This window comes from Nocardioides sp. SYSU D00038, from assembly GCF_016924665.1.
Lineage (GTDB): Bacteria > Actinomycetota > Actinomycetes > Propionibacteriales > Nocardioidaceae > Nocardioides.
In genome coordinates this window covers 1-89532 of record NZ_JAFFJT010000034.1, presented here as the reverse complement: position 1 = coordinate 89532, position 89532 = coordinate 1, and the positions used below count along the sequence as shown (strand labels likewise).

Annotated in this window: 89 protein-coding genes, 1 tRNA gene, 1 rRNA gene, 1 other RNA gene and 1 pseudogene; 51 read left to right on the top strand and 42 right to left on the bottom strand. The window is 73.6% G+C overall.

The annotated features are described in order from the left end of the window. Positions 1 to 8: 8 nt before the first annotated feature. Together rrf and JT721_RS19695 are read left to right on the top strand one after the other, a co-directional pair. Positions 9 to 125: ribosomal RNA gene (gene rrf / locus JT721_RS19700) — 5S ribosomal RNA — on the top strand. A gap of 261 nt (positions 126 to 386) precedes the next feature. Next, positions 387 to 1148 carry a tetratricopeptide repeat protein gene (locus tag JT721_RS19695; protein ID WP_307828164.1) on the top strand — a complete coding sequence of 254 codons (762 nt, stop codon included), beginning with the start codon at positions 387 to 389 and terminating at the stop codon, positions 1146 to 1148. A gap of 27 nt (positions 1149 to 1175) precedes the next feature. Here the strand turns inward: JT721_RS19695 and JT721_RS19690 are convergent, their stop codons facing one another. After that, positions 1176 to 1694, bottom strand: coding sequence for a hypothetical protein (locus JT721_RS19690; protein ID WP_205475126.1), 519 nt, complete (start codon positions 1692 to 1694; stop codon positions 1176 to 1178). Positions 1695 to 1758: 64 nt separating this feature from the next. Between JT721_RS19690 and JT721_RS19685 the strand changes: the two genes are divergently transcribed. Both JT721_RS19685 and JT721_RS19680 read left to right on the top strand, forming a co-directional pair. Continuing rightward, positions 1759 to 2682, top strand: a complete 924-nt coding sequence (locus JT721_RS19685; protein ID WP_205475125.1) for an alpha/beta fold hydrolase — start codon at positions 1759 to 1761, stop codon at positions 2680 to 2682. Positions 2683 to 2830: 148 nt separating this feature from the next. Further along, positions 2831 to 3361 (top strand): DUF3145 domain-containing protein, encoded by a 531-nt coding sequence (locus JT721_RS19680; protein ID WP_307828163.1) that lies wholly within the window; start codon positions 2831 to 2833, stop codon positions 3359 to 3361. A gap of 18 nt (positions 3362 to 3379) precedes the next feature. Here JT721_RS19680 and JT721_RS19675 read toward each other — a convergent pair whose 3' ends face one another. From JT721_RS19675 to JT721_RS19645, 7 genes are all read right to left on the bottom strand, one after another. Further along, the gene (locus tag JT721_RS19675; protein ID WP_205475123.1) at positions 3380 to 3820 is read right to left on the bottom strand and encodes a hypothetical protein; all 441 of its coding nucleotides are present in this window, start codon (positions 3818 to 3820) and stop codon (positions 3380 to 3382) included. A gap of 81 nt (positions 3821 to 3901) precedes the next feature. After that, positions 3902 to 5329 carry an acyl-CoA carboxylase subunit beta gene (locus JT721_RS19670; RefSeq protein WP_205475122.1) on the bottom strand — a complete coding sequence of 476 codons (1428 nt, stop codon included), beginning with the start codon at positions 5327 to 5329 and terminating at the stop codon, positions 3902 to 3904. Next, positions 5329 to 6594: a beta-ketoacyl synthase gene (locus JT721_RS19665; protein WP_205475121.1), complete on the bottom strand. Its 1266-nt coding sequence runs from the start codon at positions 6592 to 6594 to the stop codon at positions 5329 to 5331. Before JT721_RS19665 ends, JT721_RS19670 begins: the two co-directional genes overlap by 1 nt. 26 nt (positions 6595 to 6620) lie before the next feature. Continuing rightward, positions 6621 to 6869, bottom strand: a complete 249-nt coding sequence (locus JT721_RS19660) for an acyl carrier protein (RefSeq protein WP_082575284.1) — start codon at positions 6867 to 6869, stop codon at positions 6621 to 6623. 52 nt (positions 6870 to 6921) lie between these two features. Beyond that, on the bottom strand, positions 6922 to 7923 hold the full coding sequence (locus tag JT721_RS19655; protein WP_205475120.1) for a beta-ketoacyl-ACP synthase III: 1002 nt from the start codon (positions 7921 to 7923) through the stop codon (positions 6922 to 6924). Next, positions 7923 to 9107 carry an acyltransferase domain-containing protein gene (locus JT721_RS19650; protein ID WP_205475119.1) on the bottom strand — a complete coding sequence of 395 codons (1185 nt, stop codon included), beginning with the start codon at positions 9105 to 9107 and terminating at the stop codon, positions 7923 to 7925. The genes JT721_RS19655 and JT721_RS19650 overlap by 1 nt, the downstream gene beginning before the upstream one ends. Before the next feature lie 87 nt (positions 9108 to 9194). Continuing rightward, a complete protein-coding gene (locus JT721_RS19645; protein WP_307828162.1) occupies positions 9195 to 10412 on the bottom strand; it encodes a helix-turn-helix domain-containing protein in 1218 nt (405 codons plus the stop codon). 176 nt (positions 10413 to 10588) lie between these two features. Between JT721_RS19645 and JT721_RS19640 the strand changes: the two genes are divergently transcribed. After that, on the top strand, positions 10589 to 11551 hold the full coding sequence (locus JT721_RS19640) for an alpha/beta fold hydrolase (RefSeq protein WP_307828161.1): 963 nt from the start codon (positions 10589 to 10591) through the stop codon (positions 11549 to 11551). 78 nt (positions 11552 to 11629) lie between these two features. On the opposite strand, the gene aceE is transcribed toward JT721_RS19640, so the two are convergent. After that, positions 11630 to 14350: a pyruvate dehydrogenase (acetyl-transferring), homodimeric type gene (gene aceE / locus JT721_RS19635; RefSeq protein WP_307828165.1), complete on the bottom strand. Its 2721-nt coding sequence runs from the start codon at positions 14348 to 14350 to the stop codon at positions 11630 to 11632. Between the two features lie 229 nt (positions 14351 to 14579). Between aceE and JT721_RS19630 the strand changes: the two genes are divergently transcribed. The 4 genes from JT721_RS19630 (at position 14580) to JT721_RS19615 (ending at position 17407) form a co-directional block, all read left to right on the top strand. Continuing rightward, positions 14580 to 15020, top strand: a complete 441-nt coding sequence (locus tag JT721_RS19630) for a DUF3052 domain-containing protein (protein WP_205475117.1) — start codon at positions 14580 to 14582, stop codon at positions 15018 to 15020. A gap of 1 nt (position 15021) precedes the next feature. Continuing rightward, complete coding sequence (locus JT721_RS19625; RefSeq protein ID WP_205475116.1) at positions 15022 to 16686, top strand: AMP-binding protein; 1665 nt, start codon at positions 15022 to 15024, stop codon at positions 16684 to 16686. Continuing rightward, the gene (locus JT721_RS19620) at positions 16683 to 17159 is read left to right on the top strand and encodes a peroxiredoxin (RefSeq protein WP_307828160.1); all 477 of its coding nucleotides are present in this window, start codon (positions 16683 to 16685) and stop codon (positions 17157 to 17159) included. The genes JT721_RS19625 and JT721_RS19620 overlap by 4 nt, the downstream gene beginning before the upstream one ends. A gap of 176 nt (positions 17160 to 17335) precedes the next feature. Then, a tRNA-Val gene (locus JT721_RS19615) sits at positions 17336 to 17407 on the top strand. Positions 17408 to 17425: 18 nt separating this feature from the next. Here JT721_RS19615 and JT721_RS19610 read toward each other — a convergent pair. Next, a complete protein-coding gene (locus tag JT721_RS19610) occupies positions 17426 to 17953 on the bottom strand; it encodes a hypothetical protein (protein WP_205475115.1) in 528 nt (175 codons plus the stop codon). A 119-nt stretch (positions 17954 to 18072) separates the two neighbouring features. On the opposite strand from JT721_RS19610, the gene JT721_RS19605 reads away from it, so the two are divergent. From JT721_RS19605 to JT721_RS19580, 6 genes are all read left to right on the top strand, one after another. After that, positions 18073 to 20355: an HAD-IB family phosphatase gene (locus JT721_RS19605; protein ID WP_205475114.1), complete on the top strand. Its 2283-nt coding sequence runs from the start codon at positions 18073 to 18075 to the stop codon at positions 20353 to 20355. Then, complete coding sequence (locus JT721_RS19600; RefSeq protein ID WP_307828159.1) at positions 20352 to 21554, top strand: zinc-binding dehydrogenase; 1203 nt, start codon at positions 20352 to 20354, stop codon at positions 21552 to 21554. Before JT721_RS19605 ends, JT721_RS19600 begins: the two co-directional genes overlap by 4 nt. 58 nt (positions 21555 to 21612) lie before the next feature. Beyond that, entirely contained in the window at positions 21613 to 23193 is a 1581-nt protein-coding gene (locus JT721_RS19595) for a lactate racemase domain-containing protein (protein WP_205475113.1), read from the top strand. Then, positions 23190 to 24116 (top strand): lysophospholipid acyltransferase family protein, encoded by a 927-nt coding sequence (locus JT721_RS19590; RefSeq protein WP_205475112.1) that lies wholly within the window; start codon positions 23190 to 23192, stop codon positions 24114 to 24116. The genes JT721_RS19595 and JT721_RS19590 overlap by 4 nt, the downstream gene beginning before the upstream one ends. Before the next feature lie 92 nt (positions 24117 to 24208). Continuing rightward, positions 24209 to 24625, top strand: coding sequence for a hypothetical protein (locus tag JT721_RS19585; protein WP_205475111.1), 417 nt, complete (start codon positions 24209 to 24211; stop codon positions 24623 to 24625). A gap of 28 nt (positions 24626 to 24653) precedes the next feature. After that, positions 24654 to 25535 (top strand): serine/threonine-protein kinase, encoded by an 882-nt coding sequence (locus tag JT721_RS19580; protein ID WP_205475110.1) that lies wholly within the window; start codon positions 24654 to 24656, stop codon positions 25533 to 25535. Positions 25536 to 26553: 1018 nt separating this feature from the next. Here JT721_RS19580 and JT721_RS19575 read toward each other — a convergent pair. From JT721_RS19575 to JT721_RS19560, 5 genes and pseudogenes are all read right to left on the bottom strand, one after another. Further along, a complete protein-coding gene (locus tag JT721_RS19575) occupies positions 26554 to 27120 on the bottom strand; it encodes an OB-fold putative lipoprotein (protein ID WP_240341113.1) in 567 nt (188 codons plus the stop codon). 69 nt (positions 27121 to 27189) lie between these two features. Then, a pseudogene (locus tag JT721_RS21940) lies at positions 27190 to 27288 on the bottom strand (DUF2510 domain-containing protein); the annotation flags it as partial. 807 nt (positions 27289 to 28095) lie between these two features. Beyond that, complete coding sequence (locus tag JT721_RS19570) at positions 28096 to 28764, bottom strand: response regulator transcription factor (RefSeq protein WP_205475108.1); 669 nt, start codon at positions 28762 to 28764, stop codon at positions 28096 to 28098. Further along, positions 28749 to 30170: a HAMP domain-containing sensor histidine kinase gene (locus JT721_RS19565; RefSeq protein ID WP_307828158.1), complete on the bottom strand. Its 1422-nt coding sequence runs from the start codon at positions 30168 to 30170 to the stop codon at positions 28749 to 28751. The genes JT721_RS19570 and JT721_RS19565 overlap by 16 nt, the downstream gene beginning before the upstream one ends. Positions 30171 to 30219: 49 nt before the next feature. After that, positions 30220 to 30600: a hypothetical protein gene (locus tag JT721_RS19560; protein ID WP_205475106.1), complete on the bottom strand. Its 381-nt coding sequence runs from the start codon at positions 30598 to 30600 to the stop codon at positions 30220 to 30222. A gap of 137 nt (positions 30601 to 30737) precedes the next feature. On the opposite strand from JT721_RS19560, the gene JT721_RS19555 reads away from it, so the two are divergent. Genes JT721_RS19555 through JT721_RS19540 form a run of 4 tightly spaced genes read left to right on the top strand, consistent with a single transcriptional unit; the run spans position 30738 to position 35351 of the window. Next, entirely contained in the window at positions 30738 to 32285 is a 1548-nt protein-coding gene (locus JT721_RS19555; protein ID WP_205475105.1) for an AMP-binding protein, read from the top strand. 11 nt (positions 32286 to 32296) lie between these two features. After that, entirely contained in the window at positions 32297 to 33415 is a 1119-nt protein-coding gene (locus JT721_RS19550) for a Nif3-like dinuclear metal center hexameric protein (RefSeq protein WP_205475104.1), read from the top strand. After that, the gene (locus tag JT721_RS19545) at positions 33397 to 34182 is read left to right on the top strand and encodes a C4-type zinc ribbon domain-containing protein (protein ID WP_307828157.1); all 786 of its coding nucleotides are present in this window, start codon (positions 33397 to 33399) and stop codon (positions 34180 to 34182) included. Before JT721_RS19550 ends, JT721_RS19545 begins: the two co-directional genes overlap by 19 nt. Continuing rightward, positions 34179 to 35351, top strand: a complete 1173-nt coding sequence (locus tag JT721_RS19540) for a bifunctional RNase H/acid phosphatase (protein WP_205475103.1) — start codon at positions 34179 to 34181, stop codon at positions 35349 to 35351. Before JT721_RS19545 ends, JT721_RS19540 begins: the two co-directional genes overlap by 4 nt. Positions 35352 to 35401: 50 nt before the next feature. Here JT721_RS19540 and yaaA read toward each other — a convergent pair whose 3' ends face one another. Then, a complete protein-coding gene (gene yaaA / locus JT721_RS19535; RefSeq protein ID WP_205475102.1) occupies positions 35402 to 36181 on the bottom strand; it encodes a peroxide stress protein YaaA in 780 nt (259 codons plus the stop codon). 58 nt (positions 36182 to 36239) lie between these two features. Here yaaA and JT721_RS19530 point away from each other — a divergent pair, with 58 nt between their 5' ends. Continuing rightward, positions 36240 to 37688: an RNB domain-containing ribonuclease gene (locus tag JT721_RS19530; RefSeq protein WP_205475101.1), complete on the top strand. Its 1449-nt coding sequence runs from the start codon at positions 36240 to 36242 to the stop codon at positions 37686 to 37688. On the opposite strand, the gene JT721_RS19525 is transcribed toward JT721_RS19530, so the two are convergent. Beyond that, a complete protein-coding gene (locus JT721_RS19525; protein ID WP_205475100.1) occupies positions 37675 to 38130 on the bottom strand; it encodes an NUDIX domain-containing protein in 456 nt (151 codons plus the stop codon). The genes JT721_RS19530 and JT721_RS19525 overlap by 14 nt on opposite strands. 76 nt (positions 38131 to 38206) lie before the next feature. On the opposite strand from JT721_RS19525, the gene JT721_RS19520 reads away from it, so the two are divergent. From JT721_RS19520 to JT721_RS19485, 8 genes are all read left to right on the top strand, one after another. Next, a complete protein-coding gene (locus tag JT721_RS19520; RefSeq protein ID WP_205475099.1) occupies positions 38207 to 39355 on the top strand; it encodes a hypothetical protein in 1149 nt (382 codons plus the stop codon). Between the two features lie 43 nt (positions 39356 to 39398). Beyond that, a complete protein-coding gene (locus JT721_RS19515; protein ID WP_205475098.1) occupies positions 39399 to 40202 on the top strand; it encodes an SDR family oxidoreductase in 804 nt (267 codons plus the stop codon). A gap of 132 nt (positions 40203 to 40334) precedes the next feature. Then, the gene (locus JT721_RS19510; protein ID WP_205475097.1) at positions 40335 to 41066 is read left to right on the top strand and encodes a hypothetical protein; all 732 of its coding nucleotides are present in this window, start codon (positions 40335 to 40337) and stop codon (positions 41064 to 41066) included. After that, the gene (locus tag JT721_RS19505; protein ID WP_205475096.1) at positions 41063 to 41470 is read left to right on the top strand and encodes a phage holin family protein; all 408 of its coding nucleotides are present in this window, start codon (positions 41063 to 41065) and stop codon (positions 41468 to 41470) included. The genes JT721_RS19510 and JT721_RS19505 overlap by 4 nt, the downstream gene beginning before the upstream one ends. Beyond that, positions 41446 to 42054 (top strand): DUF3618 domain-containing protein, encoded by a 609-nt coding sequence (locus JT721_RS19500; RefSeq protein ID WP_205475095.1) that lies wholly within the window; start codon positions 41446 to 41448, stop codon positions 42052 to 42054. The genes JT721_RS19505 and JT721_RS19500 overlap by 25 nt, the downstream gene beginning before the upstream one ends. Next, positions 42041 to 42205: a hypothetical protein gene (locus JT721_RS19495; RefSeq protein WP_205475094.1), complete on the top strand. Its 165-nt coding sequence runs from the start codon at positions 42041 to 42043 to the stop codon at positions 42203 to 42205. Before JT721_RS19500 ends, JT721_RS19495 begins: the two co-directional genes overlap by 14 nt. 107 nt (positions 42206 to 42312) lie before the next feature. Then, positions 42313 to 42741, top strand: coding sequence for a tetratricopeptide repeat protein (locus tag JT721_RS19490; RefSeq protein ID WP_205475093.1), 429 nt, complete (start codon positions 42313 to 42315; stop codon positions 42739 to 42741). A gap of 31 nt (positions 42742 to 42772) precedes the next feature. Beyond that, positions 42773 to 43306, top strand: a complete 534-nt coding sequence (locus JT721_RS19485; RefSeq protein ID WP_205475092.1) for a GNAT family N-acetyltransferase — start codon at positions 42773 to 42775, stop codon at positions 43304 to 43306. A 16-nt stretch (positions 43307 to 43322) separates the two neighbouring features. On the opposite strand, the gene JT721_RS19480 is transcribed toward JT721_RS19485, so the two are convergent. Next, positions 43323 to 46742: a bifunctional proline dehydrogenase/L-glutamate gamma-semialdehyde dehydrogenase gene (locus JT721_RS19480; RefSeq protein WP_205475130.1), complete on the bottom strand. Its 3420-nt coding sequence runs from the start codon at positions 46740 to 46742 to the stop codon at positions 43323 to 43325. Positions 46743 to 46965: 223 nt separating this feature from the next. On the opposite strand from JT721_RS19480, the gene JT721_RS19475 reads away from it, so the two are divergent. Both JT721_RS19475 and JT721_RS19470 read left to right on the top strand, forming a co-directional pair. After that, entirely contained in the window at positions 46966 to 47868 is a 903-nt protein-coding gene (locus JT721_RS19475; RefSeq protein WP_205475091.1) for a LysR substrate-binding domain-containing protein, read from the top strand. 70 nt (positions 47869 to 47938) lie between these two features. Beyond that, positions 47939 to 48130 carry a hypothetical protein gene (locus JT721_RS19470; protein ID WP_205475090.1) on the top strand — a complete coding sequence of 64 codons (192 nt, stop codon included), beginning with the start codon at positions 47939 to 47941 and terminating at the stop codon, positions 48128 to 48130. Between the two features lie 58 nt (positions 48131 to 48188). On the opposite strand, the gene rnpB is transcribed toward JT721_RS19470, so the two are convergent. The 5 genes from rnpB to JT721_RS19445 form a co-directional block, all read right to left on the bottom strand. Further along, an RNA gene (rnpB, locus tag JT721_RS19465) (RNase P RNA component class A) lies at positions 48189 to 48597 on the bottom strand. 83 nt (positions 48598 to 48680) lie between these two features. Next, complete coding sequence (locus JT721_RS19460; protein WP_205475089.1) at positions 48681 to 49853, bottom strand: HNH endonuclease signature motif containing protein; 1173 nt, start codon at positions 49851 to 49853, stop codon at positions 48681 to 48683. 545 nt (positions 49854 to 50398) lie between these two features. Beyond that, entirely contained in the window at positions 50399 to 51043 is a 645-nt protein-coding gene (locus tag JT721_RS19455) for a TetR/AcrR family transcriptional regulator (protein WP_205475088.1), read from the bottom strand. A 41-nt stretch (positions 51044 to 51084) separates the two neighbouring features. Next, positions 51085 to 51222, bottom strand: coding sequence for a hypothetical protein (locus tag JT721_RS19450; protein WP_205475087.1), 138 nt, complete (start codon positions 51220 to 51222; stop codon positions 51085 to 51087). A 38-nt stretch (positions 51223 to 51260) separates the two neighbouring features. After that, positions 51261 to 52049, bottom strand: a complete 789-nt coding sequence (locus JT721_RS19445; protein WP_205475086.1) for an MBL fold metallo-hydrolase — start codon at positions 52047 to 52049, stop codon at positions 51261 to 51263. A 78-nt stretch (positions 52050 to 52127) separates the two neighbouring features. Between JT721_RS19445 and JT721_RS19440 the strand changes: the two genes are divergently transcribed. Further along, positions 52128 to 52619 (top strand): hypothetical protein, encoded by a 492-nt coding sequence (locus JT721_RS19440; protein ID WP_205475085.1) that lies wholly within the window; start codon positions 52128 to 52130, stop codon positions 52617 to 52619. 23 nt (positions 52620 to 52642) lie between these two features. On the opposite strand, the gene JT721_RS19435 is transcribed toward JT721_RS19440, so the two are convergent. The 4 genes from JT721_RS19435 to map are packed head-to-tail and all read right to left on the bottom strand — an operon-like array spanning position 52643 to position 56924. Beyond that, positions 52643 to 53488: a transglutaminase family protein gene (locus JT721_RS19435; protein WP_205475084.1), complete on the bottom strand. Its 846-nt coding sequence runs from the start codon at positions 53486 to 53488 to the stop codon at positions 52643 to 52645. After that, a complete protein-coding gene (locus tag JT721_RS19430) occupies positions 53485 to 54417 on the bottom strand; it encodes an alpha-E domain-containing protein (protein WP_205475083.1) in 933 nt (310 codons plus the stop codon). The genes JT721_RS19435 and JT721_RS19430 overlap by 4 nt, the downstream gene beginning before the upstream one ends. Continuing rightward, positions 54411 to 56012 (bottom strand): circularly permuted type 2 ATP-grasp protein, encoded by a 1602-nt coding sequence (locus tag JT721_RS19425; RefSeq protein ID WP_205475082.1) that lies wholly within the window; start codon positions 56010 to 56012, stop codon positions 54411 to 54413. The genes JT721_RS19430 and JT721_RS19425 overlap by 7 nt, the downstream gene beginning before the upstream one ends. Positions 56013 to 56063: 51 nt before the next feature. Continuing rightward, positions 56064 to 56924, bottom strand: coding sequence for a type I methionyl aminopeptidase (map, locus tag JT721_RS19420; protein ID WP_307828155.1), 861 nt, complete (start codon positions 56922 to 56924; stop codon positions 56064 to 56066). A gap of 43 nt (positions 56925 to 56967) precedes the next feature. Here map and JT721_RS19415 point away from each other — a divergent pair, with 43 nt between their 5' ends. Continuing rightward, the gene (locus JT721_RS19415) at positions 56968 to 57153 is read left to right on the top strand and encodes a hypothetical protein (protein ID WP_205475080.1); all 186 of its coding nucleotides are present in this window, start codon (positions 56968 to 56970) and stop codon (positions 57151 to 57153) included. A 4-nt stretch (positions 57154 to 57157) separates the two neighbouring features. Next, the gene (locus JT721_RS19410) at positions 57158 to 57427 is read left to right on the top strand and encodes a hypothetical protein (RefSeq protein WP_307828154.1); all 270 of its coding nucleotides are present in this window, start codon (positions 57158 to 57160) and stop codon (positions 57425 to 57427) included. Positions 57428 to 57449: 22 nt separating this feature from the next. On the opposite strand, the gene JT721_RS19405 is transcribed toward JT721_RS19410, so the two are convergent. The 3 genes from JT721_RS19405 to JT721_RS19395 form a co-directional block, all read right to left on the bottom strand. Continuing rightward, positions 57450 to 58604 (bottom strand): PQQ-dependent sugar dehydrogenase, encoded by a 1155-nt coding sequence (locus JT721_RS19405; protein ID WP_205475079.1) that lies wholly within the window; start codon positions 58602 to 58604, stop codon positions 57450 to 57452. A 70-nt stretch (positions 58605 to 58674) separates the two neighbouring features. Then, positions 58675 to 59550: a 3-methyl-2-oxobutanoate hydroxymethyltransferase gene (panB, locus tag JT721_RS19400; RefSeq protein WP_205475078.1), complete on the bottom strand. Its 876-nt coding sequence runs from the start codon at positions 59548 to 59550 to the stop codon at positions 58675 to 58677. Between the two features lie 59 nt (positions 59551 to 59609). Next, positions 59610 to 60809 (bottom strand): MFS transporter, encoded by a 1200-nt coding sequence (locus JT721_RS19395; RefSeq protein ID WP_205475077.1) that lies wholly within the window; start codon positions 60807 to 60809, stop codon positions 59610 to 59612. A 65-nt stretch (positions 60810 to 60874) separates the two neighbouring features. Here JT721_RS19395 and JT721_RS19390 point away from each other — a divergent pair, with 65 nt between their 5' ends. Then, entirely contained in the window at positions 60875 to 61603 is a 729-nt protein-coding gene (locus JT721_RS19390) for a helix-turn-helix domain-containing protein (protein WP_205475076.1), read from the top strand. A 31-nt stretch (positions 61604 to 61634) separates the two neighbouring features. Here the strand turns inward: JT721_RS19390 and JT721_RS19385 are convergent, their stop codons facing one another. Next, complete coding sequence (locus JT721_RS19385) at positions 61635 to 62123, bottom strand: VOC family protein (protein WP_205475075.1); 489 nt, start codon at positions 62121 to 62123, stop codon at positions 61635 to 61637. A gap of 80 nt (positions 62124 to 62203) precedes the next feature. Here JT721_RS19385 and JT721_RS19380 point away from each other — a divergent pair, with 80 nt between their 5' ends. From JT721_RS19380 to JT721_RS19365, 4 genes are all read left to right on the top strand, one after another. Next, entirely contained in the window at positions 62204 to 64234 is a 2031-nt protein-coding gene (locus tag JT721_RS19380) for an NAD(+) synthase (RefSeq protein WP_205475074.1), read from the top strand. A 120-nt stretch (positions 64235 to 64354) separates the two neighbouring features. Further along, on the top strand, positions 64355 to 64729 hold the full coding sequence (locus tag JT721_RS19375) for a hypothetical protein (protein WP_205475073.1): 375 nt from the start codon (positions 64355 to 64357) through the stop codon (positions 64727 to 64729). Positions 64730 to 64799: 70 nt separating this feature from the next. After that, positions 64800 to 65774: an ATP-binding cassette domain-containing protein gene (locus JT721_RS19370; protein ID WP_205475072.1), complete on the top strand. Its 975-nt coding sequence runs from the start codon at positions 64800 to 64802 to the stop codon at positions 65772 to 65774. Beyond that, a complete protein-coding gene (locus tag JT721_RS19365) occupies positions 65771 to 66631 on the top strand; it encodes an ABC transporter permease (RefSeq protein WP_307828153.1) in 861 nt (286 codons plus the stop codon). The genes JT721_RS19370 and JT721_RS19365 overlap by 4 nt, the downstream gene beginning before the upstream one ends. 210 nt (positions 66632 to 66841) lie before the next feature. On the opposite strand, the gene JT721_RS19360 is transcribed toward JT721_RS19365, so the two are convergent. Then, positions 66842 to 67111 (bottom strand): hypothetical protein, encoded by a 270-nt coding sequence (locus tag JT721_RS19360; protein ID WP_205475071.1) that lies wholly within the window; start codon positions 67109 to 67111, stop codon positions 66842 to 66844. A gap of 73 nt (positions 67112 to 67184) precedes the next feature. Here JT721_RS19360 and JT721_RS19355 point away from each other — a divergent pair, with 73 nt between their 5' ends. Continuing rightward, on the top strand, positions 67185 to 67859 hold the full coding sequence (locus JT721_RS19355; protein ID WP_205475070.1) for a hypothetical protein: 675 nt from the start codon (positions 67185 to 67187) through the stop codon (positions 67857 to 67859). A 181-nt stretch (positions 67860 to 68040) separates the two neighbouring features. On the opposite strand, the gene JT721_RS19350 is transcribed toward JT721_RS19355, so the two are convergent. The 3 genes from JT721_RS19350 to JT721_RS19340 all read right to left on the bottom strand — a co-directional run bounded on the left by JT721_RS19350 (position 68041) and on the right by JT721_RS19340 (position 70817). Further along, on the bottom strand, positions 68041 to 68709 hold the full coding sequence (locus tag JT721_RS19350; protein ID WP_205475069.1) for a Type 1 glutamine amidotransferase-like domain-containing protein: 669 nt from the start codon (positions 68707 to 68709) through the stop codon (positions 68041 to 68043). A gap of 89 nt (positions 68710 to 68798) precedes the next feature. Further along, positions 68799 to 70121, bottom strand: a complete 1323-nt coding sequence (locus JT721_RS19345) for a HAMP domain-containing sensor histidine kinase (protein ID WP_205475068.1) — start codon at positions 70119 to 70121, stop codon at positions 68799 to 68801. 3 nt (positions 70122 to 70124) lie between these two features. Continuing rightward, positions 70125 to 70817 carry a response regulator transcription factor gene (locus tag JT721_RS19340; RefSeq protein WP_205475067.1) on the bottom strand — a complete coding sequence of 231 codons (693 nt, stop codon included), beginning with the start codon at positions 70815 to 70817 and terminating at the stop codon, positions 70125 to 70127. A 111-nt stretch (positions 70818 to 70928) separates the two neighbouring features. Between JT721_RS19340 and JT721_RS19335 the strand changes: the two genes are divergently transcribed. The 5 genes from JT721_RS19335 to JT721_RS19315 all read left to right on the top strand — a co-directional run bounded on the left by JT721_RS19335 (position 70929) and on the right by JT721_RS19315 (position 76617). Continuing rightward, the gene (locus JT721_RS19335; RefSeq protein WP_205475066.1) at positions 70929 to 71369 is read left to right on the top strand and encodes a hypothetical protein; all 441 of its coding nucleotides are present in this window, start codon (positions 70929 to 70931) and stop codon (positions 71367 to 71369) included. 327 nt (positions 71370 to 71696) lie between these two features. Beyond that, positions 71697 to 73034, top strand: coding sequence for a glutamine synthetase family protein (locus JT721_RS19330; protein ID WP_205475065.1), 1338 nt, complete (start codon positions 71697 to 71699; stop codon positions 73032 to 73034). Positions 73035 to 73057: 23 nt separating this feature from the next. Beyond that, positions 73058 to 73414 carry a hypothetical protein gene (locus JT721_RS19325; RefSeq protein ID WP_205475064.1) on the top strand — a complete coding sequence of 119 codons (357 nt, stop codon included), beginning with the start codon at positions 73058 to 73060 and terminating at the stop codon, positions 73412 to 73414. Next, positions 73414 to 76392: a bifunctional [glutamine synthetase] adenylyltransferase/[glutamine synthetase]-adenylyl-L-tyrosine phosphorylase gene (locus tag JT721_RS19320; protein ID WP_205475063.1), complete on the top strand. Its 2979-nt coding sequence runs from the start codon at positions 73414 to 73416 to the stop codon at positions 76390 to 76392. The genes JT721_RS19325 and JT721_RS19320 overlap by 1 nt, the downstream gene beginning before the upstream one ends. A gap of 54 nt (positions 76393 to 76446) precedes the next feature. Beyond that, entirely contained in the window at positions 76447 to 76617 is a 171-nt protein-coding gene (locus JT721_RS19315) for a hypothetical protein (RefSeq protein ID WP_205475062.1), read from the top strand. Positions 76618 to 76633: 16 nt separating this feature from the next. On the opposite strand, the gene JT721_RS19310 is transcribed toward JT721_RS19315, so the two are convergent. Further along, positions 76634 to 77416: an inositol monophosphatase family protein gene (locus tag JT721_RS19310; protein ID WP_205475061.1), complete on the bottom strand. Its 783-nt coding sequence runs from the start codon at positions 77414 to 77416 to the stop codon at positions 76634 to 76636. Between the two features lie 37 nt (positions 77417 to 77453). Here JT721_RS19310 and JT721_RS19305 point away from each other — a divergent pair, with 37 nt between their 5' ends. The 7 genes from JT721_RS19305 to JT721_RS19275 all read left to right on the top strand — a co-directional run bounded on the left by JT721_RS19305 (position 77454) and on the right by JT721_RS19275 (position 84786). Continuing rightward, positions 77454 to 78236, top strand: a complete 783-nt coding sequence (locus JT721_RS19305) for an isocitrate lyase/phosphoenolpyruvate mutase family protein (protein ID WP_205475060.1) — start codon at positions 77454 to 77456, stop codon at positions 78234 to 78236. Positions 78237 to 78824: 588 nt separating this feature from the next. Then, positions 78825 to 79520, top strand: coding sequence for a hypothetical protein (locus JT721_RS19300; protein ID WP_205475059.1), 696 nt, complete (start codon positions 78825 to 78827; stop codon positions 79518 to 79520). A 107-nt stretch (positions 79521 to 79627) separates the two neighbouring features. Further along, positions 79628 to 81052 carry a PepSY domain-containing protein gene (locus JT721_RS19295; RefSeq protein ID WP_205475058.1) on the top strand — a complete coding sequence of 475 codons (1425 nt, stop codon included), beginning with the start codon at positions 79628 to 79630 and terminating at the stop codon, positions 81050 to 81052. A gap of 33 nt (positions 81053 to 81085) precedes the next feature. After that, a complete protein-coding gene (locus JT721_RS19290) occupies positions 81086 to 81781 on the top strand; it encodes a YcnI family protein (protein WP_205475057.1) in 696 nt (231 codons plus the stop codon). Next, positions 81778 to 82908, top strand: a complete 1131-nt coding sequence (locus tag JT721_RS19285; protein ID WP_205475056.1) for a copper resistance CopC family protein — start codon at positions 81778 to 81780, stop codon at positions 82906 to 82908. Before JT721_RS19290 ends, JT721_RS19285 begins: the two co-directional genes overlap by 4 nt. Positions 82909 to 83615: 707 nt before the next feature. Beyond that, complete coding sequence (locus tag JT721_RS19280; protein WP_205475055.1) at positions 83616 to 84095, top strand: DUF4383 domain-containing protein; 480 nt, start codon at positions 83616 to 83618, stop codon at positions 84093 to 84095. A gap of 37 nt (positions 84096 to 84132) precedes the next feature. Further along, entirely contained in the window at positions 84133 to 84786 is a 654-nt protein-coding gene (locus JT721_RS19275; protein WP_205475054.1) for a hypothetical protein, read from the top strand. 23 nt (positions 84787 to 84809) lie between these two features. Here the strand turns inward: JT721_RS19275 and JT721_RS19270 are convergent, their stop codons facing one another. The 6 genes from JT721_RS19270 to JT721_RS19245 form a co-directional block, all read right to left on the bottom strand. After that, on the bottom strand, positions 84810 to 85385 hold the full coding sequence (locus tag JT721_RS19270) for a hypothetical protein (RefSeq protein ID WP_205475053.1): 576 nt from the start codon (positions 85383 to 85385) through the stop codon (positions 84810 to 84812). A gap of 9 nt (positions 85386 to 85394) precedes the next feature. After that, the gene (locus JT721_RS19265) at positions 85395 to 86543 is read right to left on the bottom strand and encodes a zinc-dependent alcohol dehydrogenase (RefSeq protein WP_205475052.1); all 1149 of its coding nucleotides are present in this window, start codon (positions 86541 to 86543) and stop codon (positions 85395 to 85397) included. Between the two features lie 74 nt (positions 86544 to 86617). Further along, positions 86618 to 87238: a response regulator transcription factor gene (locus tag JT721_RS21875; protein ID WP_205475051.1), complete on the bottom strand. Its 621-nt coding sequence runs from the start codon at positions 87236 to 87238 to the stop codon at positions 86618 to 86620. Positions 87239 to 87260: 22 nt separating this feature from the next. Further along, the gene (locus JT721_RS19255; protein WP_205475050.1) at positions 87261 to 87980 is read right to left on the bottom strand and encodes an ANTAR domain-containing protein; all 720 of its coding nucleotides are present in this window, start codon (positions 87978 to 87980) and stop codon (positions 87261 to 87263) included. Positions 87981 to 88028: 48 nt separating this feature from the next. Continuing rightward, positions 88029 to 88529, bottom strand: coding sequence for a hemerythrin domain-containing protein (locus tag JT721_RS19250; RefSeq protein ID WP_205475049.1), 501 nt, complete (start codon positions 88527 to 88529; stop codon positions 88029 to 88031). A gap of 205 nt (positions 88530 to 88734) precedes the next feature. Further along, a partial coding sequence (locus JT721_RS19245) for a PKD domain-containing protein (RefSeq protein WP_205475048.1) occupies positions 88735 to 89532 on the bottom strand: 798 nt, incomplete at its 5' end.

Genomic DNA, 89532 nt, shown 5'->3' with positions numbered 1-89532 from the left:
GCAAGAGTTACGGCGGCCATAGCGAAGGGGAAACACCCGGTCCCATCCCGAACCCGGAAGTTAAGCCCTTCAGCGCCGATGGTACTGCAACCGAGAGGCTGTGGGAGAGTAGGACGCCGCCGGACATACACTCCGTAGAGGCCACCAGCAATGGTGGCCTCTACGCCATTTCAGCACCTTTCGACGGCCCCGACGGGCCGGGAACCCGAGGAGTCACCGCCGTGGCCGACGACCGACGCAGCAACCGACCCGCAGGTGACGGCCGCCGTGGTGGCGGCCGTCACCAGGGCGGGAAGCCAGGTGGCAAGCCGGGCGGGAAGCCGACCGGCGGCGGTCGCGGACGTGGTCGCGACGGCGACCCCCGCAGCGGTGGGCGTCCCAGTGAGGTGCGGTCCGGTGACCGCCGCGGCCCTGCCCGCGGCGACCGGCAGCCGCGCCGCGACCAGGAGCGCACCGCCGACCAGTCCGCCTATGACGGCCCGGACCTGCCCGCGGAGATCACCGGCGCGGAGCTGGACCGGCAGATCACCAGCCAGCTCAAGGGGCTGCCGGAGAAGCTGGCCAACCGGGTGGCCAGACACCTCGCCGCGGCCGGCGTCTTCATCGACGACGACCCCGAGCTCGCCTTCCAGCACGCGATGGCCGCCCGCGCCCGGGCCCCCCGGCTCGCGGTCGTCCGCGAGGCCGCCGGCGAGGCGGCGTACGCCGCGGGCCACTACGCCGAGGCGCTCGCCGAGCTGCGGGCCGCCAAGCGGATGAACGGCGCGACCGCGTACCTGCCGATCATGGCCGACTGCCACCGCGCCCTCGGGCACCCCGAGCAGGCGGTCAAGCTGGCCAAGAGCCCGTCCGTGGCCTCGTTCGCGCCCCAGGCGAAGGCGGAGATGACGATCGTGGAGGCCGGCGCCCGGCGCGACATGGGGCAGCTCGACGCCGCGCTGCGCGTGCTCGAGGTCGCCCCGCTCAGCTCGAAGTCGCGGGCGCCGTGGGTGGCGCGGCTTCGCTACGCCTACGCAGACATCCTCGAGGCCGCGGGCCGCGAGACCGACGCGCTGGCCTGGTTCCACCGCACCCACGCCGTGGACTCCGAGCAGCTGACCGACGCCGCCGAGCGCGCCGAGGCCCTCGAGCGCCGGCTGGAGGGCTGAGCCCGCCGGCACGGCAACCGGGCGAGGTCAGCGGGGGAGCACCCGCAGGGTGATCTCGGCCCCGGCCCGCTGGGTCGCCCACTGCAGCCCGTCGCGGTAGGCGATTCGTACCGGGTCGATGACGGCGGCCCCCTCGGCGGCGCCGGTCGCCTCGACCACGATCGAGTCGCCGCGGGTCAGCGTCTGCCCCTCGGGGTTGACCATCGTCTCGCAGAAGGCCTCGGGGCGCACCGTCACCGACACCGAGCCGCCGCGACACAGCCACGGCGTGAGCGTGAGCTCGACCGACGACGTGGCGTGCAGCTTGATGCCGGAGATGCTCAGGGTGCGGTCGAAGTCGCTGCCGGGCGTGAAGGCGCCGACGAAGACGCTCTCCCCGGCCGGTGCCGATGCGGTGACCGGACCCTGGGTCAGTGGCAGCGCGGGCGGGTGGGTGGCGACCCACCCTGCCGTGACCGCGACGGCCACGACGGGCACAGCCCACCAGGCCCGGCCGAGCCGCAGCCGCCGGTTCACCTCGAGGGTCGGGGTCGGCGAGGTGCTCACAGCCGGACCCTAGACCACGAGACCCCCGGTGCGGGGCGCCCCGACCGTGCGACACTCACCTGCCATGGACGACGTGCAGCGACCCGCGCTGGAGGGGTCCGTCGCGGTCGGTGACGGGCGCCGACTCAGCTTCGCCGAGTACGGCGCGCCGCGTGGCCCGGCCGTCGTCTGGATGCACGGGACGCCTGGCGCGCGGCGGCAGATCCCGCTCGAGGCCCGGGCGCACGCCGAGGCGGAGGGGCTGCGGATCATCGGCGTCGACCGACCGGGCATCGGGTCGTCGACGCCGCACCTCTACGACGACGTCGCTGCCTGGACGGACGACCTCGCCCTGCTGCTGGATGTCCTGGCCGTCGACACCTGCCGGCTGGTAGGCCTCTCCGGCGGCGGGCCTTACGTGCTCGCAGCCGGAGCCCGGCTGCCCCACCGGGTCCACGGGATCGGCGTGCTGGGCGGCGTCGCGCCGACCCGCGGCCCCGACGCCGTGGCCGGCGGGCCGATCCGGCTCGCGGTGGCGCTGGCGCCGGTGCTCTCGATGACCCGGGTGCCGCTCGGCGTGGCGCTCACCCAGACCATCCGGGTGGTCCGGCCGCTGGCCGGTCCCGCGCTCGACCTCTACGCCGCCCTGCAGCCTCCCGGCGACCGCACCCTGCTGTCGCGACCGGAGTTCAAGGCGATGTTCCTCGACGACCTGCTCAACGGGAGCCGGTTCCAGACCTCGGCCCCGCTCAACGACCTGCTCCTGTTCACCCGCGACTGGGGCTTCCGGTTGGCCGACGTGACCGTGCCCGTGCGGTGGTGGCACGGCGCCGACGACCACATCGTGCCCCACGACCACGGCCGCCAGGTGGTCGACCGCCTGCCGGACGCCACGCTGACCACCATCGACGGAGAGAGTCACCTGGGCGGCCTCGGGATCGCCGAGGCGGTGCTGGACACGCTGATGGCGCTCGGGCCGCGTCGGGCGCCGGACCGCGCCTCGGGCTGAGGGCGAGCGTCCTCCGCGGTTGGGCTGGTGCTCAGCGGCCCCATGGGTCACAATGGGCACACAACTACATGCGTGTCATCTCGAACTCTCCTCCCGAGGAGCCCGCTGGGGAAGGCGTAGCTCAACGCCGGAGGAGAAGGAGACAACGGTGACCGCACAGCGAATCACGGGCAACGACCCCCGCAGCGCCACGCGGGGCGTCCTCTACGTCCACTCGGCGCCTTCCGCGCTGTGCCCGCACGTCGAGTGGGCCGTGGGAGGCGTCCTCGGGGTGGCCGTGAGCATGTCGTGGACCCCGCAGCCGGCCCAGGCCGGCACCTACCGAGCGGAGCTCTCCTGGACGGGGAGCGCCGGCTCGGCCGCCGCCGTGGCCTCGGCCCTGCGCGGCTGGAACCACCTGCGCTTCGAGATCACCGAGGACCCGACGTCGGGCACCGAGGGCTCGCGCTACTCCTACACCCCCGAGCTGGGCGTCTTCCACGCCGTCACCGGCCTGCACGGCGACATCATGATCCCCGAGGACCGGCTCAAGGCGGCCGTGGTCAAGGCCGCGCTCGGCGACACGACCCTGCTCAACGAGATCGACAAGCTGCTCGGCAAGCCCTGGGACGACGAGCTCGAGACCTTCCGGCACGCCGGCGAGGGCGCGCCGGTGCGGTGGCTGCACCAGGTGGTCTGACCGCCGCGGCGGCCCGGGTCAGCGGCGCTTCTTCGGCTTCTTGAGCCGGAACTTCGACTCCGGCAGCCAGCCCTCGTAGTAGTCGCCGCCGTCGACGCTGGTGACCTTCGTCCGGATCGTGAAGACGCCGGCACGGGTCGCGGGCTTGCAGAGGCGGAAGACGCCGGAGCCGGTGAGCGGGTCAGCGCCGTCGAGGTGCTTGCCCGCCCCGAGGCGGCCGCCGCCCGGGCCGATGAGGAAGGTCTCGATCGCCCAGTAGCCCGGCGGCGGCTTCACCGCGTAGGTGTAGGTGTAGGTGTGGCACCCGCGCTTGAGCACCCCGGGCTTGCCCTTGGTGTAGCCCCACTCGGGGTGCACGGCGGCCTCGGCCGGCCCCACGAGGCTGGAGCCGAGCAGCGCCGCCGACAGCAGCGAGGCGACCCCCAGCCGGCTGGCGATCCGACCGGACCCGAAGCGCATGACTACTCCCGTCGCGTGTGAGGCACGTCTCTCGTCCAACGATGCCCGACGCGCGCGGTTACGCCAACCGGGTGGCGGTCGTCACAGGGGGATGTTGCCGTGGTCCCCCTGGCGGACGCCCGCCGTCTGGAACGACTCGTCGATCGCGCGGGCGATCGCGGAGCGGGTGCGCGACGGGTCGACGACCTCGTCGACGACGCCGATCTCGACGGCCTTGTCGATCCCGCCGGCGATCCGCTCGTGCTCGGCGGCCAGCTCGGCCTCGACCTGGGGGCGGATGTCGGGGGTCACCTCGGCCAGCCGGCGCCGGTGCAGGATCCGGATCGCGGCCACCGCGCCCATCACCGCCACCTCGGCTCCGGGCCAGGCGAACACCTTCGTGGCGCCGAGCGAGCGCGCGTTCATCGCGATGTAGGCGCCGCCGTAGGTCTTGCGGGTCACCAGGGTGACCCGGGGCACGACGCACTCGCCGAAGGCGTGCAGGAGCTTGGCGCCGCGACGGACCACCCCGTCCCACTCCTGGCCGACACCCGGCAGGTAGCCCGGGACGTCGACGAGCACGATGAGCGGGATGCCGAAGGCGTCGCACATCCGCACGAAGCGGGAGGCCTTCTCGGCCGAGAGCGAGTCGAGGCAGCCGCCGAGGCGCAGCGGGTTGTTGGCGACGACGCCCACGGTGTGACCGCCGAACCGGCCCAGGGCGGTGACGATGTTGGGAGCCCACTTGGCGTGCAGCTCGCGCGTGGTGCCCTCGTCGAGCACCGCCTCGACGAGCGGGTGCACGTCGTAGGCGCGCTTCTTCGACTCCGGCAACAGGTCGGCCAGGTCGCGGTCGTCGACGTCGGCGACCCGCAGGCTGCCGGGGGAGCCCAGCAGCGAGGCGACGTCGCGGGCGCTCCGCAGCGCCGCCTCCTCGCTGTCGGTGAGCACGTGCACGACGCCGGAACGGCGACCGTGGGGCTCGGGGCCGCCGAGGCGGAGCATGTCGACGTCCTCGCCGGTCACCGAGCGCACCACGTCGGGCCCGGTGACGAAGATCCGCCCCTCCGGCCCGAGGATCACGACGTCGGTGAGCGCCGGGCCGTACGCCGCGCCGCCGGCGGCGGGGCCCAGCACGACCGAGATCTGCGGGATCTTGCCCGAGGCCTGGGTCATCACGTGGAAGATCCGGCCGACCGCGTGGAGGGAGAGGACCCCCTCGGCGAGCCGGGCGCCGCCGCTGTGCCACAGGCCGATGATCGGCACCCGGTCGGCGATCGCGCGGTGGTAGGCGTCGACGACCACCCGGCAGCCGACGTCGCCCATCGCGCCGCCCATGACGGTGGCGTCGGAGCAGAACGCCACGACCGGGCTGCCCTCGACGGTGCCGACCGCGGCGATCATGCCGCAGTCGTCGTCGGGGCTGATCAGCTCCAGGCTGCCCTCGTCGAGCAGCGCGGTGAGCCGGTGGCGGGGGTGGCGGGGGTCGTCCTCGCGCGGCGGCTTGGGGGCGACCTGGGTGGCCGTCATCAGACCGAACCGAAGGCCACGGCGACGTTGGCGCCGCCGAAGCCGAAGGAGTTGTTGAGCGCGGCTATGTCGCCCTGCGGGAGGTCCCGCGGCTTGGTGGCGATGTCTAGCTCGACCTGGGGGTCCTGGTCGTCGAGGTTGATCGTCGGCGGCGCCACCCGGTGGTGCAGCGCCAGCACGGTCGCGATCGCCTCGAGGGCCCCGGCCCCGCCGAGGAGGTGACCGGTCATCGACTTGGTGCTGGTGACGACGACGTCGGAGACGTGCTTGCCGAGCGTGGCGTGCAGCATCAGGCCCTCGGCGATGTCGCCCTGGGGCGTCGAGGTCGCGTGGGCGTTGACGTGGACGATCGACTCGGGCCCGATGTCCGACTCCGCCAGCGCCCGCAGGATCGCTCGCGAGCCGCCGCGACCCAGCGGGTCGGGCTGGGCGATGTCGTGGGAGTCGGCGGTGATGCCGGCGCCGAGCAGCTCGGCGTAGATCCGGGCGCCGCGCGCCTCGGCGTGCTCGAGGGTCTCGAGCACCAGCACGCCGGCGCCCTCGCCGAGCACGAAGCCGTCGCGAGCGGTGTCCCACGGTCGCGAGACGGTGGTGGGGTCGCCTCCCTCGTCGCCGCTGGCGGTCTTCGACAGCGCCATCATGTTGGCGAACGCCGCCATCGGGAGCGGGTGGATCGCCGCCTCGGTGCCGCCCGCGACCACGACGTCGGCCCGACCGAGCCGGAGCTGGTCGAGCGCCAGCGCGATGCCCTCGTTGCCGGAGGCGCACGCCGAGATCGGGGTGTTGACCGCGGCCCGGGCACCGACGTGGAGGCTGATCTGGGCCGCCGGCGCGTTGGGCATCAGCATCGGCACGGCCAGCGGCGAGACCCGGCGGGGGCCCTTGGTCTTGAGGATGTCGTAGTTGTCGAGCAACGTGTTGACGCCGCCGATGCCCGACGCCATCGCGACGCCCACCCGCTCGGGCTCCAGCTCGCCGGCCTCCTGCGCGGCGGCCAGGCCGGAGTCGGCCCAGGCCTCCATCGCGGCGACCATGGCGAGCTGGGAGGAGCGGTCGAGCCGGCGGGCCTTGACCCGCTCGAGGACCTCGGTCGGCTCGACGGCCACCCGGCCGGCGATCTTGACCGGCATCTCCTCGGCCCACTCGTCGGTCAGCCGGCGGACCCCCGACCGACCGTTGACCAGGGCGTCCCACGTGGAGGGGACGTCACCCCCGACCGGGCTGGTGGTGCCCATTCCGGTGACGACGACGCGTGTGCGGCTCATGCTCGTGACTGCTCCCTCGCCCGGCCTCAGGCCTGGGCGCGCTCGATGAAGGCGACGGCGTCGCCCACGGTCTTGAGGTTCTTGACCTCGTCGTCGGGGATCGAGACGCCGAACTTCTCCTCGGCGGCGACCACGACCTCGACCATGGACAGCGAGTCGACGTCGAGGTCGTCGACGAACGACTTGTCGAGCTGGACGTCGTCGGCGTCGATGCCGGCGACCTCGTTGACGATCTCGGCGAGGTCGGCGCGGATCTCTTCGGTGGTGGCCATCAGGCTCATTCCTTCTCTTCGGTGGGTGGTGCGGAACCGTGGGTGGGTGGTGCGGTCAGGGCACGGTGACGACCTGGGCGGCGTACGCCAGGCCGGCACCGAAGGCGATGAGCAGGGCGGTGTCGCCCGGCTTCGCCGTGCCTTCCTCGAGCATCCGGTGGAGCGCGAGGGGGATCGAGGCCGCCGAGGTGTTGCCCTGCTCGGCGATGTCGCGGGCGATGGCGACGGTGTCGGGCAGCTTCATCGCCCTGGCCATCGCGTCGACGATGCGCATGTTGGCCTGGTGGGGCACGAAGCAGTCGAGCTCGTCGGCGCTGACGCCGGCCCGGTCGAGCGCCTGCTGGCCCACCTTGGCCATGGCGTACGACGCCCAGCGGAACACCGGGTTGCCCTGCATCGCCAGGTGGGGCATGACCGGGTGGTCGGAGGCGACCACGTCGCGCCAGTCCTCGGTCTGCCGGATCAGGTCGAACTGCTCGCCGTCGGAGCCCCACACCACCGGGCCGATGCCGGGGGTCTCGCTCGGGCCGATCACGACCGCCCCGGCGCCGTCGGCGAAGATGAAGGCGGTGCCGCGGTCGCCGACGTCGAGCAGGTCGGTGAGCCGCTCGACGCCGATCACCAGCACGTGGCCGGCCGAGCCGGCACGCACCATGTCGGAGGCCATCGCGACGCCGTGGGTGAAGCCGGCGCAGGCGGCGGAGATGTCGAAGGCGGCCGGCTGGTCGGTGCCGAGCTCGTGGGCGATCGCGGTGGCGATGGCCGGGGTGTTGAGCATGTGGCTGACGGTCGCGACGATCACGCACTCGACCTGCCGGGCGTCGACGCCGGCCCGCTCGAGCGCCTCGCGGGCCGCGGCGACCGACATCGACTGCACGGTCTCCTCAGGCGTCGCCCACCGCCGCTGCTTGATGCCGGAGCGCTGCTGGATCCACTCGTCGCTGGAGTCGATGGCCTCGACCACGTCGGCGTTGGGGATCACCCGCGAGGGGCGGTAGGCGCCGATCCCGAGGATGGCGGCGTACGGCGCGCCCTGGGCGCCGCGGATCGCGGCCATCAGGAGACGCCCTCGGGGTGCAGCCGGAGCAGCGGCTGGCCGGGGGAGACCAGGTCGCCGTCCTCGACGAGCCACTCGACGACCTGGCCGCCGTGGGCCGCGGTGACGTCGACCTTGTCGCGGGTGCTGGCGACGTCGCCGATCAGGGCGCCGGCGGCGAGCACGTCGGCGCCGGCCGCTGCGTCGTCGCGGCGGAAGGTGCCCTTGCTGGGGGAGACCACCACCCGCCAGGTCGGGGTGGTGTCGATCTCGGAGAACTCGCCGTGCTTGTCGCAGAAGGCACGCGCCTCGTCGAGCTGCTCGGGACCCTTGAGCGCGAAGGTGTCGACGCCCTTGAGCGCCCGCTTGGCGATGCCGGTCAGGGTGCCGGCCGGCGGCATCTCGAGGATGCCGGTCACGCCGAGGTCCTGCATGGTGTCGAGGCACAGGTCCCAGCGCACCGGGTGCGCGATCTGCTGCACCAGCCGGCGGAGCACCTCGCGGCCCTCGTGGACGACCTGGCCGTCGCGGTTGCTGATCAGCCGGGTGCGGGGGTCGTGCACCGAGACCGACTGCGCGAGCCGGCCGAGGTGGCCCACGGCCGGGGCCATGTGGTCGGTGTGGAAGGCGCCGGCGACGCTGAGCGGCATCAGCCGGGCCTTGGCCGGCGGGTCGGCGGCGAACGCCTCCAGCTGGGCCTTCGTGCCGGCGGCCACGACCTGGCCCGGGCCGTTGTCGTTGGCGGCGGTGAGCCCGTGCCGCTCGATCGCGGCCAGCACCTCGGCGCGGTCGCCGCCCAGCACCGCGGTCATCCCGGTGGGGGTCGTGGCGGCGGCCTCGGCCATCGCCCTGCCGCGCTCGCGCACCAGCACCATCGCCTGCTCGGCGGTGATCACCCGGGCGCCGGCGGCGGCGGTCAGCTCGCCCACGCTGTGGCCGGCCACCGCGCCGACCTTGCCGAACGCGTCGGTGGGGTGGGGGAAGATCCCGAGCGCCGCGACCAGCCCCGTGGCCACCAGCAGCGGCTGGGCGACCCGGGTGTCGCGGATCGCGTCGGCGTCGGCCTCGGTGCCGTAGTGCACCAGGTCGAGGCCCGCGACGGTGGAGAGCCACTCGAACCGCGACCGGAAGACCGGGTCCTCGAGCCAGGGGGTCAGGAATCCGGGAGTCTGGGCCCCTTGACCCGGGGCGACGAGAACGAGCACGTGTCCACTCTGCCCAGGTCGGGGGCCGCGGAGCGGGGTGGGCACCGACGAAACTGCCGCCGAGAACTTTGTAAGGTTCCTACAACGTCAGCGGGCGGCGGGGTCAGCGCTGCCGTCGCCGCCGCGCCCGGACTGCTGGCCCAGCACCAGCGCGATCTGCAGCACGAACGCCTCGCGCGGGTCGGTGGGGGAGAAGCCGGTGAGCTCGCCGGCCTGGCGAAGGCGGTAGCGCACGGTGTTGGGGTGCACGAACAGCAGCCGGGCGGTCCCCTCGATCGAGGCGCCGGTGCGGAACCACGCCGCCAGCGTCTCGACCATGGTGCTGCGGGCCTGCACGAGCGGCAGGTACACCTCCTCGACCAGGTGGCGGCGGGCGTGACCGTCGCCGGCGAGCGCCCGTTCGGGGAGCAGCTCCTCGCTGAGCACCGGGCGGGGCGCGCCGGGCCAGCCGGTGGCGGCCCGCTGGGCCGACAGCGCAGCCCGGGCCGAGACGTGGGCGGCGGCCAGGTCGTCCACCCGGGGCCCGACCACCACTGGCCCCGGCCCGAACTGGTCGACCACCGCGCTCGCCGCGGCCCGGACGTCGCTGGCCCCGCCGAGCAGCACCACCAGCCGCTCGCCCTGCACGGCGCAGAGCGCGTCGAGGCCGCGAACGCGCGCGACGCGTCGTACGTCGTCGAAGACGTCGGACTCCGCACGCCGGCTGGGGGCCGACCCGAGCACGACGGTGACGTCGCTACGAGAGCTCCAGCCCAGGGCGCTGGCCCGGGAGAGCAGCGCCTCGTCGGCCTCGGCGCGCAGCACCGCGTCGACCACGAGCGCCTCGAGCCGGGCGTCCCAGGCGCCGCGCTGCTCGGCGGCGCGGGCGTAGACCTCGGCGGTCGCGAACGCGACCTCGCGGGCGTAGCGCAGCAGCGCGGCGCGCACCTCTGGCCGGTCCTCGGGCTCGATGAGGGCGTCGACGTTGCTCTCCACCACGTCGATCGAGAGCCGGATCAGGTCGACGGTGTGCTGGAGGGTGATCACGCCGGCCAGGGCGCGCGGGGCGGCGCCGAAGATCGCCGAGGCCATCTCGGGGCCGCCCTCGGGCGGGGGCGCGTCGGGCCGCCCGTACCAGTCGACGAAGCCCCGGATGCCGGCCTGCACGATCAGGCCCACCCACGACCGGTCCTCGGCGCTCAGGTCGCGGAACCAGGGCAGGTCCTCGGCCATCCGGCCGGTGGCGGCGGTGCTGAGCGCGCCGCTGGAGCGCTGGAAGGCCGCGACCGCGCGCCGTCGGGGGTCGGCGGCGGTGCGGGGCGTCACCGGACCAGTCTCCCACCGCAGGGCCACGCCGCGCGTTTGGCGGGTCGGGCGGGAGGTCACCGGACCTCCGATCGAGCGGGACGCGCCGGAACATGCCGGCGAACCGCGCCATGGTGCCGCGCCGGACACGTCCGTCTGGTTGAATCCTGCACCTACCCACGGCGGAGGGGGCTGAGGTGACAGGCACCGAGGCAGGGACCGGGCACGGCGTCCAGTTCGTGACGATCCACGGGCACCGGCGCGCCTTCGTCAGGACCGGCTCCGGCCCCGCCGTGCTGCTCCTGCACGGCCTGGCCTGCGACCACACCACGTGGGAGCCGGTGATCGACGCCCTGGCCCGCCACCACACCGTGATCGCGCCGGACCTGCTCGGTCACGGGCTCTCCGACAAGCCGCGCGCCGACTACAGCGTGGGCGGCTACGCCAACGGGATGCGCGACCTGCTCACCGTGCTCGGCATCGACAAGGTGACCGTGGTGGGGCACAGCTTCGGCGGCGGCATCGCGATGCAGTTCGCCTACCAGTTCCCGGAGCGCACCGAGCGGATGCTGCTCGTCGCCCCGGGTGGGCTGGGGCCGGAGGTCAGCCCGGCGATCCGGGCCGTGACCACTCCTGGCTTCCACCAGCTGATGGGCGTGCTCACGCTGCCCGGCGTCCGGCACGCCCAGACCAGCGCGCTGCGGCTGCTGGCCCGCACGCCGCTGCCGGCCGCCCGCGACCTCGAGGAGGTCGCCCACATCGTCGACTCCTTCAGCGACCCCGCGGCCCGGGCGGCGATCCGTCACGTGGTGAGCGCGGTGGTCGACTGGAAGGGCCAGATCGTCACCATGGCCGACCGCGCCTACCTCACCGAGGCGATGCCGATGTGCGTGGTGTGGGGTCGCGACGACATGGTCATCCCGGTGCGCCACGCCAGCAACGTCGCCGCGCTCGCGCCCAAGGCGCGGGTGGAGGTGCTGGCCCGGGCCGGCCACTTCCCCCACAAGGACCACCCCGAGCGGTTCGTCGAGATCGTCCACGACTTCGTGCGCACGACCCGTCCGGCGACGTACTCGCGGGCCCGCTGGCGGGCCCTGCTCAAGGGTGGCCCCGCCGGGCCCGTGGGCCCGGTCGGCACGGTCACCGACGCCAGCGCCTGACCGGGCCTTCCGCAGCCGGCTCCGGACGCAGGACGGCCCGCCAGGAGTCCTGGCGGGCCGTCGTCCGGACGGGGGACGCTAGGCGTCGCCGCCCTCCTGCTTGACGTCGGCGACCGCGGTGGGGTCGTCGATGCGGTACTCCGCGAACGCCTTCTCGACCAGCGCGCGGTCGATCTCGCCGCGGTCGGCCAGCGCCTGGAGGGCCTGCACGACGACGGACTGGGCGTCGATGTGGAAGAACCGCCGCGCCGCGGGCCGGGTGTCGGCGAAGCCGAAGCCCTCCGCACCGAGCACGTGGTAGTCGCCCGGGACCCAGCGCGCGATCTGGAGCGGCACCGCGCGCATGTAGTCGGAGACCGCCACGACCGGGCCGGGGGCGTCGGCCAGTCGGTCCTCGACGTACGCCGTGCGGGCCGTCTCGCCCGGGTGGAGCAGGTTCCACTCCTCGGCGGCGACGGCGTCGCGGGCCAGCTCGTTCCACGACGTGACCGACCAGGTGTCGGCCTGGACGCCCCAGTCCTCGGCCAGCAGGCGCGCGGCCTCGCGCACCCACGGGAAGCCGACGCCGGAGGCGAGCAGCGTGACCCGCGGCCCGTCGCCCTCGCCGGTGGAGACCTGGTGGAGGCCGCGCAGGATCCCCTCGACGTCGACCGACTCCGGCTCGGCCGGCTGGGAGACCGGCTCGTTGTAGACGGTGAGGTAGTAGATGACGTCCTCGGCGTTCTCCCCGTACATCCGCTCGAGGCCGTTGCGCATGATGTGCGCGATCTCGTAGGCGAACGCCGGGTCGTAGTGCACGACCGCCGGGTTGGTCGCGGCGAGCAGCGGCGAGTGGCCGTCGGCGTGCTGCAGGCCCTCACCGGTCAGCGTGGTGCGACCGGCGGTGGCGCCGATGAGGAAGCCCCGCGAGAGCTGGTCGGCCATCGCCCAGATCGAGTCGCCGGTGCGCTGGAACCCGAACATCGAGTAGAAGATGTAGAACGGGATCATCGGCTCGCCGTGGGTGGCGTACGACGAACCTGCGGCCGTCGCCGACGCCATCGCGCCGGCCTCGGAGATGCCCTCGTGGAGCATCTGGCCCGAGACCGACTCCTTGTAGGACAGCAACATGTTGCGGTCGACCGACTCGTACTGCTGCCCCATCGGGTTGTAGACCTTGGCGCTGGGGAACATCGCGTCCATGCCGAAGGTGCGGTACTCGTCGGGGGCGATCGGGACCAGCCGCTTGCCGATCTCCGGGTCGCGCATCCAGTCCTTGAGCAGCCGGACGACGGCCATGGTGGTCGCGACGGAGTTCTTGCCCGAACCCTGCTTGAGCTCGGCGTACGCCTTGTCGCCCGGCAGCGTCAGCGGCTTGGACCGCACGACCCGGCGGGGCAGCGAGCCGCCCAGCGCGGAGCGGCGCTCCTTCATGTACGCGATCTCCGGGGCGCCCTCGCCGGGGTGGAAGAACGGCGCGGCGCCGGTCTCCTCGTAGGACCGCTCGAGGTCGCGGTCGGAGATGGGGAGGTAGAGGCGGTCCCGGAACTTCTTGAGGTCGTCCTGGGTCAGCTTCTTCATCTGGTGGGTGGCGTTCTTGCCCTCCAGCGCGTCGATGGTCCAACCCTTGATCGTCTTGGCGAGGATCACGGTGGGCTGGCCGACGTGCTTGGTGGCGGAGTCGAACGCCGCGTAGACCTTGCGGTAGTCGTGGCCGCCGCGCGGGAGCTTCTCGATCTGAGAGTCGCTCATGTGCTCGACCATCGCCCGCAGCCGCGGGTCGCCGCCGAAGAACGCGTCGCGGATGTAGCCGCCGTCCTCGGTGGAGTAGGTCTGGAAGGCGCCGTCGGGGGTGGTGTTCATCTTGTTGACGAGCACGCCGTCGACGTCGCGGGCCAGCAACGGGTCCCACTCGCGGCCCCACACGACCTTGATCACGTTCCAGCCGGCGCCGCGGAAGTTGGCCTCCAGCTCCTGGATGATCTTGCCGTTGCCCGTGACCGGGCCGTCGAGCTGCTGCAGGTTGCAGTTGATGACCCAGGTGAGGTTGTCGAGCTCCTCGCGGGCCGCGATCCGGATCGCGCCGAGCGACTCGGGCTCGGCCATCTCGCCGTCGCCGAGGAACGCCCACACCCGCTGGTCGCCGGTGTCCTTGATGCCGCGGTTGGCGAGGTAGCGGTTGAACCGGGCCTGGTAGATCGAGTTGATGCCGGTGAGGCCCATCGAGACGGTCGGGAACTCCCAGAACTCCGGCATCAGCCGGGGGTGGGGGTACGACGACAGGCCGGCCCCGGGCCCGTGCTGGACCTCCTGGCGGAACCGGAAGAGCTGCTCCTCGGTGAGCCGGCCCTCGAGGAACGCCCGGGCGTAGATGCCGGGGGAGGCGTGGCCCTGGATGTAGACCTGGTCGCCGCCGCCGGGGTGGTCCTTGCCGCGGAAGAAGTGGTTGAACCCGACCTCGTAGAGGCTGGCCGAGGACTGGTAGGTGGCGATGTGACCGCCGACCTCCAGGCCCTTGCGGTTGGCGCTCGACACCATCACCGCGGCGTTCCACCGGATGAAGGCGCGGATCCGCCGCTCGGCCTCCTCGTCGCCGGGGAACCACGGCTCCCGCTCCGGCGGGATCGTGTTGATGTAGTCGGTGGAGCGCAGGGCCGGCACGCCGACCTGCGTCTCCCTCGCGCGCTCGAGCAGGCGGAGCATCACGTAGCGGGCGCGCTCTCGGCCGCGCTCGTTCACCAGTGCATCGAAGGAGTCGAGCCAGTCGTGCGTCTCGTCGGGATCGATGTCGGGAAGCTGCGTCGGAAGACCCTCGTGGATGACCGAGGGAAGAGGACCGCTGCGCGTGCCTGAAGTGGAGGATGTTTCTTCGGTCACTCCCTCATCGTCGCACGCGCGCGAGCGGCGCCAAATCTACCCACGAGTAGTCCCGCGGGCTGGGCGTGAGCGGCGTCGCGCCGCCCCAGGGTTGCGCCTGCGCCGCAACTCCGGTGGACTACTCCGCAATCGAGGGCCCGGTCGGCGGGCCCCGTGGCGACTGGAGGTCTCAGTGAGCTCGACCGCGGGTGGCGGGTCCACCCAGACAGGGGCCGATGCCGGTCCTGCTGCCCGACTGGGCCTGGCTTCCGGCATGGTGGTCCAGGAGCTCGGCTGGGACAACGACACCGACGACGAGCTGCGCGTCGCGATCGAGGACGCGATCGACGCCGACATGGTCGACGGCGACTACGGCAACGTGGTCGACGCCGTGCTGCTGTGGTGGCGCCAGGACGACGGCGACCTCGTCGACGGCCTCGTCGACGCGCTGACCGACCTGGTCGGGGGCGGCGCGATCTGGCTGCTCACCCCCAAGGTCGGCCGACCGAACGCCGTCGACGCCGCCGACATCGCCGAGGCCGCCCCGATCGCCGGGCTCTCGCAGACCACGACGGCCACCGTGAGCAAGGACTGGTCGGCCACCCGGCTCATCGCGCCGAAGACTCCCGCCTGACGTGCTCGACAAGCTGACCGCCCGGGCCGTGTCCGCGGGCACCGGCCTCAGGGTGCTCGCGTCGTCGGGCATCATCCGGCCGTACTCGCCGGTGGTGCTCGCGCGGCTGCTGCGCACGGTCAGGAGCTGGGGCACCGGTCCCGCCGGCGGCTTCGCGGCGCTCGCGGTGCGCAGCCCCGACCGGGTCGGGCTCGTCGACGAGCTCGGCTCCCTCACCTTCGGCGAGCTGCACCGCCGCTCCAACGCGCTGGCCCGGGCGCTCGCCGACCGCGGCGTGCGCGAGGGCGACTCGGTGGCGGTGATGTGCCGCAACCACCGCGGCTTCGTCGACGCCAGCGTAGCGGTCGCCAAGCTGGGCGCCGACGTCCTCTACCTCAACACCGCCTTCGCCGGCCCCCAGCTGGTCGACGTGCTCGAGCGCGAGCAGCCCGCGGTCGTCGTCCACGACGAGGAGTTCACCGAGCTGCTGCAGGAGGCCCACGTCGACGACCGGGTGCTGGCCTGGACCGACGGGCCCACCGAGGCCGACACCCTCGAGTCGCTCATCGCCGGCCACCCGGACGACGACCTCGACCCGCCCGAGCGCCACGGCCGCGTGGTGATCCTGACCTCGGGCACCACCGGCACTCCCAAGGGCGCGCCGCGCAAGGAGGCGGGCGTCGACGCCGCGATCTCGCTGCTCTCGCGGATGCCGCTGCGCCACGGCTGGCGCACCCACATCGTCGCGCCGCTCTTCCACACCTGGGGCTTCGCCCACCTGGCCCTCGCCATGCTGCTCGGCTCGACCGTGGTGCTGCGGCGCCGCTTCGACCCGGAGACCGCCCTGGAGGTGACCCAGCGCGAGCGCTGCGACTCGATGGTCGTGATCCCGGTGATGCTGCAGCGGATCCTCGCCCTCGACGAGGAGGTCCTCGCGCGCTACGACCTGCCCACTCTCAAGGTCGTCGCCGCGTCGGGGTCGGCGCTCCCCGGCGACCTGGCGCTGAGCTGGATGGACCACTTCGGCGACAACCTCTACAACATCTACGGCTCCACCGAGGTCGCGTACGCCTCGATCGCGAACCCGCGCGACCTGCGCGAGGCGCCCGCCTCGGCCGGGCGGCCGCCGTGGGCCACGGTCGTGAAGGTGCTCGACGACCAGGGACGCGAGGTGCCGCAGGGCGAGTCGGGCCGGATCTTCGTCGGCAACAACCTGCTCTTCGAGGGCTACACCGGCGGTGGCCACAAGGAGGTCGTCGACGGGTTGATGTCCTCGGGCGACGTCGGCCGGATCGGCGACGACGGCCGGCTCTACGTCGAGGGCCGCGACGACGAGATGATCGTCTCCGGCGGCGAGAACGTCTTCCCCAAGGAGGTCGAGGACTGCCTGGCCCGCCACCCGGACGTGCTCGAGGTGGCGGCCGTCGGCGTCGACGACGACGACTACGGCAAGCGGCTGCGCGCGTTCGTGGTCGCCCGCAACGGCAGCTCCCCGAGCGAGGACGACCTCAAGGGCTGGGTGAAGCAGAACCTCGCCCGCTACAAGGTGCCCCGGGAGATCGTGATGCTCGACGAGCTGCCCCGCAACGCCACCGGCAAGGTCCTCAAGCGCGACCTCGCCGCCCGGGACGGCGACGGCAGCGACACCGACACCGCGGGCGCTGCTGACGGGGACGGCGACGCGTGAGCGCACCCTCCGCGGGCCTGCCGGTGGGCGTGCCGGCACCCGACTTCACCCTGCGCGACCAGTTCGGCCAGGACGTCACGCTGTCGTCCTACCGCGGCCGCAAGTCGGTGGTGCTCCTCTTCTACCCCTACGCCTTCTCCGGGGTCTGCACCGGCGAGATGTCCGGCGTGCGCGACCGTCTCGCGGAGTTCATGACCTTCGACAGCGAGGTGCTGGCGATCTCCTGCGACCCGATGTTCGCGCTGCGGGCGTTCGCCGACGCCGACGGCCTGAACTTCCCGCTGCTCTCCGACTTCTGGCCGCACGGCGAGGTCAGCCGCGCCTACGGCGTGCTCGACGAGAGCACCGGGGCACCGCGGCGCTCGTCGTACGTGATCGACCGCGAGGGCGTGGTGCGCTGGGCGGTGCACCACGCGAACGCCCACGGGCGCGACCTCGACGAGCACCTGCGCCAGCTGGTCGCCGTCGGCTGACCCGCGGTCTGCGGACCAGGTGGTCCAGACCGGTGTTTGCCGGAAGGGAAGGGCCACCTACAGTTCTCCGTGACGAGCCGCTGGTGACCCGAGACGCCAGCGGCTCGTCTCTTTCATTTCCGACCGGTGCGGTGGGTCGCCGGGGCCGCGCTCGTCTAGTCTGTGGCCGCTCACGAGGGCGTATAGCTCAGCGGTAGAGCACCTCGCTTACAACGAGGTGGTCGGGGGTTCGATCCCCTCTGCGCCCACCCCAGCCGAGCCCCGCCTCACAGCAAGGGGTTGCGGCGCCCCGTCTCGACGTCGAAGAGCCCGTCGGAGGGGTCGACGACCGCGGTCAGCACGGTGCCCTCGACCAGGTCGGCATCGGTGCCGTCGACCAGGCAGGTCGCCTCGAACGTCGTCAGCCCGGCGCCCGCGATCAGCAGGGTCAGGTCGAGGCCGGGCTCGTCGCCGATCGTCGTCGGTCGCACCGCGGTCACCGTCGCGGTCGCCGGCACGCCGGAGCGGCGCAGCCGGTCGTGGTCGAGCCGGGAGCGCCGCACCGCGGCCAGCACCACCAGCCCGAACGGCGTCAGCACCACCGTCATCAGCAGACCGGCCACCAGCGCCGGCCACGCCGGGCCCTCGGCCAGCGGACCGTCGTCGCCGAGGAGACCGAGGACCAGCAGCGCCGGCCCCGGGAGCAGCAGCAGGAGGGCCAGGCCCTGGAGCACCAGCCGCCAGCCGGGACCGGTCTCGGCCCCCACGCGACGGGGAGCGGGCGGGGCCGGCGGGGGAGACCCGGGATTGCTCACCGCGCCAGCCTAGGCCCGCAGGCCGCCCACCGGGACAGCCGTGGCCCGAGGGGCGTCGGGGGCCGCCGGTGGACTACGGTGCTGGTCGCGGACTCGGGCACGGGCACGGAGGAGGAACGATGGCGGCTGGCGACGGGATCGCCGCTCGTCTCAGCGGGCAGCACGTGCTGCTCACCGGGGTGACGGGCTTCGTGGGGGAGGCCCTCCTCCACCTGCTGCTCACCGAGGTCCCCGACGTCCGGGTCACCGTGCTGGTGCGACCCAAGGGCTCGACCACCGCGGCCGCCCGCACCGCCAAGCTGCTGGAGAAGCCGATCTTCGCCGACGTCGTCGCGGGGGCGGGCGGCGTCGAGGAGCTGATGGCCGCTCGGGTCGGCGTGCTCGAGGGCGACCTCGCCGACACCCCCGCGCTGCCCACCGACCTCGACTCGGTCGTCCACTGCGCGGGCGACGTCTCCTTCGACCCGCCGGTCGACGAGGGCTTCCGGTCCAACGTCGTCGGCACCCGCGAGCTGCTGGCCCGGGTGCGCGAGGCCGGGCCCGACATCCACTACGTGCACGTCTCCACCGCCTACGTCGCCGGTCGCCGCCGGGGCAGCATCCCCGAGGGCCCGGTCGACCTCGAGGTCGACCTCGAGGCAGAGCTGGCCTGGGGGCTGGCCCAGCGGGAGGCCATCGAGCACCGCTCCCGCGGCACCGGCGTGCTGGTGCCCGAGCGGCGCCGGGCCGAGAAGGCACACAGCCGGGCCGGCGCCCTCACCGCGGCCCACGCGACCGAGGACGCCCGCAAGGCGTGGGTGAAGAAGGAGCTGGTGGCCGCCGGGGCCGAGCGGGCCCGCAGCCTGGGCTGGACCGACTGCTACACCTTCACCAAGGCGCTCGGCGAGCGGGTGGTCGAGGAGCACGCGCTGACCAACCGCGCGTCGATCGTGCGGCCCAGCATCATCGAGTCCGCCCTCGAGCGGCCCCACCCGGGCTGGATCGAGGGCTTCAAGATGGCCGAGCCGCTGATCCTCGCCTACGGCCGTGGCGAGCTGCCGGAGTTCCCGGCCGCCGCCGACACGATCGTCGACATCGTCCCGGTCGACCACGTGGTCTCCGCGATCGTCGCGGTGCTCGCCCACCCGCCGGAGGTCGGCTTCCCGGCGTACTTCCACGTGTCGTCGGGCGACCGGCGGCCGCTGACCTTCCACCGGCTGTACGAGAACGTCCGCGCCTACTTCGACAAGCACCCCTTCCGAGCCGGCGACCAGGGCGCGATCCGGCTGCCCGAGTGGCGCTTCCCCGGAGCCCACGCCGTCGAGCGGCTGCTGTCTACGGGGGAGCGGGCCTACAAGGTCGCCGACTTCGCGCTCACCCACGCGCCGCGCGGCGACCGGGTGCGCGGCTGGACCCGCAAGCTCGAGCTGCAGCGGCGGCGGCTGGAGTTCCTGCGCCGCTACCTCGACATCTACGCCGAGTACACCCAGGCCGAGCTGCGCTTCCACGACGCCAACACCCTGGCGCTCTTCGAGGGGCTCTCGCCCGAGGACCGCGCGACGTTCGCCTTCGACACGGCGGTGATCGACTGGGACGTCTACCTCCAGGAGGTCCACTGCCCGTCGGTCACCGCCCCGGTGCGCCGTCTCGACGAGGTGCGGGCCGCGCGCCGCCGGGCGGCGACCACCGGTCTCAAGGCGGTGCCGAAGGAGCGGCCGGCGGTCGCGGCGTTCTTCGACATGGACGGCACGCTGCTGTCGTCGAACGTGATCGAGACCTACCTGTGGATGCGGCTGCGCGAGCTCTCCGGCTCGCAGAAGGCGGCCGAGCTGGGGCGGATCGCCGGCAAGGTGCCGAGCCTGGTGCAGGCCGAGCGCCGCGAGCGCAGCGCCTTCCTGCGCACCGTCTACCGCGAGTACGAGGGGGCCGACCGCGACTCGCTCGACCGGATCGCCGACGAGCACCTCACCGACCACGTGCTGTCGCGGCTCTCGCCCGCGGCCGTGCGGCGGATCCGTGAGCACCGCGCCGCCGGGCACCACACGGTGCTCATCACCGGCGCCATCCGCCCGCTGACCCGCCCGCTCGCGCCGCTCTTCGACCACATCGAGGCCGCGGAGCTGGCCGTCGACGCCCGGGGCGTGTGCACCGGCTACCTCTCCTCCTCGCCGCTGGTCGGCGAGTCCCGCGCCGCCTGGATGCGCTCCTACGCCACGGCGCACGGGATCGACATGGCGGCGTCGTTCGCCTACGCCGACTCCCACTCCGACCTGCCGCTGCTGGCGGCGGTGGGCAACCCGGTCGCCGTCCGGCCGGACGTGACGCTGTTCCGCCACGCCCGCAAGGCGCACTGGGACATCGTCGACTGGCAGAGCCCCAGCGCCGCCAGCCGCCGCCTCGACGTGGCGGGAGGCCGGTCGTGATCCTCGCCCTGGAGATGTTCCGCTCGCTGCCGCGCACGGTGGCGGGCAAGGCGGTCGGCAGCCGGATGCCCGGCCTGCTCTCGGGCTACGCCGCGCCGCTGCGCCTGGTGACGATCGACCCGCCCGTGGTCGACCGGCCGGGCTGGGCCCGGCTGCGCACCCGGCTCTCCGGCATCTGCGGCTCCGACCTGGGCGCCCTGTCGGGCCGGACCAGCCTCTACTTCTCGGCCGTGGTCTCGCTGCCGTTCGTGCCCGGCCACGAGGTCGTGGCCGAGCTCCTCGACGACTGCGAGGACCTGGCGGCCGGCACCCGGGTCGTGATCGACCCGGTGCTGACCTGCGCCGCCCGCGGCGTCGAGCCCTGCGACGCCTGCGCCACCGGGGCGACCAACCGCTGCTCGCGGATCACCGTCGGCCACCTCTCGCCCGGCCTCCAGACCGGCTTCTGCAAGGACACCGGCGGCGGCTGGGGCCAGCAGCTCTCGGCCCACCGAAGCCAGCTGCACCCCGTGCCCGAGGGCTACTCCGACGAGCAGGCGCTGCTGATCGAGCCGGTCGCGTGCGCCGTCCACACCGCGCTGCGCGCCGGTGTGCGGCCCAACGACCGGGTGCTGGTGAGCGGCGCCGGCTCGGTGGGCCTGTTCGCCACGTTGGCGCTGCGCGAGCTGACCCAGGCCGGCGAGATCATCGTCGTGGCCAAGCACGGCCTCCAGCGCGAGCTGGCCCTGGCGCTCGGCGCCACCGAGGTGGTCGCCCCGGCCGAGGTGCTGCGCCGCGTGCGTCGTACGACGGGCGCGTTCCAGCTCAAGCCGGAGCTCTCCGCGCCGTACCTCCTCGGCGGCGTCGACGTCGCGATCGACGCGGTCGGCAGCAAGCAGTCGCTCGAGACCGCGCTGCACGCCACCCGTGCCGGCGGGCGGGTGGTGCTCTCGGGCATGCCCGCGGGGGCGGACCTGTCGTCGGCGTGGTTCCGCGAGCTCGAGGTCGTCGGCACCTACGCCTCCGCGCAGTCGGAGCCGCACGGCCGCAGTGCCTTCGACACCGCCACCGACCTGGTCGCGCACGACGCGGTCGTCCAGATCGCCAAGTCGGTCGCGAGCTACCCGCTGCACCGGTGGCGCGAGGCGCTCGACCACGCCCACTCGGCCGGCCGCCTCGGCACCGTCAAGGTCGCCTTCTCACCGGGCAGCACCGCGTGAGCGCCGACCGGCGCGCGGGCGCCCAGCACCAGATCCACACGTCAGGAGAGATTCGCCGATGAGTCGCCCAGGTTTCGTGCTCGAGGTCGACGACCGCACCCCGCCCCTGGTGGTCCACGAGGGCCTGGGGTTCCGGCTGGAGAGTTTCCCGCTCGGCACCCGGGTCGTCTACCCGCCGGAGTCGATCCCGACCGTGCCCGACGTCGACGAGGCGATCCGGCACGCGCTGCTCAACCCCGTCGACATGGAGCCGCTGCCCGAGCTCCTGTTCGCCGGCATGCGGCTGACGATCGCCTTCGACGACATCTCGCTGCCGCTGCCGTCGATGCGCAGGCCCGACCTGCGCCAGCTGATCATCGAGCAGGTGCTGACGATGGCGGCCGCGGCCGGCGTCGACGACGTCGAGATCGTGGCGGCCAACGCGCTGCACCGGCGGATGACCCCGGCCGAGCTCAAGCACATCGTGGGGGAGCGCGTGTTCCGCTCGTTCTTCCCGCAGGGGAAGCTCTACAACCACGACGCCGAGGACCGCGACAACCTCCTCCACATGGGCACCACCGACAAGGGGGAGGACGTCGAGATCAACAAGCGGGCCGCCGAGTCGGACCTGCTGGTCTACGTCAACATCAACCTGGTGGCGATGGACGGCGGCCACAAGTCGGTGCCGATCGGGCTGGCGTCGTACCAGTCGCTCAAGCACCACCACAACGCCAAGACGATGGTGCACTCGCGGTCGTTCATGGACCACAAGCACTCCGCGATGCACCACTCGGCCTGGCGGATGGGGGCGGTGGTGCGCGAGCACACCAAGATCTTCCAGATCGAGACCACGGTCGACAACAACGTCTTCCCCAAGCCCTACGACTTCTTCCAGAAGCGCGAGTGGGAGTGGTCGATCAAGGACCAGGCGACGATGCTCGGCATGCGCCGCGGCCTCGCGCTGGCCCCGCCGCGGCTCAAGCACAAGATGTTCCACGACCTGCGCTCGGTCTACGGGCTCACCGGCATCAACGCCGGTGAGGTCGAGGGCGTGCACAAGCTGACGCTCGAGAAGGTGCACGAGCAGCACCTGGTGGAGGTGCAGGGGCAGTCCGACGTGCTGGTGATGGGCGTGCCCTACCTGGGCCCCTACAACGTCAACTCGTCGATGAACCCGATCCTCGCGACCTGCATGGGGCTGGGCTACTACTTCAACAGCTACCTCGGCCAGCCCGTCGTCCGGAAGGGCGGTGCGGTGATCCTCTACCACCCGCTCGACGAGGGCTTCAACCAGCTGCACCACCCGTCGTACGTCGACTTCTACGAGGAGGTCCTCGCGGAGTCGACCGACCCGGCGGTGGTGGGGGAGAAGTACGAGGCCCAGTTCGCCCACGACCCGTGGTACATCCACCTCTACCGCACCTCGCACGCCTACCACGGCGTGCACCCGTTCTACATGTGGTACTGGGCGGCGCACGCGATGGACCACGTCGGCGACGTGATCTGGGTGGGCGGCGACCGCAAGGCGGCGGCCCGGCTCGGGTTCCGCGCGGCCACCACGCTGCAGGACGCGCTGGAGATGGCGTCGGGCACCGTCGGCACCGACCCGTCGATCACCTACCTCCACAACCCGCCGCACCTGCTGGCCCACGTGCGATGAGCTTCCTGAGGGAGTCGGTCGACGACGTCCGCCGGACCGCACGCGGCTGGCGCTGGGGGCGGCGCTCGCAGGTGCCGCGCTCGGCCGAGGAGTTCGTGCTGCCGGCGCGGAACCCGGTGTTTCGCAGCGAGTGGTCGCGGCGCAAGCCCGCGATGGTGGCGCGCGAGCTGGCCCAGAAGGGCGGCCTCGAGCCGCTGTTCCGCTCCCAGGTGCGCACACACGTCGAGGGTCTCGACGTGCTCGAGCGCATCGAGGGGCCGGTCATCTTCGCGGCCAACCACGCCTCGCACCTCGACACGCCGCTGATCCTGCTGTCGCTGCCGACCGAGTGGCGCCGTCGTACGGCGGTGGCGGCGGCGGCCGACTACTTCTTCGACACGTGGTGGCGCGCGGTCGGCTCCTCGATCCTGTTCAACACCTTCCCGATCGACCGCCGCGGCGGCGCGATGGCGACCACGCCGGGCGAGGTGCTCGACCAGGGCTGGAGCCTGGTGATCTTCCCCGAGGGCACCCGGTCCAAGGACGGCTGGATGGGCAGCTTCCGGATGGGTGCGGCGTTCCTGGCGCACCAGTACGGCGTGCCGGTCGTGCCGGTCGCCCACCGCGGCACCTTCGCCGCCATGCCGCGCGGCCAGGGCTGGCCGGGCGGCGGTCGGCGCCAGCTGACCATCCGGTTCGGCGAGCCGCTGCGGCCCGACCCGGAGGAGTCGGTGCGCGACTTCGCGCCCCGGATCCGGCAGGCCGTGGCCGGACTCCTCGACGAGGACCGCACGACCTGGTGGGAGTCGCAGCAGCGGGCGGCCGCCGGCACCACGCCGGACCCGTCGGGGCCGCAGGTCGCGCAGTGGCGGCGGGTCTGGGAGCAGACCGAGTCGCCGGTCGCCGACGCCCCCCGGCGCCGGCTCGCGGCCTGGCGCCGCTGACCACATGAGAGCCCCCTCATCGGGGGCTCATCGGCGGCTCACCGCGCCGGGCCAGAGTTCCACTCGTCAGCCCCACGACGAGAGGAACTCCCATGAAGAAGATCGTGACCGTCGGCCTGCTCGGGCTCGCCGGCTCGGTGACGGCCGGCCTGGTCGCCGTCGGCACCCCGGCGGCGTTCGCCGGCGACGACGCGTTCGTCAAGCGTGACGACGAGAGCGCCAAGGTGGTCGTGACCGTCGACGACGACGATGACGACGACACCAACGCCCGGCAGGCCAGCCGCGACACCCGGACCAACGGCACCCGCACCAACGGCAACACCAACACGGGGTCGAGCCGGTCGACGCGTGACCACACCAACAGCCGGTCCACCAAGGTCTCCCGCGACCGCGACCACAGCCGCAGCGACAAGACCCGCGACTGGACCAACGACGGGCCCGGCAAGAAGAAGCGGGACTGGTCGGCCAACTCCACCAACGACAAGTCGCGCAACGACACCCGTCGCTGACCGCGACGCGCACCGGGAAGGTTGACCGATGGGCAGCACCGACACCTGGGACCTCGCCGAGGGCGACCCGATCACGCCCGACCTGACGGCGGTGAAGCTGCTGGGCGGCGGGTCGTCGTACGAGGCGTACCTGGCGTTCGACGAGATCACCTACGCCCCCGTGGTGGTCAAGGTGGTCCGGCCCGCGCAGGTCGCGGACGCCGCCAGCCTCCGTGGGCTGCGGCGGGAGGTGTCGGCGCTGGCCGCGGTCAACCACCCGGTGGTGGTGCGCGGCCTGCGGCACGAGCTCGAGGGCGAGCGGCCGCACGTCGTGCTCGAGCACATCGACGGGCCCCGATTGTCGTCGCTGGTGCGCCGCTACGGTCCGCTCCAGGAGCAGCAGTACCTGCCGCTCGCCATCGAGATCGCCAGCGCCCTGCACTACCTGCGCCGCCTCGGCTGGGTGCACCTCGACGTCAAGCCCAGCAACGTCATCATGGGCGCACCGGCCCGCCTGATCGATCTCTCGGTCGCCCGCACCGTCGACGCGGCCGCTGCCCTCGAGGTCGAGATCGGCACCGACTTCTACCTCGCGCCCGAGCAGGCCCACCCGGGCGGCCCGTACGGCGTGCCCGGCCCGGCCAGCGACGTCTGGGGGCTGTGCGCCACCCTCTTCGAGGCCGTCGCCGGCTACCGCCCCTTCGACGACGGCGACCCCGACCACCCCGACCGCGGCCGCCGCTTCCCCCAGCTCACCGACGACCCCCACGACCTCCCCGACCGCACGCCTCCGGAGGTGGCCAAGGTGCTCCTCGCCGGGTTGTCCAAGGACCCCGCGGCCCGTCCCCTCCCGCACGAGGTCGCCGAGGCCCTCGAGCCCGTCCTCGCCCGGGTCCCCCGCCCGCAGCTGGCGGGGTGGAAGGTGCGTTGACGCTTGCGGCTGGGGTGCGACTGGCGCTGGTTGAGGTGCGAGGAGCGCTAGCGACGAGCCTCGAAACCCGGCGAGACGAACGCCCTCCCTTGCTTGGGTGGTTCCGGTGCTGACTCGGGTTGCCCGCGCGCTTACCTGGTCGGGTCTCGGCGTCAAGGGTTCCCTTCGGCGCTTCGCGCCCCTGACCCCGAGCCTCTCGCGACCAGGTGTGACGGCGCACTGCCGGCACTCGCAAGCTCGCGCCGCCAGCACTACGCGGGCTTGTGCCCTCGTTGGTCGAGGAAGGACGAAGTCCTTCACTCGTACCCGGCGAGACGAACGCCTCCGTCGCGCTGGTTGAGGAACGACGAAGTCGTGTCTCGAAACCCGGTGAGACGACCGTCCTCCCGCAACCACCGCGGGCGACCCAGGTCTCGCCGAGCCGTCGTCAATTAACGACGGCTCGGCGCACCACGGCGTCGACAAGCGCCGGGTCGGCGATACCCCAACGCTCATCCCATGGTTACGGGAGGGCGTTCGGACGGCGGGGGGTTTCGAGACAGTCGCTAGCGCGACTTCCTCAACCACCGCGCGCTGGTTGAGGAACGACGAAGTCGTGTCTCGAAACCCGGTGAGACGAACGCCTCCCGCAACCACCGCGGGCAGCCCAGGTTTCGCCGAGCCGGCGTCAATTGACGCCGGGTCGGCGCACCTCGACGTCAACGAGCGCTGGGTCGGCGATGGGCCGGCCGCTTTGGCCGAGGGTGGTTGCTCGCCCCAAGTTCGTCGGTCACCGGACCGGGGCGACGAAGCCGCAAGTCGTCGAACCCATGGTGTTCTACCGGACCCGTACCGGCCACGACGCCTCAGTGGACGACATCGCCCCCGTCAGATGTTCACGTCGAGCCCGGCGACGACGCGCAACGCGGTCAGCGCTTGGGCAAACGAGTCGCGATCACCGTCGTGACTGCCGAGAACACACGTCGTGCTCCAAGCCAGCAACATTGGCTACCACCAGCGGACCCGACGACGCGCCAGGCTAGACGACGTGACAGCCGCCGAGTTCGATCCCGAGGTCGCCACCGTCCTGGAAGTCACCGCCGACTGTGATCTTTTGCCCAACCTTGATTTTGGCCACGTCTTTGGCTGATTGGCCGTCGCAGTTGATGGTCGCGAAGGCGTACTCGTAGTCCGGTCCGGCGACTCGAATGATGTACCGGTCCTCGTGGAAAATTTCGGTGTCGACTTTGCTGACGAAGCCCGTGACCTCGAGAAGCTGGTGATCGCCGTATTTCAGATCGGCCGCAGCCTCGTTGGCTTCGAACTCCTGAAGGATCTTCCCTGCAGCGACCTTGATGACCTTGGGCTCCGGCTCCGGCTCGGGTTCCGGCTCGGGCTCCGGCTCCGGCTCCGGCTCCGGCTCCGGCTCCTTGGTGGCTTCCTGGGTCGGCTCAGCCTTCGGCTCTGGGCTGGACTCGGTCGTTGTGGAGGAGTCATCACTAGCCGTGTTGCTAGCGTCCTCGTCCGAACCGCCACCCCCTACTGCGCCAGCGATGACCGCGATCAGGACGACGGCAAGAACGGCCGTCATGATCTTGTGGCGCATGAACCAATTGCCTTGCTTGCCCGGGGTCGACGGCGTGGGGGTCGCCCCGACCGGACCAGCGGGCGACGGACCGGACGGAGCCGTGTGCTCCGTCCAAGCGTTGCCGTCCCAGTACCGCAAGCGGGTCGGGTCGGTGTTGTCCGGATACCAGCCAGGTGGGTTGCTCATGGCAGTGTCTCCCCGTAGTCCGCGCCGATTCGGGTACAGACCAAGGTGCGCGCTGCTCGATCCGTGTGACGCCACAATGAATGACGCAAAGCGCGTTGTCACGCGAATGGTTCAAATGGGCCAATTAAATGGTTCATTCGTGTCATTAATCGAATACACGGAAACGGTGAAGCGCGCAGGGACCCGGACGTACGCCTCAGTCACCTGCACCGGGTTGCGAACCTGCTCCTGCCGGCGCCGCCACCACCGGATGAGGACGCGCGCTCTCAGCCCCTACCACGGCGTTATGGTGCTCCGCGGCTCTCCTTGCACCGGTCTCTCGACGACGGCCGGGAGCGTCCCCGTGCACTCGTGGAACTCGGTGACGACCCAGCCGTGAGCCCGTGCTGCGACGATGACGGCTGCGGTGACCTGGTCGCCGTCCAGCGCGTAGAACTGCGGGCGTCCGGGGCGGGAACCAGGGCGCCACCTCGCCAGGGTCGTGCCGGCGGGCGCGACGGTCGTGGCCGCAGCGCGAGGAGTGGTGCCGGGTCGGGCCCGAGCCGGGACGTTGTCCAGCTGGCAGAAGACGGCCGTGGTCGCACGCGATGTCGGCACCGAGGATTCGGGTGATCCGGTCCCGGTCCCGGTCCCGTTCCCAGGCCCGGTCCCCGACGCCGGGGCCGGCCCGCTGTCGTCGGCCGAGCACCCGAGAGCGCCCAGAGCAACTGCCCCAGCGACAAGGAGCCGTAAGCCCCCCATGACTGTCCTCCGCTCTTGGGGTCGGATCGCGTGACCGTGCGGCAGTCTAGGGACCTGCGGGCGACCTCATCGCTGGAACCGGTAGCCCATCCCCCGCACGGTGGCGATGGTGGCCGAGCCGAACTTGCGACGCAGGTAGCCGACGTAGACGTCGACCACGTTGGAGCCGGGGTCGAAGTCGAAGCCCCAGACCTGGTCGAGCAGCTGCTCGCGCGAGAGCACCTGGCCGGCGTTGCGCATGAAGATCTCGGCGAGGGCGAACTCGCGGGCCGACAGGTCCACCTCGCGGGCGTCGACGGTGGCGCGGCGGGTGCGGAGGTCGAGGCGGACGCCGGCGGCCTCGAGGGCATCGGGACGCTCGGTGCCGGCGTCGGCCTGCTGGCGCAGCCGCAGGTGGATGCGCGCGATCAGCTCGGCGAACCGGAACGGCTTGGGCATGTAGTCGTCGGCGCCGCCCTCCAGCGCGGAGACGGTGTCGGTGACCGAGTCGCGGGCGGTCAGCACGATCACCGGCATCCGGGAGCCCTGCGAGCGCAGCTGGTCGAGCACCGAGAACCCGTCGAGCGACGGCAGCCCGATGTCGAGCACCATCAGGTCGAAGCCGCCGCCCAGCGCCTCGTCGAGGCCGACCCGCCCGTCGGCGACGACGGTGGCGGTGTGGCCCTCGGCGCGCAGGCCCTTGGCGACGAAGGAGGCGATCCGCTCCTCGTCCTCGACGATCAGGATGCGGGCCACGGGTCCTCCTCGGCAGCGGGAGCGGGTACGTCGGTGCGGGTGGCGGGCAGGGTGAGCACGACCCTCGCGCCGTGCGGCTCGGCGTCCTCGACGTGCACCGTGCCGTGGTGGGCGGTGGCGATCGCGGCGACGATCGACAGCCCGAGGCCGAACCCCTCGTCGTCGGGGCTGGTGCGGCTGCGCCCGAAGCGCTCGAAGACCAGCTCGCGGTCGGCGGCCGCGATGCCCGGGCCGGTGTCGCGCACCCAGAGCCGCACCCAGCCGCCGTCCGGTCCCTCGTCGTACGACGAGCCGACGGCGACCACGTCGCCCTCGTGGGTGTGCTTGACGGCGTTGTCGGCCAGCTGGAGGAGAGCCTGGGTGATCCGCTGCTCGTCGAGGCGTACGACGACGTCGGCGGCGCCGTCGAGCGTCCACGCCCGCGGACCCAGCGCGCGAGCCTTGGCGAGCACCTCGACGGTGAGCTCGGTCAGGGGGGTGGGGGCGGGGGTGACGAAGTCGGGCCGGTCGCTCTTGGCGAGCAGGATCAGGTCGCCGACCAGGCGGGCCATCCGGTCGACCTCGTCGAGCAGCAGCGCCCGGGTCTGGTCGACCTCCGCCGGGCTGGCGGCGTCGAGCAGCTCGAGGTGGCCGCGCAGCACGGTCAGCGGGGTCTTGAGCTCGTGCCCGGCGTCGTCGAGGAACTGCCGCTGGCCGACGAACGCCAGTTCCAGCCGGTCGAGCATGCCGTTGACGGTGCGGGTCAGGGCGGTGATGTCGTCGTTGCCGGTGACCGGCAGCCGCAGCGACAGGTCGGTCTCGGTGATCTCGTCGGCGGTCTCGCGCAGCGCCCGCAGCGGCGCCAGCAGCCGCCCCGACTGCCACGCCGCGATCGCCGTGATCAGCAGCAGCGAGAGCGCGGCGACGACCGCGTAGGTGCGCATCGTGTCGAGCAGCTCCTCGCGGTCCTCGTCGGTGTGCACCACCACGACCAAGGCCCCGGTCTCGTCGCCGTCGCGCAGGCTCACGGCCTGCACGGTGACCAGGTGCTCGCCGCCGGGGTCGGTGGTGAGCCGGGTCGACCCGCCCTCGGCCACGAGCGGGCCGACGGCGTCGTCGAACGCCGGGTCCCCGAGCAGGGGGTCGTCGCTGGGGAAGGCGACCTTCTCGGACCCGTCGCCGATCCAGCCGACGAGGAGCTCGTCGTCGTCGGGGACGTTGCGGGTCAGGAAGCCCCGCAGCAGCGCCTCGACGGAGGTGAACGACTCCTCCTGCTGCAGCACCGCGAACTCGTCGAGCTCCTGCTCGATCTCGCGCACGCTCTGGTCGACCAGCCGCTGGCTCTCGATGGCGTAGACGATCAGGCCGGCGCCGGCCAGCGCGGTGGCGACGAGCACGGCGAGCGTGGTGGTGATGCGCGTGCGCACCGAGACGCCCGGCCTGCGCAGCCGGGCGTCCGTGCGTGGCGGGGCGGCGTCAGTCGTCGTCGTCCCCGTCGTCGTCGCGGCTGTCGTCGCGGTCGTCCCGATCATCCCGGTCGTCGTCGCCGCCGTGGCCGCCGCGGACGTCGCCCGGCTGGGGACGGACCTCCTCTATGCCGTCGTCGTCCCCGTCGTCGTCCCGCTCGTCGTTGCCGTCGTCGTTGCCGTCCGGCGACCGGCTGGGCGAGCGGCTAGGCGTCGGGCCGGACGTCGGGCCGGACGTCGGACCGGGCGACGACGTCGCCGGGGCGTCGAGGATGATCGGCTCGCGCCGGGCCGGGTCGTCGGCGGCGGACGCGACCAGCGACCCCGCGACGAACGCCCCCATGGGCAGCACCACCCCGAGGGCGAGCAGGACCTTCCACATCGTGCGCATGACGAGCACGATCCTGCCTGATCGTGGGTGGAGGGTGAGGCACCGATGAGAGGTTCCTCATCCGGCGACCAGCCCGGGGCCGACCTCCGCGTCACTAGAGTGGCGCAGGTCACCGTGCGAGGAGACCAGGAGGCAGCGTGATCGTCCCGTTCAGCGTGTCCGACTTTCTCGACCGGGCCGTCCAGGTCTACGCCGACCGGCCCGGCGTGGTCGACGAGCCCGACCAGCCGGCGCCGTCCCTCGGGGCGCTCACCTACGCCGAGGTGGGCGCCCTCGCCCGCCGCCAGGCCGCCCGGCTCGACGACCTCGGCATCGCGCCGGGGGAGCGGGTCGCGATCGTCAGCCACAACAGCGCGCGGCTGCTGACGTCGTTCTTCGGCGTCTCGGGCTGGGGCCGGGTGCTGGTGCCGGTGAACTTCCGGCTGCGCCCCGACGAGGTGCGCTACATCGTCGAGCACTCCGGCGCCCGGGTGCTGCTCGTCGACCCCGAGCTGCGCGAGTCGCTGGCCGACGTGCGCGCGGAGCACACCTTCGTGCTGGGCGACGACGACACTGAGCTCTACGCCGCCGCGGACGCCGAGCCGCGGGCGTGGGAGCCCGACGAGAACGCCACGGCGTGCATCAACTACACCTCGGGGACGACGGCCCGCCCCAAGGGCGTGCAGATCACCCACCGCAACATCTGGGTCAACGCCGTCACCTTCGCGATGCACGCCGGGGTCACCGATCGCGACGTCTACCTGCACACGCTGCCGATGTTCCACGCCAACGGGTGGGGGATGCCGTTCGCGATGACCGGCCTGGGCGTGCCGCAGGTGGTGCTGCGGAAGATCGACGGCGCCGAGGTGCTGCGCCGGGTGCGCGACCACGGGGTGACCGTGATGTGCGCGGCGCCGGCCGTGGCGGCCGCGGTGCTCGAGGCTGCGCAGTCGTGGGAGGGCGAGATCCCCGGGCGCGACCGGGTGCGGATCATCATGGCCGGCGCCCCGCCGCCGACGAAGACGGTGGCCCGGGTCGAGGCGGAGCTCGGCTGGGAGTTCATCCAGATCTACGGCCTCACCGAGACCTCGCCGCTGCTGACCATCAACCGGGCCCGGCAGGAGTGGGACGGTCTGGACGCCGAGGAGCGGGCCGGCCTGCTGACTCGGGCGGGCGCCCCGGCCCTCGGCGTCCGGCTCGCGATCTCCGAGGAGCCCGACAACGAGGGTGAGGTGCTGGCCCGCTCCAACGTGGTGCTCGAGGGCTACTGGGACCAGCCCGAGGAGAGCGCCACCGCGCTGCGCGACGGCTGGTTCCACACCGGCGACGGCGGCGCCCTCGGTGACGACGGCTACCTCACGATCAGCGACCGCAAGAAGGACGTGATCATCACCGGCGGCGAGAACGTGTCGTCGATCGAGGTCGAGGACGTGCTGTTCTCGCACCCGGCGGTCGCGGAGGTCGCGGTGATCGGGGTGCCGGACGAGAAGTGGGGCGAGACGATCAAGGCCCTGGTCGTACTCGAGCAGGGCAAGGAGGCCACCGAGGCCGAGCTGGTCGCGTGGTGCAAGGAGCGGGCTGCGGGCTACAAGGCGCCCACCTCGGTCGAGTTCCGCGACGAGCTGGCGCGCACCGCGACCGGCAAGCTCCAGAAGTTCAAGCTGCGGGCGCCGTACTGGGAGGGCCGCGACCGCCAGGTCAACTAGTGTCGACGCCCGTGCACAGCCTGAGCGACGCCGTCGACCTGCTCCACTCGTGGTACCCGCCCGGCACCGCCGAGTCGTGGGACGCCGTCGGTCTGGTCTGGGGAGACCCGTCCGCCGCGGTGCGCCGGGTGATGTTCGCCGTCGACCCCGCGCCCGAGGTCGCCGAGGAGGCTGTGGCCTGGGGTGCCGACCTGCTCGTCGTGCACCACCCGCTGTTCCTCAAGCCCGTGCACGGCTTCGCCCCCACCACCCCCAAGGGGCGCACCCTCACGACGCTGGCCGGCGCCGGCTGCGCGCTGCTGACCGCCCACACCAACGCCGACCAGGCGGTCGGTGGGGTCTCCGAGGCGATGGCCACGGCGCTCGGCCTCACCGACCAGGCGCCGCTGCTTCCGGCGCCCGCGGACCCGCTCGACAAGGTCGTCACCTTCGTGCCGACCGCCGACGCCGGGGCGGTGCGGTCGGCGCTCGCCGCGGCCGGCGCCGGGCGGATCGGCGACTACGACCACGCGTCGTTCAGCAGCGCCGGGGAGGGTCGGTTCCGGCCGCTCGCCGGCGCCCACCCCACCATCGGGGAGGTCGGGCGGATCGAGGTCGTCGACGAGGTGCGCGTCGAGGTGGTGGCCCCCCGGGCCCGGCGCACCGAGGTGGTGCGCGCCCTGCTGGCCGTCCACCCCTACGAGGAGCCGGCGTACGACGTCGTCGAGCTCGCCGACCCCGGCGCCTCGGTCACCGGCACCGGCAGGATCGGTGAGGTCGCCGAGACCACGCTGGCCGGCTTCGCCGCGCTGGTGGCCGAGCGGCTGCCCGAGACCGCGCACGGCGTCCGGGTCTCGGGCGACCCCGACCGCCCGGTGCGGCGGGTGGCCCTGTGCGGCGGCGCGGGCGACTTCCTGCTCGACGCGGTGCGTCGCACCGACGCCGACGTCTACGTCACCAGCGACCTGCGCCACCACCCCGCCGCGGAGTTCCGCGAGCACGACGGTCCGGCCCTGGTCGACGTCGCCCACTGGGCCGCCGAGTGGACCTGGCTGCCCGTGGTCGCGCGGCGGCTCGCGGAGTCGTGGAGCGATACGGTGGAGACCCGCGTGAGCACGAGGTGCACCGACCCGTGGACCTTCCGCGCCTGACCGACCACCAGCACGAGGAGCACCCCCTGAAAGCCGACCCGTCCGCCCAGCTGCGCCTGCTCGACCTGCAGGCCCTGGACTCGCAGGCCGACCAGCTGCGCCACCAGCGCGCCACCCTGCCCGAGCTCGCCGAGATCGCGGCGCTCACCACGACCCGCGCCGAGCACGACGACCGGCGCCGAGACGCCCAGGTCGTCGTCGACGACCTCAAGGTCGAGCAGGTCAAGCTCGACGCCGACGTCGAGCAGGTCAAGGCCCGCCGCACCCGCGACCAGCAGCGGATGGACCAGGGGCTGATCACCAACCCCAAGGACCTCGAGCGGATGCAGGGCGAGCTCCAGTCGCTGCAGCGGCGGATCACCTCCCTCGAGGACGACGAGCTCGAGGTGATGGCCCGGCTCGAGGACGCCGAGAAGGACCTCGCCTCCCACGCCGAGCAGGTCGCCGCCGCCGACGAGCGGCTGGCCGAGCTCACCGCCTCGCGCGACGAGCGCACCGCCGCGCTCGACCGCGAGCTGGAGCGGGTCGCCGGCGAGCGTGCGCCGCTGGCCGCCGAGCTGCCGGCCGACCTCCTGGCGCTCTACGAGCGGCTCCGCGAGCAGAAGGGCGTCGGGGCCGCCGAGCTGCGCGCCCGCCAGTGCGGCGGCTGCCGGCTCACCCTCGACAACGCCGAGCTCCAGGTGATCCGGTCCTCGCCCGAGGACACCGTCGTGCGCTGCGAGGAGTGCCAGCGCATCCTGGTGCGCACCGCCGAGTCCGGGCTGTGACCGACGCCGTCGTCGTCGAGGCCGACGGCGGGTCGCGCGGCAACCCCGGCCCGGCCGCCTACGGCGCCGTGCTGCGCGACGCCGCCACCGGTGCGGTGCTGGCCGAGGACGGCGCGACCATCGGTGTCGCGAGCAACAACGTCGCGGAGTACTCGGGGTTGATCGCCGGGCTGCGCCTGGCCGCCGAGCACGCTCCCGGGGCGACGGTCGAGGTGCGGATGGACTCCAAGCTCGTCGTCGAGCAGATGGCCGGCCGTTGGCGGATCAAGCACCCCGACATGCAGGCGCTGGCCGCCGAGGCCGGCGACCTCGTGCCGCCCGGCACCACGTGGACCTGGGTGCCGCGCGCGCAGAACTCCCACGCCGACCGGCTCGCCAACGAGGCCCTGGACGGCACTCGCTCGGGGGTCACCGTCCCCGCGGCGGAGCCCGAGGTCGACGAGCCGGAGTCGGCCGCCGAGGCGGCGTCGGCCCCGGCCCGCGGCTGGGCCGCCGGCGCCGGCAGCCCCACCACGCTGGTCGTCGTACGCCACGGGGTCACGGCGCACACCTCCGCCAAGCGGTTCTCCGGCGGGCTCGGCGGCGACAACCCGGGGCTGAGCGATGAGGGCCGGGCCCAGGTGCGCGAGGTCGGCGAGTGGCTGGCGCCGATGGCCGACCGGGTCGACGCCGTGGTGGCATCACCGGTGCGGCGCACCCGCGAGTCGGCGGAGATCCTGGCCGAGCGGTTGGGGGCGCCGCTGGAGACCGAGGACGGCTTCGCCGAGATGGAGTTCGGCCGGTGGGACGGCCTGACCTTCGCCGAGGTCGCCGAGCGCGACCCGCAGGGGCTCGAGGGGTGGCTCGGCTCGCTCGACACCGCGCCCGAGGGCGGGGAGTCGTTCCGCACCGTCGAGGCCCGGGTGCTGGCCGGCCTGGAGCGGGTGCTGGAGGCCCACGCCGGGCGCACGGTGGTGGTGGTCAGTCACGTCACACCGATCAAGACCCTGGTCGCCGCCGCGCTGGGCGCCCCGCTCGAGTCGGTGTTCCACATGGAGCTCACCCCGGCCTCGGTCACGGTGCTGGAGTACTTCCCCGACCCCGAGCGGGGCCGGCGGGCGTCGTTGCGCCTCTTCAACTCGTTGCCGCCCGGGCGCGACGAGCTGGACGCCTCCGCCAGCCGCTGGTGACGGCCACTGGTGACGGCCAACTGGTGACGGCCACTGGTGACGGCCAACGCTCAGAGCTCGCCGACCACCACGTCGAGCCGGGTCCCCCTGGCCCCGGCCGCGTCGACCTCCACGGTCCAGCCGAGGTCGCCGAGCGCCTCGGCGAGCCGGGCGGGGGTGCGCGGGTTGGCACCGTCCTCCAGGAGCGCGCGGACGATCCGGCCCTTCGTGGCCTTGTTGAAGTGGCTCACCACCTGCCGCCTGCCCGCGGACTCGTGCAGCACCCGCACGGTCGCGACCCGGCGGGCGGCGTCCGCGGGCGGTCGCCAGAACGCCGCGTAGGTGCTGCTGCGCAGGTCGACCAGCAGGCCGTCGCCCACCGCCTCGGTGACCGCCGGGCCGAGGTGGTCGCGCCACCAGGCGGCCACCCCGCCCAGGCCGGGCAGCACGGCGTCGCCGGACAGGCGGTACGCCGGGAGCCGGTCGCCGGGACCGACCAGGCCGAGCAGGCTGGAGGTCACGCGCACCCGGCCGGCGGCCCGGCGCCGGGCGGCGGGGGAGAGGCCGGGGAGCCCGAGGGCGTCGTAGAGCACCCCGGTGTAGATCGCGTCGGCGCGGGCGGTCGGGGCACCGCGCACCCGGGCGTTGAGGTCGACCAGCTCCGGCTGCGACTTGGGCACGTCGAGCACCCGCGCCGCCTCGGCCGGGTCGCCGCTGCACAGCGAGACGACGGCGTCGACGACGCGCTCGCGGGCCTCGGTGAGGACCGGGTGGGAGAGGGAGCCGAGGTCCAGGGGCCGGCCGCGCCGCGGCGCCGCCTTGCCCTCGCTGGGTGGCAGCAGGATCAGCACGCGGTCACCCTAGGCGCCCGTCCGGGAGGGTGCCCGAGGGGGCACTAGGGTCGGTGGCATGCCGAGCAACCGCGTGGTCCACGTCCGCAGCGCCGGCGGTTCCGCGGGCGCCCGGGTCTTCACCGACGGCATCGCGCGCATCCAGCAGGAGCTCGAGGTCACCCCCGAGTTCCCGCCCGAGGTCGAGGCGGCGGCGGCCGCCGCCGCGGCCGCCCCGCGGCTCCCCGACCTCGACCGGACCGACCTGCCGTTCGTCACGATCGACCCGCCCGGAGCCCGCGACCTCGACCAGGCCCTCCACATAGAGCGCGACGGCGACGGCTACGTCGTGCACTACGCGATCGCCGACCTCGCGGCGTTCATCCGCCCGGGCGACCCCGTCGACGTCGAGGCCCGCCGGCGCGGCGAGACGCTCTACGGCGCCGACTCCAAGGTGCCGCTCCACCCGACCGTGATCTCCGAGGACGCCGGTTCGCTGCTCGCCGGCCAGGTCCGGCCCGCGCTGCTGTGGACGATCCGGCTCACCGCCGAGGGCGAGCGCACCGACATGCACGTCGAGCGTGCGCTGGTCAGGTCGACCGCCCAGCTCGACTACCCGACCGCCCAGGCCGGCATCGACGACGGCACCGCCGACGAGACGCTGCTGCTGCTCAGGGAGGTGGGCGAGCGGCGGCTGGCCCGCGAGGCCGCCCGGGGCGGGGTCTCGCTGCCGCTGCCCGAGCAGGAGGTCGACGTCGACGGCGAGACCTGGTCGCTGGAGTTCCGCGGGCTGCTGCCCGTCGAGCAGTGGAACGCGCAGATCTCGCTGCTCACCGGGTTCGCCGCGGCCGCGCTGATGGTCTACGCCCGGGTGGGCCTGCTGCGCACGCTGCCGCCGCCCGACCCGCGCGACGTCACCCGCCTCCACCGCACCGCCCAGGCGCTGGGGATCGCGTGGCCCGCCGAGCAGCTCTACCCCGACTTCGTCCGCTCCCTCAACCCCGCGAAGCCCACCCACGCGGCCATGGTCGTGGCCTGCACCCGGCTGCTGCGCGGCAGCGGCTACGCCGCGTTCGACGGGGAGCTGCCGGCCGACCCCCAGCACGCCGCGCTCGCCACCGAGTACGCGCACGTCACGGCCCCGCTGCGCCGGCTCGGCGACCGGTTCGCCTCCGAGGTGTGCCTCGCGCTGTGCGCCGGCACCGAGGTGCCCGGCTGGGTGCGCGAGGCGCTGCCGACCCTGCCCGGGCTGCTCCAGGACTCCGGCCGCCGCGCCCGGCAGTACGAGAACGCCGTCGTCGACCTGGTCGAGGCCGGGCTGCTGGCGCCGCACGTGGGCGAGACCTTCACCGGCGTCGTCACCGAGGTCGACGACCGCGAGGGCACCCGCGGCACCGTCACCGTGCAGGAGCCGGCGGTCGAGGCGCGGGTCACCGGCGCCGAGCGGCTGCCGCTGGGTGAGGAGGTGCGGGTCGAGCTCACCAGCGCCGACGTGCAGGAGCGGCGGGTCGCCTTCACCCTGCGCTGAGCTCGACGAAGTCGCGCAGGTCGCCGTCGGGGTCGGCCCAGGCGGCGGCGAACGCCGGGTGCAGCGGCAGTGCGTCGACGTCAGCGGCCGCGACCCAGGCGTGGCCCGCGCTCTCGGCCACGTCGCGCACGGCGACCTCCGCCACCGCCGGCACGGCCAGCACCGTCTCGTACTGCCACCCGCCGCACTCCGCGAGGTAGCTGCCGCGCACGTCGACGACCGAGCGGTCGACGCCGAGCTCCTCGTGGGCCTCGCGCAGCGCCGCCTCGACGGCGCTCTCGCCCCGCTCGCGCGCACCGCCCGGGATCGACCAGGTGCCGCCCTGGTGGGCCCAGCCGGCCCGCAGCTGGAGCAGCACCCCACCGGCCCGTGCCAGCAGCAGCCCGGCGGCGCCGCGGCGGCCCCAGTGCAGGTGCCCGTGCGTGCAGGTGGCCCAGCCCATGTCCCGATTCTCGCAGTCGACGTCCGGGTCCGTATCCTGCCGCGAGGCATCACGAACCGGACCAGCGGGAGGGACGATGCGCGCACACCGGGCCCGGGCGACGGTGGTCGTGGCGGCCGTGCTCGCGGTGCTCGCCGGCCTGCTGGCCGCTGCGCCGTCCCCGGCCGTCGCGGGCGACCCCGGCGCCGGGTCGCTGATCACCGAGATCGCCGGGCGGCGGGCCGATGCGCGCCTCGACCGCCAGCAGTGCGCGCTGCTCGGGCGGGCCTGGACGGGGTCGGCGTGCAGCCGGCACCGCTGCCAGCGGGGTGCCGACCGGATGCGCCCCCGGGTCGACGCCGAGGTCTGCCTCTACCGCGGCCGGGCGGCGCGGCCCTACGGCTTCGAGGTCGACGCGCGGCTGTGCCGCCAGCTGCACCGGCGCTGGGTCGCCACCGTCAACCTCTGCGCCTCCGACCCGCGCCGCCAGCTCGGCGTGGTCGCCCGCTCGCCGCTGTGCCGGGCCCCCAACACGACGTACGTCATGCACCGCGAGGTGGAGGGCTACTGGGACGAGTGCCTGCACCCCGCCCGGGTGGCGGCGCTCGCCTCCCTCGCCTCGGCGCAGGGCGACCGGTTCCAGACGGTCGCGGCGCAGCGCTCGCGGGTGCTCTGCGCCACCCGCCCCGGCCAGGACTTCGCGAACGGCGTCTGCGGCCCGCGCCAGGGCGGCGTGCCGCCCGCGGCCCGCGGCGGCGTGCTCCTCGTGGGCGACTCGGTGGGCTGGCGCTCGCAGAACGAGCTGGCGGCCAAGCGGCCGGGCTGGTCGCTCGACTCGGTGCCCGGCCGCACCATCGGCGAGCTCGACGCGCGCGTCGACCGCTACCGCACCGACCACCTGTGGCCCGACACCCTGGTGGTGGCGCTCGGCGCCAACCCGGCGGCCGGCTACGACGGCTCCGACCTGGTCGGCTACCTCGCCGGTCTCCCGGCGCGCACCCGCGTGGTGCTGGTGGTGCCCCACCGCCGACCGGGCACCGCCTCGCCGTCGACGGTGCGCAAGGTCCGCTCCTACGCCCGGACCATGCGCCGGCTCGACCGCACCCGGCCGGGGACCTGCCTGGCCGACTGGCAGCGCAAGGCCAGCCGCAACCGCGGTCTGCTGGTCGACGGGGTCCACCCCACCACGCCGGGGCAGAAGGTCTGGGCCGCGCTGGTCAAGCGCAGCGCCGCCCGCTGCTCCTGAGCCGCGCGGGGATGCTCGCCCGCGGACCGGATACCTCCGGGCCATGAGCACTCCTGATCCCACCGCCAGCATCCCCGCGCCCCTGGCCGTCGTCACCGGCGCCTCCACCGGCATCGGCCGCTCGCTCGCCGGCGTGCTCGCCGAGCACGGCTACGACCTGGTGCTCGCCGCTGACGAGCCGCAGATCCACGAGGCCGCCCGCGACCTGTCCTCCGGCGGCCGGTCGGTGCGGCCGGTCGAGGTCGACCTGGCCACCAGCGAGGGCGTGCAGGCGCTGCTCGCCGAGGTGGGCGAGCAGCCGGTCGCGATCGCGGCCCTCAACGCGGGGGTCGGCGCCAACGGCCGCTTCGACCAGGTGCCGCTCGAGGACGACCTGACCGTGGTCGACCTCAACGTCCGGTCCACGGTCCACCTCGCCAAGGCCTTCGTGCGCAGCATGGTGGCGCGGGGGGAGGGGCGGGTGCTCATCACCTCGTCGGTGGCGGCCGTGGCGCCCGGCCCCTACCAGGCCACGTACGCCGCGTCGAAGGCGTTCGTGCACTCCTTCGCCGAGGGCATCCGACAGGAGCTCAAGGACACCGGGGTCACCGTCACCTCGCTGATGCCGGGACCCACCGACACCGAGTTCTTCTCGCGCGCCGACATGGAGGACACCCGGCTGGGACAGATGGACGGCAAGGACGACCCCGACGAGGTCGCCCGCGACGCCTACGACGCGCTGGTCGCCGGCAAGCCGCACGTGACCGCCGGGTCGTTCCTCAACCGGGTCCAGGCCGAGCTCGGCACCCACCTCCCCGACGCGATCGCCACGCCGCTCCTCGCCCGGCTGACCAAGCCGCGCGACTGACGCCCCACGGGGCCCCGCCTTCACCCGAAGGGGGCCGGGTAGGTCCCGGACTTCGGGTTACCGCACCCGGACACCACGCCACACCACGCCACATCACGCCACATCACGCCACACCACGGGAGGTCACCACCCATGACGACAACCAGCAAGGCCGAGGACGTCCAGCAGGCGGCGTCCACGGCCAAGGACGAGGCCACCTCGGTGGCGCAGGACGCCGCCTCGGAGGCGCGGGCCCTCGCCGGAGAGGCCACCGAGCAGGCCAAGCAGGTCGCCTCCGACGCGCTCGGCCAGGTCAACGAGCAGCTCGCCGACCAGGCCCGCCAGCAGCGCGACCGCGTCGCGCAGACGCTGACCAGCGTCAGCGACGAGCTCGCCGCGATGGCCGGCCAGGGCCAGCAGGGCCTGGTCACCGACCTGGCCCGACAGGCCGCCGAGCGCGCGCGCAGCCTCGGCACCCACCTCGAGCAGCACGAGCCCGGCCAGCTGCTCGACGACGTACGCCGGTTCGCGCGCGAGCGCCCCGGCACCTTCCTCCTCGGCGCCCTGGCCGCCGGCGTGCTCGCCGGCCGGCTGCTGCGCAGCACGGGTGACTCCGTCGCGGCTGCCGGGTCGATGCCCAGCACCGGCACCGCGACCGGCAGCGCCACAGGTACTGCCACCGGCACCGGCACCGGCACCGCGACCACCGGACTGCCGACCCAGCAGAGCGACCCGGCGCCGGTCGCCGGCTCGAGCGGGCCGGGCACGCCCACGTCCCCGGTCACCGCCCCGCTGCCGCAGACCCCGCCCGGCCAGCCCACCCAGGACCCTGCCGGGTCCCAGGGCTCGTCGTCGACCGGTCCGTCCGTGGGTGGCCAGCCGTGACGGCGGGCCCTCCGCCCGGCGCCGACGACGACCGCAGCCTCGGGCAGATCGTCAGCGAGGTCGGGCAGGACCTCAGCACCCTGCTGAAGCAGGAGATGGAGCTGGCCAAGGTCGAGCTCAAGGAGGAGCTGTCGCGCACCGGCAAGGGTGCGGGGATGCTCGGTGGTGCCGGCCTGGCGGGCTGGTTCCTCACGCTGTTCCTGTCGCTCGCGCTGATGTTCCTGCTCGACAACTGGCTGCCCGTCGAGGCGGCCGCCCTCATCACCGGCGTCGTCTGGGCCGTGGTGGCCGCCGTCCTGGCGCTCACCGGCCGCAAGGCGCTCCAGAAGAGCAACCCGCAGCTGCCCCGGACGCAGCAGACCATCAAGGAGGACGTGGCATGGGCCAGAGCACAGAAGAGCTGAGCAGCCAGATCGCCGACACCCGGGACCGGATGTCGGGCAACCTCGACGCGCTCCAGGACAAGGTGAGCCCCTCGGCCATCGTCGACCGGCGCAAGCAGGCGGTGCGCCAGCGCGCGGGGTCGTTCCGCGACCGGGTGATGGGCACCGCGTCCGGAGTGCGCGACAGCGTCGCGAGCACCGGTTCCGGCGCCGCGTCGAGCGTCCAGTCCGGCGCGAGCGGCGCCGTGGGTGCGGCCGGCGACGCGCTGTCGTCGGCGGCCAGCGACACCCGGGACCGGATCGAGGGCGCGCCGATCGCTGCCGGCCTGGTGGCCTTCGGCGCCGGCATGGTGCTGGCCGGGATGATGCCGGCCAGCAGGCGAGAGGCGCAGGCCGCGCACGCACTGGTCGAGGGGGTCCGCGACCAGGCGACCACGGTCGTCGACGGCGCCAAGGACGCCGCTCGCGACGTCGCCCAGCAGGTCGGCGAGAACGCCTCCGAGGCGGCCGCGCAGGTCAAGGAGCACGCCACCGAGGCGGCGGGCACCGTGACCGAGTCTGCGCAGGACTCCGCCCAGCAGGTGCGTGACGATGTCCGAGGCTGACCCGACCCCCGCCCCCGAGCCGCTCGAGGCCGACGGCTCCGCCGCGGTCGAGGAGGCGCGCGAGGCGACCGACGGCAACGCCGGTCCCGGCTACACGGTGCCGCCGGGCGACACCGACGAGGCCGAGGCCGACCAGGAGCCGCCGGACTGACGGGTCCGGCGCCCACCCCCCGCCACGGACCGGGCGGCTCGACGCGGACGGGCGTCGGGCCGCCCTCGTGCGTGGAATCTCCCCGCCCCGTCGGTGGTTGACCGGGCATGACCGACGCGTTCCTCTCCGCCCCGCCGGTGGTCTTCCCCGGGCAGGCCGGCCCCGAGCACGCCTACCGCACCGCCCACGACCTGCTGACCCGCCGTGCCCCGGAGCAGGCGCTGGAGATCCTCGAGCCGGCGCTCGAGCGCGACCCCGGCAACACCGGGCTGCGCAGCCTGCGCGCCTGGGCCTACCTGATCCGGGTGCAGCTGCAGAAGGCCGAGGCCGAGCTGCGCGAGCTCGTGGTCGACGTGCCCGACGACGTGTGGGCCCGGCACGCGCTCGGCCGGGCGCTCGAGCGCCAGTCGCGCCTCGCGGAGGCGCTGCCGCACCTGCGGCTGGCCGCGGCGATGAGCGGCGACGTCGAGCACGAGGTCGCGGTGCTGCGGGTGGAGCGCCTGCTGATGCCGCACCAGCAGGCGAGTCGCAACTGACCCGGGCCGCGCCGCGGGGTTGAATGGATCCGTGCTGGCCGAGGGGTACCGGGTCGTCCCGTTGACCGTCGAGCACGTCGACGCGCTGGCGGCGGCGTACGCGCGCAACCGCGAGCACCTCGCCCCGTGGGACCCCGATCGGCCCGACTCCTTCTTCACCGTCGACGGCCAGGCCGAGGCCGTGGGCGCCCAGCTGCAGGCCACCGCCCTGGGCCAGGCGTTCTCGTGGGTGGTCGAGCACGGCGACCTCGTCGTCGGGCGGGTCACGATCAACAACGTGGTGCGCGCGGTGCTGCAGAGCGGGAACGTCGGCTACTGGATCGATGCCGAGCACACCGGGCGCGGCCTGGCCACCGCGGCCGTCGAGCACGCCGCGGCCGGGGCCCTGGCCGCGGGCCTGCACCGGCTGGAGGCCGGCACCCTGGTGCACAACGTCGCGTCGCAGGGCGTGCTGCGCCGCACCGGCTTCGAGCGGATCGGTCTGGCCCGGAACTTCCTGTTCGTCGCGGGCCAGTGGCGCGACCACGTGCTGTTCCAGCGGATTCTGCACGACGAGGCGCGCTGACGCCCCGCGCGGCGCCCTAGGGCACCGGCGCGGGGTCGACCAGCGGCAGCACGTCGTCGCTGAGGTGGTTCGGCGTGCCGAACCGGTGGGCGGTGATGCTCACCGCCTGCTCGCGCAGGAAGGGCAGCAGCTCGATCCGGCCGGCCTCGGTCACCGGCTGGGCGTGCACGGCGACGTCGGGGCGCCCGCCGCTGGCGGCGTACGCCGCCGCCGGGTCGCCGCCCACCAGCCGAACCCGCCCCCCGGGCATGCCGGCCAACCGGGCCGCCCACGTCTCGGCGTCCTCGGCCACGACCTCCACCCCGGCCGTGGTGAGCGCGGTGTGCACCCCGTCGGGCAGCGCGACCGCCGCCGACACGGTGGTGGGCGCCCCGGCCAGCACGCCCGCGGCGACGACCCGCACCAGGTCGACGACCGGGGCGTCGGGCTCGTGGCGGACGGTGACCGGGTGGGGGAGGTGACGCAGCACGTTGCGCTCGGCGGCAAGGCCGGAGACGTCGCGCACGGTGCCGAGCTCGCCGGTCCAGGCGGCCGCGTCGCTGCGCAGCGCGCGCTCGAGGCGGTCGGTGCCGTCGAGGCCCGCCGCCCTGGCCGCCGCCAGCAAGGGCGCGGTCACCGACGGAACCGCTGCGGTCGCGGTGGCCGGGGCGCTGGCCCAGTCGGTGAGCCCGAGCACGTAGCTCGGGCCGCCCGCCTTGGTGCCGGTGCCGACGGCAGAGCGCTTCCAGCCGCCGAAGGGCTGGCGACGCACGATCGCGCCAGTGGTGCCGCGGTTGACGTAGAGGTTGCCGGCCTCGACCCGCTCGAGCCACAGCGCCAGCTCCTCGGGGTCGAGCGAGTGCAGGCCCGCGGTCAGGCCGTAGGCGACCTGGTTCTGCAGGGCGACGGCCTCCTCGACCGTCTCGGCGGTCATGATGCCGAGCACCGGGCCGAAGTACTCGGTGAGGTGGAACGGCGACCCGGGAGCCACACCCTCCTTCACGCCGGGCGACCAGAGCCGGCCCTCCTCGTCGAGGCGGTGCGGCTCGACCAGCCAGCGCTCGCCGGGCTCGAGCGTGGTCAGCGCGCGCAGCAGCTTGCCGGAGGCCGGCTCGATCAGCGGACCCACCTGGCTGGTGGGGTCGGACGGCGGACCCACCCGCAGCGAGGTCACCGCGTCCACGAGCTGGTTGCGGAACCGGGTGGAGCGGGCAACCGAACCGACCAGGATCACCAGCGAGGCCGCCGAGCACTTCTGCCCGGCGTGGCCGAACGCGGACGAGGCCACGTCGCGGGCGGCCAGGTCGAGGTCGGCGCTCGGGGTGACGACGACGGCGTTCTTGCCGCTGGTCTCGGCCAGCAGCGGCAGGTCGCGGCGGAAGGAGCGGAACAGCTCGGCGGTCTCGTAGCCGCCGGTGAGGACCAGGCGACCCACCCGGGGGTCGGCGACCAGCCGGCGGCCGAGGTCGTCCTCGCCCACCACGGCGAGCCGCAGCACCTCGCGGGGCACCCCCGCCGCCCACAGCGCCTCGACCATCACCGCGCCGCAGCGCCGGGCCTGCCCGGCCGGCTTGACCACGACGGCCGAGCCGGCGGCCAGGGCCGCCAGGGTGGACCCGGCCGGGATCGCGACGGGGAAGTTCCACGGCGGCGTCACCACCGTCAGCCCGACCGGGCGGGCGACGGCGCCGTCGATCGCGTCGAGCTCGGCCGCGCGCTCGGCGTAGTAGTTGGCGAAGTCGACGGCCTCGCTCACCTCGGGATCGGCCTGGTCGAGGGTCTTGCCGCACTCGGCGGCCATCACCTCCAGCAGGTCGCCCCGGCGGCGCTCCAGCTCCACCGCGGCGCGGTGGAGCACGGCCGCCCGCCCCGCGCCGGGCAGCGCGCCCCAGGCCCGGCCGGCCTCGACGGCCCCGGTCAGCACGTCGTCGAGCTGGTCGTCGGTCGTGAGCGTGTGCGCCTCGACGGCGTCGACGCCGAGCCGGCTGCCCGGCACCCGGCCGAGCACCTCGCGGCCCCAAGCGGCGTTGCCGGGCAGCGCGGGGTCGGTGTCGGGCACGTTGGCGAAGCCGGTCATCGGCTGCGGGTCGTCGTGGCGGCGGTCCTGCACCCGGTGGGGTTCGGGCACGGTGCGGTCGAGTGCGTGGAGCGAGGCCAGGAACCGGTCGCGCTCGCGCTCGAACAGCGCGGGGTCGCTGTGGAGGTCGAAGACCGCGGACATGAAGTTCTCGCGGCTGGCGCCCTCCTCGAGGCGGCGGATGAGGTAGGCGATCGCGACGTCGAACTCCGCCGGGTGCACCACCGGGGTGTAGAGCAGCAGCGAGCCGACCTCGCGGCGTACGGCGGCGGCCTGGCCGGGCGCCATCCCGAGCAGCATCTCGAGCTCGACCTCGTCGCGGACCCCGCGCCGGCCGGCGAGCAGCCACGCGAAGGCGACGTCGAAGAGGTTGTGGCCCGCGACGCCGAGCCGCACGTTGCGCACCCGCTCGGGGTGGAGCGCGTAGTCGAGCACCGCCTTGTAGCTGGTGTCGGAGTCCTGCTTGGAGTGCCAGGTCGCCAGCGGCCACCCGTGCAGCTCGGCCTCGACCCGCTCCATCGGGAGGTTGGCGCCCTTGACCAGGCGCACCTTGATCCCCGCCCCGCCGCGCGCCCGCCGGTCCGCGGCCCACTCCTGGAGGCGGATCATCGTCCGCAGCGCGTCGGGCAGGTAGGCCTGCAGCACGATGCCGGCCTCGAGGTCGAGGAGGTCGGGCTGGTCGAGAAGCCGGGTGAAGACCGCGACGGTCAGGTCGAGGTCGCGGTACTCCTCCATGTCGAGGTTGATGAACTTCTTCGGGCTCGCGGCAGCGGCGCGGCGGAACAGCGGGCCGAGGGAGTCGACGATGTGGTCGACCGCCTCGTCGAAGGCCCACGGCGAGTGGGGGGCGACGGTCGCGGAGACCTTGATCGAGACGTAGTCGACGTCGTCGCGGGCCAGCAGGCGGTGGGTGCCCTCGAGCCGCCGGGCGGCCTCGCGCTCGCCGAGCACCGCCTCGCCGAGCAGGTTGAGGTTGAGCCGGGTGCCCTGGTCGCGCAGCCGCGCCAGCGTGCGGCCCAGCTGGCGGTCGCGGGCGTCGACGACGAGGTGGCCGACCATCGAGCGCAGCACCCGGCGGACGACCGGGATGACCAGCCCCGGCGCGACCCGCCCGGCGAGGCCGCCGATCCGGACCGCCTGGCGCAGGTGCCAGGGCAGGAACCGCGGCACGTCGCGGGCCAGGTCGGCGAAGGTCGCCGCGGCGACCCGCGGGTCCTCCGGCCGGATCACGCCGTCGATGAAGCCGACGGTGAAGTCGAGGCCACGCGGGTCCTTGAGCAGCCCGGCCAGCTTGCGGGCCGCCGGGTCGACCGGCTCCGCCGCTGCCTCGGCCAGCCAGCGGCGCACGGTCTCGACGACCTCGGGCGCGAGGCCGGTCAGCTCCTCGAGCCCACCCGGGTCGGCGTACGTCGGCCGGGCGGGGCCGGCTGCCGGGGCGGCGGCTGTGGCGGCTGTTGGGGGCGGCGGCGTGGGCACGGTTCCTCCGAGGGGGACGGGTCGTTCCCTCCAGTCTGCGCAGTCGGTCGGTTAAGGTACAGCGCTGTCTTCTGATCGATATCCGTCACATCTGCTTCACGATTGCTCGAGTACGCGAGGAGGCCGGATGCTCGACGTACGACGCCTCGCGCTGCTGCGCGAGCTGCACGTCCGCGGCACGATCGCCAGCGTCGCCGCCGCGCTCCACCAGAGCCCCTCGTCGGTCTCGCAGCAGCTGGCGACCCTGGAGCGCGAGGCCGGGGCGCCGCTGCTGCGCAAGGTCGGTCGGCGGGTGCAGCTGACCCCGCAGGCCGAGCTGCTCGTCGAGCACGCCGCCGCGATCCTGGAGCGGCTCGAGCTCGCGGAGTCGGAGCTGCAGACGTCGCTGGGGGAGGCGACCGGCACGGTGCGGCTGGCGATCTTCCAGTCCGCGGCGCTGGCGCTGATGCCGGCGATGCTCGAGACGTTGCGGGCCGAGCACCCGCGACTGCGGGTCACCATCAGCCAGCGCGAGCCGGAGAGCGCGCTGCTCGAGACCTACGCCCGCGAGTTCGACCTCGTCGTAGCCGAACAGTACCCGAGCCACGCCGCGCCCTGGCACCCGGAGCTCGACCGGGTGCCGCTCACCGGCGACGCCATCCGGCTCGCCGTCGCCCCCGACCGCACCGACATCACCCGGCTCGAGGACACGACCGACCTGCCCTGGGTCGCCGAGCCGCGCGGCACCGCGTCGCGCCACTTCGCCGAGCAGGCGTGCCGCCAGGCCGGCTTCGAGCCCGACATCCGCTTCGAGACCGCCGACCTCCAGGCCCACGTCGCGCTGATCCGCTCCGGCAACGCGGTCGCGCTGATGCCCGACCTGATGTGGCGCGGCGAGGCCGCCCCCGTCCGCCTGGTGCCGCTGCCCGGCTCGCCCGTTCGCACCGTCTTCACCGCGGCCCGGCGCTCGTCGTCGCGCCGGCCCTCGATCCTCGCCGTCCGCGACGCCCTCGAGCGCGCCGGTCGCGACCGGTCGGCCTCGCCAGGCTGACCCGGTCGCGGTACCGTCTGTCGCTGGGGAGCATCGGGGCCCCCACTCGGACGAAGAGGCAGCACCACACATGGGCCAGTCACGCGGTGAGCTGAGGGAGTGCGCGCTCTGCGGGGCGGCGTACCTCGACGCCGAGAAGCACCAGCGCTTCCACGACGAGATCGACGAGATCCTCGCCGCGGTCGCGGGGGAGTCCGCCACCCCCGCGAGCCACGGCGGCCGTCGTAGGCGGGAAGCGTTGCGGTGGGGGCAGCACGGCTGAGTCAGCGGAGCAGCGGTTGCGACGGCCCGAGGGTGGCTGACCGATCCTCCGTGCGGTGCGGACGGGCTGGCCTGTAGGCCGGGTTCTGTCCCCGGGACCCTCGCGGGTCACCGGTGGGCGACCATCCATCTACGACGGCCGTTGCCGGTCGCCTCCTGCGATCTACCCGCACACTCGGGCGGGCCGCCCTCGAACGTGTGCGCGCCGCCCCGAGGGGCGGCTTCTTGATCTTGCTCCAGGTGGGGTTTGCCTAGCCGGCCCGGTCGCCCGGGCCGCTGGTGGTCTCTTGCACCACCGTTTCACCCTTGCCGCTCCCGCCCCGGAGGGCGGCAGTGGCGGTCTGTTCTCTGTGGCACTGTCCCGCGGGTCACCCCGGGTGGGAGTTACCCACCACCTTGCCCTGTGGAGCCCGGACCTTCCTCGGGAGCGGGGTCACCCCCGGCTCACGCGGTCGCCCGGCCAGCCCATCCGCGCTCGGCAGTCTAGTGGCACGCCGCCGCCCCCGCTGCCCTCGCGTGGTGCTGGGTCGGCGGGGTGTGGGGCGGGGTGGTCAGGGTTCCCAGGTGCCGGTGTGGTCGACGACGACCCAGCCGTTGTGGGGTGTCTTCCAGAGGAAGGTCGTCGGGCCGATGCGGTGGTAGGTCCAGCGGGTGTGGGTCTTCATCCGGTGGTGCCAGCGGCAGAGCGGGACGAGGTTGCCCGAGCAGGTGGTGCCGCCCTGCTCGTACGGCAGGGTGTGGTCGGTGTCGCAGCGTCTGGCTGGTCTGGTGCACCAGGGTGCTGCGCAGTGCTGGATCTTCAGCTGGGTCTGGCGTTGCAGTAGCTCGGTGGGGTGGTAGCTGTCGGTCTGTAGGTGCTGGTTGAGGTCGATGACGGGCTTGACGGTCACCGTCGTGCCGGCTTCTCGGCACCACTGCTCGACCTGGGTGACCAGCAGCGGCTGACCAGTGTCGTCGAGGTGTCCGACCTGCTGGTCGTGGACATGGATCACGATCTCGCGTCCGGCGTCGCTCTGGGCGAGGTGGCCGAGCGCGATGGAGCGTCGTACGTCGAGGGGCTGGTCGGTGTCGATCTTCGCGGCTGCTGCGGCGAGCGCTGCTTCGAGGTCGATGGCGACGGCGGTGTCGACGATCGCGTCGACGTAGGCGATGCCGTTGGCGCCGTGGGTGATGGTGACGTGCCGCTGCTCGGCCGCCTTGACGCGGTCGGCTTCGGCTTGTGCGGGGTCGAAGCGCAGCATGGCCTCGTTGACCAGCACCTCGATCTGCCTGGGCCCGAGCCGGGTGGCCTTCGACTCGAGTCGGTGGTCGACGTAGGCGGCGCCGGCCTTGGGCAGGGTCATGGTCTGGCGGGCGACGAGGCGGGCCTTCCAGGCGACGGTGTGCCCGGCCTGCACCCGGTGCCACAACCGAGGGAGCCGGTGCCGCAGCTCGAGCGCCTCGGCCAAGTAGCTGCGTGCGGCGGGTGTTGAGATGCCGAGGGCGACGCCGAGCTCGGCGACGCAGAACTCCGCGACCTCGGGGCAGCCGTGGCCGCCGAGCCGGGCGGGTTGCTCGCTGCCGGGGACGGTGTCGAGGAGGGCTTCGCCGGGGTGGAGGTCGCCCCAGGCGCACGCCCAGGCGAGGTTGTCGGCCTCGAGCCGGGCGATCTCGGTGCGGTTGCGGCGCAGCCGGTCGAGCACCGCGTCGGCGGTGTCGAAGGGTTCGGCGTGGCTGGCTGCCATACCTTCATCCAAGCACCGGCCACCGACAGTCTGGCCCCTGTTTTCGGCGTTGTCCACAAGGGGATCCGGAACTTTCTCGGTTTTTTTCTGGGCGTGGTCCGGTGGTTGTGGGAGGGCGTTCGTCTCGCCGGGTTTCGAGGCTCGTCGCTGGCGCTCCTCGCACCTCAACCAACGCCGTTGGTTGAGGAAGTCGCGCTAGCGACTGTCTCGAAACCCCCGCCGGCCGAACGCCCTGCGTCCCCGCCGGAGTGCTGTCGTCGTACGGGGTCTCGACGACGCTCGCTGGCGCTCGCTGCTCGACCAGCGGTGGGACGAGCGCCCGCGCATGCTGGCGGCGCGAGCTTGCGAGTGCCGGCAGTGCGCCGTACAGCAGGCCGACCGAGGCTCGCGGTCAAGGACGCCGAAGGCGCCGCAGGGAATCCTTGACGGCGAGCGTCGGCCTGCTAGGCGCGCGGGCGCCCCGAGTCAGCCTCGGAGTGACCCGAACGGTGGCCCAAGGAGGGCGCTCGTCCCACCGGGTAACGGGTGAAGGACTTCGTCCTTCCTCAGCCAGCCAGAGCAGGCCGCACCCGGGAGAGGGCGTCGGCGGTGAGCCGGACGAGGGAGTCGAGGTCGTGGGGGCCGGGACCCTCGGTCCAGACCATGAGGGCCGCGAAGACGGCCCCGGCGACCAGCTCGGCGCGGACGGCGGCGTCGAGGTCGTCGGCGCCGCGCTCGCGCAGGACGGCGCGGACGTCGCCGGCGACGAAGGTCTGGCTGTTGCGGTAGGCGCTCTCGATGCGCTCGTGGCTGAGCAGCTGGGTGCGCAGCCGGGCGATCTCCACGACCAGGTGGGCGTCGGTGGGGGCGGAGGCGAGGGCGGTGAGCACGGAGTCGGCGAGGTCCTCGTCGACCGGGCGGCCGCGGAGCGCGTCGTGGAACCACGCCAGCCGCTCGGTCAGGTCGGCGAACAGCACCTCGTCCTTGGTGGCGAAGTGGCGGTAGAACGTGCGCTCGGTGACGCCGACCTCCGCCGCGATGGCGGGGACGCTCGCCTTGTCGAAGCCGTCGCGCAGGAAGTGGCGCACCGCGGCCTCCCGCAGCGCCTCCCTGGTGCGCTGGGCGCGGCTGGTCGGCACGGTGGCGCGATCAGGCACGCCGTCCTCGTGGGCGTTCCTCCCCAGGACGCCCACCCCTCCCCGGTGGTCCATGGACCGAATCTAGCGCGGGGGTGGGTGGAGCCGTGCGGCGATCAGTCCGCGGTGTCGGCCTCCTGGCCGTCGGGGCCGCCGTCGGGGGCGTTGAGGGAGGGCTCGGCGTCCTGGTCCTCGATCTGGTCCTCGACCTGGTCGTCCTGCTGGGGCTCGGGCGTCTGCTGTGAGTCGGTCATGACCGTGCGGTGCCCGACCCGACCCGGCCCAGACCTCGTCAGACCAGGGCGATCCGGTCGCCGCGCTCGACGGTGCGCACCCGCGACCCGAGGCCGCGGCGCTCGCAGGCGTCGAGGAAGTCCGAGAGCGGCGAGCGGAAGGCGCGGTAGTCGTCGTGGTGCACGGGTACGGCGAGGGCCGGGTCGAGCAGCTCGACCAGCTCGGCGCCCTGCTCGCCGTCCATGGTGACGGTGAGGCCGAGCACCCTGGTGCCGCCGAGGTGCAGCACGGCCGCGTCGAGCGGACCGGTGCGCTCGACGACCTCGCGCAGCCACGGCCGGCGCAGGGTGTCGCCGCTGAGGTAGGTGCGGTGCAGCCGGCCGGCGTCGTCGGTGAGCTCGAGCACGGTGCCCATCACCGGAGGCAGCAGGGCGCGGGCCGGGCCGGGGGCGTGGACCCCGGGCACCGACACCACCCGGAGGCTCCACCCGTCGCGCTGCCAGGTCGTCGACTCCCACGTCTCCAAACCCCGGGCCGCCCCGAAGCCCCACCTCCGCAGGGTGCGCGCCGCCGCGGCCGTGGTGAGCACGGGCAGGTCGTGGTCGAGCTCGCGCCGGGCGATCCGGTCGAAGTGGTCGCCGTGCAGGTGCGAGAGCACCACCCCGTCGAGGGGCGGCAGGTCCGCGGGTTGGCGGGAGGGCTCGGTGAGCCGCCGCGACCACAGCCCCTTGCCGAGGTAGGCCCGTTGGCCGCGGTGCAGGAAGTTGGGGTCGGTGAGCAGGGTGAACGGGCCCAGCCGCAGCACCGTGGTCGCGGTTCCGATGAACTCCAGGGAGGTGTCGGGCATGCGTCTCGGTGCCCCGGATGGGAGCGCGCAGACGGGATACCCGACAGGTGAGCTGCCCGACCACGAGGAGGACGACGGATGGCCGCACTGACCCTCGGCACCTGGATCATCACGATGCTGCTCGGTGCCTACCTGTGGACGTTCACCCTCGACACCGGGAAGCCGGGGAGCGCGGCCCGGGCCACCCGGCTGCCGCCCCTCATGCTGTTCGTCCACCCGGTGCTGGCCGGGTCGGGCTTCGCCGTCTACCTGGCCTTCATGTACGAGCGGCACCCGGGGTTGGCCTGGACGTCGTTCGGGTTCCTGCTCGCCACGGCCATGGGTGGGCACCTCCTCATGCTGCACACCTCTTTGCACCGCGGGAAGGTGCAGACCCCGGTGCGCGTCGCCACCCCGGCCTCGTTGCCCGCCGAGGCGCACGCCGCCATGGAGGCGCAGCTCGCCCGGCGCGAGCCGGGCGACGAGGCCTTCGTCGAGGACCTGATGCCCTCGGCGGCCCGGCACGTCCACCACGCGATCGCGATGGTCACCCTGGTGCTGCTGCTCGTCGTGGCGATCCGGGCCACCTGAGGCGACTCGGGGCCACCTGCGGCTCAGGCCAGCCGCGTGACGTCGACCTCCACGGTCATCCTCGACGTGGCCGCACCCGAGTAGATGCCCGAGAGCGGCTTGACGTCCTGGTAGTCGCGACCGGTGGCCACCACGACGTAGCGGTCGCCGGGGTCGTGGTTGTTGGTGGGGTCGAAGGCGCGCCAGCCGTCGTCCCACCACTCCGCCCAGGCGTGCGACTCGGCGCGCACCGTGTCGCCGACGACGGGCTCGGCGTGGGGGTGGAAGTAGCCGGAGACGTAGCGGGCCGGGACGCCGATCGAGCGCAGGCCGCCGATCACCAGGTGGACCATGTCCTGGCAGACGCCGGCGCGCTGCTCCCACGCGAGCGCGGCCCGGGTCTGCACGTCGGTGGCGCCCTGGATGTAGTCGACCTCGCCGTGCACCAGCTCGCACACGCCGCGAGCCGCCTCGCCGGGCGTCGCGGCGTCCCGGGCCAGGGCGGCGACCCGCTGCGCGAACTCCTCCGGCGGCGCCACCAGGGGCCCCAGGGCGAGGAACTCGGTCCACCGGTCGGCGACCTCGCCCCCGCCGAGGTCGGCCCAGCCCAGCCTCGGCGCGCCGGCGGGCGGGCGGTTGGTGTGCACGGTGGACGACGCCGACACGGTCATCGACTCGTGCGGGTCGACGACCTCGAACGCCGTGACCTGGTTGCCGAAGTAGTCGCGGTAGTCGTAGGTCCACGGCGTCGGCGTCACCTCGACCCGGTTGTGGACCACGATCTGCTCGGGCGTGGTCACCGGCGTGAGTCGGGCCTGGTTGTACGACGCGACCGCCCTGCCGTCGTAGTCGAAGGACGTGGTGTGGACGACGCGCAGCTGCATGCTCATGCCCGGACCCCCTGCCAGGTCAGCGCCTCGGCGCCGGCGAAGTAGCGCCGGGTGACGGCCTCGGTGGCCAGCGCACAGGCTCGCTGCAGCCGCTCCATCTCGGCCGGCAGGTCGGCCATCACGTCGGAGAGCGAGCGGTACTCCAGCTCCGCGCGCATCCGGCCGAGCAGCCGCTGGGCCTCGTTCTCGAAGCCCGCGCGCGAGCCGGCCGCCTCGAGGTTGTCGAGGCACTGCTCGGCCCGGTTGAGCGAGAACACCACCGACCGGGGGAACCAGCGGTCGAGCAGCAGGAACTCGGCCGCACCCCGCTCGGTCTCGAGCCCCCGGTAGGTGCGCAGGAAGGCCTCGTAGGCGCCGCAGGCCCGCAGCGTGCCGGTCCACGGCGCCCCGCTGGCCGAGGCGATCGAGGCGCTGGCCACCAGCCGCGAGGTCATGTCGGCGCGCTCGACGCAGCGGCCGAGCATGAGGAAGTGCCAGCCCTCGTCACGGGTCATCGTCGCGTCGGCGGTGCCGTTCACCAGGGCCGCGCGCTCGCGCACCCACTGGAAGACGTGCGGGGCGCGCAGCGCGTGGAACTGCCCCGACGGGATCGCCCGGTAGGTGGTGTTGATCGCCTCCCACATCGTCGTCGAGAGCGTCTCGCGCGCCCGCCGGGCGCTCTCGCGGGCCGCGCCCAGGGCGGAGGCGATCGAGACCGTCGAAGCGGGGTCGTAGGCGAGCAGGTCGAGGATGAGCGCCACGTCGACGCGACCCTCGGGCTCGTCCTCGACCCCCATCACCGACAGCAGCTCGCGGCAGGTGGCCTCCTCGTCGATGGTGGCGTCCTCGAGGATCAGCTGGGTCTGCACGTCGAGGATCCGCGCGGTGTCCTCGGCGCGCTCGACGTAGCGACCGATCCAGAACATCGACTCCGCGATCCGGCTCAGCACGACGCCTCCCCTCCCGGACCCGCCGCCCGGCTCCGGCCCTGTTGCTGCTGTTGCTGCTGGTCGTGGTGGCTGGTGAGCTCGGCCAGTGCCGGCCCGACGTCCATCTCGGGCGCGGGCGGCGGCGGGGGAGCGGGAGCGGCCGGCGGTTCGGGCGTGGCGGCCCGGGGAGCCCCCGCCAGCACCCAGGTGTCCTTGGAGCCACCGCCGCGCGAGGAGTTGACGATCAGCTCACCCTCCGCGAGCGCGACCCGGGTCAGCCCGCCCGGCAGCACCCAGACCCGGTTGCCGTCGTTGACGGCGAACGGGCGCAGGTCGACGTGGCGCGGCCCCAACCGGCCGTCGACGAAGGTCGGCACCGTCGAGAGCTGCACGACGGGCTGGGCGATCCACGACCGCGGGTCGGCGAGCACCTTGGTGCGCAGCTCGTCGAGCTCGGCCCGGCTGGCCGCCGGCCCGATCACGATGCCCTTGCCGCCGGAGCCGTCCACCGGCTTGAGCACCAGCTCGTCGAGGCGGTCGAGCACCTCCTCGCGCGACTTCTCGTCGCCCATCCGCCAGGTGTCGACGTTGCGGATCACCGGGTCCTCGGCGAGGTAGTAGCGGATGATGTCGGGCAGGTAGGTGTAGACGAGCTTGTCGTCGGCGACGCCGTTGCCCACGGCGTTGGCGAGCGTCACGTTGCCCGCGCGCGCGGCGTCGATCATGCCGGGGCAGCCGAGCACGGAGTCGGCCCGGAAGTGCACGGGGTCGAGGAAGTCGTCGTCGACGCGGCGGTAGATGACGTGCACCGGCTCGCGGCCCTTGGTGGTGCGCATCATCACCCGGCCGCGCCGGCACTCGAGGTCGCGGCCCTCGACCAGCTCGACGCCCATCGTGCGGGCCAGCAGCGCGTGCTCGAAGTAGGCGCCGTTGTAGACGCCCGGGGTGAGCACGACGACGGTCGGGTCGGTGACGCCGGCCGGCGCGGCGGCGCGCAGCGCGGCCAGCAGCCGTTGGGGGTACGACGCCACCGGGCGGATCCGGTGGGCGGCGATGGTCTCGGGCAGCGCCGCCGAGATCGCCCGGCGGTTGGTGATCACGTAGGACACCCCCGACGGCACCCGCACGTTGTCCTCGAGCACCCGGAACTCGCCCGCGTCGTCGCGCACCAGGTCGATGCCGCTCACGTGCACGCGCACGCCGTTCGGCGGCCGGACGTTGGCGGCGGCCCGGTGGAAGTGGGACGACGAGGTCACGACCGAGCGCGGCACCACGCCGTCGTCGAAGACCTGGCCGGTGTCGTAGACGTCGGCCAGGAACGCCTCCAGCGCGCGCACCCGCTGCTGCACCCCGCGGTCGATCGTCGACCAGGTGTCGAGCTCGATGACCCGCGGCAGGATGTCGAGCGGGAAGGCCCGCTCCTCGCCGCCGATGTCGAAGGTCACGCCCTGGTCGAGGTAGCTGGCCTGCAGCGCCTCCACCCGGCCCACGAGGTCGGTGCTCGACATCCCCTCGAGCGACGCGCGCAGCCGCTGGTACGGCGGGCGAAGGTCGGTGCCGTCGAACATCTCGTCGTACGCCGGGCCCCGGGAGAGGTAGCCCTCGAACATGTTCATGGCCAGACCCTACGCACGCGGCGTGTCCGGATTGTTTCGGTCGGCTCCCCCTCAGGGGTGGGTCAGCACCTCGGCGCCGTCGGGGGTGACCAGCAGCGTGTGCTCGAACTGGGCGCTGCGCCGCAGGTCGTCGGTGACCACGGTCCAGCCGTCGTCCCACATCGTCCACTCGTGGGTGCCGAGGTTGAGCATCGGCTCGATCGTGAAGGTCATGCCGACCTCGATCAGGTCGTCGTAGGCGCCGGTGTCGTAGTGGGGGACGACGAGCCCGCTGTGGAAGACGGTGCCGATGCCGTGGCCGGTGAACTCGCGCACGACGCCGTAGCCGAACCGCTTGGCGTAGGACTCGATGACCCGGCCGATGACGTTGATCCGCCGACCCGGCTTGACCGCGCGGATGCCGCGCTCGAGGGCCTCGCGGGTGCGCTCGACCAGCAGCCGCGACTCCTCGTCGACGTCGCCGGCGAGGAAGGTGGCGTTGGTGTCGCCGTGCACGCCGTCGAGGTAGGCGGTGATGTCGATGTTGACGATGTCGCCGTCCTCGATCACCCGGCTGTCGGGGATCCCGTGGCAGACCACCTCGTTGACGCTCGAGCACAGCGACTTGGGGAAGCCGCGGTAGCCCAGCGTCGAGGGGTAGGCGCCGTGGTCGCAGAGGTACTCGTGGCCGATCCGGTCGAGCTTGTCGGTCGTCACGCCGGGGGCGACGTGGCTGCCCACCAGGTCGCGCGCCCGGGCCGCGAGCCGGCCAGCGGCGCGCATCCGCTCGATGGTCCCGGCGTCCTTGACCTCGCGGCCGGTGAACGGCTCCGGCGCCGGGCGGTCGACGTACTCGGGCCGTGGGACGGTCGCGGGCACGGGCCGCCGCGGCGAGATCGTGCCGGGTCGGACGGAGGGCGCGGCGGTGGTCACGGAGGTCAACGCTACGCGGCCCCGCGGGGAGTAGGTTCGCGCCATGAGCGAGTTCTGGTACTGCCTCAAGCACAAGACCGTCGAGGGTGAGGACGGCTGCCCGAACAAGGACCGGCTCGGTCCCTACTCCTCCGAGGCCGAGGCGTCCCGGGCGCTGGAGAAGGTCGAGGAGCGCAACGACGCCTGGGACCACGACCCGAACTGGAACGACGAGGACCTCGAGGACTGAGGCGGTGGCCCGCAACGCGAGGGCCGTCTCGCCGTGGCCGTTCGTCGGCATGGCCGGCATGGCCTCGGTGTTCTTCCTCTACGCCGCCAGCGGCCTGCTCGCGCCGTGGTGGGCGGTGGTGCTCCTCATGGTCGTGTGGGTGGTGCTCTTCGTGCTCGCCTGCACGTGGTGGACGCCCCACCCGACCCGGGTGGTGGTGCTCCCGGTGATCGCGGTGGTGCTGTGGTTCGGCGTGGTGACCCTGGGCGGCCTGTTCCTCGACTGGACGGCCTGACCCGCTGCGCTCGGCGCCGGCGTCAGCGCGGCGTCACCTTGAGCACGACGTCGCGGCCGCCGCCGTTGTCGGTGGTGACCAGCAGCGCGCCGCCGCGGGCCCGGCTCACCTGGCGGATCCGGCCGTACTGGCGCAGCGCCGCGGGGGTGCGGACCTTCCTGAGCGCACCGCGCGGGCCGAAGGTCAGGAACAGCACCCGCTGCGCCTTGAGCACGGCCACGGCGAGGGTGCCGTCGAGCGCGCCCCACTGGCGGCCGGCGACGAACGTGCCGCCCGAGGTGGCGAGCGTCGACGGGCCGGAGCGCCACCGGGCGGCCTGCTGGGGGCCGGGCAGCGACTGGTCGGTCATCGGCACCGACTCGTTGTAGCCCGGCACCGGGTGCCAGCCGTAGTCGCCGCCGCGACGCAGCAGGTTGACCTCGTCGTCGCGGTCGCTGCCCTGCTCGACCGACCAGAGGGTGCCGTCGGCGCGCTGGGCCAGACCCTGCACGTTGCGGTGGCCGTAGGTGAACAGGTAGCGGGTCCGCGGGTTGCTGCTGCCGATGAACGGGTTCGTGGGCCACGGGCGGCCGGTGAACCGGTCCAGGCGCAGGGTCTTGCCGCCCAGCGAGCCGAGGTCGCGAGGGTTGGTGCCGACGGCGGCGTCGCCGGTGCCGACCAGCAGCGAGCCGTCGCGGGCCACCAGCAGACGACAGCCGCCGTGGCGGCCCGAGGTGGCCGGGATGCCGGCGACCAGACGACGCTTGAACGTCGCCCGGGTCGCCTTCCTGTTCAGCCGCCAGGCGATCACCCGGACGTCGTGGTTGCCGCCGGCGAAACCGCCCTGGCAGGTGTAGAAGCGGCGGTTGCGGGCGAAGCCGGGGTCGACCTCGAGCCCCATCAGGCCGGTCTCGCCCGAGACCCAGACGCTGCTGCGGGGGAAGCGCACCGTGCGCGAGCGACCGTTCCTGACCACCGAGAGCCGGGCCTTCCGCTCGGTGACCAGCAGGCGGCCGTTGCCGATCGGCCGGACGTCCCAGGGATGGTCGAGCCCGCGGGCGACCGTGCGCACCACGAGCCGGGGCGCGGCCCGATCGGCGCTGGAGGCAGTAGGGGTGGCGGGCCGGTCGTGGGCGACGGCCGGGGCGGCCGGCGCGAGCAGGGCGAGGAGGGCGGCGGCGACGACGGGGGTGCGCATGCGCCACGGTACCCACGCGCGGCCCCCGTCGGTCCACGTCCGATCGGGTGGATCGATTCGCGGCAGACGGTCAGAAGGTGTGCTCGGGCCCCGGGAAGGTGCCGCCGCGCACGTCGTCGGCGTAGGCCCGGGCGGCTTCGAGGAGCACCCCGTGCAGGTCGGCGTACTGCTTGACGAACCTGGCCATCCGGCCGGTGCGCAGCCCGAACGCGTCCTGCCAGACCAGCACCTGCCCGTCGGTCTCGTTGCCCGCTCCGATGCCGATCGTCGGGATCGCGAGCTTGCGGGTCACCTCGCCGGCGACGTCGCCGGGCACCATCTCCATGACCACGGCGAACGCGCCGGCGTCCTGCACCGCCTCGGCGTCGGCCAGCACCCGGGCCGAGGTCTCGCCGCGGCCCTGCACGCGGTAGCCGCCGAGGGCGTGCTCGCTCTGCGGGGTGAAGCCGATGTGGGCCATCACCGGGATGCCGCCGCGGGTGAGCCGCTCGATCTGCGGCACCATCTCGACGCCGCCCTCGAGCTTGACGCAGTGGGCGCCGCCCTCCTTCATGAAGCGGGCAGCGGTGAGGTAGGCCTGCTCGGGCGAGGCCTGGTAGGAGCCGAACGGCAGGTCGCCGACCACGAGCGCACGACGGGTCGAGCGGCTGACGGCACGGGTCAGCGGGATCAGCTCGTCGACGGTCACCGGCAACGAGGTCTCGTTGCCGAACACGTTGTTGGAGGCGCTGTCGCCCACCAGCAGGACGTCGATGCCGGCCTCGTCGAAGGTCTGCGCGGCGTACTGCTCGTAGGCCGTCAGCATCGTGAACTTCTCGCCCCGCTCCTTCATCTCGCGGAGGTGGTGGGTGCGTACCTTGCGCACGGGGGCGCTCCCGCCGGCACCTGCGGCCGCCGGACCGGTGCCGTAGGGCGCGTGCTCCTCGGGGGTCGAGCCTTGGCTCATCGTCGAGCTCCGTTCGTCATCTCGCGGCTCCCGGATGGAGTCCACGGACCACGATCAGGCTATGCCCGGGTGGTGCCACCGGGCAGGGCCGCGGCCGTGGCGCTGGTCACGCCGTCCGGCCCGCGGCGACCGGCGAGCGTGACCACCAGCAGGCACAGCGCGACGGCGCCCATCGCCACCACCACGCCGGTGCGGCCGCCGCCCACCACCCCGAGCAGGTACGGCGCCGCGAAGCCGGCGTAGGTGAGCGCGTAGAAGACCGCCACGGTCGCCCCGCGCTCGTCGGGAGCCGAGAGCCGCTCGGTCTCGCGCAGCCCCGAGACCAGCACGCAGCCGTAGGCCGCGCCGAGCAGCGGCGCGGAGAGCAGCAGCGCCCAGCGCGTCTCCCAGGTGAGCGCACCGACGCCGGCGGCGAGGCCGAGCAGCGCGCAGACCAGGCCGGCCTGGCCGGCCAGCAGCGGCCGCCGGTCGTCGAGGCGGCGGGCGAGCGACTGCACGGCGACCCCGGAGCCCAGGGTCAGCCCGGTGAGCAGACCGGCGAAGGCGACCGCGCCGCGCTGCGACCCGCCGAGCTCGCCGGGCAGGTAGGCGAACGAGAGCGTGACGCAGCCGAAGACCCACGGTGCCGAGGGTGCGACCACCAGCAGGAACCGGCGGCCGCGGGTCACCGCCGGCACCCGCAGCAGCGAGCGACGCGGCGGGTCGAGCGGTCGTGGGCCGGGGGCGGGCAGCAGGAGCACCAGCGCGACGACCCCGAGCACCAGGTGGGGGAGGTAGGGCAGGGTCAGCGGCCACGGCGACCACTGGGAGACGAGCGCGGCCACCAGCGGGCCGAGCCCGAAGCCGGCGGACATGCAGATCGCCGCGCGGCGGGCCGCGGTGCCGGGGGCCTCGTCGACGGACAGGTCGGCCACCCAGGCGCTGGCGGCACCGAACACCACCCCCGAGCAGGCGCCGGCGAGCAGCCGGCCCACCGCGAGACCGGCGGTGGACTCGTGCGCCACCACCAGCAGCAGGGTCGCGACCGGCGAGAGCGCCACCGCCGGCAGCACGACGGCCCGCCGGCCCCAGCGGTCCGACGCCGCCCCGCCCACCAGCAACGCAGGCACCAGCCCGGCGGCGTAGACCCCCAGCAGGACGGCGCGCACCTGGGTCGACGTGCCGAGCTCGTCGCGGTAGGCGATCAGGAGGGAGGAGAACTGGTTGGCGCCCCACCCGACGGCGAACATCGCCAGGGCCACCCGCTGCCACGACCTCATGGGTCCACGCTAGGACGGCGACGCTTCAACCGCCGTTGAAGCGTCGTGGGACTACCGTCACACCCGTGACCGGAGAGTCCGACCTCGCCAGCCTGGGCGCCCTCGTGGGCGACCGGGTGCGCGCGGCCCTGCTGCTGCGCCTGCTCGACGGCGGCGCGACCACCGCCTCCGAGCTGGCGGCCGCCGCCGGGGCCTCGGCCTCGCTGACCAGCAGCCACCTGCGCCGCCTCCTCGAGGGCGGGCTCGTCTCGGTGACGACCTCCGGCCGGCACCGGCTCTACCGGCTGGCCGGGGTCGAGGTCGCCGAGATGCTCGAGGCGATGCAGCTGGTGGCCCCCGAGACACCGGTGACCTCGCTGCGCGGCGAGCGGTCGCGGCGACGGCTGCGGCGGGCCCGGCTCTGCTACGACCACCTCGCGGGCGTGCTCGGCACCGCGGTCACCGACGGGCTGGTCACCCGGGGCGCCGTCGTGCTCGCGGACGGTGCCGCGCTGGGGGAGCGGGCCGAGGAGGTGCTCGGCGAGGTGGGCCTCGACCTGGCGCCGCTGCGCGCCCGGGAGCGGCGGCTGCTGCGCGAGTGCACCGACTGGACCGAGCGGCGTCCCCACCTCGCCGGTGCGGTCGGCGCCGCGGTGGCGACCCGGATGATCGACAGCGCGTGGGTCGTCCGGCGCCCGGGCAGCCGCGGGCTCGACGTCACCGCCGACGGCGCGGCCGGGCTCGAGGAGTGGCTCGGGTTGCGGCTGCGCGACCTGGACGGGTGGCGCGAGACCGCGCCCGGCCTGGCCGGCTGACAGCCAGCTGATCCACCGTCGGGCCGACCGCTCAGGAGACCGCGGCGACCGCCGCCTCGAGGTCGGCGACCACGATCCTGGTCATGCCGAGCATCGCCTGCGAGGCGGCCGTGGCACGGACCGGGTCGGGATCGGAGACCAGCTCGTAGAGCCGCTGCGGGACCACCTGCCACGACAGCCCGAACCGGTCGGTGAGCCAGCCGCAGACCGACGTGCTGCCGCCGTCGGAGAGGCGCTCCCAGTAGTGGTCGACCTCGGCCTGGTCGCGGCAGAGCACCGAGAACGAGATCGACTCGCTGAACCCGGCGTGCGCCGGACCGCCGTTGATGCCGCGGAAGGTGAGCCCGTCGAGCGTGAACTCGCCGGCCATCACCCGCCCGGGCTCACCCGGGCCCGCGTCGGTGTAGCGCGCCAGGTGGCCGATCGACGAGCGCGGGAAGATCGCGGTGTAGAACTCCGCGGCCTCCTCGAGCTCGTGGTCGAACCACAGGCAGGGACTGATCGCACCGGAGAGGGTCATGCCGTGGAGACCGGCGCCGGGCCCCGGACTCATCGCGGTGACCGGTCGCTCGGGCTGGGGGCCACACCTACACTCGCGGCGTGGACTTCTACTCGGCGTACGCCCACGGGTTCGCGCGCGTGGCCGCCTGCACGCTGCCCGTCGCGATCGCCCAGCCCGCCGAGAACGCCCGCCGCGTGATCGAGCAGGCCCGCGCCTGCCACGACGACGCGGTCGCGGTGGCCGTCTTCCCCGAGCTCTGCCTCAGCGGCTACTCCATCGAGGACCTGCTGCTGCAGGACGTGCTGCTCGAGGGCGTGCTCGCGGCGGTCGAGGAGATCGTGGCCGCCTCCGCCGACCTGACGCCGGTGCTGGTGGTCGGCGCGCCGCTGGTGCACGGCACCCGGGTGCTCAACTGCGCGGTGGTCATCCACCGCGGTCAGGTGCTGGGCGTCGCGCCGAAGTCGTACCTGCCGACCTACCGGGAGTTCTACGAGCGCCGCTACTTCGCCCCGGGCGACGACCGGCACGGCTCGACGATCACCCTCAACGGCGTGGAGGTGCCGTTCGGTCCCGACCTGCTCTTCGACGCCACGGACGTGCCCGGGCTGGTGCTCCACGTCGAGGTGTGCGAGGACATGTGGGTGCCGGTGCCCCCGAGCGCCGAGGCCGCGCTCGCCGGCGCCACGGTGCTGGCCAACCTCTCGGGCAGCCCCATCACCGTCGGCCGCGCCGAGGACCGGCGGCTGCTGGTGCGATCGGCGTCGTCGAGGTGCCTGGCGGCGTACGTCTACGCCGCCGCGGGCCAGGGCGAGTCGACCACCGACCTGAGCTGGGACGGCCAGACGATGATCTACGAGATGGGCGAGCTGGTCGCCGAGACCGAGCGGTTCCCCGACGGCCCGCGCCGGGCGGTGGCCGACATCGACCTCGACCGGCTCCGGCTGGACCGGCTGCGCACCGGCACCTTCGACGACAACCGGCGAGCGCTCGACGTCGAGCTGCGCCGCATCGAGTTCGAGCTGTCGCCGCCCGCCGGCGACGTGGGCCTGCGGCGCAAGGTCGACCGGTTCCCGTTCGTGCCCGACGACCCCGAGCGGCTCGCCCTCGACTGCTACGAGGCCTACAACATCCAGGTCTCCGGGCTCGAGCAGCGGCTCCGCGCGATCGGCGACCCCAAGGTGGTGATCGGCGTCTCCGGCGGTCTCGACTCCACCCACGCGCTCATCGTCGCGGCCAACGCGATGGACCGGCTGGGCCGGCCGCGCAGCGACATCCTGGCCTTCACGCTGCCCGGGTTCGCCACCACCGAGGGCACCAAGAGCAACGCGATCGCGCTGATGGAGTCGCTCGGCACCACCCACGAGACCATCGACATCACCCCCGCGGCCCAGCAGATGCTCAGCGACCTCGGACACCCCTACTCGCGGGGCGAGGAGGTCTACGACGTCACCTTCGAGAACGTCCAGGCCGGGCTGCGCACCGACTACCTGTTCCGCGCCGCCAACCAGCGGGGCGGCATCGTGCTCGGCACCGGCGACCTCTCGGAGCTGGCGCTGGGCTGGTGCACCTACGGCGTCGGCGACCAGATGTCGCACTACACCGTCAACTCCGGCGTGCCGAAGACGTTCATCCAGCACCTCATCCGCTGGGTGATCAGCTCCGAGCAGCTCGAGGCCGACACCAACGAGGTGCTGCAGCGGATCCTCGACCAGGAGATCTCGCCCGAGCTGGTGCCGGCCCGCGAGGACGAGCGCCCGCAGTCGACCGAGGACAGCGTCGGCCCCTACGCCCTCCAGGACTTCACCCTCTTCCAGGTGCTCCGCTACGGCATGCGGCCGAGCCGGATAGCGTTCCTGGCCTGGCACGCCTGGCACGACGCCGACGAGGGGGAGTGGCCGCCCGGGTTCCCCGAGGAACGGCGCACGTCGTACGACCTGGCCGAGGTGCGGGGCTGGCTCGAGGTCTTCGTGAAGCGGTTCTTCGCCAGCCAGTTCAAGCGCTCGGCGCTGCCCAACGGTCCCAAGGTCAGCGCCGGCGGCACCATGTCGCCGCGCGGTGACTGGCGGATGCCGTCGGACGCCTCGCCCGCCGCGTGGCTGGCCGAGCTGGAGCGCGTCCCGACGTCGTGACCTCAGGTCATACCCGCTGCCGGTCGCGGCCTTTGCCCGGCCTTAGCGCCGGGATGGGGCGCGGTTAGGCGCCCCGCGACGAGAGTCCTGCGTGTCACCAACCCGACACGGAGGAGAACCATGAAGAAGGCACTGCTCGCCCTGGCCGCCCTGGTCGTCGTCGCCGCGGTCGGCATCGGCATCTGGATCGCCGTCGGCGACGACGAGGGCGACACCGTCACCGGCGCCTGCGGCAGCGCCCGCTCCTACTCGCTGGAAGGCGAGAGCGAGGACGGCGGCTACGAGGTCACCTTCGAGGTGCAGTCGGCCGCCCCCGGCGAGAGCTGGCAGGTCGCGATCGAGCAGGACGGCGAGCCGCTGGTCGAGGGCACCCGCCAGACCGACGAGGACGCCGAGCTCGACGTCGACGCGCGGGCCGACGCCGACGGCGGCGAGATCACCGCCACCGCCACCCCCGAGGACGGCGAGGCCTGCACCGCCACGCTGGAGCCCTGACGGCGACAGCGGCGGGTGCCTGCGGAAAACGGAGTGCCGACTGTCGGCGGCCACCCCTAGGTTGGAGTCCGTGACATCGACACCAGCCATCGAGGCCGAGAACCTGGTCAAGCACTTCGGCGACAAGGTGGCCGTCGACGGCGTGAGCTTCTCCGTCCCGCAGGGCACCGTGCTGGGCCTGCTGGGCCCCAACGGCGCCGGCAAGACGACCACCGTGCGGATGATGACCACCCTCACCCGCCCCACCAGCGGCACCGCCCGGGTGGCGGGCCACGACGTGGTCGTCGACCCCAAGGGCGTGCGGCGCAGCATGGGCCTGACCGGCCAGGCGGCCACGGTCGACGAGCTGCTCACGGGTCGGGAGAACCTCCGGCTGATCGGCGGCCTCTACGGCCTGTCGCCGTCGTACCTCAAGCGGGCCGGCGACGACCTGCTGGAGCGGTTCTCCCTCACCGACGCCGCCGACCGCGTGGTCAAGACCTACTCCGGCGGCATGCGTCGGCGGCTCGACCTCGCGGTCAGCCTGGTCGCGATCCCGCCCGTGCTGTTCCTCGACGAGCCGACCACCGGCCTCGACCCTCGCAGCCGGGTCGAGCTGTGGGACGTGCTGCGCGGGCTGGTCCGCGAGGGCACCACGCTGCTGCTGACGACGCAGTACCTCGAGGAGGCCGACCAGCTCGCCGACAACATCGTGGTCATCGACCGCGGCAAGGTGATCGAGCGCGGCACCGCCCTGGAGCTGAAGAACCGCTCCGGCCAGGCCGCCGTCGTCGTCACCGTCTCCAACGGCGGGGACCTGCCGCGCGCGGAGGCACTGCTGCGCGAGGTGGTCGACGAGGTGCACGTCGACGAGGGCGCCCGCCAGCTGACCGCGCCGGCCGACGGCCTGCGCGCGATGACCCGGATCGCCGGCATCTTCGACGACAGCGACATCGAGCTCGACGACCTCGGGCTCAAGCGACCCAGCCTCGACGACGTGTTCCTGCGCCTCACCGGGCACCGCGCCGAGGACACCACCGAGACCGACGAGGAGGTGGTCCTGTGACCGCCGGCACCGAGCCGACCACGACCCAGCGGCCCGCCATCGAGCGACCCGAGATCCACGACACCGGCCTGCTGCGGCAGTCGCTGACGATCGTGCGGCGCAACCTGATCCACATCAAGCGGATGCCGGAGATGCTGCTCGACGTCACCATCCAGCCGGTGATGTTCGTGCTGCTGTTCGCGTTCGTGTTCGGCGGCTCGATCGCCGTGCAGGGCTCGGCGGAGGGCTACCGCGAGTGGCTGCTGGCCGGGATCATGGGCCAGACGATCGCGTTCGCGTCGTTCATCGTGGCCGTCGGGCTCACCTCCGACATCGACAAGGGCATCGTCGACCGGATGCGGTCGCTGCCGATCAACCCCGCCGCCGTGCTGGTCGGGCGCAGCATCTCCAGCCTGATGCACTCCAGCATCGGCATCGTGATCATGTCGCTGACCGGCCTGCTCATCGGCTGGCGGATCCGCGACGGCATCCTCGAGGCCGCGCTCGCCTACCTGCTGCTGCTCCTGTGGGGCTTCGCGATGATCTGGCTCGGCATCCTCGTCGGCTCCAGCATGCGCTCGGTCGAGGCGGTCAACGGGCTGATGTTCGCCACGATGTTCCCGATCACGTTCCTGGCCAACACGTTCGCCCCGGCCGAGAACATGCCGACCGCCCTGCGCGCGGTCGCCGAGTGGAATCCGTTGTCCTCACTTGTGCAAGCCGTCCGCGAGCTCTGGGGCAACACGCCACCGGTGGGCAGCGACGCCGCCCTGCCCCTGCAGCACCCCGTCCTCAGCACGATCATCTGGACCGTGGGGCTGACGGCCATCCTGGCGCCGCTCGCGCTGCGGGCGTTCCAGCGTCGTACCGCGACCTGAGGCGCCCGGGTCGACGTGGTCCGGCGGGTCCGCGGGCAGCGGTGAGCACGCCCCGGAATGGGCTACACGTTCGGGGGCTCACACACCGCTACTCGGCGAGTCCGCGGGGCGGCGGTGAGCACGCCCCCGAATGGGCTGCACGTTCGGGGGCTCACACACCGCTACTCGGCTGCTCGGTGCGGGCGGTGCTCTTCGCGCCCCCGACGCAGCTCAGGCGGCGGGTTGGTGCGTGCGTCCGACCTGGCGGAGGGGGTGCCGCTGCCTGAGCAGGACGACGACCGGCCCGACGACGGGCAGCATGACGAGACCGAGCAAGGTGAGGAGCAGGGCCAAGGGGGCCCGGGGAAGCGTCACGCGGCCCCGGAGAAGCTGGACGACGACCACCGCGAGCAGGACCAGGTGCAGCAGGGCCAGGCCGCTGAGCAGCAGCTCCGCCGGACCGGGCGACAGCGTGGTGAGCTCGTGATTCGTCTCTGACATGACGCTGACTATGGGTGCTCGACCGGGGACCCGGCAATACTCGGGCGTGAGGAGCAAGGAGTGAGCGGTGGCTGTGAGCACGCTGACCATCCACGTCGACAGGTCGATCTCCAACTACCCGAAGGTGATCCTGCTGATCGACGGCGTCGAGCGCCTCACGTCCACGGGCGACGACGAGGCGAGCGATCCCGCCGACATCCTCGACACCGGAGCACTCCTGCCCACGGATCCGCCGCGGCGGGTCGCGTTCTACGGATGCGGGTGCGGAACCTTCGGCTGCTCCAACGTCACCGGGCTCGTCGTCCAGTCCGGAGATCTCGTCCGGTGGACCGACTTCCTCTCGCTGACCGGCGCGTACGCCTCGGCCCTCCCGGATCCTGAGGACGGACCCGACCCGGCAATCGGGTTCGACACTGATCTGCCGCCGAAGCGGCACGCCCTGCCGACCTTCACCTTCGACCGCGAGCAGTACCTCAACGCCGTCCGTGCGGCCATGGCGGACCGGAGCTGGGAGACGCGACCGCGGGCCGTGGTCCGACACCTGAGGGCGTTGCAGCCGGGGACCCATCCCTGGGCGACGCTCACCGGCGAGAGCATCACCGTCCACCACACCGTCGATGGCATGGCCTGGTCGACCGATCTGCCGCTGCCGCCCGGTCGGCCGAGCCAGCTGGCCGAGAGCCTGGCCGCGCTGCTCGACCAGGGTCTCGATCCGCGACGGATCGCGGCCGAGCGCCTGTGGCGGTGACCCTGTCGTTCCCGAATGTGCGGGGGAGCGGTGAGCACGCCGCAGAACGGGCTGCCCAAACCGGGGCTGACTCACCGCTGCCCGGGGCGGCGCGGGGGAGCGGTGAGCACGCCGCGGAACGGGCTGCCCAGATCGGGGCTGACTCACCGCTGCCCGGGACAGCGGTCACGCATCCCGCCGGTCAGGTCAACAGTCGCCACACGCCCTCCGACACCACCTCGACCGTGCCGTCGACGACCGTGAGCGCCGTCTGGTCGTCGATGACATAGGCGGGGCCGGAGATGCCGGCGGCCCACTCCTCCGCCTCGGCCATGGTGTTGCCGGGTTGGCCCTCCGGGGCGAGGTGGGGGCAGATCGAGAAGTCGACGACGCCCAGCGTGCGGTCGTCGCCGTTCGGTGGCCGCCACTGGATGAAGTCCTCGCCGACCTCGGAAGTCATCACCATGCTCCCGGCGCTCAGTCCCACCCAGACCGTGTCGGTGAGCGACGGAACCAGGTCGGCGAGCCCGGACTCCCGCATCCAGTGGCACAGGTAGAGCACGTCGCCGCCCGCCACCAGCAGGGCGTCGGTCTCCCGGACCAACGGGACCCAGCGCTCCTCGTCGATGCTGGGCAGGGCGGTGAGCTCCAGGACGCCCATCGACCCCCAGCCCAGGCCGACCATGGGCAGCTCAGACGTACCGCTGATGAACTTCCACACCCGCTCGCCCGGGCCCACCCACGGGTGGCCGTACTGGGCCGTGGGGATGCAGAGGGCGCTGGCCTCGGAGATCGGCTTGCCCAGCAACTCCACGAGCGCCTCGCGGATGCTGGCGTTGCTGACGCCCGCGGACGTGAGCAGCAGCCTCACGGTGGTCTCCCGGTTCGATCGCAGGTGTGGGTGTGTGGGAACTGTCGACCCGGTGCGGCCGCGGGACTCATCGCCGCTGCCCGGACCCGTCAGTCCGCCGGGCCCAGGTGTACGGCGACCCGGGCGCCACCGAGGGGGGAGCGACCGAGGTCGAGCGAGCCTCCGGTGGCGCGGGCGGTGCCGTCGACGATGGCCAGGCCCAGGCCGGTGGAGCCCGCGCCGGAGGAGCCACGCCCTGCGGCGTTGAGGTCGGGAGGGAAGCCCGGGCCGCCGTCCTCGACGATGAGCAGCAGACCACCGCCCGGGCGGTCGGAGAGTGTGACCGCAAGGGGCGCGGTGTCGGGGGTGTGGGTGAAGACGTTGTCGAGGAGCACGTCGAGCAGCGCCTCGAGGTCCTCGGCGGAGGCACGCACCGGGCGCGGACCGGTGGTGCCGTCGTGCAGCGTGAGGGGGCGGCCGGTGTCGTCGGCGAGCGGCCGCCAGAACTCGGTGCGCGCGGTCAGCACGGCGACGCCGTCGACGTTCGCGACCAGACCCTCGCGCTCGGAGCGCCGGGCCTCGCGGACGACACGGTCGACCATGGAGACCAGCTCGTCGAGGTCGGCGCCGAGGCGCTCGCGGTCGCGGGGGTCGGCGAGGCCGTCGACGCGCAGCCGCAGCGCGGTGATCGGCGTGCGCAGCCGGTGGGAGAGGTCGGAGACCCCGGCGCGCTCGCGGGCCAGCAGCACCTCGATCCGCTCCACCAGCCGGTTCATCGCGGCGGCGAGCTCCTGCACCTCCGGCGGGCCGGCGGGGTCGACGGGCCCCGGACGGTCGCGGTCGCCCAGCCGCTGGGTGTACGACGCCAGCGCGCGCACCGGCCGCACGAACGACTGACCCAGCCGGTCGGCCAGCACCAGCGCGCCCACCAGCAGCGCGAGCCCCAGCGCGAGCAGCACCACCCAGCTGCGGACGATGGCCGACTCCAGCCCCGGGGCGTGCACGAAGATCCGGACGACCGGGGTGCGCTCGGCGGCCGGGGTGCCGGCGCCGAGCGAGACCGGCACCAGCACCATCGCGCCGCCGTCGACGTCGTCGACCCGGGCCTGGCCGGTGGCGCGCGCCTCGGCGACGCGGGCGTCCTCGCCGGGATCGGGCCCGACCGCCAGGCCGTCGGGGTGCAGCGCCGAGGGCGGGTAGAGCACCGTGGTCTGCACCTCGTCGTCGGCGCGGTTGATCCGGTCGACGTAGCGGCTCACGGCGCCGTGGTCGCCGGCGGAGACGATCGTCTCGGTGGCCTGCACCTCCAGCGCAGCGCGCGAGAGCCGGTCCTCGAGGGCGTAGCTGCGCAGCAGCACCGCCATCGGCACCAGCATCGCCAGCAGCACCATCGTGACCGCCGCGGCGACGGTGAGGATCAGGCTGCGCCGCACCGGCTACGCCTCGTCCGGGGCCACCAGGCGGACGCCGACGCCGCGGACCGTGTGGAGGTAGCGCGGCTCGGCCGCCGACTCGCCCAGCTTGCGCCGCAGCCACGACAGGTGCACGTCGACGGTCTTGTCGGAGCCGCCCCAGGGCTGGTGCCAGACCTCGGTGAGCAGCTCCTTCTTGGTCACCACCTCGCCCGGCCGCTCGGCCAGGTGGCGGAGCAGGTCGAACTCGCGGGGGCTCAGGTCGAGCGCGGCGCCGGCGAGCGTCGTACGGCGGGCGGCGACGTCGACCTCGAGGCCGCCGACCACCAGCACCGGCTGTCGCGCCCTCGCGCCGCCGCCGGCCCGGCGGATCACCGCGCGGATCCGGGCCTCGAGCTGGTCGGTCGTGTACGGCTTGACGACGTAGTCGTCGGCGCCGGCGTCGAGGCACGCCACCAGCGTGGGGTCGTCGTCGCGCGCGGTCGCCACTATCACCGGCACGTCACTGACCGCCCGCAGCATCGACAGCACCTGCGTGCCGTCGACGTCGGGCAGCCCGAGGTCGAGGATCACCAGGTCGGGCCGGAGCTCGACGGCCATCGACAGCCCCTCTATCCCGGTGCTCGCCGCCGAGACCGCGTGGCCCCGCTCGCCGAGGGAGCGCATCAGCAACGGCCGGATGCGGGCATCGTCCTCGATGATCAGGAGCTGGGGCACGCCACGAAACTAGCCGCTGCCGGGCTCCGGAAGGCCCTGCCGGACCAGCCTTAGCCGTCCCTTAACCCCCGGCTGGGGCCGCGACAGCGCGGCGGGGGTCAGGATGGGGACGTGAAGCGGATGGTGGGCTGGGGCGTGGCCTGGACGGTCGCCGCCGTGCTGGCCGTCGTGATCGGCGTCGTGGCCGTGTCCTCGGTGGGCGCCAGCATCCGTGGGCGCGGACCCCTCGGCGACAACGAGGCGATCCGCCAGGCCGAGCTCAGCGACCGCTCGCCGTCGACCGTCGCCCCCACCGAGGCGGCCGAGCGGCGCGAGATCGCCGAGGAGTTCGGCGTGCTGGTGGTGGAGTGTCGCGGCACGCTGGCGTACGGCGTCGAGGCTCGACCCGACGCCGCGGCCGGCTGGCGGGTCGTGAGCTACGAGCGCGGCCCGGACGACGACGTCGACGCGGTCTTCGCCAACCGGGGCCGCTCGATCGACATCGAGGTCTTCTGCAACCGCGGGGTCCCGACCGTCGCCGAGGTCGAGCTGAACGAGCTACCCGAGGACTGAGCGCCGGCCCCGCGGTGGTTGAGGCTGCGACGCCTGTCTCGAAACCCGGTGTGACGAGAGCCCTCCGGTTCCCGGGGGAGGGCGTTCGGCCGGCGGGGGCTTCGAGGCTCGCTTCGCTTGCACCTCAACCAGCGGTGGGCCACCGGTGGTCGAGGAAGGACGAAGTCCTGTCTCGAGACCCGGTGAGACGACAGCCCTCCCGTTCCCACCGGAGGGCGTTCGGCCGTCTGGGGTCTCGACGGGCGCTCCTCGCTGGGGCTCGTCGCTGCTCGACCACCGGCGGGGGACCGGCGCGGCCACCGGCGGGGCACGCCCTAGGCTGGCGCCATGGGCAAGCAGGAAGACTACGTGCTCCGGGCGCTCGAGGAGCGGGACGTCCGGTTCGTGCGGCTGTGGTTCACCGACGTGCTGGGCTTCCTCAAGTCGGTGGCGGTGGCGCCGGCCGAGCTGGAGGGGGCGTTCGCGGAGGGGATCGGGTTCGACGGCTCGGCGATCGAGGGGTTCGCGCGGGTCTTCGAGTCCGACATGCTCGCCAAGCCCGACCCGGCGACGTTCCAGATCCTGCCCTGGCGGGGCGAGGGGCCGGCGACCGCGCGGATGTTCTGCGACATCGTGATGCCCGACGGGTCGCCGTCGTACGCCGACCCGCGCCACGTGCTCAAGCGCACGCTGGGCGCGGCGGCCGACAAGGGGTTCACCTTCTACACCCACCCCGAGATCGAGTTCTACCTCTTCAAGGACGCGCCGCAGGACGGCGCCGAGCCGGTGCCGGTCGACCGCAGCGGCTACTTCGACCACACCGCCCAGTCGATGGGCGCCGACTTCCGCCGCGAGGCGATCACGATGCTCGAGGCGATGAGCATCTCGGTGGAGTTCAGCCACCACGAGGCCGGGCCGGGGCAGCAGGAGATCGACCTGCGCTACGCCGACGCGCTCTCGACGGCCGACAACATCATGACGTTCCGCACGGTGATCCGCGAGGTGGCGCTGAGCCAGGGGATTTGGGCCAGCTTCATGCCCAAGCCGTTCACCACCCACCCCGGTTCGGGCATGCACACCCACGTGTCGCTCTTCGAGGGCGACCAGAACGCCTTCTACGAGGCCGGCGCGGAGTACCAGCTCTCGACCACCGGGCGGCAGTTCATCGCCGGGGTGCTCGCCCACGCCCCCGAGATCAGCGTGGTCACCAACCAGTGGGTCAACTCCTACAAGCGGATGATGGTGGGCGGCGAGGCGCCGTCGTACATCTGCTGGGGCCACAACAACCGCTCAGCCATGGTGCGGGTGCCGATGTACAAGCCCAACAAGGGGCAGTCGACCCGCGTCGAGATCCGCACCATCGACGCCGCCTGCAACCCCTACCTCGCGTACGCCGTGGTGCTGGCCGCCGGGATGAAGGGCATCGAGAACGGCCTGGAGCTCCCGCGCGAGGCCGAGGACGACGTCTGGTCGCTGACCGAGCGCGAGCGGCAGAGCCTCGGCATCGAGCCGCTGCCCAAGAGCCTCAACGAGGCCATCGCGATCGCCGAGGGCTCCGAGCTCCTCGCCGAGACGCTGGGCGAGCACGTCTACGACTTCTTCCTGCGCAACAAGCGGGTCGAGTGGGACGAGTACCGCGGCCAGGTCTCGGCCTTCGAGCGCGACCGGATGCTGCCGGTCATCTGACCGCGGACCAGGGGACCAGCGCCGTGGGCTACACCGACGACCGGGTGCGGCGGCTGACGATCGCGCTCGGCGTCGCCGGTGCGCTCGGGCTGACGGTGCTGGTGCTGGCGCTCGCCGCCGTGCAGCGCACCGGCGACCTGGTCACCGCCGACGTCGTGGTGGGCAGCACCGGCGCCGTCGTGCTGCTGGCGACCGGTGCCGCGATCGCCGTCGTACGTCGCCGGCTGCCGGTCGGGCGCCGGGTCGCCAGCGGCGCCGGCGCGCTCACCTCGCTCGGCGGGTTGCTGCTCGCGGCGAGCCCGCTGGGCCTGCTCATGGTGCTGGTCGGCCTCGGCGTGCTGGCGCTCGCGCTGCTCGCGGACGAGCCGCAGGAGGGCTGATGCGGCCGGCCACCACCAAGGGCGCGCTGATCCGGCTCGGGTTCCTCGACCCGGATGCCTCGCTCGAGGCGCTGGCCGGACTGGGCCCGGTGGCCGACTCGCTGCTCGCCATGCTGGGCCGCACGGCCGACCCCGGCGCCGCCGTGGCCGGGCTGCTCCGCCTGGCCGAGGCGGCCGACGACCGCGACGACCTGCTGCGCGCGCTCGAGGACGACGAGGGCACCGCGATGCGGCTGCTCTCGGTGCTCGGTGCGAGCGAGGCGCTGGCGCTCCACCTGGCCCGCCACCCCGACCACTGGCGCGAGCTCACCGACCCCACCCTGGGCTCGACCCGGCCCGCGGCGTTCGCCCTGCGCGAGGACCTGCTGCGCGCCGTCGGTGCCGCCCCCCAGGACGCCGAACCGGTGGCGACGCTTCCCGATGCCGAGGCGGTCGACGCGATGCGCGTGGAGTACCGGCGGCTGCTGCTGCGGCTGGCCGCCCGCGACCTGTCCCACTGCCTCGGCGTCGACGACGTGGCCGCCGAGCTCTCCGACCTCGCGGCCGCCACCCTCGAGGCCGGCCTCGCCGTCGCCCGGCAGCGCGTGGGCGAGGCGGCCTCCGACGTGCGGCTCGCCGTGATCGCGATGGGCAAGTGCGGCGGGCACGAGCTCAACTACGTGTCCGACGTCGACGTCGTGTTCGTCCACGAGCCGCGCCACGACGACGTCGACCCCACCGCCGCGCTGCGCACCGCCAACCAGCTCGCCAGCCACCTGATCCAGGTCTGCTCCGACCAGACGGGGGAGGGCACGATCTGGCCGGTCGACGCCAACCTGCGACCGGAGGGCGCGCACGGTCCGCTGGTGCGGACGCTGGCCAGCCACCAGGGCTACTACGAGCGCTGGGCCAAGACCTGGGAGTTCCAAGCCCTGCTCAAGGCCCGGCCGGTGGCCGGCGACCTCGCTCTCGGGCGGGCGTACGTCGACATGGTCTCGCCGATGGTGTGGCGCGCCGCCGAGCGCGACGGGTTCGTCGAGGACACCCAGGCCATGCGGCGACGGGTGGTCGAGCACATCCCGGCCCGCGACGCGGAGCGCCAGCTCAAGCTCGGCTCGGGCGGGCTGCGCGACGTGGAGTTCGCCGTCCAGCTGCTCCAGCTCGTGCACGGCCGCGCCGACGAGCGCATCCGTCCGCCGACGACGCTGAGCGCGCTGGCCGAGCTCACCCGGGGCGGCTACGTCGGCCGGGAGGACGGCGAGGCGCTGCACGAGGCCTACTGGTTCCTGCGCACCCTCGAGCACCGGCTCCAGCTGCACCGGCTGCGCCGACTCCACGTCGTGCCCGACGACGAGCCGTCGTTGCGGCGGCTCGGCCGGAGCATGGGGTTCACGAAGGAGCCGCACGTCCAGCTCGACCGGGCCTGGCAGCACCACCGCCGCGAGGTGCGCCGGCTGCACCAGAAGCTCTTCTACCGTCCGCTGCTCCAGGCCGTCGCCCAGCTGCCCGGCTCCGAGGCACGGCTCTCGCTCGAGGCCGCCGGCGACCGGCTGGCCGCCCTCGGCTTCGCCGACCCGCGCGCCGCGCTGCGCCACCTCGAGGCGCTCACCACCGGCGTCAGCCGCACCGCCAACATCCAGCGCAGCCTGCTGCCGGCGATGCTGCAGTGGTTCGCCGAGTCGCCCGACCCCGACGCCGGCCTGTTCGGGTTCCGCCGGATCAGCGAGGCCCTCGGCGACAGCCCGTGGTACCTGCGCACGCTGCGCGACGAGGGCGAGGTCGCCTCGCGGCTGGCCTACCTGCTCGGCACCTCCCGCTACGCGACCACGCTGCTGGAGAGCGAGCCGGCCGGCGTGCGGATGCTGGGCGAGGACCTCGCCCCGCTGCCGGCCGAGCAGCTGACCGAGGAGATGCTCTCGGCCGCCGGCCGCCGGGCCGATCCCGAGAAGGCGGTCCGGGCCGTGCGCGCCGTACGCCGCCGCGAGCTGCTGCGGATCGCGGCGGGCGACCTGCTCGGCCTCACAGACGTCGCCGACGTCGGCTCCGGGCTGTCGCGGCTCACCGACGCCACGCTGGAGGCGGCCCTCGCCGCGGCCGGGGTGGCGGTCCGGGCGAGCCGCGGGCTGGAGTCCGCGCCCACCCGGATGGCGATCGTCGCGATGGGTCGCTACGGCGGGTTCGAGCTGTCCTACGGCTCCGACGCCGACGTGCTGTTCGTCCACGAGCCCGAGGCGGGCGTCGACCAGCACGACGCGGCGTCGTACGCCCAGGCGGTGGCCAACGAGCTGCGCCGGCTGCTGGCGCTGCCCGGCACCGACCCGCCGCTGGAGGTCGACGCCGACCTCCGCCCCGAGGGACGGCAGGGCCCGCTGGTGCGCAGCCTCGACTCCTACGCCGCCTACTACGCGAAGTGGTCGAAGGTGTGGGAGGCGCAGGCGCTGCTGCGCGCCGACGCGGTGGTGGGCGACGAGGGGGTGCGCCGCCGGTTCACCGAGCTGATCGACCCGCTGCGCTTCCCCGAGGAGGGGCTGGCCGGCGACGACGTCCTCGAGGTGCGCCGGATCAAGGCGCGCGTCGACGAGGAGCGGCTGCCCCGCGGTGCCGACCCGCGCTCCCACCTCAAGCTGGGGCGTGGCGGGCTGGCCGACATCGAGTGGACCGTGCAGCTGCTCCAGATGCAGCACGCCGGGCGGGTGCCGGGCCTGCGCACGTCGCGCACCCTCGAGGCACTCGAGGCAGCCCGCGAGGCCGGGCTGGTCGATGCCGCCGACGCCGAGGAGCTCGCGCGGAGCTGGCGGACCACCAGCCGGGTGCGCAACGCGATCACGCTGGTGCGCGGCCGGGCCAGCGACCAGTTCCCCCACGACACCCGGGAGCGGGCGGCGGTGGCGTCGGTGCTCGGCTACCCCGCGGGGTCGACCGACGAGATGGTCAACGACCAGCTGCGCACCATGCGGCGCGCGCACGCCGTGGTGGAGCGGATCTTCTGGGACGACTGACCCCGCTTCGTCGCCCGGCGGGTTGCCGCGGCGCCGGACGGGGAAGCGGAGGGCATGTACTTCGACAACCGGCCGTGCGAGCAGTGCGGCGCCGAGGTGGAGCTCAAGCCGCACGAGACGCTCGAGGTCAACGAGCCCGACTCCACCATCGACGAGCGGGTCTGCACCAACCCCGACTGCGAGACCAACCGGGCCGGCCGGGCCGCCGACGCGCCCAAGCCCTGAGCCGGACGGTCCCGGCTCAAAGACCTGGCAGCTGGTGCACCAGCCCCTGCACGAGGTCGTACGTAGCCCGGTCGGCCGCCCCGACCAGTCCGCGCGGCTCCGGCTGCTGCGGCTGGTAGGGCCGGCCGTCGAAGGTGCCGAGGTAGCCGCCCGCCTCGCTGAGCAGCAGCGCGCCCGGCGCGTGGTCCCAGGGCTTGGTGCCGCCGTAGAGGACGAAGTCGGCCTCGCCCTCCACGAGCTTGGGGTAGTCGACCCCGCAGCAGACCCAGGTCAGGTCGAGGGCGCGCAGGGTGCCGAGCGCCCGGCCCAGCCAGCTGCGCCGCGAGGTCACCCCGCGCAGGTCCTCCCCGAGCGGGGGCCGGACCAGCCGCTCGCCGTCGCGGTAGGCGCCGGCGCCGCGCTCGGCGACGTACGCCACCCGGTGCTGCGGCTGCCAGATCCACGACCGCACCACCTCGCCGCCCACGAGCTCCGCCGCCATCACCGCGTGGTCGGGGGAACCGGCGACGAAGTTGCGGGTGCCGTCGACGGGGTCGACGGTGAAGGCGTGCTGGGCGGCCCGGAACCGCCCGAGCAGGGCCGGGTCGCCCGCCGTCGCCTCCTCGCCCAGCACCAGGGCGTCGGGGTGGGCGGCCGAGAGCGCGCGGGTGATGAGCACCTCGGCCTCCCGGTCCGCGACCGTGACGAGGTCGCCGGGCCGCTTCTCCATCACCTGGCCCTCGGCCAGCGCCCGGAACCGGGGGTCGATGACCTCCTCGGCGACGTCGCGGAGCAGGGCCAGCACCTCGTCGGTCTCCACACGGTCACGCTATCGACCCGCCCACTAGGGTCTGACCATGGCTACCGACAGCACCCGTGAGAAGGCTTCGACCCTGCTCGGCCTCCACCGCGACCCCCAGCTGCTGACCGTCGTCAACGTCTGGGACGTCGTAAGCGCGACCGCGGTCGCCGCGGTCGACGGCACCACGGCGCTGGCGACCGCCAGCCACTCGATCGCGGCGTCGTTCGGCTACGAGGACGGCGAGCAGATCCCGGTCGACCTGATGCTCGAGCAGGTAGGGCGGATCGCCGCCGCCGTCGACCTCCCCGTGACCGCCGACCTCGAGGGCGGCTACGGCGACGCGCCGGGCACCATCCGCCGGGCCATCGGCCTGGGCGTGGTCGGCGCCAACATCGAGGACCAGATGAAGCCGTTGCCCGAGGCGGTCGCGCAGGTCGAGGCGATCATGAAGGTCGCCGAGGAGGAGGGCGTCGACTTCTGCCTCAACGCCCGCACCGACGCCTTCGTCCTGGGCAAGGAGCGCGACCGCGGCGAGGTGCTCGCCGACGCGATCGAGCGCGGGACGGCGTACCTCGAGGCGGGCGCGCCCACGGTCTTCGTGCCGGCGATCCTCACCGAGGAGGAGGTGCTGGCCCTCGTCGACGCCTTCGGCCCCCAGCGCCTCACCACCATCGGCATCCCCGGCACCCCGAGCCTGGCCTGGCAGCAGGAGCACGGCGTCGCCCGGGTCTCCTACGGCCCGATGAGTCAGAACGTCGCCCTCACCGCCCTTCAGGAGCTCGTCGAGGACGTCCACCGGGGTGGCGGCGTCCCCTCGACCATGCGGATCCTCAACTGACCGCTGGTCGAGCAGCGAGCGCCAGCGAGCGTCGTCGAGACCCGGTGAGCCGAGAGTCCTCCCTGTACCGGGCGACTCCGCGGACGGGGCTGGGCGGGGGCTGACTGCGGCTTGTGCGATCCGGCGGGGCGGGTGGCTGTTGATGGGTGGGGTGCGGGGCGCCGCGCGTGGTGGGGCACTGCGGCTGCTGCGCGCCGGACGTCGTTCGGCACTCGTTGCCGTGTCGCCGGACGCTGCCCTGCGGTTCCCCAGGTAGTCAGCGGCGCCACGCCGCCGTTGACGGGCGTACCGCTGGTCGAGCAGCGGTACGCCAGCGAGCGTCGTCGAGACCCGGTGAGACGAAGGCCCTCCCATCCCCACTGATGGGCGTTCGGCCGGCGGGGGTTTCGAGACAGTCGCTAGCGCGACTTCCTCAACCACCGGTGGGTGGCGCTGGTCGAGGTGCGAAGGCCGCTAGGCCTGAGCCTCGAGACCCGGTGGGCCGAGCGCCCTCCCGTCCCCACCGGAGGGCGTTCGGGTGCGCGGGTTTCGAGGCTCGCTTCGCTCGCACCTCAACCAGCGCGGGGCGGCGTGGCACAATCGCCAGCCATGGAGGCGAGGATGGACCCCGCGCTGCTGCTGGCGCGCGCCGTCCTCCTCGCCACGCTGCTGGTCTTCCTCGGGGTCGCCGGGCACGTGACGGCCGACGGGCTGCTGCCCGGCACGACGGTGCTGGTGCTGCTCGCGGCGTTCACGCTGCTGCCGTGCGCCGCGCTGCTGGCGCGGCCGGCCTCCGCGCTGCGGCTGGTGCTCGCGATGGTGGTCGGGCAGGCGCTGGTGCACCTGGTGCTGACCGTGAGCGCCGGGCACGTGGGTGACCCGGCGCGGCCCTCGGTGGCCCGCGACGCCCCCCGGCTGTGGTTGCCGAAGGTCGACGGGCGCCGGGTCGGGTCGCTGCAGGGCGCCTACGAGTCCGGCTCCGGGCACGGCGCGCTCCAACCGAAGCTGCCCGTCGGGCACCTCGTGGCCGACCTCTCGGCGCACACCCCGATGATGGCCGCCCACCTCGCCGCGGCCGCCCTGCTCGGGCTCTGGCTCGCCGTGGGGGAGCGCAGCCTCTGGACGGTGGTCGCCCTGCTGGCGGCCCTCGTCGTCCGCACCGCCACCCTGCTCGCCGCGCCGGTCGCGACCGCCCCCTGGCGGCCGGCCACCGCGGCCGTGCGCCACGACCGCCGTCCGGCGCTCACGACGCTGCTCGCCCGCTCGGTCACCCGACGCGGGCCACCCGCCCTGCTGCCGGCCTGACCCCCTGCCCCGACGGGCCGCGGGTCGGCTGCCCGTCCGTGCCCCGGCGCGCCGCGTCCGGGGCTCCGTCGCGCCCGCCCGCGCGGGCGCCGCAGGGAAGAACTCTCATGACGACTGCACCCACCAGGCCGGGGCCGACCGCCCCGGCGACCCGACCACCACGACCGAGGTCGGGCGGCGGCTGGTTCCGCGCGGTGTGGCGGTGGCACTTCTTCGCGAGCTTCCTCGTGATCCCGGTGCTGCTGCTGCTCTCCGTGACCGGCCTGATCTACCTGTTCCGCTTCCAGCTCGAACCCCTGCTCCACCCCGACCTGATGACCGTCGACCCACCCGGCGGCCAGGCCGTCGTCCAGCCGTACTCGGCCCAGCTGGCCGCCGTCGACGTCGCCTACCCCGATGCCACGGTGGTCTCGATGACCGAGCCCCGCGCCGACGACCGGCCCACGGTGTTCTCGGTGACCACCGCCGAGGGGGAGGGGCGGGACGTGTTCGTCGACCCCTACGTCCCCGAGGTCCTGGGCTCGATGGATCCCGACTCCACGCTCAGCGGTACGGCGGTGCGCCTGCACGCCGACGCGATGTCCGGCACCGTCGGTGACCGGGTCATCGAGCTCGCGGTGTGCTGGGCGATCGTGATGGCGCTGACCGGCTATTACCTGTTCGTCCGCGGGTTCCGCGCCCGGCGCCGCCTCAAGCGCTCGGGACGGCCGGGGGCGGCGCTGCGCTCGCGGCACGGCGTCGTCGGCTCCGTCGTGGGGCTGGGCCTGCTCTTCCTCCTGGTCTCCGGGCTGCCGTGGACCGGCCTGTGGGGCGCGAAGGTGCAGGAGGTCGCGACCGCCCGCGGCACCTCGATGTGGAGCCTCGACCACGGTGCGATCTCCGACCCGCTCTCGACGCTCGACGAGTCGCTGCCCCACAGCCACTCCTCCGACGTGCCCTGGGCGCAGCAGCAGACCCCCGTGCCGCAGTCGGACGGCGAGGGCCACGAGGGCGCGGTCGCCAACGTCGACACCGCCATCGAGGTCGCCGACGGCGAGGGTCTGCGGCACCCGATGACGGTGGCACTTCCCAGCACCGACGACGGTGTCTTCTCGGTGATCGGGTTCGCCTTCGACGCGCCGTCGGACGAGCGCACCGTGCACGTCGACCGGTTCGGCGGGCAGGTGGTCTCCACCTACGGCTTCGACGACTACCCCGCGCTGGCCAAGGTGGTGGCCCAGGGCATCGGTCTCCACGAGGGGCGCAGCCTCGGCCTGGTGTCGTTCTGGGGCTCGGCGCTGATGTGCCTGACCGTGGTGTTCATGTGCGTCACCGGCCCGCTGATGTGGTGGCGTCGCCGACCACGAGGGACCGCCGTCGGCGCGCCGCGCGGACGGATGCCGCTCCAGGCCACGCCGGCGCTGCTCGTCGGCCTCGCGGCGCTCGGGATCTTCCTGCCCCTGTTCGGGATCTCGCTGCTGGTCGTGCTGCTGCTCGACCAGCTCGTGCTCCGGCGGGTGCCGGCCCTCTCGGCGTTCTTCGCCACCAGCTGAACCCCCTCCCAGACCTCAGACAAGGAACTCGACATGACCATCTCCACCCGCCTCCTCGCGCGCGCCGCGCTCGTCCCCGCTGCCGGCGTGCTGGCCCTCGGGCTCGCCGGACCGGCCGCCGCCCATGTGACGGTGACGCCCTCCGACACGGCCGCCGGCGCCTACGCCGTGCTGACGATGAGCGTCCCCCACGGCTGCGACGGCTCGCCCACCACCCGGGTGACGATCTCGGTGCCCGAGTCGATCGTCTCGGTGACGCCCACCCGCAACCCGTTCTACGACGTCGAGGTCGTCACCGAGAAGCTCCCCGAGCCGATCACCGACGCCCACGGCAACGAGATCACCGAGCGCGACGCCCGGGTCGTCTACACCGCGACCTCTCCGCTGCCCGACCACCAGCGCGACGCCCTCGAGCTGTCGGTCAAGCTGCCCGACGAGGAGGGCCTGCTGGCGTTCCCGACCGTGCAGACCTGTGAGGAGGGCGAGACGGCCTGGACCCAGGTCGCCGCCGACGGCGACGACGAGGAGCTGGACACCCCGGCGCCGGTCTTCGAGGTGACCGCGGCCGACAGCGGCGAGCCGCTGGCGGAGAGCGAGCCGGCCGCCGCGACCAGCGCGGACGACGGCGACGGCGACGGCCGCGCGCTCGGCGTCGCCGGGCTGGCGGCCGGCCTGCTGGGCCTGGTGCTCGGCGGCCTCGCGCTGGCCCGCACCCGCACCCGGACGTGACCGGGTCCGCGACGCTGCGGCGGGGGTGGGCCCTCGGGCTAGCCCTCGCCGGGGCGCTGCTCCTGCTCGTCCCGGCCCCCGCCCAGGCGCACGCGACCCTGCTCGGGTCCGACCCGGAGGACGGCGCCGTCGTGACCAGCCTCCCGGGCGAGGTCACGCTGCGGTTCAACGAGCCGGTGCAGGTCGAGGGCGACGGGGTCACGGTGCTGGCTCCGGGCGGCGACGAGCTCGACGTCGAGGCGCGCTCCAGCGACAACGAGGTGATCGCCGGGCTGTCCGGCGACGGCCAGCAGGGCACCTACGTCGTCGCCTGGAAGATCACCTCGGCCGACGGGCACACCGTCCAGGGCGCCGTGTCGTTCGCGGTGGGGGCCGCGGGCGCGACCCCGAGCGCGACCCCCGGTCCGCCCGAGCGCACCCTCGTCGTGCCGGTGCTCGTCGCGGGCGTGCTCGGCGGGCTCGGCCTGTTGGCCCTCGCCGTCGGCGTGGTCACCGGCCGGGGTGCTGGGTCGCGGCGGCCGGCCTGGTGGGTGACCGGTGTCGCGGCGCTGGTGCTGGTGCCCCTGGTCGAGCTGCGCGGCGCCGGCCGGCCGCTCGGCGACCTGACCGATGCGGGCGCGTGGTTCGGCGGCCTGTTCTCGTGGCCCGGCCTGCTGCTCGGCGGAGTCGCGCTGGGCGCCGGCCTGGCCGTCGCGTCCCCACGCCGCACCGCGCTGGCCGGCCTGGTGGCCGCGGCCGCCCTGGCGGCCGGGGTGGTGGTGGCGCTGCCTGGTCCGGTCGACTCGCCGGCAGCTGCGGAGCCGTCGTCGCCGGTGGCCGCGGCCGATGCGCCGGGGCTGCGGGTCGTCGCCGAGCTGGGCGCCACGACCGTGGGGGAGCAGCCGCTCCGGCTGACCCTCGAGGACGGCGCGGGCGCCCCGCTCACGCCGTACGACGTGCCGCAGGTGACCGTGTCGGGCGAGGTCGAGCTCGGCGCCGTCGAGGTCACCGGCGCGGACGGCGAGTGGACCGGGACCGTGGCCTTCCCGCGGGGAGGGGAGTGGGAGCTGGTGGTGAGCGTGCGGACCACCGAGTTCGACAACCCGGTGGTGCGGCTGCCGTTCAGCATCACACCCGCCCCCGGCTGAGCCGGGCCACGGAGTCGCCACCCGTCCGCCGGCCCGGTCGCCGGCGAACCTGCCGTGGCCGCCGCCCCTCCCCTTGTCGGGGGAGGGGCGGCGCATCCGGCGCTCAGCGCGGCGTGTCCGCGGCACCCGGTGAGGCCGGACCCGCACAGACTGCCGGTCCGGACGAGAGGGCTCCTCACCCCCGTGGGTGTGCGGCGCGACAGTGGACCACCCGCGTGGCCCGCACCCGAGAGGCGGGCCGCGCGAGTCCGAGACGAGGTCGACCGACCAGGCTGGGAGGTGCTGCTCGGCCGACCGGCCCGCTACCCGCGCGGCCGCGCAGCCAAACCCTACCGCCGGGTCGTCGGGCTTCCGGGGTCGCGGAGACCGTCGTTCAGAGACTGGGCAGTAACCACTCCGTCCGCCGGTCCCGTCGTGTCGTCGCGGGCCCTGAATGACCGCGTATGCCCTGGGCGGCGTCGGGCATCGTCACGGGTGACGCACGATCCGCACGAGAGGACGCGCCATGTTCGACCACCTCCTGTCCTGGTTGCTCGCCCAGCGCTGCGTGCTGGGCTGCGGGGCCCGGGTCCCGGCCGACGGCCTCACCCACCACCTGCACCTGCGGCACGCCGAGCTCCACTGACCGGTCGGTCAGGTCTGACGTCTGCGTCCTCCCGCCGCGGTTACCTCTCGGTCATCAGACCGACTCTCATTGCGGAGGAACCATGACCACCGGAGAACACGTCGGCCCCGTCGGGCCGAGCAGGGGCGACAAGCTGGCCCGGACGATCGCGACGGTCGTCGGCGCGACCTTCCTGCTGGTCGGGGTGCTGGGCTTCGTGCCGGGCATCACCACCAACTACGACGACCTGAAGTTCGCGGGCCACGAGAGCACCGCCGAGCTGCTGGGTATCTTCCAGGTCTCGGTGCTGCACAACGTGGTGCACCTGCTGTTCGGCCTCGCCGGACTGGCGCTCGCCCGGCGCGGGTCGACCGCCGTCACCTACCTGCTCGTCGGCGGTGCCATCTACTTCGTGCTGTGGATCTACGGGCTGGCGGTCGGCCACGACCACAACGCCAACTTCGTGCCGCTCAACGACGCCGACAACTGGCTGCACCTGGTGCTGTCGATCGGCATGATCGGACTCGGCCTGTACGCACGTCGGGCGCTGCGTGGCGAGATCGGCAGCCAGGACCCGATGTGACGCGCAAGCAGAGGTCCGACCCCACCCCGGGGACCGCGTGAGCGACACCCCCCGCAGCGTCACGCGCGTCGCCGCCGGCCTCGGCGGCGACGTGCTGGCGGTGCTCACCGGTGCCCTCTCCGCGGTACGACCTGCCCCCAAGCCGCTGCACCCCGACGGTCGGCTGCGGCTGGCGGTCCTCCACCGCGACGGACTCGCCGAGCCTGTCGGCGTGCCGCTGCTCGACGGGCCCGGTCCGGTGCCGGTGCTCGCGCGCGAGTCGCGCGCCGTGGGACTGCCCGCCCCGCTCCCCGACGTGCACGGGCTGGCGCTGCGCACCACCCGGGCCGACGGCCGGCCCGCCGACCTGCTGCTCGCCTCGACCGGCACCGGCCCGGTGACCCGGTTCGTGCTCACCGTCGGCCGCACGCCGTACGCGCGGCCGATGACGACGCTGCTGCCCTACCGCTCCAGCGCTGGGCCGCTGGTGCTGGGCGTGGTGGCTCGCGGCGAGCACGAGCTCGAGCTGCGCTGCGCCGTGGCCGCGGGTGCCTGGCAGCGGGTCGGCACCCTGGCGCTGGGCGAGCCGGCGCCGGACCAGGAGATCAGCTTCGACCCGGTGGTGCACCGGCCCGAGGGGTTGGAGCAGTACGGCTGGGTGCTGCGCCTGCGCGAGCCGGCGTACGCGCGAGCCCGCGCCTCGCGCGACTGACGGGCCCGGACCCGGACCCCGGCTCAGCGACCGAGGGCGCGGCGCAGCCTGCGCGCCGCCCGCCACCCGGCCCAGCCGGCCAGCACCCACGGCCCGGCCACGACCACCGGGTCGACCACGTGGTGCCGGGCGTCGACCCGGCCGCGCCGCGAGGAGAGACCGTGCCCGGTGAGCTCGGCCCGGAGGCCGGTCTGGGTGAGCGGGTTGTCGGGCCGGGTGGTCGCGAACGAGCGCAGGACGCTCTCGGCCACGTCGATGCGGTCGGCGGCCAGCAGCAGCAGCCAGTGCGCGGCCCGGCCCTCGCTGAAGCGGGCGTAGCTGTAGCGCCGCACGACGCCCGAGAGCCCCTTGGTCGGGCACGAGGTGCCGTAGACCGGCGGCAGCATGCTGTGCTCGATCGAGCGCTCGCGGGACGGGTCGCCGTCCTGGGGCTCGGGCAGCGTCCAGTGTGCGCCCGTCTCCTCGGGGGCGTAGCGCTCCCGGGGGTACGACGGCCGGTCGGCGGGGTCGAGGTCGACGCCCCACCCGGGGATGCGGGCACGCAGCTCCTCGGCGGTCTCGCGCATCGGCGGCCGGGGCGCGGTGTACGGCGTGGTCATGGTGCCTCCTCAGGCGGCGTCGGTGACGATCAGGGGCTTGATGCAGCCGTCGAGCTTGGCCGAGAACAGGTGGTAGGCCTCGCCGATATGCTCCAGCGGGATCCGGTGCGTCACGATGTCGCTGGGCTTGAGGTGGCCCGCGCGCACGTGCTCGAACAGCCGCGGCCACTGCCGCTTGACGGGGCACTGATTCATCCGCAGCGTGAGTCCCTTGTTGAGCGCGTCGCCGAACTTCACCGCGCTGAACATCGGCCCGTAGGCGCCCATCACAGAGACGGTGCCGCCCTTGCGGACCCCGTCGATCGCCCAGTTCAGCGCGATCGGCGACCCGCCCTGCAGCTTGAGCTTGGCGGCCGTCACGTGCTGGAGCAGGTTGCCGTCGGCCTCGGCCCCGACCGCGTCGATGACCGAGTCGGCGCCGAGGAAGTCGGTGGTGCGCTTCAGCTCGACCACGACGTCGCGGTGCTCGGCGAAGTTGATCGTCTCGGCGTGGGCGAAGGTACGGGCCTTCTCGAGCCGGTCGTCGAGGTGGTCGACGACGATCACCCGCCCCGCCCCCATCAGCCAGGCCGAGCGGGCGGCGTAGAGGCCCACCGGTCCGGCGCCGAGCACCACCACCGTGTCGCCCTCGGCGATCTCGGCGAGCTGGGCGCCGAAGTAGCCGGTGGCGAGGGCGTCGGTGAGCAGGACGGCGTCCTCGCGGTCCATCCAGTCGGGGATCTTGGTCGGGCCCACGTCGGCGAACGGCACCCGCACCAGCTCGGCCTGTCCTCCGTCGTAGCCACCGCAGGTGTGGGAGTAGCCGTAGATGCCGCCGACCGCGGTGGCGTTGGGGTTGACGTTGTGGCAGTTGGAGTAGAGGCCGCGGGCGCAGAAGTAGCACGAGCCGCAGAAGACGTTGAACGGCACCATCACCCGGTCGCCGACCCGGAGGTTGCGCACCGACGGGCCGACCTCGTGCACGACGCCGATGAACTCGTGGCCGAACGTGCTGCCGACGCGGGTGTCGGGCATCATCCCGTGGTAGAGGTGCAGGTCCGAGCCGCAGATGGCGGCGAGCTCGACGCGGACGACCGCGTCGTTGGGGTGCTCGATGCGGGGCTCCGGCTTCTCCTCCACACGCACCCGGTAGGGACCCCGGTAGACCATCGCCTTCATGCGTCCTCCTCCTGCACGCGGACCGTCGCAGGGGAGGTATCCGTCCGCCGGGCTCCGATACGGGCCGGCGGGACTCACTCCTGCTGGGTCTCCGGGCTGAACCCGTGCTGCACGGCCCACAGCACCGCCTGCGAGCGCCGGGTGGCGCCGATCTTGCGGTAGGCCGTCCGGAGGTAGGTCTTCACGGTGTTGATGCTGAGGTAGGACCGCTGCGCGATCTCGTCGTTGCTCAGGCCCTGGGCGACGAACGTCAGGACCTCGGACTCGCGAGCCGTGAGGCCGTGCTCCTGCCCGGGCCAGGCCGGCATGCCGCCGTCGTCGACCGCCGGCGTCCCCGCCACGACGTCGCGGCCCTCGTGGATCGCGACCACCGCGTCGACCAGGTCCTCGGCGCCGATCCCCTTGTGCAGGTAGGCGGCGGCACCGTGTCGGCGGGCGAGGTGCTCGGGGTAGGAGTCCCAGCTGAAGACCACCACGGCGGCGTCGTTCTCGGCGACGATCCGCCGGAGCTTGTCGTCGCCATCGGGGAGCCGGCCGAACGTGTCGAAGAGGATCACGTCGACCTCGGGCGGCATCTGCACGCTCGCCGTGGCGGTCAGCACCTCGACCCGGTCGCGGTAGGGCTCGAGCATGGTCGCCAGCCCGTGCAGCACCACGTCGTAGTCGTTGGACAGGGCGATCCGTACGGGTGTCACGGGGAGCCTCCTGGGCCCGGACTCAGTCGTCATGGGCGATGCCGCCACTCGCGGCCTCGATGACCGCTTCGGCGAGCTCGTAGACGGACACCTGAGCATGGACAGCCGCCGTCTGCAACCTACGGGCCGCCCGGTCGAGGTCAATGCCCTGCTGGGCGGCCAGCAGGCCCACCGCGGTCTCGATGCGGTTGCGCTCGTGCACCCGTCGGGGGGCGTCGCGGGCCTCCTCCAGGGTGCTGAACGAGAGGTCGGCGTTGGTGACCGCGCCGGGTGCCCACGCGGAGAACAGCTCGGCGACGGGCTCGTGCAGACCGTCGAAGGCGCGCGAGGTGGCGCCGTAGAGGTTCACGCTGCCCACCACCCGCCCGTCGTCGGCGAGGATCGGCAGGCTCAGCGTCGAGGCGACCCGAGCCTCGGGGGCGGCCTGGGCGAAGAGCTGCCACGAGCTCTCCTCGAGCGGGACGCCGATCTCGAAGGTGCGCACGGTGCCCTCGGCTGCGGCGCTCACGCAGGGCCCCCCGGCGACGTACTGCACCCCGTCGAGCAAGCGGCACTCCTCCTCGGTGGCGACCACGGTGATGGTGATCCCGTCCTTGACCGAGGCCAGGCTGATCCCGACCAGGTCGGGCACGAGCTCCCGCACCCGTTCGGCCGTGACCTCCAGCCGGTCGAGCACAAGGGCGTCGTGGGCCACCGGGTCGAGCTCGTCGGCGGCTTCACGGGACTCGGGGAGAGGTTCCACGCTGAGGCTTTACCCAGCGGGGGAGCCGCTCATCCTTCCCGGGTGCGGTCACCTGACGACCGCGTCGACGACCTTCTTGAGCGCACCCGGCTCGCTCGGCCGGGTCGGGGCCTTCGGGCGCAGGTCGAGCATCGCCTGGCCGATCTCCTGGAGCGCCTTGCGGCCGAGGCCCTCCCGGACCTCGGGGAACCACTCCTGCTCCTCCTCCTCGATGTGGTGGCGCACGTTCTCGATCAGCACCGTGGTCTTGGCGGTGAACCGCTCGTCGTCGGGCTTCATGGCGGCGAGCTCCATCACCAGCACGTCGGCGACGTGGTGCTCCTCGTAGGACTCCAGCACGTCGTCCTCGAGCTCGGGGAGCAGCTCGCGCACCCGGGGGTACATCACCTCGTTCTCGAGGTAGGTGTGCACGGTCAGCAGCTCGATGATCCGGTCGACCAGCCGGCCCTTGGTCTTCAGCGCACCCTCGCCGGCCTGCTCGAACTCGCGGAAGGCGCGGAGGATCTCCTTGTGGTCGTTCTTCAGCAGGACGATGGCATCGGTCGACATGAGGGCTCCTGGACGGGGGAGGGGTGGACGGGCCGCTTCGGTACCCGCTCCACCCGCGACCAGACCGCTACCCGTCGCCGTCGAGTCGTGGGTTAGTGAGTTGCAGAAAAGCCACCCCGGGGGACCCGCGGGCCCCCGGCCCCCCCCCCCCCCCCCGGGGGCGGGGGCGGGTTGTGCCGGCCGCGCCCGCCCCCACGACTCGGCGTCAGCGGCGGACCCGGAACCGCCAGGTGCGCACCGTCCGGTTGCCGAGGGCGTCGCGGACGACGAGACGCACGGTGTGGCGCCCGGGTGCGAGCGCGCGGCGTGGCGTCCAGCGCACGACGCCACGGGCGTCGACCCGGGCGGCCACCGCGCGGCCGTCGAGGCGCAGCACCAGCGAGCGTCGGCGTACGGCGGAGTGGGCGTCGCTGACCCGGGCCCGCAGCGTGGGCGTGCGGTCGCGGGTGGTGCCCGCGGGCCGGGCACCGCCGACCCGGGGGCCGGTGCGGTCGACCCGCCAGGTGCGCACCGCGGGGGTGGGGTCGGTGTTGCCGGCGGCGTCGGTGACCCGCACCCGGAGGGTGTGCCGGCCGTCGCGCAGGCCGGTCAGGCCGACCACCGGTCCGCAGGCGGCCCAGGAACGCTGGTCGAGGCGGCAGGAGAACCGGCTGCCTGGCTCGCTGCTCGCCACGCGGAACGTCGCGCGGCGGGTGTGCACCGCGCCCGTCGGGCCGGCCGCGATCGTGGTCTGCGGAGCCGTGGTGTCGACCGCCCCGACCACGACCCGCACCGTGTCGGTCACCGTGCCCTCGACCTCCGGGTCGGTGCTGGTGACGGTGAGGGTGGCGGTGTAGGTGCCGGGGTGGGGGTAGGTGTGGTGGGGGTCGGGGCCGCTGGTGGTGGTGCCGTCGCCGAGGTCCCAGGTGTAGGTGAGGTCGGTGGTGGTGGGGGCGAGGTCGACGCAGCCGATGCGTTGGGCGGGGTTGTCGGGGTCGTGGATGACGATGGAGACGGCGTCGGG

Bases quoted from the DNA above. Each gene is read 5' to 3' on its own strand.
- JT721_RS19685 (WP_205475125.1), top strand. From the start codon at position 1,759: ATGGACGACGTGCAGCGACCCGCGCTGGAGGGGTCCGTCGCGGTCGGT.
- JT721_RS19675 (WP_205475123.1), bottom strand. From the start codon at position 3,820: ATGCGCTTCGGGTCCGGTCGGATCGCCAGCCGGCTGGGGGTCGCCTCG.
- JT721_RS19670 (WP_205475122.1), bottom strand. From the start codon at position 5,329: ATGACGGCCACCCAGGTCGCCCCCAAGCCGCCGCGCGAGGACGACCCC.
- JT721_RS19665 (WP_205475121.1), bottom strand. From the start codon at position 6,594: ATGAGCCGCACACGCGTCGTCGTCACCGGAATGGGCACCACCAGCCCG.
- JT721_RS19655 (WP_205475120.1), bottom strand. From the start codon at position 7,923: ATGGCCGCGATCCGCGGCGCCCAGGGCGCGCCGTACGCCGCCATCCTC.
- JT721_RS19605 (WP_205475114.1), top strand. From the start codon at position 18,073: ATGGCGGCTGGCGACGGGATCGCCGCTCGTCTCAGCGGGCAGCACGTG.
- JT721_RS19595 (WP_205475113.1), top strand. From the start codon at position 21,613: ATGAGTCGCCCAGGTTTCGTGCTCGAGGTCGACGACCGCACCCCGCCC.
- JT721_RS19590 (WP_205475112.1), top strand. From the start codon at position 23,190: ATGAGCTTCCTGAGGGAGTCGGTCGACGACGTCCGCCGGACCGCACGC.
- JT721_RS19585 (WP_205475111.1), top strand. From the start codon at position 24,209: ATGAAGAAGATCGTGACCGTCGGCCTGCTCGGGCTCGCCGGCTCGGTG.
- JT721_RS19580 (WP_205475110.1), top strand. From the start codon at position 24,654: ATGGGCAGCACCGACACCTGGGACCTCGCCGAGGGCGACCCGATCACG.
- JT721_RS19575 (WP_240341113.1), bottom strand. From the start codon at position 27,120: ATGCGCCACAAGATCATGACGGCCGTTCTTGCCGTCGTCCTGATCGCG.
- JT721_RS19560 (WP_205475106.1), bottom strand. From the start codon at position 30,600: ATGCGCACGATGTGGAAGGTCCTGCTCGCCCTCGGGGTGGTGCTGCCC.
- JT721_RS19530 (WP_205475101.1), top strand. From the start codon at position 36,240: ATGCCGAGCAACCGCGTGGTCCACGTCCGCAGCGCCGGCGGTTCCGCG.
- JT721_RS19525 (WP_205475100.1), bottom strand. From the start codon at position 38,130: ATGGGCTGGGCCACCTGCACGCACGGGCACCTGCACTGGGGCCGCCGC.
- JT721_RS19520 (WP_205475099.1), top strand. From the start codon at position 38,207: ATGCGCGCACACCGGGCCCGGGCGACGGTGGTCGTGGCGGCCGTGCTC.
- JT721_RS19515 (WP_205475098.1), top strand. From the start codon at position 39,399: ATGAGCACTCCTGATCCCACCGCCAGCATCCCCGCGCCCCTGGCCGTC.
- JT721_RS19510 (WP_205475097.1), top strand. From the start codon at position 40,335: ATGACGACAACCAGCAAGGCCGAGGACGTCCAGCAGGCGGCGTCCACG.
- JT721_RS19500 (WP_205475095.1), top strand. From the start codon at position 41,446: ATGGGCCAGAGCACAGAAGAGCTGAGCAGCCAGATCGCCGACACCCGG.
- JT721_RS19495 (WP_205475094.1), top strand. From the start codon at position 42,041: ATGTCCGAGGCTGACCCGACCCCCGCCCCCGAGCCGCTCGAGGCCGAC.
- JT721_RS19490 (WP_205475093.1), top strand. From the start codon at position 42,313: ATGACCGACGCGTTCCTCTCCGCCCCGCCGGTGGTCTTCCCCGGGCAG.
- JT721_RS19475 (WP_205475091.1), top strand. From the start codon at position 46,966: ATGCTCGACGTACGACGCCTCGCGCTGCTGCGCGAGCTGCACGTCCGC.
- JT721_RS19470 (WP_205475090.1), top strand. From the start codon at position 47,939: ATGGGCCAGTCACGCGGTGAGCTGAGGGAGTGCGCGCTCTGCGGGGCG.
- JT721_RS19460 (WP_205475089.1), bottom strand. From the start codon at position 49,853: ATGGCAGCCAGCCACGCCGAACCCTTCGACACCGCCGACGCGGTGCTC.
- JT721_RS19455 (WP_205475088.1), bottom strand. From the start codon at position 51,043: ATGGACCACCGGGGAGGGGTGGGCGTCCTGGGGAGGAACGCCCACGAG.
- JT721_RS19450 (WP_205475087.1), bottom strand. From the start codon at position 51,222: ATGACCGACTCACAGCAGACGCCCGAGCCCCAGCAGGACGACCAGGTC.
- JT721_RS19445 (WP_205475086.1), bottom strand. From the start codon at position 52,049: ATGCCCGACACCTCCCTGGAGTTCATCGGAACCGCGACCACGGTGCTG.
- JT721_RS19440 (WP_205475085.1), top strand. From the start codon at position 52,128: ATGGCCGCACTGACCCTCGGCACCTGGATCATCACGATGCTGCTCGGT.
- JT721_RS19435 (WP_205475084.1), bottom strand. From the start codon at position 53,488: ATGAGCATGCAGCTGCGCGTCGTCCACACCACGTCCTTCGACTACGAC.
- JT721_RS19425 (WP_205475082.1), bottom strand. From the start codon at position 56,012: ATGAACATGTTCGAGGGCTACCTCTCCCGGGGCCCGGCGTACGACGAG.
- JT721_RS19415 (WP_205475080.1), top strand. From the start codon at position 56,968: ATGAGCGAGTTCTGGTACTGCCTCAAGCACAAGACCGTCGAGGGTGAG.
- JT721_RS19405 (WP_205475079.1), bottom strand. From the start codon at position 58,604: ATGCGCACCCCCGTCGTCGCCGCCGCCCTCCTCGCCCTGCTCGCGCCG.
- panB (WP_205475078.1), bottom strand. From the start codon at position 59,550: ATGAGCCAAGGCTCGACCCCCGAGGAGCACGCGCCCTACGGCACCGGT.
- JT721_RS19395 (WP_205475077.1), bottom strand. From the start codon at position 60,809: ATGAGGTCGTGGCAGCGGGTGGCCCTGGCGATGTTCGCCGTCGGGTGG.
- JT721_RS19385 (WP_205475075.1), bottom strand. From the start codon at position 62,123: ATGACCCTCTCCGGTGCGATCAGTCCCTGCCTGTGGTTCGACCACGAG.
- JT721_RS19375 (WP_205475073.1), top strand. From the start codon at position 64,355: ATGAAGAAGGCACTGCTCGCCCTGGCCGCCCTGGTCGTCGTCGCCGCG.
- JT721_RS19360 (WP_205475071.1), bottom strand. From the start codon at position 67,111: ATGTCAGAGACGAATCACGAGCTCACCACGCTGTCGCCCGGTCCGGCG.
- JT721_RS19330 (WP_205475065.1), top strand. From the start codon at position 71,697: ATGGGCAAGCAGGAAGACTACGTGCTCCGGGCGCTCGAGGAGCGGGAC.
- JT721_RS19320 (WP_205475063.1), top strand. From the start codon at position 73,414: ATGCGGCCGGCCACCACCAAGGGCGCGCTGATCCGGCTCGGGTTCCTC.
- JT721_RS19315 (WP_205475062.1), top strand. From the start codon at position 76,447: ATGTACTTCGACAACCGGCCGTGCGAGCAGTGCGGCGCCGAGGTGGAG.
- JT721_RS19305 (WP_205475060.1), top strand. From the start codon at position 77,454: ATGGCTACCGACAGCACCCGTGAGAAGGCTTCGACCCTGCTCGGCCTC.
- JT721_RS19300 (WP_205475059.1), top strand. From the start codon at position 78,825: ATGGAGGCGAGGATGGACCCCGCGCTGCTGCTGGCGCGCGCCGTCCTC.
- JT721_RS19295 (WP_205475058.1), top strand. From the start codon at position 79,628: ATGACGACTGCACCCACCAGGCCGGGGCCGACCGCCCCGGCGACCCGA.
- JT721_RS19290 (WP_205475057.1), top strand. From the start codon at position 81,086: ATGACCATCTCCACCCGCCTCCTCGCGCGCGCCGCGCTCGTCCCCGCT.
- JT721_RS19280 (WP_205475055.1), top strand. From the start codon at position 83,616: ATGACCACCGGAGAACACGTCGGCCCCGTCGGGCCGAGCAGGGGCGAC.
- JT721_RS19270 (WP_205475053.1), bottom strand. From the start codon at position 85,385: ATGACCACGCCGTACACCGCGCCCCGGCCGCCGATGCGCGAGACCGCC.
- JT721_RS19265 (WP_205475052.1), bottom strand. From the start codon at position 86,543: ATGAAGGCGATGGTCTACCGGGGTCCCTACCGGGTGCGTGTGGAGGAG.
- JT721_RS19250 (WP_205475049.1), bottom strand. From the start codon at position 88,529: ATGTCGACCGATGCCATCGTCCTGCTGAAGAACGACCACAAGGAGATC.